Source organism: Plantibacter cousiniae (nom. nud.) (assembly GCF_977070315.1).
Genome location: NZ_CDRVEU010000005.1, coordinates 1 through 115343 on the forward strand (window position 1 = coordinate 1; position 115343 = coordinate 115343).

A 115343-nucleotide genomic window follows, 5' to 3' on the forward strand; every position below is an offset into this window, starting at 1 on the left:
AGCGGTAGTTCAGTCGGTTAGAATACCGGCCTGTCACGCCGGGGGTCGCGGGTTCGAGTCCCGTCCGCTGCGCCATACACCGCTTCAAGGCCCTTGAACTCCTTGAAGCAAACAAGAAAGCGGCCCTAGGGTCGCTTTTTTGTTGTCTGCATTTTGTGTGTCTGAGGGCCTGGCTTCGTGCGCCTGAGCGGTTTGTATCCAAATCCTTTTGAACTGTACGTTGATCCAGCGTCGGCCTTGTTGCAGACTTACCGCCATTTCCCAGTTCGCAGTCTTGCTGGCAGTCTTTTCCTTCCTCAGGATTTTCGATGTTTAAGCTACTGAACGTTCGTACCGCCCTCTGGATTTCTGCCGTGTTGATGGCAGCCGGCTGTTCATCGCCCAAGCAGGCGGTGTATGACCATGAACACTTCGACGACGCCGGGACCTTCTCCCGAAGCTACCCTGCGACCGACATGGCTTACTGCGAGGCGGGGCGGCGTGCCTTGCTGAGTCAGGGCTACATCATCACCAGCAGTGATCCGAAGATGATTGCCGGCCGCAAGAGCTTCCAGCAGACCGGCGATACGCATATCGAAATCAGCTTCAATCTGGTGTGCGCCGCCGATGCGAAGGATGGCAGTTCCACCATGTTCGCCAACGCCCTGCAAGACCGCTACGCGTTGAAGAAGACCAACAACTCGGCCAGCCTCGGTGTCGGCGTGCTGGGTTCCGTGTCGATGCCGATAGGCTCGACTGACGACTCGATGGTCAAGGTCGCCAGTGAGACCGTCTCGTCGGCAAAGTTCTACGAGCGCTTTTTCGGTCTGGTGGAAAACTTCCTGCCGCCTGAAGTGAAAAAGGCTGCGCATATTGTCGAGAAGCCTAAGGCCGACCTCGGTGTGCCTGACACGGCTCCCGCAGCCCCGGCGGCTCCCGCCAAGGCTGCCGAGCCTGCGAAGCTGGCGCCTGCGTCGTCAGAAAACGCGCCGAAGGCCGAGCCTGCTGCCGAACCGGTTACGCCTGCTGCAAGCGAACCAGTGCCTGCGCCTTCCGAACCTGCTTCATTCAAGGCTGAAACGGTCGAAACACCGGCCGCAGAACCTGCAGAAAGCACCGCCCCCACGCCAGTCGAGCCCGCCCCGGCGCAGTAAGGTGTGGCGCGGAGCGTCGTGAACTGCATTCCCACGCTGGCGCGTGAGGAACGATAGTTGTCAGTCAGGCCCCCATCGTGCCCATGCTTCGCGTGGGTATGCCGGTCTGGACGCTCTGCGTCCTCTTGTGACGCGGAGCGTGAGGAGCGCGAGATATCCCGGCCTTAGCCCAGAAACAGCCTGTACGCCGGGTTCTCGCTCTCGTCCCAATACGGGTAACCAATCTCATCCAGCGCAGCACCGACCAGATGCCGCTCTTCCTCCGGCACCACCAGCCCGGCAACCACCCGGCCGTCAGCAGCGCCGTGGTTGCGGTAGTGGAACATGGAGATGGTCCAGCGGCCGCCCAGACGGTTGAGGAAGTTGAACAGCGCGCCCGGTCGCTCCGGGAACTCGAAGCGCAGCACCACTTCATCATTGACCCGCTCGGCATGCCCGCCAACCATGTGGCGAATATGCAGTTTGGCCAGTTCGTTGTCGGTCAGGTCCAGCACCGGGAAGCCCTGGCCGGTCAGGCTGGCGATCAGGGCGCTGCGTGGGTCGTTCTCGGGATGGGTCTGCACGCCGACGAAGATGTGCGCCTCGCGATCGGTGTGGTAGCGGTAGTTGAATTCGGTGATCTGCCGCTTGCCGATGGCCTCGCAGAACGCTTTGAAGCTGCCCGGTTGTTCAGGAATCGTCACCGCAATGATCGCCTCGCGGCCTTCGCCCAGTTCGGCGCGCTCGGCCACGTGACGCAAGCGGTCGAAGTTGACGTTGGCCCCTGAATCAATCGCCACCAGCGTCTGGCCGCTGACGCCGCGCTGCTCGACATATTTCTTGATCCCGGCCACGCCCAGCGCGCCGGAGGGCTCGGTGATCGAGCGCGTATCGTCGTAGATGTCCTTGATCGCCGCGCAGATCTCGTCGGTGCTGACGGTGATCACTTCATCGACATAATGGCGGCACACTTCGAAGGTGTGATGGCCGATCTGCGCGACCGCCACGCCATCGGCAAACAGCCCGACCTGGCTCAGCACCACGCGCTCCCCGGCGGCCATCGCCGCTTGCAGGCAGTTGGAGTCGTCCGGCTCGACGCCGATCACCCTGATCTCCGGGCGCAGGTATTTCACATACGCCGCGATACCGGCAATCAGACCGCCGCCCCCGACAGGAACAAAGATCGCATCCAGTTGGCCCGGTTGCTGACGAAGGATCTCCATCGCCACGGTGCCTTGCCCGGCGATGGTGTCGGGGTCGTCATATGGATGGATGTAGACGAAGCCTTGTTCGTCGACCAGCTTCAGCGAGTAGGCCAGCGCTTCCGGGAAGGAATCGCCGTGCAGCACCACGGTGGCGCCCCGCGAGCGCACACCTTCGACCTTGATCTCCGGCGTGGTGCGCGGCATGACGATGGTCGCCTTGATCCCCAACTCGCGTGCCGCCAGCGCCAGGCCCTGGGCATGATTGCCCGCCGATGCCGTCACCACGCCCCGTGCAGTCTGCTCTGCGGGCAATTGCGCGAGCTTGTTGTACGCGCCGCGAATCTTGAACGAGAACACCGGCTGCAGGTCTTCGCGCTTGAGCAGCACCTGATTGCCCAGCCGTTCGGACAGCTGGCGAGCGCCTTGCAGCGGCGTTTCGATGGCAACGTCGTAGACGCGGGAGGTGAGGATTTTGCGCGCGTAATAGTTGAGCAGATCGTGCGGGCCCTGGCTCATCGCATCGCCTCTTCATACGTGGTGCCTGGATACTCGGCGGACGCGCGCGGCAGATCGATAATCAGGTCCAGAGTGGCGAGAAGGGCGATAGAGCGAGGGATGGCGATCATGTCTGACTCCTGATTCGGCAATTGTTGCCCGGGAGACAGAAGAAACCCGCCTCCAGGGCGGGTTTTTTGCAAACGTCGGCTAACCCGCCATGACTGGAATGACGGTAATAATAATCTGGCCGAGGTTGTGCGTGATGAGGTTCATGAGCAGGAGGTTAGGTCGACACTGGCATGCAAGTCAATAGCGCCCGTCCGCTAGAGAGTTGAGGGGAGTGCTGAATCGGCCGCGGTCTTTTTCGTCTGTTTGACAGGAATCAACATTTTTATTTCACATTGGCACTTTAATGTTGATCTTGCGGTCAGTTATTTCAGCTTTGATTATCACCCCCACTCACTCAGCCAAGAGGGCGAAGAAATGGACGAATACCAGGAAGAACTACTTGAATACCGTGCATCGGAACTGGACCCGGTAGAGCCTGCCGACGACGCTACCGAACTGTGAACGGCTTCATGCGCTTTGACGCTGGCTGCGGCGGAACTCTCCCGGAGTCTGCCCGTTCCAGCGTTTGAAGGCGCGTTGAAAGGCTTCGGCAGAAGCGAATCCCAGCAGGTAGGCGATCTCCCCGAACGCCAGTTCAGTGTCGCGAATATAAGTCATCGCCAGATCGCGCCGCGTGTCATTGAGCACTGCGCGAAAGCATGTACCTTCCTCGGTCAGCTTGCGGCGCAGCGTCCAGGTGGGCAGTTTGAGCCTTGCCGCCACTTCCTCCAGATCCGGTTCACTTCCGCCGTTCAATAGCGGCCCCAGCAATTGAATGATGCGTTCACGCAGGCTGCGGGTGCGGGTCTGTTGTTCCAGTTCGCTTTCGCACAGCTGCAACAGGTGCCGCCAGGTACTTGGGCAATGGTCCGGGTTGCGTAATGCCAGGCTGGTCTGATCCAGACGCAGTTGATTGGTCGCCGCGCCAAACACCATCGGGTTATCACTCAAAGCGGCGTACTGCGCGGCATAGTCAGGCGCTTCGAATTCGATCTCGATGCGTTGTGCGCGCAGTTCTGTACCTGCCAGCGTCGAAAGCTGAGCCAGCCAGCCACCTAGAATCGAGTCCACCACAAACCTGTTGTAAGCGTTATAGGGGCTGATCGAATAGAAGCGCATCCAGGCGCCGCCGGCATCCTCGTGGAAACTCGACTGGCCGCGATAATTGGAACCGTACAAGGGCTCAAAGCGAATCAGCGTGCGCGCCGCCTCGCGCACGTTGGGTGCCTGGGCTGCAGTGATACCGGCCAGACCTGCCTGCGCAAAACGACTGAGCTGGCCCATGCGCAACCCCAGCCCGGGCTGGCCGGTCAGTTGGATGGCGGCATGCCCCAGGCGCATGTAGCGCGGGATCGATAGCCGCGCTCGCGCCTGGCTCAGGCGAATCGGGTCAAGACCGTACTGCTCCAGCAGCGCGTCAGGGTTCCTGTCGAAACTGTTGACCGCATCAGTCAGGCTTTGGATGAAACCCACCGACAGATCACCGAGGCGCAGCGTCAGGGTCGGCATCGTCAAAGCCAGAGGTTGATCAGGCGCGCGCCGCCAGTGGCAGCATTTTCCTGCTGCGGCTCGGCGATCGTTTGCCCTGCGTGGCTGGCAAAACTTTGCCCGGCCACGCCCTGATTCCAGAACTGTCCGCGCATGAATACACTGATCCCGGCCTGCGCAGTGCTTTGCGGAGCACGGCCGGTCAATGTCAGGTGATGCCAGGCTTCGCCCTCACTAGGCGTTTCGTTCGGCACGTCGATGTCTGAGTGCCGAGGCTTGCGCCACGGTTGGGACCAGGCGGCCTTGCCGATCACAAAGGCCGGCACCGCAATCAGTTGTGCACCGCTCTGGTTCAGGCGCGCGTAATTCTCCGGGTACCAGCTGTCGCTACCGATCAGCACCCCCAGACGCCCGGCCGGGGTGTCGACCACATACAATGGTGCGTCGCTTGCCGTGTGCACATAACGCCTCTGATAGCGCTCGGCGTACAACTGACGCTGCGGCTGACCGAGCGGCAGGCCATCGCTGCCAAATGTCAGGCTGCTGTTATACAGGGCGCCGCTGCCGACTTTCAGCTGACCGCCTTCAACACTGGGATCGGGCAGCACAATTGAACCGGCCACCAGTGTGACGCCGAACTCTCTGGCCAGCCCGCCAAACAGTGTCTGATAGTCCCGCGCCATCGATCGGGCCTTGATCCGCAGGTGGGCGTCATCCAGACGGTCCCGGCCTTCGGCCCGCAGCACCGCTTTGATGAATTGCAGCGGGTTGCTCCACGACAGCCAGTCCATGGCTTCATCCAGCGTGGCAGCTTGATAGAGCTGATCCTTCTCGCCACTGGCGAACAGCCAGGTGCCAATATGTTCCGGCAGTACCACCACCGTTCGTGGGTTGATCAGGCCATTTTCACGGGCCTGTTGCAGATAAGCGGCGAGCTTGCGGTGCAGTCGCTCAATGTTCTGGTAATCAGTCGGAAACAGCTCGGGCTCGATCCCCAGCAGATTGCCGCGTTCTCCGGGCTGGCCTTCATTGATGGCCAGACGAATGCGCAGATCGGACAGGTAGTGACCCGCCGGGCGTTGTCCGGTCCAGATTGCGTAGCTGACAAGGCTGGCAATACTCAGCAGAACCAGGCAGATGGCGAAGAATTTGCGCATAAAAAGATCGAATGACGGCCATCGGGAAATTGTCGACTAGGGTAGGGCGGCGTCGGGCGCTTGCCAAGTGCCACTGCGCGTTTGGATCAATAACTTGTCACTTTCGGTCATTGAGTGTGTGGCGGGATGCGTCTTTACTGTTGCCCATGAACCAGAGGACCCGCAGAGGTCCTTGCTATTCCGTGATTGACTCGATGGAGCTTCGCCATGACTGCTGCTCATTATCCGCACCTGCTGGCCCCCCTGGACCTGGGCTTCACGACCTTGCGCAACCGCACCCTGATGGGCTCGATGCACACCGGTCTTGAGGAGCGGCCGGGCGGCTTCGAGCGCATGGCGACCTACTTTGCCGAGCGTGCCCGCGGCGGGGGCGGGCTGATGGTCACCGGTGGCATCGCGCCCAATGAAGAGGGTGGTGTCTATGACGGCGCGGCGAAGCTAACCAACGCTGAAGAAGCGGAGCACCATCGCATCGTGACGCGTGCGGTGCACGAGGCTGGCGGCAAGATCTGCCTGCAGATTCTCCATGCCGGTCGTTACGCCTACAGCCGCAAGCAGGTCGCGCCGAGCGCCATTCAGGCGCCGATCAACCCGTTCACGCCGCGAGAGCTGGACGAAGAGGGCATCGAAAAGCAGATCGCCGATTTCGTGACCTGTTCGACGCTGGCGCGCAGTGCCGGTTATGACGGTGTCGAAATCATGGGTTCGGAAGGCTACTTCATCAATCAGTTCCTGGCCGCGCATACCAATCACCGCACCGACCGTTGGGGCGGCAGTTATGAAAACCGTATGCGTCTGGCGGTCGAGATTGTCAGGCGCGTACGTGAGGCGGTCGGGGCACACTTCATCATCATCTTTCGCCTGTCGATGCTCGATCTTGTGGAAGGCGGCAGCAGCTGGGAAGAAATCGTCGAGCTGGCCAAGGCGGTCGAGCAGGCCGGAGCGACCCTGATCAACACCGGTATCGGCTGGCATGAAGCGCGCATTCCGACCATCGCCACCAAGGTGCCGCGCGCCGCGTTCAGCAAGGTCACTGCCAAGCTGCGAGGCTCGGTGAACATCCCGCTGATTACCACCAACCGGATCAATACCCCGGAAGTTGCCGAGCGCATTCTCAGCGAAGGTGATGCGGACATGGTCTCAATGGCTCGTCCGTTTCTGGCCGATCCCGAGTTCGTCAACAAGGCCGCTGCGGGCCATGCCGAACGCATCAACACCTGCATCGGCTGCAATCAAGCGTGCCTCGACCACACCTTCGGCGGCAAGCTGACCAGCTGTCTGGTCAATCCGCGTGCCTGCCACGAGACCGAGCTCAATTACCTGCCCACCCTGCAGGTCAGGAAGATTGCCGTAGTGGGCGCCGGGCCTGCCGGTCTGGCCGCCGCAACGGTTGCCGCACAGCGCGGGCATGAGGTGACGCTGTTCGATTCGGCCAGCGAAATCGGCGGCCAGTTCAATATCGCCAAGCGCGTGCCGGGCAAGGAGGAATTCGCCGAAACCCTGCGTTACTTCCGCAACAAAGTGCAGGAGACGGGTGTTCAGTTGCGCCTCGGCAATCGGGTAAAGGCTGCAGACTTGCTGGGCGCAGGTTTTGACGAGGTGATTCTGGCGACCGGCATCGCGCCGCGCACACCGGCCATCCCCGGTATCGATAACCCCATGGTGTTGAGCTATCTGGACGTCATATTGCAGCGCAAGCCGGTCGGGCGCCGCGTGGCAGTGATAGGTGCGGGTGGCATCGGTTTCGATGTGTCGGAATTTCTCGTGCATCAAGGCGTGGCCACCAGTCTGGATCGCGAGGCTTTCTGGAAAGAGTGGGGCATCGACACGACCTTGCAGGCCCGCGGCGGTGTCGCCGGAGTCAAGCCCGAAGTCCACGCGCCGGCACGTCAGGTGTTTCTCTTGCAGCGCAAGAGTTCCAAGGTCGGCGACGGCCTGGGCAAGACCACCGGCTGGATTCACCGCACGGGGCTCAAGAACAAACAGGTGCAGATGCTCAATGCCGTGCAGTACCTGAAAATCGACGATGCAGGGCTGCATATTCGCATTGGCGAAGATGGCGAGGAAAAGCTGCTGGCGGTGGATAACGTGGTGATCTGTGCCGGGCAGGACCCGTTGCGTGAACTGTATGACGAACTGCTCAACGGCGGGCAAAGCGTGCACCTGATTGGCGGCGCGGACGTTGCCGCAGAGCTGGACGCCAAACGGGCCATCGACCAGGGCTCACGTCTGGCCGCCACCCTGTGACAGACAATGCCTGATTCAGGGCTTCGCGCCGCAGCCTGCTGATCGACGAAGACCCTGAAACGGCTTGTCTGTAGACTGCGGCGCATGATGCTTGACGCCCTCGGCTGGCAACCCACTGCCCCCTTGGAACGCTTGAACCTGCCCTGGCTGCAAGACGCCGGGGTCGAGGTTGCGATTCTGCGCCTGGACCTTATCGACGCGCTGATCAGCGGCAACAAATGGTTCAAGCTCAGCGAGCACCTGAGCCTGGCTGTGGACTCGGGTGCCGAGGGGCTGATCAGCCTCGGCGGAGCGCACTCCAATCATTTGCATGCCCTGGCCGCTGCAGGCAAGCGCTTCGGTTTCCCGACGGTCGGCCTGCTACGTGGTCATGCCCAGCAGACGCCGACGGTGCTCGATCTGCAGGCTTTCAATATGCAACTGCACTGGCTGGGTTACGCCGGCTATCGTGAGCGGCATGCTGCTGGCTTCTGGTCGACCTGGCAGTCCCGCTATCCCGGTCTTTATCCGATTGCCGAAGGCGGTGGCGGGCTTGCTGGTGCTCTGGGTTGCGGTCGATTGCGGGCAATGGTCGAAGAGCAACTCGGGCATCTGGGTTGGGGCGATTACCACGGATGGTGGCTGGCGGCAGGCACCGGTACCACGCTGGCCGGCTTGCTGTTGGCAGAGGCGGGCGTTCGTCCGGTGTATGGGGCGATGGCTGTGCCCGAGGATCACGGGGTCGCGCAAAACATTATCGCGGTGCTGAGTGAGGCGGCTGGTACGCAGGCCGACGTCAGTACGTGCCTGCCTCCCAACTGTGTTCTGCTCAATGCCAGCCGCGGCGGTTTTGCCAGAACCGACGCGCCGCTGCTCGATTTCATTGCCGCCAGCGAGGCTCAGAGCGGCATACCCCTGGAACCACTGTACACCGGCAAGGCATTGCTGGCCCTGCATGATGAGGTGCTGGCCGGTCGTTTCGCGCCCGGCACCCGCCTGGTCTTCGTCCACACCGGCGGCCTTCAGGGGCGGCGCGCGATGGGCCTGTAAACCACGTGGCAGAGCCTTTGGCACGAATTCTGCGCAGTTCGATGGCGAGACGTCGGCCCTGACTACGTGGATGACACTTCTGGAGAGGGGCATCCGGGTCGCTGTCTCGATAATCGATCCATTCCAGATCAAGACGTCGAGGCCAGTCATGACAACTCCTACCGTAGAGCAAGTCGATCCTGCCACGCTGAAAAAAGTTATCGTCGCTGCGGCCATCGGCAACTTTGTCGAGTGGTTCGATTTTGCTGTGTATGGCTTTCTGGCAACGACGATTGCGCTGCAGTTCTTCCCCAGCGGCGACAGCAGTGCGGCGTTGCTGAAAACCTTTGCCGTGTTCGCCGTGGCCTTCGCCTTCCGACCGCTGGGCGGGATTTTCTTCGGCATGCTGGGTGACCGGATCGGGCGCAAGAAAACCCTGGCGATGACCATCCTGCTGATGGCCGGTGCTACCACACTGATCGGCCTGTTACCGACCTATGCTGCGATCGGTGTGATGGCGCCGGTGCTGCTGACCATTATTCGCTGCGCGCAGGGTTTTTCGGCCGGCGGGGAGTATGCCGGCGCCTGTGCTTACCTCATGGAGCACGCCCCGCGCACGCAACGTGCTTGGTACGGCAGTTTCGTTCCGGTCTCGACGTTCTCCGCATTCGCTGCTGCGGCAGTGGTGGCCTACGCGCTGGAGTCATTTCTGTCGACCGAGACGATGGGTAACTGGGGCTGGCGTCTGCCGTTTCTGATTGCTGCACCGCTGGGGCTGGTCGGGCTGTACCTGCGCTGGAAGCTCGATGAAACCCCGGCGTTTCAGGCGGTCGCTCAAGAGCACGCCGTTGCCCATTCGCCACTCAAGGACACCTTGCGCCATCACGCGGCGGCGATGTGCTGTCTGGGCGCATTCGTGTCGTTGACGGCGTTGTCGTTCTACATGTTCACCACCTATTTCGCGACCTACCTGCAAGTGGCCGGTGGGTTGAGCAGGGCAACGGCGCTGCTGGTCTCGTTGATCGCTCTGGCCTTCGCCGCCGCCCTCTGCCCACTGGCCGGTGCCTATTCGGATCGGGTAGGGCGCCGGGTCACGATGGCAACGGCCTGCATTCTGTTGATGATCGTGGTGTTTCCATCATTCCTGATGGCCAGCTCCGGCTCGTTCATCGCCTCGATCATCGGCGTCATGCTGCTCGCCGTGGGCGCAGTGCTGTGCGGCGTGGTAACGGCCGCACTGCTGTCGGAAACCTTTCCCACCCGTACCCGCTACACCGCCTCGGCGATCACCTACAACATGGCCTACACCCTGTTCGGCGGCACCGCGCCGCTGATGGCCACCTGGCTGATCAGCATGACCGGCAGCAACCTGTCGCCCGCGTTCTACCTCATCGCAGTTGCAGCGCTGGCAATGGCCGGCGGCATGGCCCTGCCGGAAACCTCGAAAATCTCGCTGCATGATGTGCCTGTTGCAGGTGAGGAGCCGGTGGTGGGGTCAATTGCCTGAGTGCGGGAGTGGTGCGTTAAAACCCGCAGCCTCTGCCGCAAGCGCTTTTCAACAGCGAAGGAACCCGACGAAGTCGGGCCGGAAACGGAGCTGGGACTTTGCGTGCTTTGGTCCCTCAAAGTAAGGCGCCGTAAGGGCGCAAAGGGGACCTGAGCCAAACACCAATCCGCCTGATGTCACAGAACCGCCGTGTGACGCAGAGCGTCACGAACTGCATTACCACGCGGAGCGTGGGAACGAGAATCCGAGTCGAACTTCAATCCGCCTGATGTCACAGAGCCGCTGTGTGACGCGGAGCGTCACGAAAGGTATTTCCGTCAGCGAAAACGCAACAAAACGTGGCACAGTCGCCCCGAAAAATGGCACATTGGCGCGCCCCGATACGCGTGACACATCTTGTAATCATCCGTACCGGGCGACCCGCGAACCCTTTTACGGATAAATACCATGGCGACCAGTGCTCCGCCCGCGACGGCGAAGGCCTCGACCACCTCCCAAGCCAGCCCGCTGGTGATGCGCATCATCGGTGCCGTCGCCCTCGCGCACCTGGTCAATGACCTGATTCAAGCCATCCTTCCGTCGATCTACCCCATGCTCAAGGCCAGCTACGACCTGAGCTTCACCCAGATCGGCCTGATTACCCTGACCTTTCAGATCACCGCCTCGCTGCTGCAGCCCTGGGTCGGTTATTACACTGACCGCCATCCCAACCCGCTGGTACTGCCCGTCGGATCGATCTGCACGCTGATCGGCATCGTGATGATGTCGGTGGTCGGCAGCTTCCCCTTGATCCTGCTGGCCGCTGCATTGATCGGCATCGGCTCTTCGACGTTCCATCCGGAAGCCTCGCGTATCGCGCGACTGGCCTCCGGTGGTCGCTACGGGCTCGCGCAATCGACCTTTCAGGTCGGTGGCAACACGGGCACGGCGTTCGGACCATTGTTGGCCGCGGCGATCATCATCCCGTTCGGCCAGGGCAATGTCGCCTGGATCGGGCTGTTTGCGTTGTTCTCGCTGGGGCTGCTGTACGCAATCAGCCGCTGGTATCGCGCGCACCTCAATCTGTTCAAGCTCAAGGCCGGTCAGGCCGCGACTCATGGTCTGTCCAGAAAGCGTGTGATTGCCTCCTTGGCAGTGCTGGCGTTTCTGGTGTTTTCCAAGTTCTTCTACATGACCAGCCTGACCAGCTATTTCACCTTCTACCTGATCGAGAAATTTGACCTGTCGGTCGCCAGCTCGCAGTTGCACCTGTTCCTGTTTCTGGGCGCCGTGGCGGCAGGGACCTTTTTCGGTGGGCCGATCGGTGACCGCATTGGCCGCAAGGCGGTGATCTGGTTCTCGATTCTTGGCGCTGCGCCGTTCACCCTGGCGCTGCCCTACGCCGATCTGTTCTGGACCAGCGTACTCAGTGTGATCATTGGCTTTGTACTGGCCTCGGCGTTTTCCGCCATCGTGGTCTACGCCCAGGAGCTGGTGCCTGGCAACGTGGGCATGATTGCCGGGCTGTTCTTCGGCCTGATGTTCGGCTTCGGCGGCATCGGTGCTGCCTTGCTTGGCTATCTGGCCGACAGCCACGGCATCCTGTTCGTCTACACGCTGTGCTCCTACCTGCCGCTGCTCGGCATCCTCGCGATTCTTCTGCCTCGGACCAAATAATGCTGATAGCAACGCTGATTTTCCTGTTCACCATCACGCTGGTCATCTGGCAACCCAAGGGCCTGGGCGTTGGCTGGAGTGCCGTACTGGGGGCAATCCTGGCGTTGCTGACAGGCGTCGTGCATTTCAGTGACATCGCTGTGGTGTGGGGCATCATCTGGAATGCCACGGCGACCTTCATTTCGCTGATCATCATCACGCTGCTGCTCGATGAAGCCGGTTTCTTTGCCTGGGCAGCGCTGCATGTGGCGCGCTGGGGCAAGGGCAACGGACGCCGTCTGTTTGCCTTGTTCGTGCTGTTTGGCGCGCTGGTGTCGGCTTTGTTCGCCAACGATGGTGCCGTGCTGATCCTCACCCCGATCGTCATTGCCATGATGCTGGCGTTGCGCTTTTCGCCTGCCTCGACGCTGGCGTTCGTCATGGCGGCCGGTTTCATCGCCGATACGGCCAGCCTGCCGCTGGTGGTCTCGAACCTGGTGAACATTGTGTCGGCGGATTACTTCAAGATCGGTTTCAACCGTTACGCAGCGGTCATGGTGCCGGTGAATCTGGCCAGTGTCGCCGCCACCCTGGCCGTGCTGATGTGGTACTTCCGTCGGGACATTCCCGCCGAGTTCGAGCCCGAGCATCTGGACAAGCCGGAAACGGCTATCCACGACCGCGCTACGTTTCTGGCCGGTTGGGCGGTATTGCTGATTCTGCTGGTGGGCTGTTTCGCCCTTGAGCCGCTGGGCATACCGATCAGTGCGATCTCGTCAGTGTGCGCAGTGTTGCTGCTGGGCATCGCCGCCAAAGGGCATACGATCAAGACGCGCAAGGTGATGAAAGAAGCACCGTGGCACATCGTGGTCTTTTCACTGGGTATGTACCTGGTGGTCTATGGCCTGCGTAACGCCGGGCTGACCGATTACCTGGCCAATCTGCTGGACTGGTTCGCGGGCTATGGCATCTGGGGCGCGGCGATGGGCACCGGCGTGATGACCGCGTTCCTGTCTTCGATCATGAACAACATGCCCACGGTACTCATCGGGCTGCTGTCCATCGACGCAAGTCATGCCAGCGGCGCCATCCAGGAAGCGATGATCTACGCCAACGTGATCGGCAGCGACCTCGGCCCGAAAATCACCCCTATCGGCAGCCTGGCCACGCTGCTCTGGCTGCATGTTCTGGAGCGCAAGGGCATCACTATCAGCTGGGGCTATTACTTCAAGGTCGGCATCGTGCTGACCGTGCCTGTGCTGCTGGTCACACTGGCTGCGCTGGCATTGCGGTTGAGTTGAGCGGATGACTGGTGTCGGCCCAGGCTGTGTAAAAACTACTGCGCTTGGCAATACTGCGTTAAAAACAGGCGAAAAATGCTCATTTAGAACACCTAGAGTCGGTCGCGACCCCGTCCGTTTTCGCCTGTTTTTGCCTTGTCTTGCCTTCGCTCGTGACGTTTTTACACAACCTGGGCCAGATTCGGCCACAGGTCCGACACCAGAAACAGCCGCTCGGCTTCCTCCCAATTGCCCTCGGCATTCTCCCTGAGGCGCACCAATAGCTGCGCCGGGGCCAGCGGGTCGAGCTCACTCAGCCAGTCGTGCAACTGCTGATCGCTCCACGCCTGGTTGTAGAGTGCCGGCGCCAGCCAGGCATGGCGCGGCAAGGGCTGCCAGCGTCCCGGCTGGCTTTGCGTCAGGAACGACTGCCAGTCACGCTGGTGCAGCCAGCGACCCTTGAGGTGCTGCGGGTGAACGCCGGCAGGGGATTGGCATGAGCCTGGCCACGGGTACAACAGGTAGCCGCCCAGCCACAACCGTGCATTGAACGCTTCGACCCCCAGCGCTGCCAGCGTCGCCCGGCTTTCCGGACGTGCGGACATTGGCAACTGATGCTGGCTCAGATGGGTCAGCTTGCGGTCCAGCCGGTCCTGACAGCCAGGCCCCAGCCAGTGCGCCGGATCGCGGCCATCGCCGTCCTGCGGCCCGAGGTAGAGCTTGATCGCCAGTTCGACGTGGTGCACGCCTTCACCATCCCGCAACAGCATGTCCAACTCGCCCAGCGTCTGATTGCCAAGCCTGATGGGCAGGTTGGCGGCGATTATTTCCACCCCCGGTGCATGCTGCACGGCGAATTGCCAGAGCCGTTCGTAATAGCGGCCCAGTCTTCGTGTGCTGGCTTGCGCCAGCCAGTCTTCCAGCGGACGGCTGTTGTGGTCCAGTTGCCAGAGAAAATCCGCCAGTTGCTGTGGGGCTTTCACCCAGTCGCTGCCCGCCAGTGGATGGCGTTGCGGCCAAGGCGCGGTTTCAAGCATGGGCGGGGCGAGGATCACCCAGGCAAGGTCGCGCACTTCGGAATGCCGCAATCGGCGGGGGAGATCGATCAGGCCGGGGAATAGAGTCATGCGCCGAGAATAGCGTGAGTCGCCGCCGACAGACAGCGTGTTCGGCAAGCGGCCGGTGCGCACGGGTATTTTTTGCTTCGCAGACAACACATGACGTACGACGTGCGACAGGATGATCATCGAATAAAGAAAGGTTATCGAAAACTATCAGTGGCCTTCTCTTTGTGCAAACTGTCATTCATATCCAGTATATTGTTTGCGTCAAACAATTCAGGCACTGCTCAATGATGTTCATTGGCCGGTCTGTCTCAATTGTGGTCACCTGGTGGTGAACGTCATTCAATCAGTCGGTCGACTCGTGGGCTGCCTAATATAGGCAGTCTTCATGCGGCGGATATTCGACTCGGCAAATCGGATGCCTGGAGTTTTCTATGAACGGTGATATGCAGGCCCGGATAAAACAACTGCTCTCACCCGCCATTGCCCGTGTGCAATGTATTGCCATCGTTTGTTGGCTGGTTGTTCTGTCGGTCACGCCGTATCTGCAATTCGGTCTGCCGGAAATGCTGCTGACCCTTGGCCTGCTGGGGGCGTGCGCCTGGCAATACCGCGCGGTCGACTTCAGAGTCTGGCGATGTATGAGCATGACATTCGTGATCATTGTGGCACTGTGCTTTTCAAGGGCGGGCCATTTGCGCACCGGGATGGACATCAACTGGTCACTCTCGGTCGCCGTGATGATTATCCTGTGTTCGACATTGTTAGTGGTGTATACACGGGATTATCTTCTGGTCGCGGTACTCGCCTGGTGTATTCTCTCTCCCGCTCAAGGACTGGACACGGACAGTGTCGCGACTCTGTTCATGACACTGTTCTTTATCACGTCGGTCAGTCTGGGCAGTGTGATGAATCACACTTACACGCGCACACTTCGTACGGTATTGAGTCTGGAGCATCAGTTTCGCGAACTGTCGCTGACCGATGACCTGACCGCCATATTGAATCGCCGGGCACTGATGCAGGCACTGGATAAACATGTGCTGAATAACTCCGCGGGTTATTTTCTGATGCTCGATATTGATGACTTCAAAACCATCAATGATCAATTTGGCCACGACGCCGGTGATCAGGCACTTCGCGTGATGGCTGGCTGCCTGCAAAAGACTGTGGGCAGTCTCGCCTTCGGACGCATGGGCGGAGAGGAGTTCGGCGTGATCCTGCCAATGTGCAGTGAAGATGACGCTCGGGAATATGTGCTGAACCTGCTGGACTGCATCAGAAAATCACTCGCTGTCAGCCCGCTGACCTGCAGTGCCGGGCTGGCCGACATCCCAGCGGCAGTGGACAGCTCGGAAGTGCTCAAGACTGCCGACATCAATTTGTATCAGGCCAAGCGGGGCGGCAAGGACCGGGCATTCTGGCGAGGTGCGCAGATAGGCGGCCATCGAGCGGGCGGCGTCAGTGTGGAATGCGATAAAACCCGCGCTCTGACACGGTAGGCAGGCATCGGACTTTAGCGTGCTGCCCATACCCTGTTGCAAGGTCCGCGAAACCCTTTTTAAACCCCGGTTTGCTGCTGTCAGGCCCTTTCGCCCATAATCACGTTTTTAAAGTCGTATCGAACCCGCAGCAGGAGCCTCATGGAGCAATTTCGCAATATCGGCATCATCGGTCGCCTGGGCAGTGTTCAGGTGCTCGAGACCGTTCGCCGACTCAAGAGATTCCTGCTGGACCGCCACCTGCACGTCATTCTCGAAGAGACAATCGCCGAGGTCCTGCCCGGTCATGGCCTGCAGACCTCATCGCGCAAGATGCTCGGCGAGGTCTGCGACATGGTCATTGTGGTCGGCGGAGACGGCAGCCTGCTGGGCGCAGCGCGGGCGCTGGCCCGGCATAACGTTCCGGTGCTGGGCATCAACCGTGGCAGCCTGGGCTTTCTGACCGACATCCGTCCCGACGAGCTGGAGGTCAAATGTGCCGAAGTGCTCGACGGGCATTACCTGGTTGAAAACCGCTTCCTGCTCCAGGCCGAAGTGCGTCGCCACTGCGAGGCCATCGGTCAGGGCGATGCGCTCAACGACGTGGTGCTGCACCCCGGCAAGTCCACGCGCATGATCGAATTCGAGATATACATCGACGGTCAGTTCGTGTGCAGTCAGAAGGCCGACGGCCTGATCGTCGCCACGCCGACCGGATCGACGGCCTACGCGCTGTCTGCGGGCGGGCCGATCATGCACCCCAAGCTCGACGCCATCGTCATCGTGCCGATGTACCCGCATACCCTGTCCGGGCGGCCCATCGTGGTCGACGGCAACAGCGAGCTGAAAATCGTGGTGTCCAAGGACATGACCATTTACCCGCAAGTGTCGTGCGACGGTCAGAATCACTTCACCTGTGCACCGGGTGACACCATTACGGTCAGCAAGAAACCGCAGAAACTGCGTCTGATCCATCCGTTGGATCACAATTACTACGAGGTCTGCCGCACCAAGCTCGGCTGGGGCAGCAAGCTCGGCGGCGGGGGCGATTAATGCTCGATCCGGCGCGTGGCTATGATCTGATCGGTGACGTGCACGGGTGTGCCCATACCCTCGAGCACTTGCTGGAGCTTCTCGGTTACCGTCTGCAGGCTGGCGTTTGGCGCCATCCCGAGCGCATCGTCATCTTCCTCGGCGACATCATCGACCGCGGCCCGCGCATTCGCGAATCGCTGCACATTGTTCGCGACATGGTTCAGGCCGGTCAGGCGTTGTGCATCATGGGCAACCACGAGTTCAACGCGCTGGGCTGGGTGACGCCGGCCCTGTCCGAAAGCGGTCACCAGTTCGTGCGCGAGCACACCCCGCGTCATGCGCGGCTGATCGGCGAGACCCTGGCGCAGTTCGAGCAGTATCCGGATGAGTGGAGCGAGTTCGTCAATTGGTTCTACGAGTTACCGCTGTACCTCGATGCCGGTCGCTTCAGGGTCGTGCATGCCTGCTGGGATGCGACCCTGATCGATCCGCTGCGTGGCCTGCATGGTACGGGGTGTATCGACAAGCATTTCGTCCAGGCATCGGCAGTACCCGGCAGCTTCGCCAGTAATGTCTTCAACCGTCTGCTGCGTGGCACCGACATGCGTCTGCCGCACGGCCTGACCCTGACTGGCGGTGATGGACTGACCCGCGAATTCTTCCGCACCAAATTCTGGGAGGATGATCCGCAAACCTATGGCGACGTGGTCTTTCAGCCGGACGCCTTGCCCGAAGGGGTTGCCAAGACGCCGCTGTCCACATCGGAAAAAAACGCGTTGCTGCGGTATGGCATCAATGAGCCGCTGCTGTTTGTCGGTCATTACTGGCGCAGCGGCATCCCTGCGCCCATCCGGCCTAACCTGGCCTGTCTGGATTACAGCGCCGTGCTCTACGGCAAACTGGTCGCCTATCGGCTGGACCAGGAAACACAAATCGATCCGGACAAATTCGTCTGGGTAGATGTGCAGCGTCCCGAGGTTTGAGAATGAGTCCTGTAGCTGTCCTGCGCTTGCCGCTGAGCACCGATCTGAGCGGTTTTATCAGGTTGTTGCTGCGCTTGCAGATTCCTCACCGAGTCAGTGAAGAGGCTGGCGAGCAAGTCCTGTGGGTGCCGGACGCGCCGCGACTGGTCGAAGAAGTGCGCGAGTTGTACACGCGCTTCCCCGAAGGCGACGAGCACGTTCAACTGGCGCAAGACACCGTGAACTCCACCTACAAGCCGCCCGGCCTGATCGAGCAGTTACGCAGCAGTCCGGTGACGGCCCTGGTGTTGCTGGTCACCTTGCTGGTGGCCGGCTTGACGCTGCTGGGCGATAACCTTGAGGCCGTCCGCTGGCTGACCTTTCAGGATTTCCGCATCAATGGCGAGTACGCAACGTTTCTGCCATTGTCCGAAAGCCTCGCGTCCGGGCAGTGGTGGCGCATCATCTCGCCCATGCTGATCCACTTCGGCATCCTGCACCTGGCCATGAACGGCATGTGGTTCTGGGAGCTGGGGCGGCGGATTGAAATTCGTCAGGGCAGCCTGTCGTTGCTGTTGCTGACCTTGCTGTTCTCGTCGGTCTCAAATTACGTGCAGTACCTGTTCAGCGGCCCAAGCCTGTTTGGCGGACTGTCCGGCGTGCTGTATGGCCTGCTCGGGCATTGCTGGATTTTCCAGATGCTGGCGCCCAACCCGGTCTATCGCCTGCCACGCGGGGTGTTGATCATGATGCTGGTCTGGCTGGCGCTGTGCCTGTCCGGGCTGGTGAGCATGCTCGGCTTCGGCGAGATCGCCAACGGTGCGCATGTCGGCGGGCTGATCATCGGTTGTGTCACCGGGCTGCTGGGTGGTGCGATTGCACGCCGCAAGGCCTAGAATTACCCGCTATTTTCTGGAGTGCGCCATGTCGTCTTTTATAGAAATGATCGAAAACATCACCCCGGATATCTACGAGAGCCTGAAGCTGGCTGTGGAAATCGGCAAATGGTCCGACGGTCGCAAGCTCACTCAAGAGCAGCGTGAACTGTCCCTGCAGGCGCTGATCGCCTGGGAAGCGCAGAATCTGCCGGAAGACCAGCGTACGGGCTACATGGGGCCGCAGGAATGCGCCTCGAAATCGGCCCCGGTGCCCAATATCCTGTTTAAATCGGATGCTATTCATTGATCGAAATTGGTCGCGGAGCAGTCAACAAAATGTCGGCGCGTCAGGATGACACGTCGTGTGTGCAATACGCTTTTCGCCTGGGCGACACCGAGATAGCAGTCAACCCGCTGATCGGCAAGACGCTGCGTCTGGAGTTTCTCGGCGCCATTCATTGCAGTCATTGCGGGCGCAAGACCAAGTCCAGCTACAGCCAGGGTTACTGCTACCCGTGCATGCTCAAGCTGGCGCAGTGCGACCTGTGCATCATGAGCCCGGAAAAATGCCATCACGACCAGGGCACCTGCCGTGATCCGGCGTGGGGCGAGCAGTTCTGCATGACCGATCACATCGTTTACCTGGCCAATTCGTCAGGCGTGAAGGTCGGTATTACCCGCTCAACGCAGTTGCCGACCCGCTGGCTGGACCAGGGTGCAAGCCAGGCTCTGCCGATCCTGCGCGTAGCAACCCGCCAACAGTCCGGCTTCGTCGAAGACCTGCTGCGCAGCCAGGTGGCCGATCGTACCAACTGGCGTGCCTTGCTCAAGGGTGACGCTCAACCCGTCGACCTCAAGGCCATTCGCCAGGAGCTGTTCGACAGTTGCGGCGCAGGGCTGCTGGGATTGCAAGAACGATTCGGGCTGCAGGCCATCCAATTGTTACATGACGCCGAGCCTGTCGAGTTTCGTTACCCGGTCGAGGCGTATCCGACCAAGATTGTCAGCTTCAATCTGGACAAGAACCCGATTGCCGAAGGCACGCTGCTGGGGATCAAGGGCCAATACCTGATTTTCGACACCGGCGTGATCAATATTCGCAAGTACACGGCCTATCAGCTGGCCGTGCATCAGTAGAAGGATTCCAGCATGCGCACCGAACAACCGAAAATGATCTACCTGAAGGATTACCAGGCTCCCGAGTACCTCATCGATGAGACGAACCTGACCTTCGAACTGTTCGACGACCACTCGCTGGTTCACGCGCAACTGGTTATGCGCCGCAACCCCGAGCGTGGCGCAGGCCTGCCGCCGCTGGTGCTGGATGGTCAGCATCTGGAACTGGTCTCGGTCAAACTGAGCGATGTCGAGCTGAGCGCTGCGGATTATCAGTTGACCGACGATCACCTGACCCTGCACCCACAGGCTGAAAGCTTTACGGTCGACAGCACCGTGTGCATCCATCCGGAATCCAACACCGCGCTGGAAGGGCTGTACAAGTCCAGCGGCATGTTCTGCACCCAGTGCGAGGCCGAAGGCTTCCGCAAGATCACCTATTACCTCGACCGTCCTGACGTGATGAGCAAGTTCACCACCACCGTCAGCGCCGACAAGCAGGGCTTCCCGATCCTGCTGTCCAACGGTAACCCGGTGGCCAGCGGCGAAGAAGAGGGTGGTCGGCACTGGGCGACCTGGGAAGACCCGTTCATGAAACCGGCCTACCTGTTCGCGCTGGTGGCCGGTGATCTGTGGTGTATCGAAGACACGTTCACCACCATGAATGAGCGGAATGTGACCCTGCGTATCTACGTCGAGCCGGAAAACATCGACAAGTGCCAGCACGCCATGACCAGCCTGAAGAAGTCCATGCGTTGGGACGAAGAGACCTACGGTCGCGAGTACGACCTGGACATCTTCATGATTGTCGCGGTCAACGACTTCAACATGGGCGCGATGGAGAACAAGGGCCTCAACATCTTCAACTCCAGTGCCGTGCTGGCGCGTGCCGAGACGGCGACCGATGCCGCACACCAGCGTGTCGAAGCGATTGTCGCCCACGAATACTTCCACAACTGGTCGGGCAATCGCGTGACCTGCCGTGACTGGTTCCAGCTGTCGCTCAAGGAAGGCTTCACGGTGTACCGCGACGCCGGTTTCTCGGCCGACATGAACTCGGCCACGGTCAAGCGTATCCAGGACGTTGCCTACCTGCGTACCCACCAGTTCGCCGAGGACGCAGGCCCGATGGCGCACGCCGTGCGTCCGGACAGCTTCATCGAAATCTCCAACTTCTACACCCTGACCGTGTACGAGAAGGGTTCGGAAGTGGTCGGCATGCTTCACACCCTGCTGGGTGCTGAAGGCTTCCGCAAGGGCAGCGATCTGTATTTCGAACGCCACGATGGCCAGGCCGTGACCTGTGACGACTTCATCAAGGCCATGGAAGACGCCAATGGCGTCGACCTGACCCAGTTCAAGCGCTGGTACAGCCAGGCGGGCACGCCGCGTCTGGCGGTCAGCGAGTCGTACGATGCTGCGGCCAAAACCTACAGCCTGACCTTCCGTCAGAGCTGCCCGACCACACCAGGCCAGCCTGGCGATCAGAAGCAACCTTTCGTGATCCCGGTTGAACTGGGGCTGCTGGACAGCAAGGGTGGCGAAATTGCCCTGCGTCTGGCGAACGAAACGGCGGCGACCGGCACCTCACGAGTGTTGTCGGTTACTGAAGCCGAGCAGACCTTCACCTTCGTCGATGTCGCGGAAAAGCCGCTGCCTTCGCTGCTGCGTGGCTTCTCTGCACCGGTCAAGCTGAGCTTTCCGTATGGCCGCGACCAACTGATGTTCCTGATGCAGCACGACAGCGATGGTTTCAATCGCTGGGATGCCGGTCAGCAGTTGTTGGTTCAGGTATTGCAGGAGCTGATCGGCCAGCATCAGCAAGGCCAAAAACTGGTCATGGATCAGCGTCTGATCACTGCACTGGGTACCGTGCTGGCGGATGATGACCTGGATCAGGCGATGGTCGCGGAAATGCTCTCGTTGCCGGGCGAAGCTTATCTGACCGAAATCAGTGAAGTGGCCGACGTTGATGCCATTCACGCTGCTCGCGAGTTTGCCCGTCAGCAACTGGCAGAGGGGCTGTTCGACGGGCTGCTGGCGCGCTATCAGGCCAACCGTGAAGTGTCGAAGGTCACGCCTTATGTGGCCGAAGCCGCGCACTTTGCCCGTCGTGCCCTGCAGAATATCGCGCTGTCGTACCTGATGCTCAGCGGCAAGCCGGAGGTGCTGGCAGCCACCATTGATCAGTTCGATACCAGCGACAACATGACCGAGCGCCTGACTGCGCTGGCCGTGCTGGTCAATTCACCGTTCACTGCCGAGCGCGACAAGGCGCTCGCCGTGTTTGCCGAGAACTTCAAGAGCAATGCTCTGGTCATGGATCAGTGGTTCAGCGTCCAGGCGGCGAGCACGCTGCCAGGCGGCCTGCAGCGTGTGCAGGAATTGATGAAACACCCGGCCTTCAGCATCAAGAACCCGAACAAGGTGCGTGCCCTGATCGGTGCCTTCGCCGGGCAGAACCTGGTCAACTTCCACGCGGCTGATGGCTCCGGCTACCGCTTCCTGGCGGACCTGGTGATCGAGCTGAACGCGCTGAACCCGCAGATCGCTTCTCGTCAATTGGCACCACTGACCCGCTGGCGCAAATACGACAGCGCCCGTCAGGCGCTGATGAAGGCCGAGCTGGAGCGCATCCTCGCCTCCGGCAAACTGTCGGCGGACGTGTATGAAGTGGTGAGCAAAAGCCTGGCTGAATAAGGGTTTGTGCTGTGCCTATTGCCTGAACTGCGTGGGTGATAAAGGCGCTGTCTGCTGATGCGGACAGCGCCTTTTTTGATTTGTGTGCTAATGCTCAAAGCGCTCATCGCAATGCGCCCATCTCGTGGGAGCGAGCTTGCTCGCGAAGGCGATGGTTGCAACGCCTCTGTCCGTGGATTGTACCGGCACCTTCGCGAGCAAGCCCGCTCCTGCAGAGACTGGCGTTTATCCAGTTACCAGGGTTTCAGCCATCCGGTTTTCAGAATTCATCTCGTGTTGTGTAACGACGATAAGAATTCACTCCTGAAAATCTCACATGTGATGCGTATCTATCTTCAGAAACATCTGATACGTTGCTTACCTGATTCACGGCCAGCAGCAAGGGGAAGCGCCAATGCCTCGTAAAACCCAGGGCGATAACGCAACGGTCCCGGCCAAGGTGTCCAAGAGCTCCACCGATTACATGCGTGAAATGCGCCTGCGGCTCAAGGAGGCGGGGCTGGTGAAGCGCGAATTCTGGATCCGGCCGGAAAATGTCGATGCCTTGCGGGGGATCGAAAAAGCTTTAAGACAGCCCTTTCTGGGCAACAGAATAAAACTGGAGGACTTCATGACCGAGAATACCCACTGGACCATCAGCTCTCTGCAGAAGGCACTCAGCGAACTGGAACTGGTGACGAACGGCAAGATCGAGCTTGATGTGACCGAGGGCGATGCCTCGGGAATCAGGCTGACCATGGCCGACTACGGCGACCTGCCGATCTACATCGCCGTGGAAGGCGAGCAGATTCTCGCCGATGCGACCTTGATCGAAGTGAACAAGATCAAGAACGTGCAAGCGTTCAACGACGTTGTCCTGCGCAGCCGCGACCTGTTTCCGCTGTCGTCGGTCGGCATCGAAAAGCTGGGCGGCGGTCAGGAAGTCTACTGCCTGTTCGGCGCACTGAGCGCGGCCTCTTCGCTCACTGTAATCGTGCAGGAAATCCTCACACTCGCGGACAACGTGATCCGTGCGGCCGATGCTTTTGAAGATCATTTCATCTACTGAACAGCGCTGTCAGGCGGAGAACATTCATGACTACAAGTATCTGGAAAAAACTGGTGACCGCTGTTCGTGGCGGCGCTTCCGAAGTGGGCGAGTCGATTGCCGACGCCAATGCCATCCGCATTCTGGACCAGGAAATCCGTGACGCCGAGAACGCGCTGGTCAAGGCCCGCGACGGGCTGATCACCATCAAGGCCAAGCACAAACTCTCGGCGCAGCGTCTTAAAGAACACGCCACCAGCATCGCCAACTGGGAAGGTCGCGCCCTGCAGGCCCTCGATAAGGGTGAAGAAGCGCTGGCTGTCGAATGTGCAAACAAGATTGCCGAAATCGAAGCCCTGCGTGATCAGGAGCAGGAGCTGGCCGATCAGTTCAGCAAGCAGGTCAACCTGCTGCAGGATCAGGTGATCAAGGCCGAGTCGCGAATCAAGAGCCTCAAGCAGCAGGTCGAGATGGCCAAGGCCCGTGAAACCGTGCAAAAGGCTCGCGTTGCAACGGCCACCGCAACCGGCGGTGCCAGCGGCGCCGTGGAAACCGCAGTGGGTTCGCTGGCACGTCTCAAGCAGCGTCAGGACGAACAGGATGCCAAGCTCGAAGCGGCTGAAGAACTGGCCAGCCAGTCCAGCGGCAGCGATCTGGAACGTCGTCTGCAGGATGCCGGGATCGGCGCCAAAAGCGGCGGTGCGCAGGATGTACTGGCGCGCCTGAAAGCCAAAAGTCAGACGCCGGCTCAGTAAGCGCTGCAACAAGGTGGACGAGGGTAGTGCATGGCGTTTTCCCGACGACTCAAGGTCATCCTCGTCCTCTCGGCCGTGTTGATTGCGGTACAGGCAATCAACTCGGTCACCGACAACAGTCTGGTCCATTTCGGTATCATGCCGCGCAGCCTCATCGGGTTGCGCGGCATTGTGTTTGCGCCCTTTCTGCACGGGTCGATTCAGCACTTGCTCAGCAATCTGTTGCCGTTCATTGTGCTGAGCTGGCTGGTGGCGACCGAGGGTGTCAGGCGTTATCTATGGGTCGCCGGGCTGATCTGCCTGCTGGGCGGGCTGCTGGTCTGGAGCTTCGGTCGCAGCAATATCCATGTCGGCGCAAGCGGTCTGATTTTTGGTTTGTGGGCTTATCTGCTGGCGCGTGCGTGGTATCAGCGCAGTATCGCCAGCGTGCTGATCGCGCTGCTGGTGCTGGCCACTTACAGCGGGTTGGTATTCGGCTTCGTTCCGGTGGCCGGCGTGTCGTTCGAATCACATATCGCCGGTGCAGTTGCGGGCGTTTGTGTGGCCTGGCTGATGCATTCCAGGGCATTGCTGGCGCAGAAGTGAGCCAGTCTAATGCGCGGCGGCAGTGCGCCTGTTGCACTTGAAGAGCGTTATATATCGTCACCCGTCACTGCAAGGAAATGGATTATGAGTTGGTTCAAACGGGCCATGGGCCTGGAAGCCCCCAAGGCATCAGGCCGGGACGGCGTACAACCGGTCAGCACGGTCAGTCCGCTGGGGCTGGCGTCCGGACGCATGCTGTGCCTGGACAGTTCACTGAAGCTGTTGCTCGACGGTCACTCGGAAGTGGTCGTTCCGGGCGATGAAAAGGTCTGGTCCGTAGGGCATATCGATCTCGGCCAGTCCATGGCACTGCATCGTTTTTACCTCGATAACGAGGACTATTTTCTGCAAGTGGTCAGCGACGGCCCCAATCCGGAGGACGTGCAGGACATCATCCTGTTCGGCTACTACAGCGCCGAGCCGATCACCAGCAAGGATGAATTGCTGCGCCTGACCGGGCCATCATCGAAGATCGGCCTGCCGACCTACGAGCACGATGGCGAGGTCTTCGAGCGGCAATGGGGGACTTCCCCTGGCCAGACCGAGCTGACGCCGCTCGATGAAGACATTGTCAGTCCCGACGCGACTTATCGTGTCAAGCACCTGAGCATGCTGTACGCCCGCGAAACGGGACTGATCAACCGCCGTGAGTTTCTGCTGTTTTCCGTAGAGGAAGACGAGGAGGGCAGCATCACGCTCACCACGGCGGTCGGCATAACGCTGCAATCCACTGATATCAACGTTCTTTGACAAGGAAATCCTCATGATCGACGCGCTGCGTATGTCGCTCAATGCCCCGGCCGTGTTTGGCTTCGTCCTGTACATTCTGGTGGCGGTCATCCTGTTCGCGCTGTTCCAGTTCATCTACAGCCGGATCACCCCACACAAGGAGTTTGCGCTGATTCGCGAGAACAACAGTGCCGCCGCGCTGGCGTTGGGTGGTTCGCTGATCGGTTTCGCGCTGCCGGCCAGTAACATCATCAGCTACAGCATCAGCATTCTGGACGTGATCGTCTGGGTGGTGATTGCCGCCATTGTGCAACTGCTGGCGTTCGGCGTTACCAGCCTGGTGCTCAAGGGCCTGTCGACACGCATCGCCAAGGGCGAAATGGCAGCAGCCATCTATTCGGCCAGCGTCGCGATCAGCGTCGGTCTTCTCAATGCCGCCTGCATGACCCCGTCGGTCTGACGGCAGCCTTGAACAAGGAGACTCACGATGAGACGTAGTTCAGTAAAACTGGTACTCGCCGGTGCACTGCCGCTGGCCCTTGCCGGGTGTGGCCCGTCCGAGAAAAAGGACACCGTCAACGCCAAGGCCAACTTCAGTTCGGTGCAGGAATGCGTCGATGCCAAGGTGCCGGTGAATATCTGTTCGGATGCCTACATGCAGGCGCTGTCCGATCATCGCCGCATTGCGCCGACCTATGATGACAAGGCGTCCTGCGACGCGGACTTCGTACCGGATTATTGCCAGGTCACCTCTGACGGCAAGTACATGCCCAAGCTCGGCGGCTTCGAACTGGGCTTTTCCGGGCAAGTGCCGAAAGAGGCACTGGACCGTGCCAATCAGGAAGTCAACCAGTCTGCTCCGGCAGGCATGAGTGGCACCACCGGGCTGATGGCCGGGCTGCTGATCGGCAATCTGCTCAGCAACGGCTTCGGCAATAACCGCTATTACTCGCAGCCCATCTACCAGACGCGCGATGATCGAGGCGGTTATTACAGCTCGTCGCTGCCCAGTCAGATCGATCGCGGCAAGACCTTCGGCCGTTCCACCCAGGCGCAATCCAGCCCGGATCGCAGCTACGGCAGGAGCACCCTGGGGCGCAATCTGGGCAGCTCTGGGTCCGGCTCGTCTTCGGTGTCATCGACCATCTCGCGCGGCGGCTTCGGCAGCCAGGCTTCGGCACGCAGTGGCTGGGGCGGCAAGAGCAGCAGTGGCAGCAGCAGTTTCGGAGGCTGACGGTTCGCGGCATGAAAAAGATCAGCATCGAGGAACGTCCGGACTGGCGCACGACCGCCGAACGTGAAGGCTTCAACTTTCACACTATCGACGGCGAGCGTTACTGGGACGAGCGCGGGTATTACCTGTTCAGCGAACAGCAGATTACCCGCGATCTTGAAGCGCCCACCCAGGAACTTCACCAGCTGTGCATGGACGCCGTGGCGCGCGTGGTGGACAGCGAAGCGCTGCTCCATCAACTGGCGATTCCGGAAGCGTTCTTCGACCTGATCCAGACCTCGTGGAAGGAGGGACACCCGCATCTGTACGGGCGCTTCGATTTTGCCTACGACGGTACGGGCCCGGCAAAGATGTACGAAATCAATGCCGATACGCCGACCAGTCTGATGGAAGCCGGGGCGGTGCAACTGCTCTGGCTGGAAGAGCAGATGGCGCGCGGCGTGTTGCCTGCGCATGCCACCCAGTTCAACTCGATTGCTGAGGATCTGGTTCGGGCCTTTGCCGAGTTTTCCGGCACGAGTCCGTTCTACTTTTCGGCGATGTCCGGTTCCATCGAAGACCGGGGCACTACCGATTTCCTGCGGCGTATGGCAGCACACGTCGGCATCGATGCGAGGCATATCGATATCGAAGACATCGGGCTCGGCGCTGATGGGCGTTTTGTCGATCTGGACGGGCGCTGGATCGAGCGCCTGTTCAAACTGCACGCGTGGGAGCATATCTTTCATGAGGAATTCGGCCAGCACGTGTCAGCCAGCGGCACTCAGTTTGTCGAACCCGCGTGGAAGGCGATTCTCAGCAACAAGGGGATTTTGCCGTTGTTGTGGCAGTTCAACGAAGGTCATCCGAACCTGCTGCCTGCGCATGTCGACCACGAGCCGAGCAAAGCGGTCCCCAAAGGCTGGGTGCGCAAACCCTACTTTTCCCGTGAGGGTGCCAACATTGAAATGCGTACGCCCGGCGATCAGGTCATCTCGGTCGATGGGCCTTATACCGATGCGCCCTACATTCTGCAGGCGTACTCGCCGCTTCCGCGATTTGGCGACAGCTACACGCTGATCGGCTCCTGGGTCATCGGCGATCTTGCGTCAGGGATCGGTATTCGTGAAGACGACAGCCTGATCACCAAGGACACCAGCCGCTTCCTGCCACACGTGGTTATCGACTGAGCGCTGCCTGTCGTCACACGGTGTTACTGGCTTGAAGCACGTAACACTCTTTTTGTTACCACACGTTCATATACCCGCCAATAAGCCGCCATAACGAGCGGCCTTGTTAGCATGCTGTCTGACAATCAAACAGGCGGTGTCGTTGTTTTTAATTCTGGTCATAACGCGGGAGCACGACGTTTCAGATCTGTACCTTATATAAGTTGTGATCTGTTCTTTATTGCCTGTTGGCATTCACGTTGCATTACTGTGGGCCATTCCGGGTGCCTGCTTCATGAATGTTTAACAGCGTGTTGTTCATTCTTTTTTATTTTGTGAAGTTTCCTACGGACGTATACCCGATAGACAAACTGTTCGCGGGAAGAATACGTGGGTCACTCGGTCTGCCTGTCAAACAACTGTTTATTGGCCGCGCGTCAATAACCGGTGTCGCCCCGACAAAACGCTGTTTATAGCAGAACTATTACAGGCCAGGACGCCATACATGCGTCCCGACGTGGCCATGCAAGGAGAGCCCAGATGCTCATGAAACAACTGCTGGGCGGCGCGCTGACGCTGCTGTTCGCGATCAACACCTGCCAGGCAGTCGATACCACGTTGCTCGGGAGTCGTTTGACCCCGCTGGGAGGCGAGATGGCAGGTAATGCCACGGGGACCATTCCGCCCTGGACGGGCGGAATCACCCGGCCCCCGCCCGGATACAAGGGCTCGGGCACTCGGCATGTCGACCCGTATACCGCTGACAAGCCCCTGTTCACCATCACTCACGCCAATATGCAGCACTATCGCACGCGCCTGACGCCTGGGCAGGTGGCGATGTTCGAAACCTACCCCGACAGCTACCGGATGCCGGTATACCCCACGCGACGTTCCGGATCGGCGCCGCAATGGGTGTACGACAACACCCGCCGCAATGCGCAGAAAGCCCGATTGATCGGCGGTGGCAATGGTTTTGTCGATGCCTACGGCGGCATTCCATTTCCGCTTCCGGAAAAGGGCATTCAGGCCGTGTGGAACCACATTGCCCGGTATCGCGGCCATTATGCGGTGCGACGTACTTCGGAAGTTGCGATACAGCGCGACGGCAGTTTCAAGCTGAACACGTCGCGTCAGGAAGTGCTGTTTCGCTTCTATGATCCTGCGGGCAGCTTTGCCAGTCTGGATAACGTGCTGTTTTATTACCTGTCGTTTACCCAGTGCCCGACGCGCATGGCCGGTTCTGCCGTGCTGGTCCATGAAACACTGGACCAGATTCAGGAGCCGCGGCAGGCGTGGACCTACAGTGCGCGGCAACGTCGGGTGCGCCGCGCGCCCAGTCTGGCTTACGACATGCCGATCCCAGCCTCTGAAGGCTTGCGCACGGCTGACGACACCGACATGTTCAATGGCTCGCCGGATCGTTACGACTGGAGGTTACTGGGCAAACGCGAGATTTATATTCCCTACAACAACTACCGCATTTCCAGCCCCGACATTACCTATCGGCAATTATTGCAGGTGGGTCATCTCAACCCGGCCTATACGCGCCATGAACAACATCGTGTATGGGTGGTGGAGGGCACGCTCAAACCGACCGCGCGTCATGTCTACTCAAGACGCACGCTGTACCTGGACGAGGACAGTTGGCAGGCCGCAATCGTCGATCAGTACGATGCCCGGGGGCAGTTGTGGCGCGTCTCCATGGCGTACCTGAAGAACTACTACGAACTGCCGACGACCTGGTCCGCTCTGGACGTCTTCCATGACCTGCAGGCCCGGCGTTATCACGTACAGAACCTCGACAATCAAGAGCCTGGCACCAGTGATTTCTCTCAACCGGCGCCCAGCGTGAACGCCTTCAAACCAGCGGCCTTGCGGCGCAGAAGCATTCGCTGACCGGCGTCTGGTCAATCTGCCCGATCAACCGTCGTTATGTTTCATCAATCACATTCAACACGCTTAACAAAAGATAACGACATGTCGATTGTCAGGCATTTGCAAAGCTGCCTAGGATGGCTGAGCTTCCAGACAGGTAACGCCATAGCGCTGCGGGCGTCGACATCGATACGAGTTGTCCGGCACCCGCACCCGATAACAGCCACCTGATAATAATAAGAGCGGAAAAGTCCATGCGTGAGTCCTTCCATCGTCGCACCCGGTTATGTGCGGGCATGTCCCTGGCTGTCGTTGCGTCATCCCTGTTTGCGCTGCCAGCCATGGCCGGTTCCGAGGCGCTAGCCACTGCCGTTGCTGCAGACGCTCCTATTTATGCCATCGAGTCGACCAAAGCCTCTCGCACGTTGTTGCTGGACGTCGCCCATGCGGGTGCGCGGCTGGTCGCGGTGGGTGACCATGGGCATATTCTGCTTTCCGATGATCAGGGCAAGACCTGGAGTCAGGCCCGCGTGCCTACCCGGCAGTTGTTGACGGCCGTGTTTTTTGTGGATGAACAGCACGGTTGGGCGGTCGGTCACGACGCGCAGGTACTGGCGAGCAGCGATGGCGGCAAGAGCTGGAGCAAGCAGTTCGAGGACTTGAAGCGCGAGGCTCCGCTGCTGGATGTCTGGTTCAAGGATCTCGACAACGGTTTGGCCATCGGTGCCTACGGCCTGCTGCTGAGCACGGCCGATGGCGGGCAGCACTGGGAAGATGTCAGCGACCGGCTGGACAACGAAGACCAGTACCACTTGAACGGCATCACTCAGGTCAAGGACGCCGGCCTGTTCATCGTCGGCGAAGCGGGCAGCATGTTTCGCTCCCGCGACGAGGGGCAGACCTGGGAGAAAATCGACGGCCCTTATCAAGGCTCGTTATTCGGTGTGGTCGGCACGGCTCAGCCGTCCACGCTGCTGGCCTATGGTCTGCGCGGCAATCTGTTTCGCTCCAGCGATTTTGGTGACAGCTGGCAGCCCGTCGAACTGAAGGGTGCGCGCGGGCCGATCGAGTTCGGGCTGGCAAGTGCCACGCTGCTGGCCGATGGCTCGCTGGTGCTGGTCGGCAACGGCGGCAGTGTCATGCGCAGCACCGACGACGGTGAAACATTCGCGGTCTTCAATCGACCTGATCGCATCTCGCTGGCCGGGGTCACTGGCAATTCTCAAGGCAATCTGATTTTGGTCGGGCAGGGCGGCGTTCGCCTCACCTCGCCGACGGGCGCCGATACCACCCAACAATAAGACCTTTCAGGGCGGGGATATTCAGGCATGAACACGCACCAGCACGCGCAAGATCCGGATGAAAAGGCAACCTTCCTCGAACGCCTGATTTTCAACCATCGCCCGGCAGTCATCATCCTCTGCCTGCTGGCCAGCCTCTTTCTGTTCTGGCAGGCCACGCAGGTGCGGCCTTCCACCAGTTTCGAGAAGATGATTCCGCTGTCCCATCCGTTCATCCAGAACATGATGGAACACCGCAACGATCTGGCGAATCTGGGTAACACCGTTCGTATCTCGGTAGAGGCCAAGGAGGGTGACATCTTTTCCAAACCGTACATGGAGACGCTGCGTCAGATCAGCGACGAGGTGTTCTACATTCCTGGCGTTGACCGTTCTGGCCTGAAATCGCTGTGGAGCCCGAGCGTACGCTGGACCGAAGTGACGGAGGAGGGCTTTGCCGGAGGCGAAGTGATTCCGCAGAGTTACAACGGTTCGGATGAGAGTCTGGATCTGTTGCGCAACAACATACTCAAGTCCGGACAGGTCGGGCGGTTGGTGGCCAACGATTTCAAATCCAGCATCATTGATGTGCCGTTGCAGGAGTCCTACCCGGATCCGGCAGACCAGGGCAAGTTGCTGGCGCTGGACTATCAGCAGTTCTCGCACCAGCTTGAAGAGAAGATCCGCGACAAGTATCAGGCGCAAAACCCGAACATCAGGATTCACATCGTCGGCTTCGCCAAGAAAGTCGGCGACCTCATTGATGGCCTGTTCATGGTGGTAATGTTCTTTGGCATCGCCTTTCTGATCACGCTGGTGCTGTTGATCTGGTTCACCCGCTGTCTTCGCAGCACCATCGCCGTGCTGATCACCACGTTGATTGCGTTGATCTGGCAACTTGGGCTGATGCACGTCGTGGGGTTCGGTATTGACCCGTACTCGATGCTGGTGCCGTTCCTGATCTTTGCCATCGGCATTTCCCATGGCGTGCAGAAAATCAACGGTATCGCCTTGCAATCCAGCGAGGCCGACAACGCCCTGACCGCTGCAAGGCGGACGTTTCGTCAGCTGTTTCTGCCGGGCATGATCGCGATTCTGGCCGATGCGGTCGGCTTTATCACGCTGCTGATTATCGACATCGGGGTGATTCGCGAGCTGGCCATCGGCGCTTCCATTGGTGTGGCAGTGATCGTGTTCACCAACCTGATCCTGCTGCCGGTGGCGATTTCCTACGTGGGCATCAGCAAGCGGGCGATCAATCGCAGCAAGCAGGATGCGGTGTCCGAGCATCCGTTCTGGCGCTTGCTGTCCAACTTTGCCAGCCCAAAGGTTGCGCCGGTCTCCATTGTGCTGGCGCTGCTGGCCTTCGGTGGCGGGCTCTGGTACAGCCAGAACCTGAAGATCGGCGACCTGGACCAGGGCGCGCCGGAGCTGCGTCCCGATTCACGCTACAACAAGGACAACGCGTTCATTATCAGTCATTACTCCACCAGTTCGGACGTGCTGGTGGTGATGGTCAAGACGCCACCAGAAGGTTGCTCGGCCTATCCAACCATGTCAGCGATCAACGAACTGGCCTGGAAGATGGAAAACACCCAGGGCGTGCAGTCGGCCATTTCGCTGGTGACGGTGTCGAGACAGATGATCAAGGGCATGAACGAGGGCAACCTGAAATGGGAGAGCCTGTCGCGCAACAAGGACGTGCTGAACAACTCCATTGCCCGCGCCGACGGCCTGTACAACAACACCTGTTCGCTGGCGCCCCTGCTGGTGTTCCTCAACGACCACAAGGCCGAAACCCTCGACCGGGCGGTGCATGCAGTGCAGGACTTCGCCAGGCAGAAGGACACGCCGGACCTGCAATTTCTGCTGGCCGCCGGCAATGCCGGGATCGAGGCCGCGACCAACGAGGTCATCAAGCAGTCCGAGCTGGTCATTCTGGTGCTGGTCTACCTCTGCGTGGCAGCGATGTGCATGATCACCTTCCGCTCATGGGCCGCTACGCTGTGCATCGTCCTGCCACTGGTGCTGACCTCGGTACTGGGCAACGCCCTGATGGCGTTCATGGGCATCGGCGTCAAGGTCGCGACCCTGCCGGTTGTGGCGCTGGGAGTGGGGATTGGTGTCGATTACGGCATTTACATCTACAGCCGCCTGGAAAGCTTCCTGCGCGCCGGTCTGCCGCTGCAGCAAGCCTATTACGAAACCCTTAAGTCCACCGGCAAGGCCGTGCTGTTTACTGGTCTGTGCCTGGCCATTGGCGTGTGCACCTGGATCTTCTCGGCAATCAAGTTTCAGGCCGACATGGGCCTGATGCTGACCTTCATGCTGCTGTGGAACATGTTCGGCGCACTGTGGCTGCTGCCCGCGCTGGCACGGTTTCTAATCAAGCCGGAGAAGATAGCGGGGAAGGTGGGCAATTCGCTATTTTCACATTAAGACACACATGAGGTTATCCAGCCTCTTCTTGGTGAAGTGTCTTCGCTCTGTGCCGAACGTTTCGCAACGCGCGGCTGCTTTTATTGATCGGCTTGTGTCAGGTCAAGGTTGCCTTGCCCTGTAAAAGGGGGACAGCGGGATGAGAAAAGGCGCGAAGAATAGAGTTTTTAGGGTGATAGAGTTAAAGTTTTTATGAGGCGCCTATCAGAAATATCAAGGTATTGTTCTGTGGGGTGGAGCTGTTAGTGTGCGGCTTAATAAGATGTCGTAAGAAATATTATAATCGCGCAAAGTGAGTATCAGTGTGCAGGCAAAGTGCCGGTATTCAAAGTCTGAGAGTTACTTAAGTTGCGTGAAGGGTGGGGCGTAGTTATCATGATTTGCATGGGCTTCTCACTTGAGAAGTAGCCATTTCAAATGGTTCATGGAGTAGAATGATGGCACTTTCATTGCGCAGCGATATGTTTGGCCATGAAAAAAGCACCGGCATACAAAAGCTGGAATGGGAGTTCGAACAGAGTGCAAGTGAGCGGGGTGTTCATCACTATGCCTATTTTTTTTATCATCACACGCCAGCCTTACAGCAACATGGCTTTGTTCTGGTCAGCGGTCCGGAGGCAGGGGAAAAGAACAGTCATTGTGCGGAGCGGCAGGTCGTAGCGGATACGGTTCGGGGCGTTGCTTGCTCTCAGCCACTATTTACCGGGTTACTGAACAGGCCTGTATCATCAAATGACCGTGGCGAAATGATCGACGCCGGTACCACCTCTGACGGGATGACGGCGTTCTACCTCGGCGAAGAGAAGGCATTCAGTTTACTTCGGTTTGCAAATAAAGAAGCCGGAACAGGGAATGCGCAAGGCGAGTACAGTCTTGCGACGGAGGTGAAGTCGCTGGTTCGTGAGTTTCATCATAAGTTGACGGGCCTGGTCATGGGCTTGAATGAATCGGACGAAAACTTCACTATCACGGACCGTGAAAAGGAAGTGTACATCTGGACGGCAATAGGCAAGACCTGTAATGAAATTGCCGTCATTCTAAATATATCCAAAAGAACCGTGGATTTTCACATTTCCAATGTGATCTCGAAGTTGGGTGTCCGAACCAAACTTCAGGCTTGCATACAACTGACCAAGATGGGCATTTTGTAAGGGACGGTGCTAGCCTTGACGACCGCCCTGAGTGGCAGGTCGCAAAGGCCATTAAAGCGTTGAGTGAGCCTCGGCTCTTTGTGCGCGATTCCGATACAGCGCGGGTTCGATCGGAATACTTATGGACAACCTGCAGTGGAACGCGACGGCTACCGGTTATCGCCTGTTGTTGCCTGCGTACCTTCGCGCGTCGACTGCTCGTACCGCGCCTGATGCGCAGTGTTGTGCTGAGAATGACGTTTGTTTTGCAGGCGATAAATGTTCAGTATCTGGCGTATGACCGATTGCCTGTCGCGACGACCCGAGATGATGCCACCCTTGACCTGATTGACTGCAGCATAGCTCGGGTCCTGCAGAAGAATGCAGTGCGCATTGTACAGATTCCAGTAGGGGATGCCTGCAAACAAGTGATGAGTGAGATGCAGGTTGTCTCCATGCATGCCGATAAACAGCCTCTCCCACCAGGAGGGGAAACGGTTGCGGGTGATACGCAAGGCCTCCCGTTCCTTGCCGAACAATCCAAAATGTTCAGAAACCTCTGACAGCCAACCGATGACCTGAAAAGCCGTGAGGTAAGGAACGAGCCAGAACATCAGGTAACCGTACAGGCCTGTGGTGGCGTAGAACAACGAGAATAAAACAGCGTGTACTGCGATGAGGGTCAGCGCTTTGCGAGGGGACTTGAACAGTGCGCCCAACCGATGAATGACAAGGTAACGCAGGTAGCTGAATATATTCAGGAGCAGCACGGTTTTAAGCAGATGGTTAAACATGAAGTCAAACCGATCTACGGTCGCCTGCAGTCCAGAATCGATATAGTAACGGTAGTCCGGGTCTTTGTCGGCGTCACCGAGATGATGGTGATGCAGGTGCACGTGCGAATGTCGATAAGCTTCGTAATCCTGAAAGATGGGTAAGCCGGTTAGATAGTGGCCAATGGCATAACTTAGGGAACGGCTTTGAGTCAGGGTTAAATGGGCTGCTTCATGAACAAGAGAGGCGAGTGCGCGTTGCCTTGAACCGATAATTAGCACGCTGAGGGGATAAGCATACAACGACCATTGGGTGAGTGCGACAGCGGAAGCAATGACAATAATATCCCCCGACCAACCCAGTAGCCATCGCCAGTTATTCTTTTTGTAAAGACGCATGAGTTCAAATTTGAGTGCATCGTTACAGTGAAATCTTTGGACGGTTTGCATCGTTTACCTCGACAGGTTGTGCTCTGCAATGCGTTGTTATTAGGGCGTTATATAGACTAGGAAGGTTGGGGGGGCTGCGTAAGCTGTTATTTTTCACAGGTAGACGGTTACAGGGTGTATGTGTTTTTTTTGAAAGAAGTCAATCGTCGTTAACAAAATCTCTTGCATCGGTTTTTTTACGAGGTTGATGTCACCTGATTAATATGTTACCTGAGGCCGTCATGAACAGTTTTGAGAAAAATAATACCGCACCGTCACGCTCTCAAGATCTCGCTAAGCGGGCCGGCGTACAGCATATAACCGGTACGGAAGGGCCACTCTCCATGTCTCAGGAACAGGCCTGGTTTCTTGAGACGTTAGTACCAGAAAGTATCGCTTATAATTTTCAGGCCATGCTGAATATTCGCGGCGACCTTGATATCAACGCGCTTGAACTGGCGCTGAGTATGGTGGTTGAGCGTCATCAGTCACTCTCCACTGTTTTCGATGAGGTTGACGGGGAGCCACGGCAAACTATTCAGGACGCCTGGCCCGTGAACATCCCGATCGTTGACCTGTCTGCCAGCAGTGAAGCGGTACGGCAGACCTACATGAATTCTATTATAAAAGCTGAAATAGCCCAGAAAATCCAAGTGGCGAAACTTCCGCTGATTCGATGGGTGCTGTTCAAATTCAGTGACCAATTCCACTCATTGCTGCACATCGAACACCACCTCATTCATGACGGCTGGTCATTTCGGCTGTTTCTCAAAGAGCTCAATCATTTTTACAACGAACAAAAGGGCCGTGTTAATCAAGAGCCCCTTGAGCCGGTGATCCAGTTTATCGATTACTGCCAATGGGAGCGCGACTGGCTGGATTCGGCTCAAGGTCGTCAAGGCCGAGACTTCTGGTACGGTCGTCTTGAAACCTGGCCTGCCTACACGCATTCGCCGTTTCCTGCACCGAAGGGTGGGCAAGCGGCGTTGGATTTTGTCGGCAGTTCCGTGTCGGTACCGTTGCCCGGTGGGTTGATCAGCGCACTTCAGGCGTATGGCTCGAAGAATAAATCCACCCTGTTCGAGACTATGTTTTCACTGTTTGCCTGTGTAGTAGCGGCGCGTTCGGGTCAGACGCAACAACTGATCGGTACCGCCGTCGCCAACCGCGACCTGCCGGGTATCGAAAACACCATCGGTATGCTGGTCAACATGTTGCCGCTGCGCATCGACATTGACGCGAACACGCCCTGGGCACCTCTACTGGCAGCCGTGAAAGAAGAAATCCGCACGGCCTGTTTGCAGTCGCATGTGCCGTTTTCCACCATGGTTGCCGATCTGAGCCCGGAGCGTTTAACTCAGCAGTTACCTTACATTCAGGTTGCTTTCAGTTTTCATAACTCCATGTCCCGCACCCTGGACTTTGCGGACATTGATGTCGAGGTGGTGGAGGGCTTGGCAAACGGTTCTGCGAAATTCGACCTCAATGTCATTTGCGTTTTCGATGACGAGGTTAACCCGGCCGCTGGCGGTCGTTTCATGCTTGAGTACTCCACCGCTGTCGCCAAAGAGGCAGATGTCGTAGCGCTTATGGATGATTTCCTCCATCTGGCAAGCGCCTGGCTCGAGCAACCGGCAGAAAGCCTCGCCAATGTACGCAAGTCTGCTGTCCTTGCCGCAGGCGGTACTTCTGTCAGTCCTGGCGTAGAGTTCTGGAAACAATCTCTCGACCTCGAAGCCTCGGGTCTTCTGGCTGACCATGCGCTTAATCGCGTTGTCAGCGGGCCACTTGTGCGTCATGAAATCCCATTGTCGGATGAAAGCCTTGCACGCCTGTTTCAAGCGTGTGAACAGCGCCGCATTGAACCTGAAGTAGCGCTTTTTTCTATCTATGCCGTTGTCATGGCACGTTATGGCGGGCATCAAACCGTCGTGGCTGGTCTTGGTACCGCTGCCGATGGACAGCGTCTGGCCACACCGTTGCCACTCAAGCTGACGCTCACTGCGCACGATACATTTGCCGATGTCTTCCTGCGCACACAACAGCACTGCGAGCAGGCTCGTCAGTGGCACGCATCTTCCGCACAGAGCCTGGAAAAAGCGCTCGATGACAGTGTTGCGGCATCGGGAAGAGCGCCACAGTCATTAATACAGTCGGTATTCTGCAACGGCCTGTCCGCGCGTGCAGAGCAGGGAAGTGCTTCGGGCAGTCTGCATCCGCCCATCGAATTCGTCCTGGACTGTTCCGGCACAAAGGCTTCGTTGTCACTCGGCTATGCCGCTGACCTGTTCACTCAGGAAACAGCGACATCAATGGCCGGGCATTATGTCCAGCTGCTGGAAAAGGCCGGTGAGTCACTTGACGAGACGTTGGCACAAAGCCTGTCGGCCCAGCACCAGGCTGCCATTCAGGCACAGTGTGAGGGGCTTGCTTCGACCTACCCTGAAACGTCCCTGCACGCCATCGTCGAGGCATTTGCGGCCACACAGCCCGAAGCCATCGCTGTGCGGTGCGGGGAGGCAGTGCTGACGTACGCTCAGCTCAATGAGTCCGCCGACAAAATTGCCGACATATTGCTTCGCAAGGATGTGCAGCCCGGTGATGTCGTCGGTATCTGCATGATGCGCTCCGAGTGGCAGGTTGCAGCGCTCTTGGGCGTACTCAAAGCCGGTGCGTGCTACCTCTCGATCGACTGTGCGTCGCCTGCCGAGCGTCGTGACTGGCTGCTGGAAGAGGCGGACGTCAAGTGGGCACTGATCGATGAGAGTGCTCCGCCTCTACGTGATGCAACCTCAACGCTGTTGATCGGGCAATTGTTGACTGAGCAGGATGACCTGCGCGTGTCGCCACTGGTCAAGCCTGTCGTCAGCGCCGATGCTCACTGCTATTACATGTTCACATCGGGTTCCACAGGCACTCCGAAAGCCACTGCCAGTACCCACCGCGCGGTCGTGAGTCTGGTCAAGGGGACGGACTATATCGATATCAATGGTGACGACCGCTTCCTGTTTTTCGCGCCCCTCGCCTTCGATGCATCGACCTTTGAAATTTGGGGTGCCTTGCTGAACGGCGCGCAGTTGGTGGTTCAGCCTGGAGAAGCCGGCGGGCTGGATGACCTGGCACACACACTGGAAAGCCAGCAGGTCAGCGTACTCTGGCTGACGTCCGCATTGTTCCAGGAAATGGTCGATCAGTATCCTCATGCGATGGCTGGCGTCAGACATGTAGTGACCGGCGGTGACGTTGTTTCACCGCAAAGCATGCGCAGTTTTCTGGCACAGTCCACCGGGACGCTCACCATCGGGTACGGCCCTACTGAAGGTACGGTGTTTACCACTGCCTACAGCATGGACAAAGTCGAACAAGTGACTGACAAGCCTCTGATCGGATGGCCAATTGCACAGGCCGATGCCTACATCGTGGATGTTTTCGGGCAGCTTGCCGAGCCAGGTGTTCCAGGAGAGTTATTTATCGGCGGCACAGGTATCACCGGCGCCTACCTCAAGCGTCCGGAACTGAGCCAGGAGCGTTTTGTGACACTGAAGAGGTTCCCCGGCAAAACTCTCTTCCGCACCGGTGACCTGGCGCGCTGGACCCAGAGCCGCGGTATCGAGTTTCTGGGGCGCAGTGACAGCCAGATCAAGATCCGTGGCTTGCGCATAGAGCCTGGTGAGGTTGAGCAGGCGATACGTCAATTGCCTGGTGTCACGGCGTGCTCGCTGATTCTGCGCACACTGAATCTTGATAAGCAACTCGTTGCCTTTGTCAGTCTGGACGGGACCATTGCACTGGATGAACAACAGATTCGTGTAGCGCTAAGGGATCGCCTCCCCGACTACATGGTGCCTGCCGAAGTGCATGTGATCGAGCAACTGCCGGTCAATGCGAGCGGCAAAGTCGACAAGCGTGCATTGCTTGAACTGGCGACTCAAAACGGCCGTGCAAGAGTCACCAGCGAGCGACCGTCGACGGCTCTGGAAAAATCCATTGCCGAGGTCTGGGCGCAAATCCTCAATGTGCCGGAAGTGGGTAGAAACGAAGACTTCTTCTCCATCGGCGGGCATTCGCTGGCCGGCATGCGGATCATGTCGCGGCTGAGCAAGCAATTCGGCAGTCGTCTGTCGCTGAATCTGCTCTTTGAGTATCCCAGCGTCGAGACGCTTGCAGGTGCTATCGAGCGCTCGACCGAGCCGTTGACCGCCTGACCGCTTACCGGCGCGTGGTGGGTAGTAAAAATACCCCCGCGCGCTTTCTCGCCTCTCAGCCCCCCAATTTAACCCGTCCTCGCAGCGACATCGTTCGCTGTCGAGGTGGAGATGGTCATGTCCCAAAAAAAAACGGTCACTTCAACCACCGGATCCGCTGTCAGGAGTCCGACCCCGGCAGCCCGGGGGTTTCTGAATTTATCGCCTGCGCAAAAAAGCCTCTGGTTCATGCACCAGATGGAAGATGCGAGCGCCACATACAATGTGCCTTTCGCGCTGCGCATTGACGGGGCGCTGGATTGCGCAGCCCTTGAGCGGGCGGTGGACAGTGTCTATCAGCGCCAGACTGCACTGCGCTATCGTTTTCCCTGTATCGATGGGCAACCGGTCATTCGCCTTGTCAACGAGCAACTGTTGACTCGCAAAGTTGACCTGCGAGCCGAGCCGGACAGCGAAGCTGCGCTGAAAGCGTTCGAGCAAAGCGAAGCCCGTTATGTTTTCGATCTTGAGCATGAAGCGCTTCTGCGCGCGACGTTGCTGCACTGTGCGACCGACGAGCATGTTCTGTTGATCAATGTTCATCACATCATTTTCGACGGTTGGTCGATGCAGATCTTCCTCTCTGAAGTGGCCTCAGCCTATTCGGCGCTGGTGCAGGGCAGCGAGGTGAACGTCGAGCCGTTGAACTTCGACTTTGGCGACTATTTAAGTCTGAGCCCATCGAGCGCTGAGCGAGATCCCGATATTGCTCACTGGCAGCAGCGATTGGCCGGTGCGCCTCCGGTATTGCCACTACCGCTGGATGACAAGCGTCCTGCCGTTCAGCGTTACGCGGGGCAGCGTTGTCATTTTCAAGTGCCTGCAGCCGTCTCGGACGCGCTGAAAAAACTGGCCAAGGACTGTCGCGTCACGCCCTATATGGTAGGGCTTGCGGCTTTTTCCGTGCTGCTGTATCGCTATACGCAAGAGGCGGATCTGGTCATCGGATCGCCGATGTCGAATCGGCAATCCGCTGATCTGGAAGGCGTGATCGGTTTCTTCGTCAATACGCTGCCAAACCGGATCGATGCATCGGGTTCTCCTTCTTTCGTCGAGTTGCTCAAAAGAGTTCGCGCCTCGGTGCTCGATACATTCGAGCATGCCCATGTGCCTTTCGATCAGATTGTCGAGGCCATTCAGCCCCCGCGCTCTTTGAGCCATGCGCCGGTGTTTCAGGTGCTGTTCGATATGGCCAACGAGGATTTTTCGGTCGAGCTGGAAAACCTGCGCACTCGCGTTTATACGCTCGACTCCTGCACCGCCAAATATGACCTGAGTCTGACCCTGGCACTGACTGCGCGCGGCATGAGCGGCGCGGTCGAGTATGACACCGCATTGCTGGATGAGACCGCAGTGCAGGGGATGATCGATAGCCTGCTGATCATTATGGAGCAGGTGTCGCGCAACCCGGACGGGGCTATTGACGATTTTTCGCTGTTGTCTGACGAAGCCGTGGAGCAGGCGCTGCGCTTGGCTAATCATCAGCCGGCAGCGCCGCAAGCGCCTTTTGCACCTTTCCATCAGTGGTTCAAATGCAGTGCCGCGCAGTGGGGCGAGATGGATGCGCTGATTTATGCGGACCGTCGATACAGCTATGCGCAACTTGATGCAGAGGCCCGGGTACTGGCGGGTCATCTGCATGCTGCCGGTGTTCGTCATGGTGACCGGATCGCGGTAGTGCAACGCTATGGCCCAGAGGTCATCGTCGCGTTACTGGCGGTGCATCAGGTGGGCGGTATTTATGTGCCGCTCGCAATCGACGATGCGCGTCATGCGGATCTGCTCAAGGACATCGAGCCCAGACTGGTCCTGACGCTGCGCGCCTTTCAGAAGCAACTGCAGGACTATCCGTGCCTGCTGCAGGATGATTTGCCGCAGACCACCGGCACGCTGCTCGAGAGCGAATTCGAGGGGCGCAACACGCAACCGGAAGACATCGCCTACATCATTTTTACCTCCGGCTCTACCGGTCGTCCCAAGGGCGTCAGTGTCTCTCACGGCAGTTGGGTAAGCCTGCTCCAGGCCTTGGAGCAGACTTACGGTCAGACCGAGCCGGGTGTTACTGGCATTTTGCAAATGGCCAATTTCACGTTTGACGTATTCATGAGCGATGTCGTCCGCGCGCTGGCGGTTGGCGCGCGGTTAATCATGTGTCCTCGGCAGAGTCTGGCTGACCCTGAACGACTCTATGAGCTGATCACAGCTGAACGGGTGACGTTGCTCGAGTTCGTGCCTGCGGTCCTGCGGCAGATGATTCGTTACCTGGAAGAGACCGCACGGCGTCTGGATACCCTGCATACACTCACCTGCGGTGCGGACGTGTGGTTTGTCCACGAGTATCGGAAAATGCAGACGCTGTGTGGACCGCATACCAGGGTTGTCAGTGTTTACGGAGTCACCGAGGCAACCTGCGAAAGCGCCACGTTCGAGCCCGATGCAGGGTGGTATGACTCTGAGCGCAGCTTGCCTATCGGCGGTCCCTTGCCTAACACCTCCCTGTACCTGGTCGACGCAACGCTGAATCTGGTACCGCGTACTGTCCCCGGCGAATTGTTGATTGGCGGCGGCGCGGTGGCGTCCGGTTACATGAATCGCCCTGAATTGAACGAGAAGAGCTTCCTGACAGGTTCGTTCTCGGCTAGCGGACGGTTTTTACCTGGCATCGGCAAACAGCGGTTCTATCGCACCGGTGATTTGTGTCGGCACATGCGCGACGGCACCATCGAGTTTTTGGGCCGCAGTGACAACCAGGTCAAAATTCGTGGCTTCCGCATCGAGCTGGGTGAAGTCGAGAGCGTACTCGCCGACCATCCTGATGTGAGTGAATGCGCGGTGGTCACCCGTCAGTCACCAGGTGCCGAGGCCGAACTGATCGGTTATGTGCAAACCCGCGCTACAGCGCAGCAACTCAATGCCTACCTTGGCGAGCGTCTGCCAGGCCATATGGTGCCGCGCCTGTTGGTAGTCTTGCCAGCACTGCCTTTGACCGCAAATGGCAAGATCGATCGCAAGAGCCTGCCTGAGCCCGATTGGGCGCAGGACTCACGCGCTTATGCCGCACCGCGCAACAGTCTGGAAGAACAGCTTGTCGAAGACTGGCAGCAACTGCTCAATGTGCCGCGTATCGGCATTGACGACAATTTTTTCGAGAGTGGCGGGCATTCTCTGCTGGTCACTCAAGTCATTGCGCACATCAAAAAGCGCTTTGGTGTGGCCCTAAGTATTGCAAACCTGTTCGAAGGGCCCACCGTCGCTCAGGTCGCCGAAAAGATCATGCTGAATATGATCCAGATCGCCCAAGGTGCCAGTGTCGCTTCCAGGCCTGCCGCGATCGGACGCAGTAGCGGTATCGAGCGCCAACGTCTCTCGTTTGCGCAACGCCGTCTGTGGTTGACCCAGCACAGTGAGCCGGGCACCGCTTACAACATGCCGGAAATATGCCGTCTGACCGGGCAACTGGATATTCCTGCGCTGGAAGGTGCATTGAATCTGCTACTTGAGCGTCATGAAGTCTTGCGCACGCATTTCACCTGCGAGCTTGAAACGTTTGTGGACGCTCAGGGCCTTACGCAGAAAGAGCCGCTGGTTGTGACAAGTCACGCTGACAGCGCGCGCGTACCGTTCAGGCAGCAAAAAATCGCTCGCGAAGCGCTCTCGGTCACACTGGAGCGGGAGGTGCACACGCCGTTCTTGCTGGACAAGGAACTGCCGATACGCGCGGTGCTTCTGCAGACCGCTTCGGATGAATATGTGCTGTGCCTGACCTTGCATCACATTGCCTACGATGGTTGGTCGAGTGCCTTGCTGCGTCAGGAACTGGCAGCATTTTATCGGCATTTGACGCAAGGTGAGTGCCTCAGGCTTAGCGCACTGGAGGCTCAGTATCAGGACTATGCTGCCTGGCAACGAAATCAACTCGAAAGCGGGGCGTTCGAGGCTCAGCTAGACGCCTGGAAGGCTTCGCTTAAGGACTTGCCGCCGCCTCTGGTACTGCCTGTGCGTTCCAGCCCGCGAGCAGGAAATCCGCTGGCCGGCGACTACGTTGCGCTGACTCTTCCTGGCGATTGCTCGGCAAGGCTCGATCAGCTTTGCCTGCGTCTTCAATGCACGCCGGCCATGGTCATGCACGCCGCGTTCGCGCTGCTATTGCATCGCTACACCGGGCAGGACGACATTTTGATCGGCATGCCATTCTCGGGAAGGGACCATGATGAAAGTGCGAACCTGATCGGGTTCTTCGTTAACCTGCTTCCGTTACGGCTGCGTTTGCGAGGCCCTCTGCGTGTGGCGCAGGTTATCGAGCAGAGTCGCCAGGCCCTGCTTGCCGCCGAGGCAAATCATTCGGTGCCGATCGATTACCTGGCGCAAGTGCTCAACCCGCAGCGGCTGCCCGGCAAGCATCCTTTTTTCCAAGTGGGTCTTGTGGTGCAGAGCACGACGGCCGTACCGCTTACCTTGCCGTACGTGCAATCGGAAGAAATTTCTCTTGCCTCCACTGAGGTGAAGCTGGACCTGATGCTGGAGTTGCGTGCTGTTAAAGGCGAAGGGGTGAGTGGGGTATTCAAATATCGGACGTCACTGTTCGAGCGCTCCGTCATTTCGGGCATGGCAGAGCACTTCCAGTGCCTGCTGGAAAATATGCTGGCCAATGCCGAGCAGACCGTTGCTCAGGTGAAGATGCTTTCTGCAACCGAACATCAGAGGCTGATCAGCCAGTTCAACGACACGTCACGCGACTTCGGCGACGGCGATATCGTCAGCCGTTTTGAACAGCGTGTACGTCAGACTCCGCAGGCTATGGCCCTTCAGTTGCAACAACGCTGCTGGACATACGCGGAACTGGACCGGTTAGCCAACGGCATCGCGCACGCGCTGATAAAGAAGGGTGTGCAAGCGGGTGAGCACATCGGCCTGTTCACTGGACGGCATCCCTATCTGGTGGCAGGCATGCTTGGCATCCTGAAGGCGCGCTGTACCTTTGTCCCCTTGAATCCGCAGGATTCGATGGAAGGTGCGCTGGGCTACATGATCAAAGACGCAGCATTGCGCCGCGTGGTGGGTCATCAAGGCTTGGCACACGAGCTTGCGGCTTTGGGGCTGGAGACGTTGCTGGTCGACGACTTCGAAGGTGCCGAGGGCGAATGGTCTGCTCCGGCCTGCCAGCGTGAGCCTCAGGATCTGGCCTATATTCTTTACACCTCTGGCTCGACCGGGCAGCCCAAGGGGGTGATGGTTTCGCAGCGCAATATCGATAACACCGCGAATGCATTTGCGCGAGCGCTGGAACTGAATGCTCAGTCGCGACAACTGCAGTATTTTTCGCCTGTCTTCGACGGGGTCTGTGGCGAGGTGTTTCCGGTACTGATCAGCGGCGCTACGCTGGTATTTGCCGCCTCTGAACAGCTGCTTCCGGGGCCGGATCTGGTGACGCTTCTGCGCGAGCAACGTATTACTCATCTGCAGATCACGCCGACGGCCCTGCGCTTGCTCCCCCATGCCGAGCTTGCCGAGCTGAAAGTCATTATCAGCGCCGGTGAGGCCTGTCCGGCGAACGTCGCCCAGACCTGGGCAACCGGCAGACGTTTCCTCAATGGTTACGGTCCGACCGAAACGACGGTGTATGCATCTGCCCAGGATTACTGGGATGAACGAGGCGCCTTGGTATTGCGGCCTCTGGACAACGTCAGAATGTATGTTCTGGACCCGTACCTGAACCCTCTGCCCTGCGGTGTACCCGGCGAGCTTTACATTGGCGGGAACGGGGTGGCACAGGGTTATCTGAATCTGGATGAGCGCACTGCGCAAGCGTTTCTTCCAGACCCATATGGTGTTTCACCCGAGGCGCGGCTGTACCGCACTGGCGACTTTGTGGTTCGTCAATTCGATGGAAGCCTGAGCTATGTCGGGCGTATCGATAATCAGGTGAAGGTTCGCGGTTTCCGCATTGAACTGGGCGACGTCGAAGCGCGCTTGAACGCGATAGTCGGGCTTGAGCAGGCGGTCGTGGTCGTTAAACAGGATGACCACGAGCACAAGATCCTGGTGGGGTATTACGTCGGCAAGCCGAGCATTGCACAGGTGCGTGCAGAACTGGCGAAAGTGCTGCCGACACATATGGTGCCGGAGCGTCTGATCTGCTTGCCCGAACTACCGCTTAGCCGTACTGGCAAGGTCGATCGCAAGGCACTCGAAAACCTCGTTGATCAGCGCGCGCAGGAAGGCACTGCGGTCGGTAAGATGCCGACCTCTCCTGCGGTCGTCAGGCCCGCTGGAAAACGCCTGCACAACAAGGTCAGAAAGATCTGGCAGGAAGTACTCGATTGTCAGGAAATCGATTCGGACGACAATTTTTTCGATCTCGGTGGCCACTCGTTACGCATTGTCGAGACGCAAAAACGTTTGAGCGAGCTTTTGCAGGCGCCCGTAGCCATGACAGACCTTTTCGAATACCCGACGCTGCGTGGTCTGGTCGCTCACCTGGAACGCTTGCATGGGCCGCTGCCGGAGGTTCGCCAAGCCAGCGAGGCATCACCTGCCATTGATCCCGGAAATCGTACGCTGGCGGTCGTCGGCATGGCCGGGCGCTTTCCGGGCGCCGCTGACCTGAGCGAGTTCTGGCAGAACCTCACCGAGGGGGTGGAGTCGACCCTTTATTTCAGTGACGAGGTCATGCTCGCGCATGGCGTAAGCCCTGATCTGCTGGAGCGTGCCGATTTCGTCAAGTGTGGCAATCGTCTCGAGGATGTCGACAAGTTCGATGCCGAGTTCTTCGGCTTCTCACCTCGTGAAGCCCAGTTGATGGATCCTCAGCAGCGCATCTTTCTTCAATGCGCATGGACCGCTATGGAAGCCGCCGGTTATGGCGGTTCTCTGAACGATTTGCGCGTAGGCGTATTTGCAAGCGCGAGCACCAGCCATTACTTGCTTGATCACGTTTACCCGAGGCGCCAGGAGCTGCAACTCGAGAACATCCAGTGGCTATTGGGTAACGGCCGCGATTTCATGGCGTCGCGTGTGGCTTACAAACTCAATCTCGCCGGACCTGCGATTACCGTCGAGACGGCTTGCTCCTCCTCACTGGTAGCGGTCCAGATGGCTTGCGAAAGCTTGCTGCGGGGCGAGTCGGATATGGTGATCGTCGGCGGTGCTTCCGTCGAAGCTCAATACTACGGTTACCAGGCGGCACCGGGCAGCATCATTTCCGCCGATGGCCATTGCAGGCCTTTCGATGCGCAGGCCAGCGGCACCACAGGTGGCAGTGGTTGTGCAGTGCTGGTCCTCAAACTGGCTGACAGGGCAATCGAAGATCGCGACCATATTCATGCCTTGATCAAGGGCGGGGCGGTCAATAACGATGGCTCCAGCAAAGTCAGTTATACCGCGCCCAGTGTTCACGGGCAGGCCCAGGTGGTGAGCGCCGCGCTCGATGCAGCGAATATCAGTGCAGGCTCCATTGGTTATATCGAGGCGCATGGCACCGGCACTCGCCTGGGTGACCCGGTAGAAGTCCGTGCGTTGACGCAGGCCTATACCAGCGCTTTGCTAAATTTCACGCCGGGCTTTTGTGCCCTCGGTTCGTTGAAGAGCAACATCGGTCATCTTGATGCGGCTTCATGCGTCGCCGGGCTGGTCAAGGCCATACTTGCCGTGCAGCACGACGTCCTGCCTGCAAGCCTTAACTTCACGCGAGCCAATCCCGAAATTGATTTCAACGACAGCCCTTTTTATGTCAACACGACGTCCCGACCCTGGCCGGCTACGGCCTCGCCACGTCGGGCAGGCGTCAGCTCCTTCGGCATCGGCGGGACCAATGCTCATGTCATTGTCGAGGAGCCTCCGCAGCCGTCAGTGCGCCCGCATGACGATAGCGATTGCTGGTACATACTGCCGTTCTCCGCACGTACCGCTACAGCGCTGGACCATCAGCGTCGGCAACTGATCACCTGTCTGCAGAACCCGGTGGCCGATATACGCGATATCGCCTTCACGCTGGGAGAGGGCCGCACACGATTTGCCTTCAGGGACAGCGTTGTCAGCCAGAGCATTGCCGGAGCCTTGCACGCGCTGCAGACACCTTCGTCCACAGCGCTCATGGAGCGCAGACAGGACCGTCCGATCGTGTTCATGTTCTCCGGGCAGGGTAGCCAGTATGAGGGAATGTTCAAGGGCCTCTACGGCAGTGAGGCGGTATTTCGACAGACAGTTGACCGCTGCACGGTCATATTGAAGCGTTATGGCGTCGACATTCTGGCCAGTCTATACCCGCCAGCGGGTGGCGATACAGCCAACAGTCTGAGCCGTACGGAAATCGCGCAACCGGCACTTTTTGTGGTCGAGTACGCGTGCGCCCTGTTGTTGCAAAGCCGCGGTATCCACCCGCAGGCGCTGATAGGCCATAGCCTTGGTGAACTGGTGGCAGCCTGTTTTGCGGGTGTCTACAGTCTGGAAGACAGCTTGAAGCTGGTTGTCGAGCGGGGCCGCCTGATGCAACGTCAAGCTCCGGGTGCGATGCTTGCCGTTGGCCTCTCTGAAGCAGATTGCGCGCGCTTTCTGGGGCACGGCGTGGAGCTGGCGGCCGTCAATGGGCCGCTGCAATGTGTTCTTGCCGGTGATTTTGAGGCCATTGCGCGGGTCGAGCGACAACTGGCCGAGGAAGGGCTCGTGGGGCGTGTACTGGATACCTCGCACGCTTTTCATTCCCGCATGATGGCTCCTGCTGCGCACGCGTTGAAGGCAGTTGTCAGCGGGTTCTCTGTTCAGTCTCCGACTATCGCGCTCGTGTCCAACCATAACGGTGGCTGGTTCTCGATCGATTCGAGCAGCCAAAGTGATTATTGGGCGTCTCATCTGCTCGATACCGTGCGCTTTTCTGACGGTATCGCGCTGCTTGCCGACGAACTGGAAGACCCGATTTTTCTCGAAGTCGGCCCGGGCCGTGCTCTTCAGAGTGCATTGAAATCCTATGCTGAGCCCTTGTGCGTGCTTGGTTGCACTCGGCATGCACGGGACAGCCGGTCGGACGAGGCGGCGTTGGCGGAAGGCATCGCGTCATTGTGGAGGCAGGGAGCAAGTTTCGGTTGGGCGCAGGCCGCAGGGTGTACAGACGGCGCACGCGTGCCGCTGCCGACTTATCCGTTTGCGCGGTACAGCCACTGGATCGAGGCTGCCGGGACGGTTTCTTCCGCGCAGCACAAGCAACCGTTGTTCCTGCATTGGCAGCGCGTGCAGGGTAACCGTCGGCAGTTCCGATTGAGCCTGTCGCCACAACTCTGGCTGGTGGACGAACATCGCGTTTTCGAAGGAAAGCCAGTGCTTTCAGGCACCGGATGTGTCGAGCTGGTACGCAATGCCTACGCGCGTATGGAAGGCATCGAGTTGATCGAACTGAGTGACGTTTACTTCCCGACCCCTCTGGTTCTGGAAGATGAGCAGGCCTCGCAAAGCGTGCTGATTACATTCAAGGATCACACCGAGAGCACTGAGTTTTTCCTCGAGTCGGTATCGGACGATGGTAACGCTCCGCAGCAGCACAGAATGCTGCACGCGCTAGGTTTCATAAAACGCCACAACCGGGAGCGCCTCGTACTAAAAGGGCTGATGCAGCTTCAGTCCGACCATACTGACTGTCTTGCCGATGAAGTCGAACATGCGGCATTGAACACGCGTCTCGGCTTGTTCGGGCCTCGCTGGAAGTGCTTTCGTTCGATCTGGCTCGGCCAGGATGAGGGGCTGGCGCTTCTGGAACTGGATCAGGTGTTTGCCGCTGACCTTGAGCGCTTTGCGCTGCATCCGGCGTTGCTCGACATGGCGACTGGTTTTCTCTCGATCATGGAAAACAGCACCCGCAGATTACCGTTCCATTATCAGCGCCTGACTATTCATGCACCACTGCGCTCCCGGCTTTACAGCCATGCACGGCGAGTTCGCAGCAATGTCTATGATGTGCAACTGTTCGAAGTCGATAACGACGGCGGAATCGGTGCTCTGCTGGCCGAGGTGATCGGCTTTACTTTGCGCGATGAGCGAGTGGCACCGGACGCGCAGCGCACCGAGCCCTTGGACTGGTGTCAGGTACCAGCATGGCGGCCGGCATTGCCTCCCAGGGGCGACTCGCCGTTACAAGGGCCCTGGCTGGTTGTCACGCGTGGCGTTGCAGCCGATAACAGCATTCTCGCTGCGCTACCGCCGGACAGTGTCTGCATAGGCGATGCAGGTGATTCTGGCGCTACGATCGCGACAATTGCTCGCGGCGACGCACAGGCATATGGACAGCTGTTTAATACACTGGCGACGCAAGATGCCTTGCCGAGCCAGATCATTTACATGGCCGGTAAGACGCAGCTTGCGGAAGGCGAGCACGCCGCCATTACGCTGTTTTCCGATCTTATGGTGTTGGTACAGGCATACATTCCTCATGCGATAAACACCACTGTTCTGTCAGTGGTGACCGAAGGTGCCTGCCAGGTGGATGACGATGAGCCGGTCAACAGCTGTGTAGCAACCTTGTCTGGTGTGGTTCGTACACTTACTTGGGAGCTGCCGCAGATACGCTGCCGTCATTTTGATCTGCCGCTGGCCAACGCGGCCGAGAATGAGATGCTACTGCTTCAGGTACTCCAGCACATCGATCCCGATCAGGCTTCTCCGCTTGCGCCGACTCTGGCCTTGCGCAAACAGACGTTGCATGAACCTTGCCTGCGAGCGCTGCAAGTCTCGCAACCTTCACTGCACTTCAAGGAGGGCGGGACCTACGTGGTTACCGGTGGTCTGGGCGGCATGGGGCTGGCGCTGGCCAGTCATCTGGCTGCGAAGGTAAAAGCTGTCACCTTAGTCCTGATGTCCCGTTCGGCGACGGTCAAGGATGAGGTCGGGCAAGCGCTGCAGGCGATGGAACAGCAAGGCGCGCGGATTCAACACGTGGCGGTCGATTGTGCTGATCGTGAGGCTTTCACTGCTGCGCTTCAGCAGGTCAGGCTTCAGCATGGGTGTATCAGTGGGGCGATACATGCCGCAGGTGTGCAAGCCAGCGGTCTCATCCAACTGAGCCAGGCAAATGCATGGGCACAGGTGATGGGCAGCAAGGTGGTTGGCACCGATGTGCTGATAGAGGCTTTGCGCCAGGAGCCTGTCGATTTCATATTTCTGTGTTCGTCGCTGGCGTCGGTGCTCGGGGGGCTTGGTCAGGCGGATTACGCCGCTGCCAACGCCTATCTGGACGCTAGGGCGCAGGCCTGTCGTCAGGAGGGCATGCCTGTGGTTTCGCTCAACTGGGATGCATGGGCGCAGGCAGGTATGCGTGTTGCCTATGACAGTGCGCATCCCGAGCAGGCGCCGATTGACGATGTGCGGGGGCTGACCAACGCAGAAGGTTGCCAGTTATTCGAGCTGGCTCTGGCGCAAAACACTGCTCAGATCATCGTGCACAAGGCGCAGGATCTGCAGCAACTGATCGATCAACTGCAGCGCGGCGGTGCGACGTCGGCGGGCCGGGCAACGACGCTGTTCGACTCCGGTGCCGAGCGTGTTGCGCCACGCAATGCTGTGGAGCAGGAAGTCGCGCAGTTGTGGCAAGAGCTGCTGGGCGGTGATATGCCGGGTGTGCTGGATAACTTCTTCGATCTGGGCGGGCACTCACTGTTGGGGTCCCAGCTGATTTCGCGGATTCGTTCGCGCTTTCAGCAGTGCCTGACGTTGGCCGAGTTCCTTGATGAACCGACCATCGAGCGAATCGCCCGTTCATTGGACAGTGTCGCCGAAGATACGCCAATCGATGCCGATGAAGCCGCCGTACGTTACTGTCTGGTGCCGGTGCAGCGAAACGGCGAGGGGAGACCATTCTTTTGTCTGCCGGGCATGGGCGGCAACGTCAATCAGGTGCTTGGGTTGGCCAAGGCCATGGGCGCGCAACGGCCTTTCTACGGTCTGCAATGCCTGGGGCTCGATGGCAAGGCTGAGCCTCACCTCAGCGTCGAGGAGATGGCCGAACACTATATTCGCTGCATGAAGTCGGTTCAGGCGCATGGGCCTTATCTGCTGGGCGGCCATTCACTTGGCGGAAAAGTGGCGTACGAAATCGCCAGACTGCTTGAAGCACGTGGCGACCAGGTGGGTTTGCTGGCGCTGTTCGACTCGGCAGCCCCTCCGTATACGCAAATGCAGGTGCCTACCGATGCTCAGGTGTTGGGTTCGCTGCTGAGTATCTTCGGGCATTACTTCGACAAGCCAATCAAGCTCAGCCGCGAGGAGTTGCAGGCGCTCGAGCACCTGGGTGACGAGGAAAAGATCCGCTATCTGAAGGACACGCTGGAAAGTCACGGGTTGCTGGATGCGCGTGGCGATGAGGGAAGCATTCGGGGGCTGTTCAACGTGTACAAGGCTGCTGCCGCCTTCGGCATGCGCTATGACCCGCCCAAGGTTGCGCTTGATGCCTCACTGGTACTGTTCAGGGCGGTCGACTCGATGCCCTCCGGTATCAACCTGCCCGAGATCCGTGACACGGATGCCTGGGGCTGGGAGTTGTTCAGTGCGGCAAAGGTAAGAGCGGTCGATGTCTCTGGGGATCACTTTACTTGCCTGTCCGTCCACGCCCAGCAAATTGCCGATGTGTTGATCGGGCAACTTGCCGAGTGTGATCGATAACCCGTCGTTGCGGAACATGGCGAGCAGGCTCAACGCCTGCTCGCCTGCATTAATCAGTCTGAGGTCTACATATGTCTGGAGGTTACTCAAACGGTGAAACTCGCCCACCCATGCGCTTCATTCTTCTGATATTGGGGCTCGATGTGCTTGGTATCGGTCTGGCGATTCCTGTCATGCCGACGCTGATCGCGACTATCTGGCCATCGTCTACCGAGCATGTCTCGTTGGCGCTGGGCGTGGCGCTGACACTTTATTCGGCGATGCAGTTTCTGTGCGCGCCGCTGCTGGGGGCGCTGAGCGACTGTCATGGGCGCCGGCCGGTATTGCTTCTGGCGCTGGCCGGCATGTGCCTGGGCAATCTGATGGCTGGCTTCGCCGGCAGCCTGACGGTCTTGCTGATAGGCCGTGCCATCGCAGGAATCACTGCCGCCAATATCGCCACTGCGATGGCCTATATTGCGGACATCAGTGAGGGTGAGCAGCGCACGCATTTCTACGGTGCAGCGGGCAGTGTCATCGCCATAGCGCTTGTTTTCGGCCCGGTCATAGGCGGGGGGCTTGCGTCTTACGGGCCGCACTTGCCCTTTCTGGTCGCTGGCGGCCTGGCGGCAATCAACCTGCTGTATGGCTACATGAGGTTGCCGGAAAGCCTTGCGGCCGAGCATCGGCGAGCCTTCGAATGGCGGCGAACCAACCCGTTTGGCAGCCTGCGAGGACTATGGAGTACGCAAGGCCTGCGCCCGTATCTGCTGGCTGCGACGTGCTCCTGGTTCGCCTACGGGATATTTCAAAGCTGCTTTGTGCTGGCCAATCAGATGCGTTATGGCTGGAGCATGCTTGAAGTGTCGTACGCATTGGCGGCGCTCGCCCTGGGCATGGCGTTCGCGCAGCGCGTACTGGTACGCAAGCTGACGCCAATCATGTCCAACCAGCGGATAATCGTTACCGGTTATGCCTGTTGCTTACTGGGTTATGCTTTCTATACGGCCGCTGCAAGCGTTTGGCTGACGTTGGTGGGAATGTGTTTCCATGCTGTCGGGCTGATTGCCGAGCCGGCGTTGCGTGGTGAGCTGTCGCGTCATGCCAAGGCAGGGCATCAGGGCGAGCTGCAGGGGGGGCTGACATCCCTGCTGAGTCTGGTGGGCGGTGTAGCGCCAGTGATTGGCGCTCTGATATTTTCGGGTAACGTCGGCTCGGGCGAGCATTTTCTGTGGCTGGGCGCCCCGTTTTTGGTCAGCCTGTTGATGTACGTGCTGGCGATAGGATGCATCCAGAGGGGGAGAACATCAGCCGCCTGAAACGGTTGACCCTCAAGCTGGAAACCCGTCAACCGCCGCCCAGGACTACACTCAGCGCATTGCGCGCATCGTCCAGTTGCACCAGCGAAGCGTGGCGTGCGCCCAGCGCGTCGCGGTTCTGGATGGCGGTGAGAATGGCCTTGTGACGAGGCATGGCCAGTTCGTGCAGGTTGGGACGCTTGTTGGAGTATTTGAGCGCCTCGCGTAACGCCAGTGACAGCATGTTGCACAGGTGTGCCAGCAGGTCGTTGTGGGTGGCGTCGGCGATGCGGCTGTGGAAGTCGAGATCGGGTTGCAGCAGGTCTTCCGGCGTCGGTGCGGCTTCCATGCGCAGATAGGCTTCGTGGATCGACTCGATCTCTGCGTCGGTGGCATGCTGCGCGGCCAGTGCGGCAACCGCTGGTTCGATGACCGCGCGTACGCTGGTCAGCAGGTTGAAGAAATCATTCTGCGGCGAGCTTTGCATGACCCAGTGCAACACGTCCGGGTCCAGCAGATGCCATTCGCGGCGCGCCTTGACCACTGTGCCGACACGCGGACGCGAATAAACCAGACCCTTGGCCACCAGAACCCGTGTCGCTTCGCGCAGGACCGGGCGGCTGACGGCGTACTCTTCGCAGAGCAGCGCTTCGGCAGGCAGCTTTTCGTCAGGCTTGAAACGGCCGGACACGATTTGCATGCCCAGTTCCTGGACGATGCGCGCGTGCATGCTTTTTCGGTCGGAAGGCTTTCGATAATCCATGGGAACGCAGTGGGGTCCTGGCGGTGATTGCTGGGCATCATACCATCGCGCAACGATTACGGCGGCCATCTGCGTCAGGCGGCCGCCGTTTCGTTCAGTGCGAGTGACGAGGGACTTCGGCGCCCCTGCAACCGACCAGGAAGTCGAAATCACAGCCCTGGTCTGCCTGCATCACCCGGTCTACGTACAGTTGACGATAGCCACCGAGCAACAGCTGCTGCGGTGCCTGCCAATCGGCGAGGCGCGCCGCCAGTTCGGCTTCCGGGATGTCCAGATGCAAACGTCCGCCAGCGCAGTCCAGCTCGATCCAGTCGCCTTCCTTGACCACCGCCAGCGGACCGCCGGCTGCGGCTTCCGGCGCCACATGCAGAACCACTGTGCCGTAAGCCGTGCCGCTCATGCGCGCATCGGAAATGCGCACCATGTCAGTCACGCCCTGTGCCAGCAGCTTGGCTGGCAAGCCCATATTGCCGACCTCGGCCATGCCCGGATAACCTTTGGGGCCGCAGTTCTTGAGCACCATGACCGAGTTGGCATCGATGTCCAGATCCGGGTCGTTGATCCGTGACTTGTACATCTCGAAATTCTCGAACACTACTGCGCGGCCACGGTGCTGCATCAGTGCTGGTGTCGCGGCCGAGGGCTTGAGCACCGCACCCAGCGGCGCGAGGTTGCCGCGCAGCACGCAAATTCCGCCGTCGGCGCGAATCGGGTTATCCAGCGCGCGGATCACCTGATCTTCACCATAGATCGGTGAGTTGCAGGTGTTTTCGCCGATGCTCTTGCCATTGACGGTCAGGGCATCCGGGTTGGGCAGCAGGCTGGCCTCGTTCATGCGCCGCAGCACGGCGGGCAGGCCGCCAGCGTAATAGAACTCTTCCATCAGGAAGCGCCCCGACGGTTGCAGGTCGACAATCGTCGGCATGCCACGGCCCATACGCGACCAGTCATCCAGGTCCAGATCGACGCCGATGCGTCCGGCGATGGCTTTCAAGTGGATGACGGCGTTGGTCGAGCCACCGATGGCCGCGTTGACCCGGATGGCGTTTTCGAATGCAGCCTTGGTGAGAATCTTCGACAGACGCAGGTCTTCGCGGACCATGTCGACGGCACGCATGCCGGACATGTGCGCGAGCACGTAACGCCGCGAATCCACCGCCGGAATGGCCGCGTTGTGCGGCAGCGAAGTGCCCAGCGCTTCGGCCATGCAGGCCATGGTCGACGCCGTGCCCATGGTGTTGCAGGTGCCAGCCGAACGCGACATGCCGGCTTCGGCGGAGAGGAATTCATCAAGGCTGATGGTCCCGGCCTTATAGGACTCGTGCATCTGCCAGACGATGGTTCCGGCGCCGATGTCCTTGCCTTCATGCTTGCCGTTGAGCATCGGTCCGCCGGTCACGACGATGGCGGGGATGTCGCAACTGGCAGCGCCCATCAACAGGGCAGGGGTGGTCTTGTCACAACCGGTCAACAGCACGACCCCGTCGATGGGGTTGCCGCGAATCGCTTCCTCAACGTCCATGCTCGCCAGGTTGCGGGTGAACATTGCGGTAGGGCGCAGGTTGGATTCGCCGTTGGAAAACACCGGAAACTCCACCGGCCAGCCGCCTGCTTCGATCACGCCACGTTTGACATGCTCGGCGATCTGCCGGAAATGCGCGTTGCAGGGGGTCAACTCCGACCAGGTATTGCAGATGCCGATGATCGGCTTGCCCTGAAACTGGTGGTCGGCAATGCCCTGATTCTTCATCCAGCTGCGGTACATGAAGCCATTCTTGTCGGCGGTGCCAAACCACTGGGCAGAACGGAGGGTCGGTTTTTTATCGGAGTCAGACATGATCGGCTCTCTTATTGTAAGACTTAATGGCGATACTGCTGGCTAAGGTAAGCCTAAAAAACGCGTATTGGAAGAGTTGTCAGTTTAAATAGTATTACTATATAGTCGGTCGTAGACGAGGGATCATCCTGGCGCATGTGCTGCGTTATTCAGCCCCCAGGCACAGAGGCGATCCCCGCAGGTTCCATAACAAAAACAATGGGAGACCGCCTACATGAGCCAGGAACTGCGGCTTATACGCCGCATTACGTTCAAACTGATTCCTTTCCTTATCCTGCTGTACCTGATCGCTTATGTAGACCGCTCTGCCGTGGGCTTTGCCAAGCTGCACATGGGCGCGGACATCGGTATCGGCGACGCCGCCTACGGGCTGGGTGCCGGACTGTTCTTCATCGGTTACTTCCTGCTGGAGATCCCCAGCAACCTGATGCTTGAGCGCTTCGGCGCACGCCGCTGGTTCGCGCGGATCATGATCACCTGGGGCGCGATCACCATCGGCATGGCCTTCGTCCAGGGGCCGCACAGCTTCTACGTGATGCGGTTTCTGCTGGGCGCTGCCGAGGCGGGCTTCTTTCCCGGTGTGCTGTACTACATCACCCAGTGGTTTCCGGTGCGCCATCGCGGCAAGATCCTTGGCCTTTTCATCCTCTCGCAACCCATCGCCATGATGATCACCGGGCCCGTTTCCGGCGGTTTGCTGGGCATGGACGGCATACTCGGTCTGCATGGCTGGCAATGGCTGTTCATCGTCATCGGCACGCCAGCGATTCTGCTGACCTGGCCGGTGCTGCGCTGGTTGCCGGATGGTCCGCAGCAGGTCAAATGGATGGACCAGGCCGAGAAGGACTGGCTGACCGGTGAGCTGAAAAAGGACTTGGAAGAATACGGCCAGACCCGCCACGGCAATCCGTTGCACGCCTTGAAAGACAAGCGTGTGTTGCTTCTCGCGCTGTTCTATCTGCCGGTGACCTTGAGCATCTACGGTCTGGGCCTGTGGCTTCCGACGCTGATCAAACAGTTCGGTGGCAGTGACCTGACCACCGGCTTCGTGTCATCGGTGCCTTACATTTTCGGCATCATTGGCCTGCTGATCGTGCCGCGCAGTTCCGATCGCCTCAATGACCGTTACGGGCATCTGGCCGTGCTCTATGTGCTGGGTGCCATCGGCCTGTTCTGCAGCGCCTGGCTGACCATGCCGGTGGCGCAGCTGGCTGCATTGTGCGTCGTGGCGTTCGCGCTGTTTTCCTGCACGGCGGTGTTCTGGACCTTGCCGGGGCGGTTCTTCGCGGGTGCCAGTGCCGCAGCCGGTATCGCGCTGATCAATTCGGTCGGCAACCTGGGCGGCTACATCGGGCCGTTCGTGATCGGTGCGTTGAAGGAAATCACCTGCAGCCTGGCATCGGGCCTCTATTTTCTGTCGGGTGTCATGGTCTTCGGGCTGCTGCTGACCGGCATCGTCTATCACGTGCTGGAGCGCAAGCATGTGCTGCCAGTGTCCGACTTCGCGGCGAGTGCCAAGGCGAGATAGGTTTTCAGCGGCCCATTATCTGGAAGGAGAATTTCATGCGATTAGTACAGTTTGAATTGAGCGACGGTCAGCGCCGGGTCGGTCTGGTCGACGGTGATCAGGTGCGTGAGGTCCAAGGTGTCGAAAGTGTTCGCGAGCTGGCGCTGGCGGCAATCGAGGCGGGTTCGGCTCTGGCGCATCAGGTCGAGCAGCGTGGCGTTGGCGAGACGCATGACTATTCGCAGTTGCTTGAGGAGTTGCGGATCCTGCCGCCGCTCGACCATCCTGATCCGGCGCACCTGCTGGTCAGCGGCACCGGGCTGACCCATCTGGGCAGTGCGTCGGCACGCGACAAGATGCACCAGCAGTCCGGCGACGAAGCCTCGATGACCGACACCATGCGTATCTTCAAATGGGGCGTCGAAGGCGGCAAGCCGGCAGCGGGACAGGCCGGTGTTCAGCCAGAGTGGTTCTACAAGGGTGATGGCAGCATTGTCGTGCGCCCCGGACATTCGTTTTCGCTGCCGCCCTTTGCCGAAGATGGCGGGGAAGAGCCCGAGCTGAGCGGCCTGTATGTGATCGGTCATGACCGCAAGCCTTATCGCCTGGGCTTCGCCATCGGTAACGAATACTCCGATCACGTCATGGAGCGTCGCAACTACCTGTATCTGGCGCATTCGAAACTGCGCGCCTGTTCTTTCGGTCCGGAGTTGCGCGTGGGCGACTTGCCGCAAAGCCTGTCGGGCACCAGCCGGGTCTGGCGCGACGGCAAGGTGCTGTGGGAAAAAGAGTTCCTCAGTGGCGAAGCGAACATGTGCCACAGCCTGGAAAACCTTGAATACCATCACTTCAAGTACGCACAGTTCCTCAGGCCCGGTGACGTGCATGTGCATTTCTTCGGCACCGCGACGCTGTCGTTTGCCGATGGCGTGCGCACCCAGCCGGGCGATCGTTTCGAGATCAGTCAGGCCGAGTTCGGCAAGCCGCTGGTCAACGGTTTGGCACCGAGCGAGCCGGTGTTTCAGCCGGGCGGCATCGGCAAGCTGTAAGCGCAGTCCCTGTTTGATTGCTCACCGTGCCAGCGCTCGGCGCTGGTACGGCTCTACTTGCGCTCCGACTGTATCTACGCCTGCCTTTTGCCCTATCATTCGCGCTTTTGCTGGCCGGATGAATTTCATGACTACCACACCCACCACACTGCTCGCCGCACTCGAAGCCACCACCATGCTGGAAATCGACGGTCTGCACGCCTGGGACTTCTCTCTGGGCGAGGAACTGAACGTCGAATGCATGGACGGCCGTGAGCGCAAGGTATGGCGCTTCACCAAGGCGCAAGTCGATGCTGCGACCTTCGATGAATCCCTGCAAAGCTGGGTGATCAACGACGGCAACGCCGATCACCGGATCATCTGCCTGGATGCCTTCACCCCTTCCGATGAAGATGATTCTGCGCAGGATTGAGTAAATACGGGCTGGCGCTGTCATAGACCCCGACAGTGCCGTAACAGGCATCAATAACTTCGATAACAAGGGATGCCCCCATGCCCCATAAATTTCTGCCGTGGCTGGCGATTGCCAGTGCCATGAGCGCATTTACCTTGCAGGCCCAAGCCATGCCCGATACTGAATTGCTGATAGGTTCCTACACGCAAGGCAAGAGTGAAGGGATCTATCGTTTTGCCTTCGACAGCAAAACCGGGATGATCGGCGCCAAGCCGCTGCAAGTGGTCAAAGCCGAAAACCCGTCGTGGCTGACCGTCTCCAGAGACCAGCGCTACCTGTTCGCGGTCAATGAAAATGGTCCCGGACAAAAAGACGTGGTCGGTAAGGTCAGCAGCTTTGCGATCGACCCGAAAACCCGTCAGATCACGCCGATCAATCAGGTTCAAAGCCGTGGTGAAGAACCGACGCACTCCAGCCTGAGCTACGATGGCCGTTACCTGTTCGTGGCCAACTACGCCGTAAACCCCGACCCGGGCGGTGCGCTGACCGTGGTGCCGGTGGGCAAGGACGGCACGTTGAGCGAAGCCGTTCAGGTGCTGCCGCTGGGTCCTGGAAGCAAGGTCAACAGTGAGCGTCAGATGTCGTCGCATGTGCACCTGGCCGTGCCGACCCCGGATGACAAGTACGTGGTGACCGCCGACCTGGGCGCTGACAAGCTGTTTGTCTATCAGTACGACGCCAGCCAGGCCAAGCCATTGCAGCCAGCCAAGGTGCCGTTCGTGCAGTTGCCGGGCGGCTCCGGACCCCGTCATACCCTTTTCAGTGGGGATGGCAAGCATGCCTGGCTGGTGCTGGAAATGACCGCCCAGGTCGCAGTGTTCGACTACCATGACGGCGGCTTCAAGCAGACCCAACTGGTCGACATGAAGAACAAGGGCGTGGAAGAGAAAAACGGTGGTGGCGCCTTGCACACTTCACCGGATGGCAAGTTTCTGTACGTGACCAATCGGGGTGACGCGAATCAGGTCGTGGTGTTCCGCATCGATCAGGCCAGCGGCAAGCTTGAAGAAATTCAGCGTCGCTCCCTGGAAGGCAAGGAGCCACGCGAGTTCGCTTTCGATCCGACCGGCACGTTCATGCTGTTCGCCAATCAGAAAAGCAACCAGATCGTGACCGTACGCCGTGATCCGCAGAGCGGGAAGATCGGTGAAACGGTGCAGAAATTCGATGCCGATGCACCTTCGTACCTGCGTTTTCTGAACGACAAGTAAGCTGCCCCGGCTCCAGCCCCCAAGATACAAGGGCTGGAGCCGTTATCATTCTTGATGATATGGGTTAGTGCTACAAAAGATTTCTGCTGAACCACCCTCGGGCGTAAGTTTGAGTCACGGCCATAACGGTCAGGACTTCAAACCAGCGTACAGACAGACAAGAGGGGTGACCGACATGAATTTCAATCTTTTCTCCATCATCGCTGCATCTGCTATCTCGGCAAGCGTCGCTCTTCCGGCCAGCGCCAGTGTCGAAGTGAACGACAAGAAAGCCCATGCGACTCAGACGTACACAACCAAATACCTGCAACAGAGCGCTAATTTCTACGCAGCGCTGGACCACAAATCTGCCCAGTGATTGATCAGCCGTCACGCTTTCGCGAGCATGTTCGCCCACACAGGTCCCTGCGACTTACTGCCCAATGCGTGGCAGACCATGCACGGAATGTCAGGCGAGCCTGTTCGCGAAAGCGCTGGTGGCACAACATTCAAGAGGCGGACGCAGAGCGTCCAGAGCGGCATTCCCATGCGCAGCGTGAGGAACGATAGTCAACTGCCGTGCCTCACGTTCCGTGTCGCAGGTCCCTCAGTTGCCCACCTCGATTGTGCTCAATCCATTGCCCTGACGACGTACCTTGATCTGCACCGGGATTCGTTCGTGCATTTCCTGGACGTGGGAAATAACGCCGACCTTGCGGCCCTGCGCCTGCAAGCCGTCGAGGGCGTCCATCGCCAGTTGCAGCGATTCCGGATCGAGGCTGCCGAAACCTTCATCGATGAACAGTGACTCGATGCGCAAGGTGCTGGATGCCATCGAGGCTAGGCCCAGCGCCAGTGCCAGCGAGACGAGGAAGGTTTCCCCGCCGGACAGCGAATGAACCGAGCGTAGTTCGTCGCCCATTTCCGTGTCCATGACCAGCAGACCGAGCATGCTGCCGCCGCGTTTCAGGCGGTAACGGCGCACCAGTTGCCTGAGCTGCGCATTGGCATGGTGGACCAGCAGATCAAGGTTGTAGGCCTGGGCGATTTTGCGAAACCTGTCGCCTTCTGCCGAGCCGATCAACGACGCCAGACGTGCCCAGCGCAGGTATTCGCTGTTGGCGTCGGCGATGCGCGTCTGCAGTTCGCTGCTGGCGTTGCGGCGGCGCTGATCTTCACTGAGTTCGGCACGTAGGTCGGCGCAGTGCTGCTCACTGAGCGCCGACTGTTCATGGGCCTGTTTCAGCGCTGCTTCCAGTTGCGCACTGTCGGTCAGATCACTGTGTTGCGCCTGATGCTGTTGCAGGCGCTGATCGCGTTCCTGCAGCAATACTTTTGCCTGCTCCAGCGCCTTGTCGGTGCTACTCAATTGCACACGCAGTTGCTCGATATGTGCGTCGTCGTAGGTCAGCAGGGTGTCCAGCGCGCTATCGTCCAGTTGCGGATGCTGAGCGCGCCATTCGCTGATCTGCACATCAAGTTCAGCCAGTTCCTGTTGCAGGGCCTGCTGCTGTTGCTGTTCGGACTTGAGCTCGGCAGCCAGTTGAATCAGTTGATTGTGGATATCCTGCAGCGCCTGCGCCGCTAGACTTTCTGCCTGTCTGGCCTGCTCGATGGTCTGCTCCAGCGCCTGTTGCCATTGCTCTGCGCTGGCGTGGTCGCCCAGCAGACCGGCAAGTGTCTGCTGACTGTTATGCCGTTGCTCGCCGAGCCGGGTGACTTCCTGCGCCAGTTCGGTCTGGCGGTGCACGCGAGTCTGCTGCTCGACCTGCTGCTTCTCGATCTTCTGCTGACGCTCGGTTTGCTCCTGCTGCTCTTCGTGCTGCTGCTCCAACTGATCGAGACGCTGGGTCACCTGCTGTTCGAGCTGCAGCACGGTTGCCGATGCATCGCTGCGCAGACCTGCAAGCACCTGGGGCGATACCAGCGGCGTGAATGCCGTCAGTTCTTCTTCCAGCCGCTGCCCGTCGACCTCCAGTTGCTTGAGCTGCTCGGCAACATGGCCCGCAGCGGTCTGGCTGGCTTCGCTCGCCGCCTGCAGCTGCTGCTGCAGGCGTGCAGCGTCTTTTTGCAGGGTCAGCAAGGCTTGCTGACGTTGCTCGTCACGGCTGATGACTTCGCTCAGTTGACTCAATTGCTGGCTCAACCAGCCGTCGCGCTTGTCGGCGTCCCGGTCGAGCAATTGGGCGGCGAGAGGATGTGACTCCAGGTCCGGTGCCAGGGCCTGATGGCGCGCGTTGAGCTGTTCGTGCTGACGCAGCAGCTCTTTCTGCCGGGCGATCACGCCACCGACCTGCTCACGCAATTGATTGCGTTGCTCGGTCAGCAGGTCCACGGCTTTCTGCGCGCTGGCCTGCTCGTTGTCGTCGTGTTGCGTGAGGCTTTCGAGCAGCGCCTCCGGCTGATGCCAGGGGTGTTCGATGCTGCCGCAGACCGGGCAGGGCTGGTCGTCCTGCAACTGCACGCGCAACTCCTCGACACTGGCGCTGCGGGCGAGGCGCTGGCGCTCCAGCAGTTGCCGGGTAACGGTCAGGGTCTGCTCGGCGACGGTCAGTTCATCACGAACGCGAAGGCCTTCGCTGTTGAGCTGTTCGCGTTGCTGCTGGGCGCTCTGCTGTTGCTGGGTCAGCTCGGCAAGCTGCCGGTCGACGTCCTGCTGACTGGCCCACAGACGGGCCAGCTCCTCGAAGGCACGCTGCTGTTTGCGATTGTCCTGCAACAGGCTGCCGAGGATCTGCACCTGTTCGGTCACTGCCTCCACTTCGCAATCGGCTTCGCGGTACAGCAACTCCAGCGCGCTGCGTTGCTCGGTCAGCTGCTGATCGGCAGTGTTGGCACGTTGCTGCAGGGCAGGCAGCTCGCTGTGCCCGTGCTTGAGGCGATTGGCGATCAGCGTGAGGGATTTCAGGCGGTCACGCCACGCGTTCCAGGCCTGAGCCAGTGGCGCCAGTTCGCTGCTGTGCTGCAGTTGCCCGGCAATGCGCTCCAGACGTTGAGCCACCTGCTGTTGCTGATCGAGCAGGGTTTGCAGGCTGGTCTGGCCCTGGATGCAGAGCTGCTCGCTCTGCTGGTGCAGGTCGGACGCCTTGGCCATTTCCTGGTTCAGGTGATTCAGGGTGTTCTGTGCTTCGAAAGCCTGCAGCAACAGCGGTTTGGCGCTGCTATGGGCTTGCTGGGCTTCCAGCAAACTGGCCAGCGCCTGAGTACGGTGGCTTTCCAGCTGTTGCTGCTGGTCGTGCAGCGAGGTCTGCTGTTGCTGATGCTGGCGAATCTGTTCAGCCAGCGGATCAAGCTGAGCATTCAGCGTGACCCGACGCGCGAAGCGATGACGCTGCGGGCCCAGGCGTTCCAGCTGGCCGAGGGTCTGGCGTGCTCCGCTGTGGTCGTCCCAGACCTGTTGCGCACTGTTCAGGTCTTCCTGGGCAGCGAGCTGTTCATCACGCAGACGGTGCAGTTCGGTGAGCCATTGCTGTTTGATTTCCAGTTGCCGTTGCTGTGTCTGATGGGCCTTGAGCTGCTGCTGCGCGTCGCTCAGGCGTTGTTCCAGTTCAGCCAGCAGTTCCGGGGCCAGCGGGATGATGTTGCTGGCCTGCGCAGTCAGGGTTTTCAGGGCGTCTTCGGCTTCCTTGCTTTTGCTGTACGCGCGCCGACCTAGCTGGCTGTAGATCGCGGTGTTGGTGAGCTTTTCCAGCAGCTCGCTGCGTTCCTTGTCATCCGCCTTGAGGAACGCGCTGAACTCGCTCTGGGCAAGCATCACGGCGCGGGTGAACTGCTCGAAGTTCAGGCCCAGGCGATTTTCGATCAATTGCTCGAATTCGCGTTTGCTCTGGTTGCTGAGGATTTGCTCGCTGTCCAGATCGGTGAGGGTCTGGCGGCTGGCCTGCAGTTTTTTGGTCGCATTGTCGCGCGCGCGATTGGTTTCCCAGCGCGCGCGATAACGCCGCTGATCGATGCCGATGAAGTCCACCTCGGCGTAACCGCTGCCCGTGCCGCGGCGCAGCAGGGTACGTGGGTCGCTGGTGGTGATGTCGCCGTCGATGTCCGGGACCTTGGACTGGCCGATATTGCTCAGCCGCGGAATCGCCCCGAACAGCGCCAAACACAAGGCATCGAGCAGGGTGCTTTTGCCCGCGCCGGTAGGACCGGTGATGGCAAACAGTCCGGCGCTGGCCAGCGGCTCGGCAGTGAAATCGATTTCAAAGGGGCCGGCCAGCGAGGCCAGGTTTTTCAGGCGAATGGCGAGGATTTTCATGGCAGCTCGCTCTCCTGCTGAACTTCGCGCAGCAGCGTGGCGAAATCGGTCAGCGTCTGTTCGTCGACCTCGCTGCCGAAGTTGTCCTGCCAGGCACGGCTGAACAGTTCCTGAGGCGTGAGCTGGTCCAGTTCGATCAGCGTGGCGTCACCCTCGTTGCCGTCCGCGCTGCCTTTGCCGGCATATTCGGCACCGATGCGTACCAGCCGCACGGCCTTGCCCTGTAGGGCGTTTTCGATCTGGTTGCGCAGGTCCGGCTGGGGTTCATCCAGGCGCACGCGTACTTCCAGCCACGGCTGGCGGTCCGGATCGGCGAGCAGGTCGATGTCCGGCAGCGCCTTGAGCTGTACCAGCAGGTCGGCCAGTGGCGCAGGCCCGAGGCGTTGCAGGTTGACGGCGCGAGGGATGAACAACGGCTCGACACTGGTCAGCGTCTCGCCGTCGCAATTGATCTCCAGAATCTGGTGCTGATAGCTGATTTCCGAAAAGGACAGCGGGATCGGCGAGCCGCTGTAGCGAATGCGCTCCTCGCCGTTGACCCGCTGCGGTTTGTGCAGATGGCCCAACGCAACATAGGTGATGCTCGGCCCGAACAGGCTGGCCGGCAGGGCTTCGGCGTTGCCGATGATCAGGCTGCGTTCGGAGTCTTCCGAGACCGAGCCGCCTGCCATGTGGGCGTGGCTGATGGCTATCAATGCCTGACCGGGCTGGCGCTTGAGGTCAGCCGCCGCGATCAGCAGCTCATGCACCCGGCCGATGCCACGCAGGTAGTCATCGCCCAGGGTCGGACCGGTGACTTCGGCGGGACGCAGGAACGGCAGCGCCAGGCACCAGGCCTTGATGTCGCCGTTGGCGTCCGGCAACGGCAGCAGCAGGCGTCCGGCATCCAGCACGCCATCGTCCAGCCACATTACCCTGCCCAGCGCGTGGGTACGCAAGCGGCGCATCAGCGGGGCGGGAAGTTCGATACGCGAGCCGGAGTCGTGGTTGCCGGCGATCATCACGATGGTCAGCAGCGGCTGCTGCTCGTGGGCGTTGACGATGAAGTCGTACAGGCGCTCCTGCGCTTTGACCGGCGGGTTGACGGTGTCGAAGATGTCGCCCGCGATCAACAGTACATCCGGTTTACGGTCGGCCAGACGGGCCAGTAGCCAGTTCAGGAAGCAAGCGTGTTCGAAATCCCGCTCCTGGCCGTGCAGGTTCTGACCCAGGTGCCAGTCAGAGGTGTGAAACAGACGCATTGGTTTACCTTGTCGTATAGGGGTGTTGCCTGAGCTGCATCCTTATTTGGGATACAGCGGCGGCAACCCGGCATCACCTGCCGGGTCCTGAATATGTTCGGCGGCGGGCAGCTTGCGCACCGCGCGCCAGAGGTCCCCGCCCAGCCACAGCTTGCCGGTTTCGCTGTACAGCGCACCGTTGAGACCGTCCAGGGCATCGGACAGCGGTACGAAACGCGCGGCCATTTCGGCCAGGGTTTCCGGCTGCTGGCGTGCCCAGGCGTCGAGCGCCTGACGGGTGCCCTGCGGATCATTGGCCAGGCAGGCGCGTTTGAGGTCATCGAGTACGGTACGCGGGCTGGGCCCGGTCTGCACGGCCCGGGCGATTGCCGGCTGTCCACGGGCGCGCCACCACAGGCCGAAACCGAGCAGTGTGGTGCAAAGCAGCAGCAATGTGCTCATCTGCCACGGCCAGACTGGCGGACCGATCACGGTCACGCCGCTCATGTCGCTGTTCACCGGCGTGTCCACCGCCAGACCGGGGTTGCTGCTGATCTGCAGGGTGCGCGCGGGCAGGCTGGTGTGCTCCAGATGATCTTCGCGGGTATTCCACCAGGTCACTTCAACCGCAGGCAGGTCGATTGCCCCGGCGCGGTCTGGCACCAGGGCCTCGCGTTCTTCGCGCGTGCCGATCAGGCCGCGTTCGCTGGGCAGGTTGCGCAGTTGTGGCTGATCCGGGTAACGCCGCAGGCCAGGTACTTCTGTGGGCGGCAGAGGTGGCAGCTGCGCGCCGGCCAGCCCTTCGGCCTTGAGCGTCAGGGTGCGGGTCAGCGAATCGCCGACCTGCGTAGTGCCGGGCTCCGGGCTCCAGCTTTCTTCCAGGTTGATACTGCGTGCCGGCAACCAGGCGACATCGGCCGGGTAGTCGGCAGGCTTGGGCTTGACGGTCAACGGCACTTCGGCGGACTTGACCCGCACCGATCGGCCCGGCTGCGGACCGAACGGATTGCTGTCCTGGGCTTGCGAACCCTCGGCAGGCGTCTGCACCAGCGTGGCGCTGAACACTTGCGCCGGTATCTTCAGCACGCCGCTCTGCTGCGGGTAGATCGCGTAGCGTGTCTCGATGACCCCGTGGCGCACACCGTTGATCAGCTTTTCGTAAGTGCGCGAGTCACCGAGTTTTTCGACCCGTGCGTCCGGCACTTGCAAGGGGCTCAGGCTGCTGTCGTCGAACAGCGACACCGAGTGGTAGACGCGCAGGGTCAGCACGGCCTGGGCCTGAACATACACGCTGTCCTGATCCAGGCTCGCTTCAATAAAGATCGATGCCAGGTGGTTGCCTTGCTCCTGGAGCTCGCTCTGCAGGACCTGCAAGGTCAGCGGCTGGCTTTTCAGCTCGCCCAGTTGCAGCGACGGAATCAACACGCTTCCTGTCTCGCGAGGCAGCAGGGTGACGATCCAGCGCGTCGTTGCCTGGCTGCTGCCATCCAGGGTTTTCAGGCTGTTGAGCTGGCGCGTGTCGCGCACCTCGAAACTGCTTTCCAAGGCGCTCATGTCCGGCTTGCCGAACTGCGTCACATCGTCGGTTTCCAGCGTCAACTCGACGGTTTCCCCGGCGTTGAGGCGCGTGCGGTCAACGCTGGCGGTCAGTTGCGCAGCCTGCAGCGACAAGGTGATCAGGCTCAGCAGCAGGCCGATCAATAAGGTGTAAACGCGACTCATCGGGTCTTTTCCTGATGTTGCTGTTCGTAGCGAAATTTGCGCCGCAACAGTTCGCCCGGATCATCCGGAATCTGCCTCAGCCACTGCTCCAGTTCCTGACGCCGCTCGCCGGTCATGGGGCTGTCGGCGGACTGAAGCGGCGGGCGAGTGGTCTGTTCGTCGTCTGCCGACTCGCCCGAGGTGGCCTGGCCGCTGCTGTCCGGCGGCAGGCTTTCGCTGGTGCCGGGTTGATCCGATCGGGACGGGTTCTGCTCGGCGGGTGATGCGCTGCTATTGGGATCTTGCGACGCCTGCTGACCTTCTTCGCCCTGATCGGCCTTGTTCTGTTCGTCCTGGGCAGGCTTCTGCTCTTCGGTCTGATCCAGCAGACTTTGCACCAGTGCCCGATTGGTTTGTGCCGCAGGGAAGTCGGGCTGCCGGTCCAGGGCCTGCTCGTAGGCATCCAGTGCCGCTGCCAGCTCGCCGTTACGGGCCAGCGCATTGCCACGATTGTAGTGGTCGGCGGCGCTGTTGCCTTCGGCAAACTGCCGGGCGGCGCTGGCGTAGTCTTGCGCCTGGTACAACGCCACGCCTTTCCAGCGCGAGTCTTCGAAGCGTTGCGCAGCTTCGGCTGGCCGGTGCTGTTCCAGCAACCGCTGGCCCTGTTGATCGGGACGCAGCCACAGGTCCTGAAACTCGAACGCCTGGCTGTTCTGCGGAAACATGAATATCAGCGGCAGGCAGAACAGCCAGCCGCGCCGACCGGCCAGTGCCGCGATGAGCAGCAGGGGCAGCAGCAACCAGTGGCCCTGGTCAGCCCAGGTGTCGAGTTGCACGACCTGGCCGTCGCGGCTCATGTGTCGAGGGCTGGCCAACAGACCAAGGCTGCGCAAGTCCTCTTCATCGCCGCGTGCCTGGCGATAGCTGCCACCGACCTGATCGGCGAATTCGTTGAGGCTGGTGCTATCCAGGCGCGGGACCAGAATCGCACCCTGATCGTCCTTGAGCAGGCTGCCGTTTTCCTGTGTGACCGGCGCGCCTTCGGGCGTGCCGACCCCGAGGATGAGCAGTGGCGGCGATTGCCCGCGCAACGCGGCACGGATGCCCTGACGTTCCTGTTCGCTCAGCGACGAGGTGATCAACAGAATCCGCCCCTGACCCAATGCGCCCTGTTTGAGCAGGTGCAGCGCTTTCTGCACGGCCAGATCGGCGCGCTGGCCGGTCACCGGCATGATCGACGGTCTGATGGCTTCCAGCAGGTTGTGGCTGGTGACCAGGTCATCGGACAGCGGCACCAGGGTATGTGCGCTGCCTGCGTAGACAACGACGGCGGTCTGCGCATCGCTGCGCTTTTGCAACAGGTCCAGCAGCTTGCGTCTTGCCTGTTCCAGACGGGTAGGGGGCGTGTCGGTGGCGAGCATCTGTGGGGTGAGTTCGAGAATCACCACCATTGGATCGACCGGCTTCTGGCTGATCTGTTCGACGCGCTGCCAACTGGGGCCCAGCAAGGCGAAAAGGGCCAGCAACCAGGCGAGCCCCAGCGCGACCCATGGCAGTTTGCTGTTGCTGCCGCGCCCACCGTTGAGCAACACCTCGTGAAAGTGGGTGGGCAGCAGCATTTGCCAGCGTCCGGCGCGTTTCTGCCGGTGCCAGAGTCGCCAGATCAGCAGCGCCAGCAGTGGCGTGATCAGCAGCCATTCCGGGCGAAACCAGTCCGGCCAGAGCCCGATGATCATCGCGACCTCCACAGGCTTTTGCAGCGCTCACGCCAGTTGATGGAACGCACCGCCGTCAGCAGGCGTTGCAGGGCGTTGTTCGGCCACAACTCACGCAGCACCAGCAGCACACTCAGCAGCAGGGCTGTCGCCAGTGGCCATTGATAAAGCGCTTGCGCCGGACGCGCCTGGGTGGGCTGCTGTGCCACCGGCTCCAGGGCATCGAGGGTGGCGCGGATTTTTTCCAGTTGGTCGCCATCGCGCGCGCGGAAATACTGGCCACCGCTTAGGCTGGCGATTTCCTTGAGTGTCGGTTCGTCCAGATCAAGACTGGGGTTGAGGCCAAGTACGCTCTGCAGCGCGTCCTTGTCAGGGTCCGAGCCGATGCCGATCGGGTAGATTTTCACCCCTTCTTCGGCAGCCAGGCGTGCGGCGGTGATCGGATCGATCTGACCGGCGTTGTTGGCGCCGTCGGTGACCAGCACCAGCGCACGACTGGTGGCCGGACGCATACGCAGACGTTTCAGGGCCAGGCCGATGGCATCGCCCAGTGCGGTGTTCTTGCCTGCAATGCCTATTTTCGCCTCGTCGAGCCAGACCCGCACAGTGCGGCGGTCATAGGTCAGTGGCGCCTGAACAAACGCCTGGGTGCCGAACAGGATCAGGCCGACCCTGTCGCCCTTGCGGCCTTCGAGAAAGTCACCGAGCAGTTGTTGCACCAGCACCAGCCGGCTGACTTCATCGCTTTTCCATTGCATGTCCGGGTAGTCCATCGAGCCAGACACGTCGACCGCCACCAGCAGATCGCGGCCGCTGCCAGCTACCGGCAGCGGCTCGCCCAGCCACTGCGGTCGCGCCGTGGCGATCAGCAGCAACAGCCAGATCAGCAAGAACGGCGCACGCTGTCTCCACACCGGCAGATTGGCTTTGGCGCGGCGACCGCTCAGGCCTTCGAGTTCACTGAGAAAGCTGACCTTGAGCGCGGGCTCGCCGCTGTCGGCCATGGGCAGCAGGGCGCGCATCAGCCACGGCAATGGTAGCAGGGCGAAGACCCACGGCCAGGCGAACTCAAACATGTTTGCGGATCCAGGTATCGACCGCCTGAGTCAGGCCGGTGATGGCCTTGTCGTCCAGTTTGCACTCGGGCTTGTAAGCGCCTTCAACCAGAATCATCCAGCGCGTCAGGCCGGCCGCCGGGCAGCGATTGTCGAGGAACGCCAGCCATTTGCGGCCGTTAAGGGTATGGCTCTGGCTGTGTGGGTAGTGGTTACGGCACAGGCGCTTGAGCAGGCCGTTGATCTGCTGCAGCCAGGCACCGGCCGGCGCGCCGTCGTAGGGTTTCGGCAGGCTGGCCAGTTCCGCCAGCGCGGCGAGGCGAACCGGGTCCAGCGGCTGTTCGCTGCGCACGTTGCGGGCCTTGGCCGGCAGCAGTTTGCGCAAGCGCCACAGACCCCAGCCCGCCACGGGGATCAGCAACAGCAGCAGCCACCAGCCCGGCGCAAGCGGCCAGAAGCCGACGGCTTCGGGCGCAATCAGCGGCTCCAGTTGATCAAGGGGATTCATTTGCGCTTCACCGGACGTCGCGCGTTGAGGTATTCGCGCAGTTGTTCGACGAGCTCCGCCTGGGTACTCAATGGCATGAGCAATACCCGCAGCTTCTGCGCCAGCAACTCCCAGCGCGCCGTGCGCTCCTCGCCCTGTTGTCGGTAGGCGCGGCGCAGTTCGGGGTTGAGGGTGTCGATTTCGAGTTGCGCGCCGCGTTCGGCAAAGCGCAGCAAACCGGCAGCGGGCAGGGCGCGGTCCAGTGGGTCGGAAAGCGGCAGCAACAGCAGGTCGCTGTGCCGTGACAGCAGGCTCAGTTGTTGTTCGGCAGCATCGGACAGGGCGCGCTCGTCGCACAGGACGATGACCAGACTGCCGGGGCGCAGCACTTCCCGTGCGCGACGCAGCGCAGTGCCGAACGCATCGCGGTCTGGCGGAATCTCGGTATGCAGCGACTGATTGACCCGCACCAGCCGGTTGAGCAACTGCAGCAGGCTTTGTTTGCTGCGTCGCGGCTTGATCTCGTAGTGTTCGTTATCGCCGAACACCAACCCGCCGACCCGGTCGTTGTGTTCCAGCGCCGCCCAGCCGATCAGCGCGGCCGCCTGAGCCGCGAGTACCGACTTGAACATCAGGCCGGAGCCGAAGAACAGCCGTCGGCTCTGTTCCAGCAGAATGAAAATGGGCCGCTCGCGTTCCTCATGGAACAGCTTGGTGTGCGGCTCCTGCGTGCGTGCGGTGACGCGCCAGTCGATGCTGCGCACATCGTCACCGGCCTGATAGACCCGCACCTGATCGAAATCCACACCACGCCCGCGCAACTTGGAATGGTGCAGGCCGATCAGCGGGCTGCGTTGGCTCGGGGTGGAAAACAGCTGCACTTCCCGCACCCGATGACGCATCTCGATCAGCTCGCTGAGGCTGACGCGGATGCCCGGCTGGGGGATCAGGTAGGGTTGCATGGGGTCAGGCGACGGCCACGACGTCGAGGATGCGCTGAATCACGCGATCCTGATCGATACCGGCGGCTTCGGCCTCGAACGACAGGATGACCCGGTGGCGCAAGACATCGAACAGCACCGCCTGAATGTCTTCGGGGCTGACGAAGTCGCGTCCGGCCAGCCAGGCATGTGCACGGGCACAGCGGTCCAGCGAGATGGAACCCCGCGGGCTGGCACCGTAGGCAATCCATTCGGCCAGTTCCGGGTCGAACTTGGCCGGGGTACGGGTGGCCATGACCAGTTGTACCAGGTATTCCTCGACCGCATCGGCCATGTACAGGCCAAGGATTTCCTTGCGTGCGGCAAAGATCGCCTGCTGGCTGACGCGACGCTCCGGCTTGGTTTCGCCGTTCAGGGCTTCGCCACGCGCCTGTTGAAGGATCTTGCGTTCGACGGCGGCATCCGGGAAACCGATCTTGACGTGCATCAGAAAGCGGTCGAGCTGGGCTTCGGGCAGCGGGTAGGTGCCTTCCTGCTCGATGGGGTTCTGGGTCGCCATGACCAGAAACAGCGGCGACAGGTCGTAGGTGCTGCGCCCGACACTGACCTGCCGTTCGGCCATGGCTTCGAGCAACGCCGACTGGACCTTGGCCGGCGCACGGTTGATTTCGTCGGCCAGCACCAGGTTGTGGAAGATCGGCCCTTGCTGGAACACGAAGCTGCCGGTTTCCGGGCGATAGATCTCCGTACCGGTGATGTCGGCAGGCAGCAGGTCGGGGGTGAATTGAATGCGGTGAAACTGGGCTTCGATGCCTTCTGCCAGCTCCTTGATGGCCTTGGTCTTGGCCAGGCCGGGAGCGCCTTCGACCAGCATGTGGCCGTCGGCAAGCAGAGCGATGAGCAGGCGTTCGATCAGCTTTTCCTGGCCAAGGATCTGCGTTGAAAGAAAAGTTCGCAGCGCAATCAGCGCTTCACGATGTTCCATCGGTGACGGTTCCTGGCAGGGCGAACAGCGGTGTCTGGTGACTGCTGAGCTGGGGGCGATACTTTAATCCATCCAGGCAGGTATCGACTAACGACTACCGCGTTTTTTATTGCATTTAGAGAAGTGCCTGTCATTTATGCAGGTATTGTCCTACATGATCCATAGGTATCCATGTAGGAAGGCTGGCTATGGCTCTCGGAACCACGGCGTCAGAGTCGATAGAAGCTCGCCGCGTTTTCCCACAGCGCCTGACGGGCGCCGCTTTCGCCCAGTGCGTCGATCAACAGTTCGATATCGTCAGGCCTGAAGGGGCGGGGTGCGCGGGTCGACGGCAGGTCGGTGCCGAACATCAGGGCATTCGGGTTGGCGGCGTGGATATCCCTGAGCGCCTCGCGCACCGGAAAGTCAACACGCCCGAAACCACAGGCCTTGACCCGAACACCGTGCTCGGCAAGGCGCAGGAGCACGGGCAGCCCTTCGGCACTCAACCCCAGGTGATCGATGCTGATGGCAGGTAGTTTGCGCAGGCGTGTTTCGATGGGCGCCAGTTCTCGCGAGTCGATGTACAGCTCGGAGTGCCAGCCTGCGTGTTCATGGACACGCAAGGCCAGTGCCTCCAGCTGGTCGAGCTGCTCCGAGCCGCCGCGCTTGAGGTTGAAGCGCAAGGCGCGCACGCCTGCCGCGTTCAGGTTGTCCAGCTCTGCATCGGTGACGCTGGCGGGCAATTGCGTGACACCGACGAAACCCGGTCCCAGCAGGCGCAGGGCCTGAAGAAGATATCCCTGATCAAAGCCCTGAAAGGAACCGGACACCACCGCGCCGCCCTGTACGCCCAGCGGCTGGACCGTCGCAAGGTAGTCAGCGACACCGAACGGCTCCGGCAGATAGCCGTTATTGGCGATCAGCGGGAAATGCGGGTCGATGATGTGGCAGTGGGCGTCGAAAATGCGGTTCATGACACACTCCTGTTCGGCGAAGTACTCACTCTAGCGCTTTTTTGATCATCAGCTGATTGTGCTGGTGTACTCACCGACGTTTTCGAGAATGACCTGTAACGTTTGGTGAACGTCCTGCAACTCGCCTGCATCGGTGGCGTGGAGAATTTCGTACTGATGGTGGCCATCGAGCTGCTTGGCGTCCTGTGTGTCGATTTCCACCAGCAGGCGCTCGGCACTGAAGGTGACTTTCAGGCTGGACACACTCAGTGACTTGTCGTCGCTGACGGTGATTTCCACTTCGTTCTCGTCCGGGAAGCGGGTCAGGGAAAACAGCATGCCGTTTTCTGCGTGGCAGCAGAGCAGCGCCATATCGTCATATTCGTCGTCGCACGGGTTGGCGATGAGGCTGGCGGTCTTGATTTGCATGGGTGGCTCCGGGTCTGTCCAGGTAAGGCATGAGTGAATTTTGCCAGTCCCGGGCAAATAATGTCGGGCGATATTGGCACCATCGTGCGCAGTGTATCGCGACCTGATGACCGAATATGTCGCAGCCTCGTAAGCAGTGTGCGCTCAGCTCTCGTTAAGCTGCGTGACGGACAAGTGGTGTACGGTGTCGGGTGCGCGTAGCGTTTTTTCACTCCAATGTACAAATGTGACTACCCTGACACGGCGCGCGTTACTACTTTAGCTTTACACTCGATCAGGTGATGCCCACGCGATTGGATGCAAGGGCACCCCGGTTTCAACACCTTCTTCAAGCCTCCCCAATAAAAGCCAAAGCGGAGTACCACAGATGGCGTTCTTCACCGCAGCCAGCAAGGCCGACTTCCAGCATCAACTGCAAGCGGCACTGGCTCAGCACATCAGCGAACAGGCACTGCCACAAGTGGCGCTGTTCGCCGAGCAATTCTTCGGCATTATTTCCCTCGACGAACTCACCCAGCGGCGGCTTTCCGACCTGGCAGGCTGCACCTTGTCCGCATGGCGCCTGCTGGAGCATTTCGAACATGCTCACCCGCAGGTCCGGGTCTACAACCCCGATTACGAGCGCCACGGCTGGCAATCGACTCACACTGCCGTTGAAGTGCTGCATCATGACCTGCCGTTTCTGGTCGACTCCGTCCGCACCGAGCTGAACCGCCGCGGCTACAGCATCCACACCCTGCAGACCACCGTGCTGAGCGTGCGTCGCGGCGCTGCTGGCGAATTGCTCGAGCTGCTGCCCAAAGGCACCGCAGGCGACGACGTGCTGCAGGAATCGCTGATGTACCTGGAGATCGACCGCTGCGCCAACGTCAGCGAGTTGAACGTGCTGGCGCGCGAGCTGGAGCAGGTGCTGGGCGAAGTACGCGCTGCCGTCGAAGATTTCGGGCCGATGAAAGCGCGTCTGCACGAGCTGCTGGCCAGTATCGATGCCAACGAGTCCAACACCGACGTCGAGGAAAAAGCCGAGATCAAGGTCTTCCTGCAATGGCTGGTGGACAACCACTTCACCTTCCTGGGCTACGAAGAGTTCGAAGTGCGTAACGACGCCGAAGGCGGCCAGTTGGTCTACGACGAGTCGTCCTTTCTGGGGCTGACCCGACTGCTGCGCCCTGGTCTGACCCGCGAAGAGCTGCACATCGAAGACTACGCGGTGAAATACCTGCAGGAACCGGTGCTGCTGTCGTTTGCCAAGGCGGCGCATCCAAGCCGCGTGCACCGTCCGGCGTACCCGGATTACGTTTCGATCCGGCAGATCGACGCGTCCGGCAAGGTCATCAAGGAATGTCGTTTCATGGGCCTGTACACCTCGTCGGTGTATGGCGAGAGCGTGCGACAGATTCCGTACATCCGTCGCAAGGTCGCCGAGGTCGAGCGTCGCTCCGGTTTCGACGCCAAGGCGCACCTGGGCAAGGAACTGGCGCAGGTGGTCGAAGTGCTGCCACGTGACGACCTGTTCCAGACGCCGGTGGACGAATTGTTCACCACGGTCATGTCGATCGTGCAGATTCAGGAGCGCAACAAGATTCGCGTGTTCCTGCGCAAGGACCCTTACGGGCGTTTCTGCTACTGCCTGGCCTATGTGCCACGCGACGTGTACTCCACCGAAGTGCGCCAGAAGATCCAGCAGGTCTTGATGGATCGCCTCAAGGCCAGCGATTGCGAGTTCTGGACGTTCTTCTCTGAATCGGTGCTGGCGCGGGTGCAGTTGATTCTGCGCGTAGACCCGAAGATCAATCTGGAGATCGACGTCGCCCAGCTGGAAAACGAAGTCATTCAGGCGTGCCGTTCGTGGAAGGACGACTACGCCAGTCTGGTGGTTGAAAGCTTCGGTGAAGCGCACGGCACCAATGTGCTGGCCGACTTCCCGAAAGGCTTCCCGGCTGGCTACCGCGAGCGTTTTGCGGCGCATTCGGCAGTCGTCGACATGCAGCACGTACTGAGCCTCAGCGAAGCCAATCCGCTGGTGATGAGCTTCTACCAGCCACTGGCCGGTGGCCGCCAGCAATTGCATTGCAAGCTGTATCACGCCGATACACCGCTGGCCCTGTCCGACGTGTTGCCGATTCTGGAAAACCTCGGCCTGCGGGTGCTGGGCGAGTTCCCGTACCGCCTGCATCATGCCAACGGTCGCGAGTTCTGGATTCATGATTTCGCCTTTACTTACGGCGAAGGTCTGAACCTCGATATCCAGCAGCTCAACGACACCCTGCAGGATGCGTTCGTGCACATCGTGCGCGGCGATGCCGAAAACGATGCGTTCAACCGTCTGGTACTCACCGCCGGCCTGCCGTGGCGCGACGTGGCACTGCTGCGTGCCTATGCGCGCTATCTGAAGCAGATTCGTCTGGGCTTTGACCTGGGTTACATCGCCACCACGCTGAACAACCACACCGACATCGCCCGCGAGCTGACGCGTCTGTTCAAGACCCGGTTCTATCTGGCGCGCAAGCTGGGTTCCGACGATCTTGACGACAAGCAGCTGCGTCTGGAACAGGCGATTCTGACTGCGCTGGACGACGTGCAGGTGCTCAACGAAGACCGCATCCTGCGTCGTTATCTGGACCTGATCAAGGCAACCCTGCGGACCAACTTCTATCAGGCCGATGCCAACGGGCAGAGCAAGGGCTACTTCAGCTTCAAGTTCAACCCGCGCCTGATCCCCGAGTTGCCCAAGCCGGTGCCCAAGTTTGAAATCTTCGTTTATTCGCCGCGTGTCGAAGGCGTGCATCTGCGCTTCGGCAACGTGGCGCGTGGCGGCCTGCGCTGGTCGGACCGCGAGGAAGACTTCCGTACCGAAGTGCTGGGCCTGGTAAAAGCCCAGCAGGTGAAGAACTCGGTCATTGTGCCGGTAGGTGCCAAGGGCGGCTTCGTGCCGCGTCGCCTGCCGACCACCGGCAACCGCGACGAAGTGCAGGCCGAGGCAATCGCCTGCTACCGCATCTTCATCTCCGGGCTGCTGGACATCACCGACAACCTCAAGGAAGGCGCGCTGGTGCCGCCGGTCAACGTCGTGCGGCATGACGACGATGACCCGTATCTGGTGGTGGCCGCCGACAAGGGCACGGCGACGTTCTCCGACATCGCCAACGGCATTGCCATCGATTACGGCTTCTGGCTGGGTGACGCCTTCGCTTCCGGTGGTTCTGCCGGTTATGACCACAAGAAGATGGGCATCACCGCCAAGGGTGCCTGGGTGGGCGTACAGCGTCACTTCCGTGAACGTGACATCAATGTGCAGCAGGACAGCATCAGCGTGATCGGTATCGGCGACATGGCCGGTGACGTGTTCGGCAACGGCCTGCTGATGTCTGACAAGCTGCAACTGGTCGCAGCGTTCAACCACCTGCACATCTTCATCGATCCGAATCCGGACCCGGCCAGCAGCTTTGCAGAGCGTCAGCGCCTGTTCAATCTGCCGCGCTCGTCCTGGACCGACTACGACACCAGCATCATGTCCGCTGGCGGCGGGATCTTCCCGCGCAGCCTGAAGAGTATCGCCATCACCGAACAGATGAAGGCGCGCTTCGATATCAAGGCCGACAAGCTGACCCCGACCGAACTGCTGCATGCGCTGCTCAAGGCGCCGGTCGATCTGTTGTGGAACGGCGGTATCGGCACGTACGTGAAGTCCAGCGAAGAATCGCATGCCGATGTGGGCGACAAGGCCAACGATGCGCTGCGCGTCGACGGCAACGAGCTGCGCTGCAAGGTGGTGGGCGAGGGCGGCAACCTGGGCATGACCCAGCTGGGCCGTGTCGAGTTCGGCCTCAATGGCGGCGCGACCAACACCGACTTCATCGACAATGCGGGCGGTGTGGACTGTTCCGACCACGAAGTGAACATCAAGATCCTGCTCAACGAAGTGGTGCAGGCCGGTGACATGACCGAGAAGCAGCGCAATCAGTTGCTCGAAAGCATGACCGATGAAGTAGGCCACCTGGTGCTGGGCAACAACTACAAGCAGACCCAGGCGTTGTCGCTGGCAGCCCGTCGCGCTTACGAGCGGATTGCCGAATACAAGCGTCTGATGAGTGACCTGGAGGCGCGTGGCAAGCTTGATCGTGCCATCGAATTCCTGCCTGCCGAAGAGCAGATTGCCGAGCGGATTGCAGCCAAGCAGGGCTTGAGTCGTGCCGAGCTGTCGGTGTTGATCTCGTACAGCAAGATCGACCTCAAGGAAGCGTTGCTGGAATCCCGTGTGCCGGATGACGACTATCTGGCGCGTGATATGGAAACCGCGTTCCCGCCTTCGCTGGGCGCCAGGTTTTCCACAGCCATGCGCGGCCATCGTCTGAAGCGCGAGATCGTCAGCACGCAGATCGCCAACGATCTGGTCAACCACATGGGCATCACCTTCGTGCAGCGGCTCAAAGAGTCGACCGGCATGAGCGCGGCTGCGGTGGCCGGTGCCTACGTGATCGTGCGTGACATCTTCCACCTGCCGCACTGGTTCCGTCAGATCGAGGCGCTGGACTACAAGGTTTCGGCGGAAATCCAGCTGGCGCTGATGGATGAGCTGATGCGTCTGGGGCGTCGAGCCACGCGCTGGTTCCTGCGCAGTCGTCGCAATGAGCTGGACGCTGGCCGTGACGTGGCGCACTTCGGTCCGCACCTCGCTGCACTGGGCCTCAAGCTTGACGAGCTGCTGGAAGGGCCTACCCGCGAGATGTGGCAGACCCGTTATCAGGCGTATGTCGAAGCCGGTGTGCCGGAACTGCTGGCGCGCATGGTCGCCGGTACGACACATCTGTACACGCTGTTGCCGATCATCGAAGCCTCCGACGTGACCGGGCAGAACGCTGCCGATGTCGCCAAGGCATACTTTGCCGTTGGCAGCGCGCTGGACATCACCTGGTACTTGCAACAGATCAGCAGTCTGCCGGTGGAAAACAACTGGCAGGCGCTGGCGCGTGAAGCGTTCCGTGACGATGTCGACTGGCAACAGCGGGCAATCACCGTGTCTGTTCTGCAGATGGTCGACGGTCCCTCGGAAATCGACGCGCGTCTGGCCCTGTGGCTGGAACAGCATGCTCTGATGGTCGAGCGCTGGCGTGCCATGCTGGTCGAACTGCGTGCGGCAAGCGGCACGGATTACGCGATGTACGCGGTTGCCAACCGCGAGCTACTGGACCTGGCCATGAGCGGGCAGGGCATCACCGTGTAATCGGGCTGTAAAAGCTGTACCCATAAAAAACCCGCATCGAAAGATGCGGGTTTTTTTGTCTGCTCGACGCGTTCTGTAAGTCGATTACAGCGCCGACAGATGCTCGTAAAGAATCGTTGCACCGACCACGATCAGTACGATACCGCCAACGATTTCAGCGCGTTTGCCGACCATGGTGCCCAGTACCCGGCCCAGCATCACGCCGATGGTGACCATGACGGTAGTCGCCAGGCCGATGGCCAGGGCGGCAACCACGATATTGACGTCGACAAATGCCAGGCCTACGCCGACCGCCAGTGCATCGATACTGGTGGCGAATGCGGTGACGGCAAGAATCCAGAAAGAATGCTGCCCCGGCTTTTCCTGCTCTTCGTCATCGTCTTGCTTGATACCGTTGTAAATCATGTGCAGGCCGAGCACCAGCAGCAGAGTGAAAGCGATCCAATGGTCCCAGCTCTCGGCGAAGCGCGCAGCCACCTGGCCGATACCCCAGCCTATGACTGGCGTGATGGTTTCGATGGCGCCGAATATGAGGCCCGTGCGCAATGCTTCGAGAAAGCGCGGTTTATGCAGGCTTGCTCCTTTACCAAGGGCCGCAGCAAAGGCGTCCGTGGACATGGCAAGCGCGAGAAAGAGGAGGGAAATCGGATTCACGGTTATATCCAGTCGGGCTATGAGTCAACGACGCAACCACACGCCCGACTTTAGGCATGGATGCATCGTTGGTCTCGCCAACCAGAAGGTGTTCGCACCACGGCATGCTGCCGAGAATGTTGATGCGAACGCTCTGTGACCGGAGTCAAGAGCAGGCTACTCCCCAACAAGGGCCGCCACTATAGCCATGTGAATGTGAAAAATATATGTACGTGTTCGATTGAGGGCAAAAAAAACCCCATCGCGAGAATGGGGTTCTTATGGTGCCTGCTTTCGTGCTTACACTTGAACGGCCGGGATGTTGGCGTTCGCAGCGGCTTCACGGAACTCGGCGATCTGATCGAAGCTCAGGTAGCGGTACACGTCCGCTGCCATGGTATCGATCTGGTTGGCGTAGCTCATGTACTCTTCGACCGTCGGCAGACGACCCAGAATAGACGCAACGGACGCCAGCTCGGCCGAGGCCAGGTAGACGTTCGCGCCGTCACCCAGACGGTTCGGGAAGTTACGGGTCGACGTCGACACTACGGTCGAGTTCGGTTCCACGCGTGCCTGGTTACCCATGCACAGCGAGCAGCCCGGCATTTCCATGCGCGCGCCAGCCTTGCCGTAGATGCCGTAGTAGCCTTCTTCGGTCAGCTGGTGAGCATCCATCTTGGTCGGCGGCGACAGCCACAGACGCGTCGGCAGCTGGCCCTTGACCTGATCCAGCAACTTGCCCGCAGCGCGGAAGTGGCCGATGTTGGTCATGCAGGAGCCGATGAACACTTCATCGATCTTCTCGCCCTGTACCGAAGACAGCAGGCGGGCATCGTCCGGGTCGTTCGGCGCGCAGAGCACAGGCTCCTTGACGTCGGCCAGATCGATTTCGATGATTTCGGCGTACTCGGCGTCCTTGTCGGCTTCCAGCAGCTCCGGGTTGGCAACCCAGGCTTCCATCGCTTGAGCACGACGCTCCAGAGTGCGCGGATCACCGTAGCCCTGTTCGATCATCCAGCGCAGCAGGGTGATGTTCGAATTCAGGTATTCGATGATCGGCTCTTTGGCCAGCTTGATGGTGCAACCGGCAGCCGAACGCTCGGCAGAGGCGTCGGACAGCTCGAAAGCCTGTTCGATGCTCAGGTTATCGAGGCCTTCGATCTCCAGGATGCGACCGGAGAATGCGTTCTTCTTGCCTTTCTTCTCTACGGTCAGCAGGCCAGCCTGAATCGCGTAGTAAGGAATGGCGTGAACCAGGTCGCGCAGGGTGATGCCAGGTTGCATCTTGCCCTTGAAGCGAACTAGGATCGATTCAGGCATGTCCAGCGGCATGACGCCCGTTGCAGCGGCGAACGCCACCAGGCCGGAGCCGGCCGGGAAGGAGATACCGATCGGGAAGCGGGTGTGCGAGTCACCACCGGTACCGACGGTGTCCGGCAGCAGCATGCGGTTCAGCCAGCTGTGGATGATGCCGTCGCCCGGACGCAGGGAAACGCCGCCGCGGGTCATGATGAAGTCAGGCAGCGTGTGGTGCGTCTTGACGTCGATAGGCTTCGGATAGGCTGCGGTGTGGCAGAACGACTGCATGACCAGGTCGGTCGAGAAGCCCAGGCACGCCAGGTCTTTCAGTTCGTCGCGAGTCATCGGGCCAGTGGTGTCCTGGGAGCCGACGGTGGTCATCTTCGGTTCGCAGTAGGTGCCCGGACGAACGCCCGCTACGCCGCATGCCTTGCCGACCATCTTCTGCGCCAGGGTGTAACCCTTGGTGCTTTCGACTGGCTGGTCAGGGGTCTTGAACAGGTCGAACTCCGGCAGGCCCAGTTCGGCGCGCGCCTTGCTGGTCAGGCCGCGGCCGATGATCAGCGGAATACGGCCGCCAGCGCGGACTTCGTCGAGCAGCACCGGGGTCTTCATTTCGAAGGTGGTGATGACTTCGTCGCTGTCGTGCTTGCAGACCTTGCCAGCGTAGGGGTAGACGTCGATCACGTCACCCATGTTGATGTTCGAGACATCGAATTCGATTGGCAGAGCGCCAGCATCTTCCATGGTGTTGTAGAAGATCGGAGCAATTTTGCTGCCGAAGCAGAAACCGCCGGCACGCTTGTTCGGGACGTAAGGGACGTCGTCGCCGAAGAACCAGAGTACCGAGTTGGTTGCCGATTTACGCGAGGAACCGGTACCGACCACGTCACCGACGTAGGCAATCGGGAAGCCCTGACCGCGCATTTCTTCGATCTGCTTCATCGGGCCGATGGCGCCCTGAACGTCAGGGACGATCCCGTCACGGGCCATTTTCAGCATGGCCAGTGCGTGCAGCGGGATGTCTGGACGCGACCAGGCATCAGGGGCAGGGGACAGGTCGTCGGTGTTGGTTTCGCCGGTGACCTTGAAGACGCGCAGGCTGATCTTGTCGGCCAGCGTCGGACGCTTCTTGAACCACTCGCCGTCGGCCCAGGACTGCAGGACAGCCTTGGCGTGGGCATTGCCGTTCTTGGCTTTTTCGGCCACGTCGTGGAAGGCGTCGAACATCAGCAGGGTGTGCTTGAGTTGTTCGGCAGCGACTGGCGCGAGGGTGGCGTCGTCGAGCAGTTCAACCAGGGTGACGATGTTGTAGCCACCTTGCATGGTGCCGAGCAGTTCGGTAGCGCGTTTTTTGTCGATCAGGGGAGAAGTGGCTTCGCCCTTGGCCAGGGCAGACAGGAAACCGGCCTTGACGTAGGCAGCTTCGTCAACGCCTGGCGGAACGCGATTGGTGATCAGGTCGACAAGGAAAGCTTCTTCGCCAGCCGGGGGATTCTTCAGCAGCTCGACCAGGCCTGCAGTTTGTTCGGCGTTAAGCGGCTGGGGCACGATGCCCTGGGCGGCACGCTCTTCGATATGTTTACGGTAGGCTTCAAGCACAGTATTAACCCTCATCAGTGGTCCCAAATGGGTGTCCGGGACGCTCATCCAGAAATCGCCCGTACCCACGCAAGGCTTATTGAGCCTTGTTGGCAGGGTAGCGGTGATTCCTAACAGAAGCTGTTTTCAAAGTTTTACGCCTGCAGGGCGGGGGGAGTGGCGGTCGACACGGCCATTCGTGATGAGGGAATGGCCTGTCGACGCCGCACTGCGGGATTAACTTGACTGTGCTCGTGACGCTTTGAAAACAGCTTCCAACGGACATTGGCGCCTTAAAAGGCTCGCTGATTCTACGCCAAAACTTTGCCGAAGGTAAGTTAGCCCCTACATCTTCGGGGGTGAACTTGCTTAGACAAAGGGCTAACATGAGCCCCTGTTTCGCCTTCCCCAGTCCTGCCTGACATGCCCGATTACATTATCAAAACCCCCTGCGTCGGCCTTTGCTCCACTGTTTACGGGGATCTGGTGTGCCGTGGCTGCAAGCGCTTCCACCACGAGGTCATCCACTGGAACGGCTATAACGAGGATGAAAAAAGAGCGGTCTGGCTGCGTCTGGAGCAACTGCTGGTCCAGGTGATGACTGCCAAGCTCGAAGTCTTCGATGCCGACAAGCTGCGTGCGCAGCTGACCCAGCGCAAGATCCGCTTTGTGCCACACCAGTCCGAATACTGCTGGGCTTACCAGTTGATCGCCCGTGGCGCACGGGTCATCAGCCAGGTCGAGGCCTACGGTTTCGTGTTGTTGCCGGAGTTTCGCGACTGGACGCTGCCGGAACTGCGCGATGCCATCGACCGCGAGTTTTTCCTGCTCTCCGAGGCGCACTATCAGCGCTATATCGCGCCGGGCTTTCTGCGCGACGCATTCGGCGCGTGACAAAACCGGCATGCTTTTGTGTCGCGAGGTACCGTGGCTCCTCGTATAATGCGCGGCCGTGCCTCTCCGTCATTCTGTGAGCCTATGTACCCGATCCCTGAAATCGAAGCCTTTCTGCTTTGCCGCACCCCCGACAGCTGGGTCCAGGCCGCGCTGCGCAATCTGGACATCCTGCTGATCGACCATGCGAACAACGAGAAGAAGGCCGCCGGGGCTGCGTTCCAGTTCATGTTTCAGTACAACGACAAGTTCGACCTGTTGAGCAAGATGTCGCGTCTGGCCCGGGAAGAGCTGCGCCACTTCGAGCAAGTCATCAGCATTATCAGAAAGCGCCAGATCCCCATGGCCAACATCAGCTCGGCCCGTTATGCCGGAGCGCTGCGCAAGCTGGTACGCAATCACAACCCCTACCGGCTGACCGATGCGCTGATCGTCGGTGCCATCGTCGAGGCTCGTTCCTGTGAGCGATTCGCCGCGCTGGTGCCGCATCTTGACGAAGAGCTGGCCAAATTCTATGGCGGTCTGCTGAAGTCCGAAGCGCGGCACTTTCAGGATTACCTCAAGCTGGCTTACAGCTATGGCGACAAGGCTGATATCGATGCCAAGATCGAGGAGATCCGTCTGGCCGAGCGTGAGCTGATCGAAAGCCCTGACGAAGAGTTCCGCTTTCACAGTGGCGTCCCTGTCGCCGCCTGATTCCTCTCGCACGTCCGCCCCCCAAAACGACCGCCTTGCCAGCGGTCGTTTTTTTATGGGGATTTAGTAAGCACACTAATAAATGCTTTGACAACGGCTGCCTAGGCAGTAATATTTTGCAATCACTGCCTAGGCAGCTATCTGGGTCAATCCGTGAAACATTTCAGCCCCGACAATTTCGAATCCAGCCTCATCGGGCTGCTGGTCGGTCGTACCAATGCGCTCAAAGACCGCATGCTCGACAAGTACCTGCTGCCCTATGACGTGACGTTCGCGCAGTTCAAGGTGCTGATCATCATTGCCCAGTTTTCTACCGATACCCCCGTGGAATTGTGTCGGCACCTGTCACTGGACAGCGGTTCGATGACCCGCATGCTCGATCGTCTGGAACAGAAAGGGCTGGTGGTGCGCAAGCGCTCCGCGACCGATCGTCGTCAGGTGCGTCTGGCGCTGACCGAGCAGGGACAGGCGCTTTCCGATCTGTTGCCGCAGATTGGCGCCGACGCGATGAATGACACGTTCGCCGCGCTCGACAGTGAAGAGGTCGAGAGCCTGAAAAGAATTCTCACCAAGGTGCTGGTGGCTGCCGATGACCACATCACCCTGACTCGTTTGAGCTTCAACCCCAAAGCTAAAAGCTGAGCAGCCGACGTGTTGGCAGGCGTGAGCCTGATCGCCGTCGTTCCGTCGCTTCGCTGATTAAAGGTAACTGCCATGGCCACTGCTGCCGCTGAAAACACATCTGCCCAGGCTCCTCAACAGGAGCCGAAGTCTGGCAAGCGCAAGTTCCTGCTGATCGGGCTTGCCATTGTCGTGGTGATCCTCGCACTGGGCATCTGGGCCTGGTACGAGATCTACGGCCAATGGAGCGAAGAGACCGACGACGCCTATGTCAATGGCAACGTGGTCGAAATCACCCCGCTGGTCACCGGAACCGTCATCAGTATTGGTGCCGACGATGGTGATCTGGTGCACGAAGGGCAGGTCCTGCTCAAGTTTGACCCGAGCGATGCCGAAGTCTCGTTGCAGAGCGCCGAGGCCAATCTGGGCAAGGTTGTGCGCCAGGTGCGCGGCCTTTACAGCAACGTCGATGGCATGAAAGCGCAACTGGCCGCGCAGCGTGCTGCGGTGCAGACCGCTCAGGACAACTATAACCGTCGTCGCAGCCTCGCAGCCGGCGGGGCGATTTCCCAGGAAGAGCTGTCGCACGCAAGAGACAGCCTGACCAGCGCGCAGAGCGCCCTGAACAATATTCAGCAGCAACTCAGCACCAGCGTGGCGTTGGTCGATGACACCGTGGTGTCATCACACCCGGACGTCAAGGCTGCGGCCGCACAGTTGCGTCAGGCCTACCTGGCCAATGCACGTTCGACGCTGGTGGCACCGGTCACCGGCTACGTCGCCAAGCGCACCGTGCAACTGGGGCAACGCATTCAGCCGGGCACTGCAACCATGGCGGTCATTCCGCTGGATCAGTTGTGGATCGATGCCAACTTCAAGGAAACCCAACTGGGCAAGATGCGCATCGGTCAGCCAGTGGAGATCAGCTCCGACCTGTATGGCAGCGATGTGAAGTACAGCGGCACCATCGACAGCCTGGGGGCCGGTACCGGCAGTGCCTTTGCGTTGTTGCCTGCGCAGAATGCCACTGGCAACTGGATCAAGATTGTCCAGCGTGTGCCGGTGCGGGTGCACATCAACCCTGAAGAACTGGCGAAGTCCCCGTTGCGTATCGGCCTGTCGACCACGGTTGAAGTCAATCTGCATGACCAGAGCGGTCCGGTCCTGGCGCAACAGCCGCGCAAACAGGCGGCCTTCAGCACTCAGGTGTACACCGAGCAACTGGCTGACGCCGACGCGCTGATCGCCCGCCTGATTCACGAGAACAGTGCGCCCGGTGGCAAGACTGCCGTTCAGCGCTGAACCGCCAATCCGTGAGCCCCGGCCTGCTGGCCGGGGTGTCGCATTCGTCTTCAGGGATTCGCGATGAGCAACAACGCCCCCGCTTCTTTTACCCCGCCAAGCCTGTTGCTGTGCACCATCGGTCTGTCGCTGGCGACCTTCATGCAGGTGCTCGATACCACGATTGCCAACGTGGCGCTGCCGACCATCGCCGGCAATCTGGGTGTCAGCTCGGAGCAGAGCACCTGGGTGATCACCTCGTTTGCGGTCAGCAACGCGATTGCCTTGCCGCTGACCGGCTGGCTCAGTCGCCGCTTCGGTGAGGTCAAGCTGTTCCTGTGGGCCACCATTCTGTTCGTGATGGCTTCGTTTCTGTGCGGTATTTCCCAGTCCATGCCGGAACTGGTGGGCTTTCGCGCGCTGCAGGGCATGGTCGCCGGTCCGCTGTATCCGATGAGTCAGACCCTGCTGATTGCGGTGTACCCACCCGCCAAAAGAGGCATGGCCCTGGCATTGCTGGCGATGGTGACGGTGGTGGCGCCCATTGCCGGTCCGATCCTCGGTGGCTGGATCACCGACAGCTATAGCTGGCCCTGGATCTTCTTCATCAACATTCCCATCGGCCTGTTCGCCGTGCTGGTGGTGCGTACCCAGATGGCCAAAAGGCCGGTCACGACTGCTCGTCAGCCGTTGGACTATATTGGCCTGATAGCGCTGATCGTCGGTGTGGGCGCGCTGCAGATAGTGCTCGACAAGGGTAATGATCTGGATTGGTTCGAGTCGAACTTCATCATCTTTGGCTCGCTGATTTCGCTGGTCGCGTTGACCTTCTTCGTGATCTGGGAAATGACCGACAAGCATCCGATCGTCAACCTGCGCCTGTTTGCCTACCGCAATTTTCGCATCGGCACACTGGTCATGATCGGCGGCTATTCCGGCTTCTTCGGCATCAACCTGATATTGCCGCAGTGGTTGCAGACCCAGATGGGCTACACCGCCACCTGGGCTGGGCTGGCCGTCGCGCCGATTGGCATCCTGCCGGTACTGATGTCGCCCTTTGTCGGCAAGTACGCGCACAAATTCGATCTGCGTCTATTGGCCGGGCTGGCATTCCTGGCGATGGGGTTGAGTTGCTTCATGCGTGCAGGCTTCAACACCGACGTGGATTTCGAGCATGTGGCGATGGTGCAGTTGTTCATGGGCATTGGCGTGGCACTGTTCTTCATGCCGACTCTGAGTATTCTGCTGTCTGACCTGCCGCCCAATCAGATCGCCGATGGTTCAGGGCTGGCAACCTTTCTGCGCACCCTGGGCGGCAGCTTCGCAGCCTCGCTCACCACTTGGATCTGGATTCGCCGCGCCAACCAGCATCATGCCTACCTGAGTGAAAACATCAGCACCTTCGACCCAGCCACCCGCCACGCCCTTGACAGCCTGGGCGGCGCCAGCCCGCAGGCCTACGCGCAACTGGAGCAGACCCTCAACGCCCAGGCCTACATGATGTCCACCGTGGATTACTTCTACCTGCTGGGCTGGATATTCGCAGGACTGATCCTGCTCGTCTGGCTGGCCAAACCTCCATTCGCCGCCAAGGCCGGGCCTGCGGCAGGGGGCGGGCACTAGTTTCTTATGCGCCTATCTGAACCGTGCCTTTGGCCAAACTGCTCTAAAGTGCTTTTTCAATCGCGATGGCACAGACGACGCAGAGTGCGACGTTAGTGACAGTGCAAAGGAACCCGACGAAGTCGGGCCGGAAACAGGAGCGGGGACTTTGCTCACTTTGGTCCCTCAAATTGAGTCGCCGAAGGGCTAAAAGGTGACCTGAGCCGAACGGCAATCCGCCTGAAGGCGCAGAGCCGCTGTGCTCTCAGCCGTTACCGCGCAATCAATTCAACAGCGCAGTCGTTTCAGGCACAAAGTCGAACGGGTTCAGGCTGAAACCCTGATCATCCACCTGCAACACCCAGCCCTGACGATCCCAGTCACCCAGCACAATGCGCCTGGCCGCCTGATCGCCAATCTGCAACTTATGAATCGCCGGACGATGAGTGTGACCGTGGACCAACGTACGCACGCCGAACTGCTGCATGATCCGCGGCACCTCGTCCGGCGTCACATCGACAATATCGTTGGCCTTCATACGGGTTTGCGCACGGCTCTCATTACGCAACTTGCGCGCCAGCTTATGGCGGGTGCCCAGCGGCAAATGGCGCAGAATGAAAAGCGTCAGCGGATGGCGCAGATAGCGACGCATCCGGATATAACCTTCATCGCGGGTGCACAGACTGTCGCCGTGCATCAGCAGCACCGGCTCACCGTTCAACTGCACGACGCTCGGGTCACTCAGCAGTGTGCAGCCTGCTGCCTTGCAGAAACCCTTGCCGAGCATGAAATCACGGTTGCCGTGCATCAGAAAAATTCGTGTGCCGCTGTCGCTCAACTCGCGCAGGGCCTTGCAGATCGAAAGCTGGAACGGCGACATCGCGTCGTCACCGATCCAGACTTCAAAAAAATCCCCGAGGATATACAGCGACTCGGCGTCGCGAGCGCGTCCTGCGAGCAGATCCAGAAACGCCCGGGTAATGTCCGGGCGCTCCTGTTCAAGGTGCAGATCGGAGATCAGCAGTATCACTCAACGATCTCGGCTTTCTCGATGATCACGTCTTCTACCGGGACGTCCTGATGGCCGGCCTTGCTGGAAGTTGCCACGCCTTTGATCTTGTCGACGACATCAGTGCCTTCGATCACTTCACCGAATACAGCGTAACCCCAGCCTTGAACGGTCTTGGCGCTGTGGTTCAGGAAGGCGTTGTCAGCGACGTTGATGAAGAACTGCGCAGAGGCCGAATGCGGCTCCATGGTGCGGGCCATGGCGACGCTGTACTTCTTGTTCGGCAGACCGTTGTCGGCTTCGTTCTGGATGCTCGGGCGCTTGTCTTTCTTTTCTTTCATGCCAGGCTCGAAACCGCCGCCCTGAACCATGAAGTTGCCGATCACACGGTGGAAAACCGTGTTTTCGTAATGACCGGCTTTAACGTATTCGATGAAGTTGGCAACGGTCAGCGGCGCCTTTTCTTCGTTCAGTTGCAGCACGATGTCGCCGTGGTTGGTAGTCAGCTTTACATTAGGCATTTGGGAAGTCGCTCTCTAGTCATGCATGAATGGGCAGATTATGACCCTGACGCGCAGTTTACAGACGAGGTTACATTTTTCAGCGCTTTTGCAGCTTTTATGCCTTCAAATACGCAGTCTGTTGTCAGGGACTTGACAGCTTCGGCTATGATAAGCGCTTTGATTTAGTCGGCCTACCCTGGCCGCGCACGTATGTCCAAGGATCCTATGAGCAAGCCCACTCCAGAACCCGCTGCCCATTCAAAGGCAGGTCCAGCCGTACCGACCAATTTCCTGCGTCCTATCGTGCAGGCAGACCTGGACTCGGGCAAGCACAGCAAAATCGTGACCCGCTTTCCGCCGGAGCCCAACGGCTACCTGCACATCGGTCACGCCAAGTCGATCTGCGTGAACTTCGGTCTGGCCAAGGAGTTCGGTGGCGATACGCACCTGCGTTTCGATGACACCAACCCGGCCAAGGAAGACCAGGAATACATCGACGCCATCATGAGTGACGTCAAGTGGCTGGGCTTCGAATGGGCGGGCGAAGTGCGCTACGCCTCGCAGTATTTCGACCAGTTGCACGACTGGGCAGTCGAGCTGATCAAGGCGGGCAAGGCTTACGTTGACGATCTGACCCCCGAACAGGCGCGCGAATATCGCGGCACCCTGACCGAGCCGGGCAAGAACAGTCCGTTCCGCGAGCGCGGCGTCGAGGAAAACCTCGACCTGTTCGCGCGCATGAAAGCCGGCGAGTTCGAGGATGGCGCTCGTGTACTGCGCGCCAAAATCGACATGGCCTCGCCGAACATGAACCTGCGTGACCCGATCATCTACCGCATTCGTCATGCGCATCACCATCAGACCGGCGACAAGTGGTGCATCTACCCGATCTATGACTTCACCCACGGTCAGTCGGATGCCCTCGAAGGCATCACCCACTCGATCTGCACCCTGGAGTTCGAAAGCCATCGTCCGCTGTACGACTGGTTCCTCGACAACCTGCCGGTGCCGTGCAAGCCGCGCCAGTATGAGTTCTCGCGCCTGAACCTGAACTACACCATCACCAGCAAGCGCAAGCTCAAGCAACTGGTTGACGAGAAACACGTCAGTGGCTGGGATGACCCGCGCATGTCGACGCTGTCGGGCTTCCGTCGTCGTGGCTACACGCCGAAATCGATTCGCAATTTCTGCGAAATGATCGGCACCAACCGCTCTGACGGCGTGGTCGATTTCGGCATGCTCGAATTCAGCATCCGCGACGACCTGGACCACAGCGCGCCGCGCGCCATGTGCGTGCTGCGCCCGCTGAAAGTGGTTATCACCAACTACCCGGAAGGTCAGGTCGAGAAGCTGGAACTGCCGCGCCACCCGAAAGAGGACCTGGGCATGCGCGAGCTGCCGTTCTCGCGGGAGCTGTACATCGACCGCGACGATTACATGGAAGAGCCGCCGAAGGGCTACAAGCGTCTTGAGCCCAATGGCGAAGTGCGTTTGCGTGGCAGCTATGTGATCCGCGCCGATGAAGCGATCAAGGATGCCGACGGCAACATCGTCGAGCTGCGTTGCTCCTACGATCCGGACACTCTGGGCAAGAACCCTGAGGGCCGCAAGGTCAAGGGCGTCGTGCACTGGGTGCCGGCAGCCGAGAGCGTAGAGTGCGAAGTGCGTCTGTACGATCGTCTGTTCCGTTCGCCAAACCCTGAAAAAGCCGAAGAGGGCGCAAGCTTTCTGGACAATATCAACCCGGACTCCCTGCAAGTACTGACCGGTTGTCGCGCCGAGCCCTCGTTGGGCCAAGCGCAACCGGAAGACCGTTTCCAGTTCGAACGCGAAGGTTATTTCTGCGCGGACATCAAGGACTCCAAACCTGGTCGACCTGTCTTCAACCGCACCGTGACATTGCGGGATTCCTGGACCTGATGCTGTACGTTTGAGGGGGAGCACGTGCTTTCTATCTACAACACGCTCACCAAGAGCAAAGAAGTTTTCAAGCCGCTGGATGGCAACAAGGTGCGCATGTACGTCTGCGGGATGACCGTGTACGACTACTGCCACCTGGGCCATGGCCGCAGCATGGTTGCGTTCGATCTGGTGACGCGCTGGCTGCGCTTCATCGGTTATGAACTGACCTATGTGCGCAACATCACCGATATCGACGACAAGATCATCAACCGGGCGCGGGAAAACGGTGAGTCGTTCGATGCACTGACCGCGCGCATGATCGGTGCCATGCACGAGGACGAGGCGCGCCTCAACATCCTCAAGCCAGACATGGAACCGCGTGCCACCGATCATATCCCCGGCATGCACGCCATGATCCAGACCCTGATCGACAAGGGCTATGCCTATGCGCCGGGTAACGGCGACGTGTATTACCGGGTCGGCAAGTTTCAGGGTTACGGCAAGCTGTCGCGCAAGAAGATCGAAGACCTGCGCATCGGCGCGCGCATCGAAGTGGACGAGTCCAAGGAGGATCCGCTGGACTTCGTGCTCTGGAAAGGTGTCAAGCCGGGCGAGCCGAGCTGGGAATCGCCCTGGGGTGCAGGACGTCCCGGCTGGCATATCGAGTGCTCGGTGATGTCGACCTGCTGCCTGGGCGAGACCTTCGATATTCATGGCGGCGGCAGCGACCTCGAGTTTCCGCACCATGAAAACGAAATCGCCCAGAGCGAAGCGGCCACCGGCAAGACCTACGCCAATGCCTGGTTACACTGCGGCATGATTCGCATCAATGGCGAGAAGATGTCCAAGTCCTTGAACAACTTCTTCACCATCCGAGACGTGCTGGAGAAATACCACCCGGAAGTGGTGCGTTACCTGCTGGTGTCGAGCCACTACCGCAGCGCGATCAACTATTCCGAAGACAGCCTGCGTGAGTCGAAGGCGGCACTTGAACGTTTCTATCACGCGCTCAAGGGCCTGCCGCTCGCCGAGCCTGCGGGTGGCGAGGCGTTCGTCGAGCGTTTCAGCGCGGCGATGAACGATGACTTCGGTACGCCTGAAGCGTGCGCGGTGCTGTTCGAGATGGTTCGCGAGATCAATCGTCTGCGTGAGTCCGATGTCGCAGCGGCGGCGGGTCTGGCGGCGCGCTTGAAGCAACTGGCCAGCGTGCTGGGTGTCCTGCAACTCGAAGCCGACGACTTTTTGCGCGCTGGCGCGGAAGGGCGGGTTAATGCGGCTGAAGTGGAGGCGCTGATTCAGGCGCGTCTGGCTGCGCGTGCCGCGAAAGACTGGGCCGAGTCCGACCGTATCCGCGACCAGATCACCGCCATGGGTGTGCTTCTGGAGGACGGCAAGGGCGGCACAACCTGGCGTCTGGCGGACTGATCAAGTAAGGCGGCTGGGTGGCGCGAAGCGTCATGAAGTGCATTCCCACGCGGAGCATGGGAACGATAATGACCCGGAAGACTATCGTGCCCACGCTCCGCGTGGGCATGCTGTTCTGGACGCTCCGCGTCCTGTCCTCGATGCTCGGCCTGCCGAGCGTCGAACACTAAACGATCCGCTGTTCCCGCAACCGCTTGTACAGTGTGTTGCGGCTGACGCCCAGGCGTTTGGCCAGCTGTGAAATATTCCCGCCTGCCGCTTGAAACAATTGGCCGAGGTCTTCGGTCGCGTGAAGGCGCGTGGCCGATTCCTGAGTTCTGGCCGGGATAGGGCATTCCTCATTCACCTGTGCATCGAGCAGAAAGTCCTCGGGCAGATGGTCAGTGCCGATCGGCTGTTCGTCGGCCAGTGCCAGCGCCACCTGAATCACACTGTTGAGCTGGCGCAGATTACCCGGCCAAGGGTGATGCTCGAATAACTCAAGTACCTCTCTGGAGAAGCCTGCACGCTGATGGGCATCACGGTGCCGCTCCCAGATTCGCTGGATAAGCGCATGCTTGTCAGTCCGCTCGCGCAGGGGAGGAAGTTCGATGCTCAGGCCGCTGATCCGGTAATAAAGATCCTGGCGGAAAAGCCCCGTCTGGACCTGATCGCGCAGGCTTCGGTTGGTGGCTGAAATCAGGCGTATGTCGACCGGATACAACTCGCTGCTGCCCAGTGGCTGAACGCAGCGCTCTTGAAGCACGCGCAGCAGCCGCGCCTGTACCGGCATCGGCATGTCGCCCACTTCGTCGAGAAACAGCGTGCCTTTGTCGGCCTTGCGGATCAGGCCGATGCTGCCCTTCTGATTGGCCCCGGTGAAGGCGCCTCTTTCATAGCCAAACAGCTCGGCCTCGACCAGTTCGGCCGGGATCGCTGCGCAGTTGACGGCGATCAGAGGCTGGCCGGCGCGCGCACTGGCCTGATGCAGGGCTTTGACAAACACTTCCTTGCCGACCCCGGTTTCCCCGTGGATCAGCAGCGGAATGTCTTTTTCCAGCAGCCGCTGCGCCTGACGCACGGCTTTTTCGATTTTTGCATCACCCAGGCTGATCGCCTCCAGGTCAAGACTCTGCGGCGCCACGGGTGCCTGAACTGGCTGTACGCTGTGCAGCTTGAGCGGCTTGCGGGTTGGCCGCTTGAGCAGGCACTGAAAGCGATTGTTGCCAAATGCATGCAATGCAAACGGACGCGCTTCGGTCTCGCTGAGCAATTGCAGGATCGGACATTTGAACAGCGTCTCGATGCTGGCGCCGGCCGGAGTCTTCCCCAGCAGGGCGTCGGCACGCCGATTGGCGCACAGGATCTGGCCGCTTTCGTCAAAAATCAGCAGGCCAGCCCATTGGCTGTCGAGGTTGTTCAGACCGGTATTGAAGATCAACTGGAAGTGGGAATCGCGGAACTGGTCGAGGATCAGGCGGTTTTCCACCGACTGGCTCATCATTTTGACCATGCCCAGCGTGTGCGAGGGTGGCAGGAAGCTGTCACTGGACACATCCAGCACGGCAATGATGCGCCTGTCGGCGTCGAAGATCGGTGAGGCCGAACCGGTCATGAAGCGATTGGCCTTGAGGAAATGCTCGTCCGGTTCGATATGGATGGCCTGTTCGCAGGCCAGCGCCGTGCCGATGGCGTTGGTGCCCGTGCCGCGTTCGCTCCAGCTGGCACCGGGCATGAAGCCCTGAGCCTGGGACGATTCGACGAAGCGTTGCGCACCCCAGGACTTGAGCAACTGACCTTGAGGGTCGGCCAGAAGAATCAGGCAGCTGGAGTTGCTGAGAATGTTTTCGTAGACCGGCAGGACCTCCTGATGGGTGGTCTGTACCAGTCCGCGATGGCGCTCCAGCAGCCTGGAAACCTCCGCCCCCGGCAGTTGGCCGAATGAGGGGCGCGTCTGATGACTGAGGCCGAAGTCCCGGCAGCGGGTCCATGAATCCTGAATGATGATGTCGTGAGCAAGCGAAGCGCTGGTTTGAGACATGAGGATGCCTGCGAATATGACGTATTGTTTTTGTTTTTAGGTCCCGTCGGCGTGACCATCCTTGCCCGCAACGTCCGTCCAGTGTCGTTCAGTTTTGTTCAAAGTCAATGTTCATTTTGTTCAAGTGTTCAGTATTTTCTGTTCATTATTGTTCAGCTGTGAAAGGGGTTTCGTCCCCTGAATACGGGCGAGCGCTCTGTTTCGGGCTTCACCGGCGATCCGCCTGAGCTGGCACGAATGTCGCTATCTGCAAACAGTCACGCATTCACCCTTAAGAAAAAAACAACAAAGGGCACGCCATGTCACTCACGCTGGAGCATGTCAGTCGCGCCGTCGATGGCCAGGTCTGGATCGACGACGCCTCCCTGAGCTTTGAGCCGGGATCATTCAACGTTCTGCTGGGGCGCACCCTGTCCGGCAAAACCAGCCTGATGCGCTTGATGGCCGGGCTGGACAAGCCGGACAGCGGGCGAGTGCTGATGAACGGGGTCGATGTCACCCATCGTCCGGTTCGTCTGCGCAACGTCTCTATGGTTTATCAGCAGTTCATCAATTACCCGAGCATGACGGTGTTCGAAAACATCGCCTCGCCGCTGCGTCAGGCCGGTCTGTCCAAAGATGTGATCCACAGCCGGGTGCAGGAAACCGCGAAGATGTTGCGCATCGAAAAATTCCTGCAACGCCATCCCCTTGAACTGTCCGGTGGGCAGCAGCAGCGCACCGCGATGGCCAGAGCGCTGGTCAAGGACGCCGAGCTGATCCTCTTCGATGAACCGCTGGTCAACCTCGATTACAAGCTGCGCGAAGAGCTGCGCCAGGAAATGCGCGAGCTGTTTGCCGCTCGCCATACCATCGCCATCTACGCCACTACCGAGCCCAATGAAGCGCTGGCGCTGGGCGGCACCACCACCATCCTGCATGAAGGGCGGGTGGTGCAGAGCGGCAAGACCCCTGAGGTCTATCATCGACCCGCGACTGTGCTGGCCGCCGAGCTGTTCTCCGAACCGCCGATCAACCTCATGCCGGGCCGTATAGACGGCAATGAAGTCAGCTTCGCCAACTTCGTGCATTTCCCGCTCAACGTCGACCTGCGGGATGTCGGCGACGGTGAGTATCGTTTCGGCGTGCGCCCCAGCCATTTGAGCCTGGTGCCGTCCAACGATGACGATCTGGAACTGGCGGTTACCGTCGAGCTGGCGGAAATCAGTGGTTCGGAAACCTTCCTGCATGTGCGCAACGAGTTGTTCTCGCTGGTCCTGCATCTGCCAGGCGTGCATGCCTATGACGTCGATGCGGCGATTCGGGTGTACATCCCGACCCACAAATTGTTTGTATTCGATCAGCAGGGCGGCCTGATTCAGGCGCCGGGCCTGCGTATGGCGAGGGTTGCCTGATGGCCGAGATCCGCTTGCAGAACCTTGCGCACAGCTACAGTGCCAAGCCTGGTCCTGACGACTATGCAATTCGCGAGATGAGCCACGTCTGGGAGCAGGGTGGTGCTTACGCGCTGCTCGGGCCTTCCGGGTGTGGCAAGTCAACCCTGCTCAACATCATTTCCGGTCTGCTCAGTCCGTCGCAGGGTCAGGTGCTGTTCGACTCGAAAGTAGTCAATGAGCTGCCCCCGGAGCGTCGCAACATCGCTCAGGTTTTCCAGTTTCCAGTGATCTACGACACCATGACGGTGTTTGATAATCTGGCCTTTCCGTTGCGCAATCAGGGCCTGGACGAGGCGCGGATTCTCATCAAGGTCAACGAAATTGCCGATGTCCTGGACCTGCAGCCGCTGCTGAAAAAGAAGGCGCGCAACCTCAGCGCGGACGAAAAGCAGAAAGTCTCCATGGGTCGCGGGCTGGTGCGCGATGACGTGTCGGCGATCCTCTTCGACGAACCGTTGACTGTGATTGACCCACACCTGAAGTGGAAACTGCGGCGCAAGCTCAAGCAGATCCACGAGCAGTTCAATATCACCATGGTCTACGTCACTCACGATCAACTGGAGGCGTCGACTTTCGCCGACAAGATCGCCGTGATGTATGGCGGTCAGATCGTCCAGTTCGGCACGCCGCGGGAGCTGTTCGAGAAGCCGTCGCACACCTTTGTCGGCTATTTCATCGGCAGCCCGGGGATGAATCTGATTGACGTTACGCCGCAGCCGGGCGGTGTCGGTTTTGCCGATATTCACCTGCCGTTGCCTGAGTCGTTGCAGCAGAAGCTCGCCAATACGCCGTGGAAAACTCTGAAAGCAGGCATTCGTCCCGAGTTCGTGCATGTCTGGGACGGACCTTACGACGATGCGATGTGTGCCGACGTGACCTATGTGGAAGACCTCGGCACCTACAAGATCATCACTCTGAAACTGGCCGGGCAACTGTTGAAGGTGCGTCTGCAGGAAGACAAACCGGTGCCGCAAGGCCAGGCCTGGATCAGCTTTCCGGGGCAATGGCTGATGCTCTATGCAGATGATTACCTGATCGAAGCCGGCCCTGCCAGTGAGGTGTCCCATGCGTAAGGTTCAGAACAACAAGGCCTGGTGGCTGGTGATGCCGGTGTTTCTGCTGGTGGCATTCAGCGCGATTATCCCGATGATGACCGTGGTCAACTATTCGGTGCAGGACATCTTCGACCAGTCCAGCCGCTATTTCGTCGGCACTGACTGGTTCCGACAGGTCCTGCAGGACCCGCGTCTGCATGACTCGCTGCTGCGTCAGTTCATTTATTCGGGCTGTGTACTGCTGATCGAGATCCCGCTGGGCATCGCGATTGCCCTGACCATGCCGACTAAAGGGCGCTGGTCGTCGTTGTGCCTGATCGTGATGACCATTCCACTGCTGATCCCGTGGAACGTGGTCGGCACGATCTGGCAGATCTTCGGCCGTGGTGATATCGGTTTGCTGGGGTACACGCTGAACAACGTGCTGGGCATCAACTACAACTACGCCGCCAATGCCTCGGATGCCTGGGTGACGGTGCTGGTCATCGATGTCTGGCACTGGACCTCGCTGGTGGCCTTGCTTTGCTATTCAGGGTTGCGGGCAATTCCGGATGTGTATTACCAGGCGGCACGCATCGATCGTGCGTCCGGCTGGGCGATCTTCCGGCACATCCAGTTGCCGAAGATGAAAAGCGTGCTGCTGATCGCGGTGATGTTGCGCTTCATGGACAGCTTCATGATCTACACCGAGCCGTTCGTGCTGACCGGTGGCGGGCCGGGCAACTCCACCACTTTCCTCAGTCAGACCCTGACCACCATGGCGCTCGGGCAGTTCGACCTGGGGCCTGCGGCCGCGTTCTCGCTGGTGTATTTCCTGATCATTCTGTTGGTGTCATGGGTGTTCTACACCGCCATGACTCACAGCGAAAAGAATTGAGGGGCTGGTCATGAGTCTGCGCAAAACCATACCGCTGTGGATTTACCTGTTGTTTCTGCTGGTGCCGATCTACTGGCTGATCAACATGTCGTTCAAGACCAATACCGAGATCCTGGGTGGCCTGACCCTGTGGCCGCAGGATTTCACCCTGGCCAACTACAAGGTGATCTTCACTGACGAGAGCTGGTACAGCGGCTACCTCAACTCGCTGTACTACGTGTGCCTCAATACCGTGATATCGCTGAGCGTCGCACTGCCGGCAGCCTATGCGTTTTCACGCTATCGTTTTCTCGGCGACAAGCACTTGTTCTTCTGGCTGCTGACCAACCGCATGGCACCACCGGCAGTCTTCCTGCTGCCATTTTTCCAACTGTATTCGTCCATCGGCCTGTTTGACACGCACATCGCCGTTGCACTGGCGCACTGTCTGTTCAACGTTCCGCTGGCCGTATGGATTCTGGAGGGTTTCATGTCCGGTGTTCCCAAGGAAATCGATGAAACGGCCTACATAGACGGTTACAGCTTTCCCAAGTTTTTCGTGAAGATTTTCATTCCACTGATTGGCTCGGGTATCGGGGTCACCGCGTTTTTCTGCTTCATGTTCTCCTGGGTCGAGCTGTTGCTGGCGCGCACCCTGACGTCGGTGAACGCCAAGCCGATCGCTGCGGTGATGACCCGCACCGTCTCGGCATCGGGTATCGATTGGGGGGTGCTGGCGGCGGCAGGGGTGTTGACCATTCTGCCGGGCATGCTGGTGATCTGGTTCGTTCGCAACCATGTGGTCAAGGGCTTTGCTCTTGGTCGTGTCTGAGGAGTCGAAAAAATGGAGTGGATGTCCTGGACACTGCCCACTGCGGCCTTCTTTATCAGCATTGCGCTGCTGCTGGCAGGAATGACCGTATGGGAATTGCGCTCGGCAAGTATCGAGCGCCGCGGTTTTCTGCCGATTGCCACCACGCGTGGCGACCGTCTTTTCATTGGGCTTTTAGGTAGCGCTTATCTGCATTTGCTGGTGATCGGCGCGACGGACTGGAGCATCTGGATCGCTTCTGGGGCTTCCCTGGTGTGGCTGTTGGTGGTGATGCGTTGGGGTTAGAGGGCGGCCGGGCGTGGTTGCCGGGGTGATCCGGTCGGCAGTATTGAAAAAGCGGGACTACATGAAAGCAACCTGGAGATGACTATGTTCAATAAGAAAAACAAGCTGCAACATAGCGTGACGCTGGCAACCATGATCATGCTCAGTGGGTTGAGTGTGTCGGCATGGGCGGATCAGTACGAAGATGCGGCGAAGAAGTGGGCGGCGAGCGAGTTCAAGCCGAGCACGCTTTCCGATGCCGAGCAGTTGAAAGAGCTGGAGTGGTTCATCGAAGCTGCCAAGCCGTTTCGTGGCATGGACATCAAGGTGGTGTCGGAAACCCTGACCACCCATGAATACGAGTCCAAGACCCTGGCCAAGGCGTTCACCGAAATCACCGGTATCAAAGTCACCCATGACTTGCTGCAGGAAGGTGATGTCATCGAAAAGCTGCAGACCGCCATGCAGTCGGACAAGAGTATCTACGACGGCTGGGTCAACGACTCGGACTTGATCGGTACGCACTTTCGCTACGGCAAGGCCCTGTCTCTGACGGATCTGATGGCCAGTCCGGAAGGCAGCAAAGTCACGTCGCCGATGCTGGACCTGAAAGACTTCATCGGCACCTCGTTTACCACTGCTCCGGATGGCAAGCTTTATCAACTGCCTGACCAGCAGTTCGCCAACCTGTACTGGTTCCGTGCCGACTGGTTCGAACGTCCCGACCTGAAAAAGAAGTTCAAGGACAAGTACGGCTATGAGCTGGGCGTTCCGGTCAACTGGTCGGCTTACGAGGACATCGCCAAGTTCTTCAGCGAAGACGTCAAGGAGATCGACGGCAAGAAAGTCTTCGGGCACATGGACTATGGCAAGAAAGACCCGTCACTGGGCTGGCGTTTCACCGATGCCTGGTTCTCCATGGCCGGCAGCGGCGACAAGGGTTTGCCTAACGGTCTGCCGGTGGATGAGTGGGGTATTCGCGTCGAAGACTGCCATCCGGTCGGCTCCAGCATTACCCGCGGTGGCGACACCAACGGCCCGGCGGCAGTGTTCGCTACGCAGAAATACATCGACTGGCTGAAAGCCTATGCGCCGCCGGAAGCGGCGGGCATGACCTTCTCCGAATCCGGGCCGGTGCCGTCGCAGGGTAACGTCGCGCAACAGATCTTCTGGTACACCGCCTTTACCGCCGACATGACCAAGCCGGGCCTGCCGGTTATGAACGCTGACGGCACGCCGAAGTGGCGCATGGCGCCTTCGCCGAAAGGCCCTTACTGGAAGGAAGGCATGAAGCTTGGCTACCAGGATGTGGGTTCATGGACGTTCCTGAAGTCGTCCGACGAGAAAAAGCGTCTGGCCGCCTGGCTGTATGCGCAGTTCGTGACCTCGAAAAGCGTTTCGCTGAAGAAAACCATCGTCGGCCTGACGCCGATTCGCGAGTCGGACATCAACTCCAAGGAGATGACCGCGCTGGCGCCCAAGCTGGGAGGTCTGGTGGAGTTCTATCGCAGCCCGGCCCGCGTTCAATGGTCGCCTACCGGCACCAACGTGCCTGACTATCCGAAGCTGGCACAGCTGTGGTGGAGCCATGTGGCCGAGGCGGTCACTGGCGAGAAGACTGCGCAGGAGGCCCTCGACGGTCTGGCCAAGGACCAGGATGCAATCATGACGCGCATTGAGCGTTCCAAGGTTCAGGAAGCCAGCAAGTGTGCGCCGAAGATGAATCCGGAAACCACTGCGGAAGCCTGGTACAAGAAGGCCGAAGAGAGCAACGGCAAGTTCCTCGCGCCACAGCGCAAACTGGCCAACGAGAAACCCAAGGGCGAAACCATCGCCTACGCTGACCTGCTGAAAAGCTGGGAGGCTGGCAAGAAGTAAGGTTTTGTCGAGGTAAAAAAACGGCACCTTGAAGGTGCCGTTTTTTATTGCTGCAGGCTGATCAGTCGTGCAGGGTTTCTGCGGCGTACAGCGTGTTTTCCAGCAGGCAGGCGCGGGTCATGGGGCCAACGCCGCCCGGAACCGGAGTGATCCAGCCGGCGCGGGGCAGGGCGGTCTCGTAAACCACGTCGCCTACCAGCTTGCCGTCTTCCTGGCGATTGATGCCGACATCGATGACGATGGCACCTGGCTTGATCCATTCGCCTTTGACAAGGCCCGGCTTGCCGGCGGCAACCACCACCAGATCGGCACGACCTACATGGCCTGCCAGATCCTTGGTGAAACGGTGGGTCACCGTGACGGTGCAGCCCGCCAGCAGCAGTTCCATTGCCATTGGGCGACCGACGATGTTGGACGCACCGACGACGACGGCATCCAGCCCGTACAGGTCGACACCGGTGCTTTCCAGCAGGGTGATGATGCCTTTGGGGGTGCACGGGCGCAGCAGCGGGATGCGCTGGGCGAGACGGCCCACGTTATAAGGATGGAAACCGTCCACGTCCTTGTCCGGGCGAATGCGCTCCAGCAGCAGCGAAGCATCGAGGTGCGCAGGCAAGGGCAGTTGCAGCAGGATGCCGTCGACAGCGGCATCCTCGTTGAGGCGGTCGATCAGATCGGTCAGTGCGGTCTGAGTGGTCTCAGCGGGCAAGTCGTAGGCCTGGGAGATAAAGCCGACTTCCTCGCAGTCCTTGCGCTTGTGAGAGACATAGACCTGGGACGCGGGGTCGCTGCCGACCAGAATCACCGCGAGGCCCGGCGTACGCAGACCTTGCTGGCTACGTTCGGCGACACGTTTGGCGATCTGCTGGCGCAGGCTGGCGGCGATCGCCTTGCCGTCGATTAGTTTTGCAGTCATGACGCGTGATTAACCATCGAGAGGAAATAAAATGAGCGCGCATTCTCGCATGACATGGCGCGAGGGCAAAGGCGATTGCTTTGTATATTCCGCTAACTCCTTTATCTAGCTGAATTTTTTTCAAAAAAAGGTTGACGACCCAAGGGGCCGTCTATAAGATTCGTCGCACTTGCCGGGCAGAGCACAGCACTGGTTAAGCTAGCACTGGTTGATTAGGTCAGGCAGAGTTGCAAATCAGCTCGGTGTGATTGAAAGCCTTTTAGTTTGTTATCGCAAGAATACAAATTATATAAGTGCCCGTAGCTCAGCTGGATAGAGCATCCGCCTTCTAAGCGGATGGTCGCAGGTTCGAGTCCTGCCGGGTGCGCCATTTAAGGCAGCTTTGGCACAGCAAGTAAGTTTTATCGTCACGCGCAATATGGTGGGCGTAGCTCAGTTGGTAGAGCACAGGATTGTGACTCCTGCGGTCGTGGGTTCGAACCCCATCGTCCACCCCATATTAAGAAGGGCGCCAGATTCATAGTCTGGCGCCTTTGCTTTAAAAGTCTGAAATGCGGATGTGGTGGAATTGGTAGACACACTGGATTTAGGTTCCAGCGCCGCAAGGTGTGAGAGTTCGAGTCTCTCCGTCCGCACCAGGATAAATGTAGCCGACTATCAGTGTTTCGGTTGCAAAAAGGTACAAAAAGAAAGCCGCCTAGTGCGGCTTTTTTTGTTTTGGCGTATTCGTTCCATCGCCTCGCTGGTCCGTCGGCCCTGTCGCCGTCGGTCGATCGAGGCGTGCTATGCAGATGGATTCGGTCATCGTCCGGTGCAGATGCTTCCTTATATAGGGGCCGTGCCAGACACGTCGCGAGTGATGCGAGGTGTTTTCCTTTCTCCTCCGGCTGCAGGCCGATTCCTTCTTGTTAACCCGCCCTTTTTCAGTAGGGTGACTTCTTGAGTTTGACCCACTAGAATGCATGCCCTTGATTCTGGGGTCGGAAACGGCCGGCTAACGTCTGTGCAACGAGGAATATCCATGCAAGTTTCTGTTGAAAATACTTCCGCTCTTGAGCGCCGCATGACCATTGGCGTGCCTGCCGAGCGCATCGAGACCGAAGTCAACAAGCGTCTGCAACAGACCGCGCGCAAAGCCAAGATCCCGGGCTTCCGCCCTGGCAAGGTGCCTATGAGCGTGATTCGTCAGCGTTACGAGGACGGCGCACGTCAGGAAGCACTGGGCGATCTGATTCAGGCTACTTTTTATGAAGCTGTGGTTGAGCAGAAGCTGAACCCGGCTGGTGCTCCTGCTGTAGAGCCCAAGTCGTTCGAAAAAGGCAAAGATCTGGAATACGTGGCTACTTTCGAAGTATTCCCGGAATTCACCGTTGCCGGCTTCGATAGCATCTCCGTAGAGCGCCTGTCTGCCGACGTGGCCGACAGCGATCTGGACAACATGCTTGAAGTGCTGCGCAAGCAGAACGTTCGTTTCGAAGTGGCTGATCGTGCTGCCCAGAACGAAGACCAGTTGAACATCGATTTCGTCGGCAAGGTCGACGGCGAAGTGTTCGCTGGCGGTTCCGCTACCGGTACCCAGCTGGTTCTGGGTTCGGGCCGCATGATCCCTGGTTTCGAAGACGGTCTGGTTGGCGCCAAGGCCGGTGAAGAGCGCGTTCTGAACGTGACCTTCCCAGAGGACTATCAGAACCTCGAGCTGGCCGGCAAGGCTGCCGAGTTCACCGTGACCGTCAACACCGTTTCCGAGCCAAAGCTGCCTGAGCTGAACGAAGAGTTCTTCAAGCAGTTCGGTATCAAGGAAACCGGTATCGAAGGCTTCCGCACCGAAGTTCGCAAGAACATGGAGCGCGAGCTGCGTCAGGCGATCAAGTCCAAGGTCAAGAATCAGGTCATGGACGGTCTGCTGGCCGCCAACCCGATCGAAGTGCCCAAGGCGCTGCTGGAAAACGAAGTCAACCGTCTGCGTGTGCAGGCCGTTCAGCAGTTCGGTGGCAACATCAAGCCTGACCAGCTGCCGGCAGAGCTGTTCGAAGAGCAGGCCAAGCGCCGCGTCGAGCTGGGTCTGATCGTTGCCGAGGTCGTCAAGCAGTTCGACCTCAAGCCTGATGATGCTCGCGTTCGCGAAATGATTCAGGAAATGGCCTCTGCCTATCAGGAGCCTGAGCAGGTCGTTGCCTGGTACTACAAGAACGAGCAGCAAATGAACGAGGTACGTTCTGTTGTGCTTGAAGAGCAAGTTGTAGATACTGTTTTGCAGAAAGCTAGCGTGACCGACAAATCGGTCTCCTACGAAGAAGCTGTCAAGCCGGTGGAAGCTCCAAAAGCCGACTGATTTCTCTTTTCGTGCGAAAACACCCACAAGCCAGCCTTCGCGCTGGCTTGTGCGTATTCAAGACTCGACTATTTGGGAGTGAATGCAGGACATGTCCCGCAATTCTTATATTCAGCAGAACTCTGACATCCAGGCCGCTGGCGGCCTGGTCCCGATGGTTATCGAGCAGTCCGCCCGTGGCGAACGCGCCTATGACATCTATTCGCGCCTTCTCAAGGAGCGAGTCATCTTTATGGTTGGTCCGGTAGAGGACTACATGGCCAACCTTATCGCGGCGCAACTGCTTTTCCTTGAAGCGGAAAACCCGGACAAGGATATCCATCTCTACATCAACTCGCCGGGCGGTTCGGTGACTGCAGGCATGTCGATCTACGACACCATGCAGTTCATCAAGCCGGACGTTTCGACCATCTGTATCGGTCAGGCTTGCAGCATGGGTGCATTCCTGCTGGCCGGCGGTGCAGAAGGCAAGCGTCACTGCCTGCCCAACTCGCGAATGATGATTCACCAGCCGCTGGGCGGTTTCCAGGGTCAGGCGTCGGACATCGACATCCATGCCAAGGAAATCCTGCACATTCGTCATCGTCTCAACTCGCTGCTGGCTCATCACACCGGCCAGAGCCTCGAAACCATCGAGCGCGATACCGAGCGTGACAACTTCATGAGCGCAGAGCGTGCAGCCGAATACGGCCTGATCGACTCGGTGATCAACAAGCGTCAAATGCCTGCCTAAGCGGCTCAAAATGTGGGGGGTCGGGACAACCGACCGCCTGCGGACTTGAAAAAGCCCGCAATAGCCTTCATCTTGTGTTGCAAGCCTACCGGATTGGATCGATCGAATGACTGACACCCGCAACGGCGAGGACAACGGCAAATTGCTCTATTGCTCCTTCTGTGGCAAAAGCCAGCATGAAGTGCGCAAATTGATTGCCGGCCCCTCGGTCTTTATCTGCGACGAGTGCGTCGACCTGTGCAACGACATCATCCGTGAGGAGGTGCAGGAAGCCCAGGCCGAAAGCAGCGCGCATAAATTGCCTTCGCCAAAAGAAATCAGCGGCATCCTTGACCAGTATGTAATCGGTCAGGAACGTGCCAAAAAGGTTCTCGCAGTAGCGGTGTACAACCACTACAAGCGTCTGAATCAGCGTGACAAGAAGAACGACGACGTCGAACTGGGCAAGAGTAACATCCTGCTGATCGGACCTACCGGTTCCGGCAAGACGTTGCTGGCCGAAACTCTGGCTCGCCTGCTCAACGTACCGTTCACCATCGCTGACGCCACCACCCTGACCGAAGCCGGTTATGTGGGTGAGGACGTCGAAAACATTATCCAGAAGCTGTTGCAGAAATGTGATTACGATGTCGAGAAGGCCCAGATGGGCATTGTCTACATCGACGAAATCGACAAGATTTCGCGCAAATCCGACAACCCTTCGATCACTCGTGACGTGTCCGGTGAAGGCGTGCAGCAAGCCTTGCTGAAACTGATCGAGGGCACCGTGGCTTCCGTTCCGCCTCAAGGTGGTCGCAAGCACCCGCAGCAGGAATTCCTGCAGGTGGACACGCGTAATATTCTCTTTATCTGCGGTGGCGCCTTCTCGGGCCTGGAAAAGGTCATTCAGAACCGTTCCACCCGTGGCGGCATCGGCTTCAACGCCGAGGTTCGCAGCAAGGAGGAGGGCAAGAAGGTCGGCGAGTCGCTGCGTGAAGTCGAACCTGACGATCTGGTCAAGTTCGGTCTGATCCCCGAGTTCGTGGGCCGTCTGCCGGTGCTTGCAACGCTGGACGAGCTGGATGAGGCTGCTTTGATACAGATCCTCACCGAGCCGAAGAACGCACTGACCAAGCAGTATGCCAAGCTGTTCGAGATGGAAGGTGTGGACCTCGAGTTCCGTACCGATGCGCTGAAATCGGTTGCCCGTCGCGCGCTGGAGCGCAAGACCGGTGCCCGTGGCCTGCGTTCGATTCTCGAGGGCGTGCTGCTCGACACCATGTACGAAATCCCGTCGCAAAGCGATGTGAGCAAGGTGGTGATCGACGAAAGCGTTATCGATGGCACGTCCAAGCCGTTGTTGATCTACGAAAACAACGAGCCGCCTGCCAAGGTTGCTCCCGACGCATAAACGCATGTTCATATGCGTGTGAAGTAATACTGAAGGGGGCCTTTTTGGTCCCCTTTTGCATTTTTAGGCTGTTCATTCGTTTTGTATGAAGAAACTGATCTTGGCGGGTCGCGCCTCTAGAGCTTGTTTTTTTCTGACGCTACCCCCATCTTGGCTTCAAGCTAATTCCATCTGTCCCGGCCAATTGGCCGCCGTAGAGGCGAAATCATGAAGACCACTATTGAATTGCCTCTCTTGCCATTGCGTGATGTCGTGGTTTATCCGCACATGGTTATCCCGCTGTTCGTGGGGCGCGAGAAGTCTATCGAAGCCCTTGAAGCGGCAATGACAGGCGACAAGCAGATCCTGCTGCTCGCGCAAAGAAACCCGGCTGACGACGATCCTGATGAAAAGGCTCTGTACAGCGTCGGCACCATTGCCACCGTATTGCAATTGCTCAAGCTGCCCGATGGCACCGTCAAGGTGCTGGTCGAAGGTGAGCAGCGTGGTTCGGTAGAGCGTTTTATCGAAGTCGATGGCCACTACCGCGCAGACGTCTCGCTGATCGACGAAGTCGATGCACCGGACCGTGAATCCGAAGTGTTCGTGCGCAGCCTGCTGGCTCAATTCGAGCAGTATGTGCAACTGGGCAAGAAGGTCCCCGCAGAGGTCCTGTCGTCGCTTAACAGCATCGATGAGCCTGGTCGCCTGGTTGACACCATGGCCGCGCACATGGCGCTCAAAATCGAGCAGAAGCAGGAAATACTCGAGATTATCGACCTGTCAGCCCGTGTCGAGCATGTGCTGGCCTTGCTGGATGCCGAAATCGACCTGCTGCAGGTCGAAAAGCGCATTCGCGGTCGCGTTAAGAAGCAAATGGAGCGCAGCCAGCGCGAGTACTACCTGAATGAGCAGATGAAGGCCATTCAGAAGGAACTGGGCGATGGCGACGAAGGCCACAACGAAATCGAAGAGCTGAAAAAGCGCATCGATGCCGCAGGTCTGCCCAAGGACGCTCTGACCAAGGCGAATGCCGAGCTGAACAAGCTCAAGCAGATGTCGCCGATGTCCGCCGAAGCGACCGTGGTGCGTTCCTACATCGACTGGCTGGTTCAGGTGCCGTGGAAGGCGCAGAGCAAGGTACGTCTGGACCTTGCGCGTGCCGAAGCGATTCTCGATGCCGACCATTACGGTCTGGACGAGGTCAAGGAACGCATCCTCGAATACCTCGCCGTGCAAAAGCGCGTGAAGAAGATTCGTGGCCCTGTGCTGTGTCTGGTAGGTCCACCGGGTGTGGGTAAAACCTCCCTGGCCGAGTCCATCGCCAACGCAACCAACCGTAAATTCGTGCGGATGGCACTCGGCGGCGTGCGTGACGAGGCTGAAATTCGTGGTCATCGCCGGACTTACATTGGTTCGATGCCAGGAAGATTGATACAAAAGATGACAAAGGTGGGCGTTCGCAACCCGCTGTTCCTGCTTGACGAAATCGACAAGATGGGCAGCGACATGCGTGGCGATCCGGCGTCGGCATTGCTCGAGGTGCTTGATCCCGAGCAGAACCACAATTTCAACGATCACTACCTTGAGGTCGACTACGATCTTTCGGACGTGATGTTCCTTTGCACGTCGAACTCGATGAACATTCCGCCAGCCTTGCTGGACCGGATGGAAGTCATTCGCCTGCCGGGCTACACCGAAGATGAAAAGATCAACATCGCCGTCAAGTACCTCTCGCCCAAGCAGATTCAGGCCAACGGCTTGAAGAAAGGTGAGATCAGTTTTGATGAGGATGCGATCCGCGACATCATCCGTTACTACACCCGTGAAGCGGGCGTGCGCGGGCTTGAGCGTCAGATTGCCAAGGTCTGCCGCAAGGCGGTCAAAGAGCACGCGATGGAAAAACGTTTCGCGGTTCAGGTCACAGCCGACATGCTCGAGCACTTCCTGGGCGTGCGCAAGTTCCGCTACGGGCTGGCAGAGCAGCAGGATCAGATCGGTCAGGTCACCGGCCTGGCGTGGACGCAGGTGGGTGGTGAATTGCTGACCATCGAGGCTGCCGTGGTATCGGGCAAGGGCCAGTTGATCAAGACCGGTTCGCTGGGGGATGTGATGGTCGAATCCATTACCGCAGCCCAGACCGTGGTTCGCAGCCGGGCCCGTAGCCTGGGCATTCCAGCTGATTTCCACGAGAAACACGACACGCATATCCACATGCCGGAAGGCGCCACGCCGAAGGATGGACCGAGCGCTGGTGTGGGCATGTGCACCGCCCTTGTTTCGGCGCTTACGCAGATCCCTGTGCGTGCGGATGTGGCAATGACGGGCGAAATTACTTTGCGTGGTCAAGTGCTGGCGATTGGTGGTTTGAAGGAAAAACTGCTGGCTGCACACCGTGGCGGAATCAAGACGGTGATCATTCCAGAAGAAAACGTGCGTGATTTGAAGGAGATTCCTGACAATATCAAGCAGGATCTGCAGATCAAGCCCGTTAAATGGATTGACGAAGTCCTGCAAATTGCGCTGCAATACGCGCCGGAGCCTTTGCCGGACGTGGCTACAGATCTGGTCGCCAAGGAAGAGAAGCGCGAGTCTGACTCTAAGGACAGAATTAGCACGCATTAAGTCTGGGCAGGCTTCCTTGACAGCTTTTTAGAGCCCTTGTTATAAAGCGGCTCTTTAAAGCAATCACTGGCAAGCCTTCCAGCGCTCGTTTTGCTTAACACCTAAAACTTAGAAACATACTCAATATAGAGATAAGGGGACTTAGAGTGAACAAGTCGGAACTGATTGATGCTATCGCTGCATCTGCTGATATCCCGAAAGCTGCTGCTGGCCGCGCGCTGGACGCAGTGATCGAATCCGTCACTGGCGCTCTGAAGGCTGGCGACTCGGTTGTTTTGGTTGGCTTTGGTACGTTCTCCGTGACTGATCGTCCTGCTCGCATCGGTCGCAACCCTCAGACTGGCAAGACGCTGGAAATCGCTGCTGCCAAGAAACCAGGTTTCAAAGCCGGTAAAGCTCTTAAAGAAGCTGTCAACTAAGCCTCTCTATGGCTTTGCCCGCTGGATCGGGCCTGTCCTGATCCAGTAGCGGAGCGGTGGTGCACTCGGTTGCGACACCGAGGGGTTCGAGCCCTACCGCTTCGTCAGTTACGAGAAGGCGCATCCTCGGATGCGCCTTTCTTCTATCCGCTTTCTACCCACGCTCCGCGGTTGGTTAGTCAGTACAACCGTTTTGGGGGACGCAATGCTGCAGAACATCAGGGACAATTCACAAGGCTGGATTGCCAAGACAATTATCGGACTCATCATCGCCTTGATGGCCTTCACCGGCATCGAAGCGATGTTTACCGCTACCAGCAACAAGCAGAACGCGGCTGAAGTCAACGGCGAGGACATCTCTCAGAATGAGTTGAGTCAGGCTGTCGACATGCAGCGCCGCCAGTTGGCTCAACAGCTTTCGCAACAGCTGGGCAAGGATTTCGATCCTGCCATGCTGGATGAAAAGCTGCTGCGCGAATCAGCGCTCAAGGGCCTGATCGACCGCAAGCTGCTGCTGCAAGGCGCGGCGGATGCCAAGTTCTCGTTTTCCGACGCGGCACTGGATCAGCAGCTTTTGCAGACGCCTGAATTTCAGGTGGACGGTAAATTCAGCGCTGACCGTTTCGATCAGGTGATTCGCCAGTTGGGTTACAGCCGTCTGCAGTTCCGCCAGATGCTGGGTCAGGAAATGCTCATCGGTCAGGTGCGTGCAGGTGTTGCCGGCAGTGCCTTTGTAACCGACGCACAGGTTGACGCCTTTGCACGCCTCGAAAAGCAGACCCGTGATTTCGCGTCGCTGACCCTGCCTGCCGATACCTCGGCGGTCAAGGTGACCGATGACGAAGTCAAGGCGCATTACGACGAGCATGCCAAGGAGTTCATGAGCCCTGAGCAGGTCGTACTCGACTACATCGAATTGAAGAAGTCGTCCTTCTTCGACAAGGTGCAGGTCAAGGACGAGGACCTGCAGGCGGCTTATCAGAAGGAAATCGCCAATCTGTCCGAACAGCGTCGTGCGGCACACATCCTGATCGAAGTGAACGACAAGCTGAATGACGAGCAGGCCAAGGCGAAGATTGAAGAAATTCAGCAGCGTCTGGCCAAGGGTGAGGATTTCGCGGCATTGGCCAAGGAATACTCGCAGGACCCTGGTTCGTCCAACAAGGGCGGTGATCTGGGCTACGCAGGCAAGGGTGTCTATGACCCGGCTTTCGAAGAGGCACTGTATGCCTTGAACAAGGATCAGGTTTCGCAGCCGGTGCGTACCGATTTCGGCTGGCACCTGATCAAGCTGCTGGGCGTTGAAGCACCTTCGGTGCCGACCTTTGCCAGTCTGAAAGGCAAGCTGACCAACGATTTGAAATCGCAGCTGGTCGAGCAGAAGTTTGTCGAAGTGACCAAGCAACTGGAAGACTCGGCGTTCGAATCGTCCGACCTGTCCCAGCCGGCACAGGACCTGGGCCTGAAGGTTCAGACCACTGCACCGTTCGGTCGTGAGGGCGGCGAAGGCCTGACGGCCAACCGTGCGGTCATCCAGGCGGCATTCAGCCCTGAAGTGCTGGAAGAAGGCGCCAACAGCAACACGCTGGAGCTGGATCCGGAAACCGTTGTGGTGGTGCGCTCCAAAGAGCACCTGCAACCGCAGCAGTTGCCACTTGAGAGCGTTGCCAGCTCGATTCGCGCTCAACTGGTCAAGGAACATGCTTCGGCAGCTGCCAAGGCCAAGGGCGAGGCGCTGCTGGCCGGTCTGCGTGAGGGCAAGATTCCTTTGGCTGCCAAGCAGGACGGTCGTGACTGGAAGATGATGGAAGCGGTCACTCGCAGTCAGGAAGGGGTTGACCCTCAAGTGCTGCAGACGCTGTTCCGCATGCCCAAGCCGACAGGCAAGGACAAGCCGGAATTCGCCAGCATCACTGCTTCGGATGGCAGCTTCGTGATCGTCCGTCTCAATGGCGTCAATCAGGCTGCTGCGCCGACTGACGCCGAGAAGGCACAATACCGTCGCTTCCTCGCCTCCCGCGAGGGACAGCAGGATTTCGCGGCGTACCGTGCACAGCTGGAAAGCAAGGCGAAGATCGAGAAGTTCTAGGCTCGAAACGCGTAAACAAAGAAGGCCGCTCATCGAGCGGCCTTCTTTTTGAGTCCGGAAAAGTGCCGCTCGCAAGGAGCGGCGTTTACCGTATCACTCGTCCATGCTGCCCATCGCGGTGGTGTTGAAGCCGCCGTCGACGTACATGATTTCACCGCTGATGCCCGACGCCAGGTCGGAGCACAGGAACGCGCCGGCGTTGCCGACTTCGTCGATGGTGACGTTGCGGCGCAGAGGGGTCTGCGCTTCGTTGGCCGCCAGCATCTTGCGGAAGTTCTTGATGCCTGACGCGGCCAGGGTGCGGATCGGGCCGGCCGATACAGCATTGACGCGAGTACCTTCCGGGCCGAGGCTGCCGGCCAGGTAACGAACGCCAGCTTCCAGGCTGGCCTTGGCCATGCCCATGACGTTGTAGTTGGGCATGGTGCGCTCTGCGCCCAGATAGGACAGGGTCAGCAGGCTGCCGTTGCGGCCCTTCATCATTTCGCGACCGGCCTTGGCCAGGGCCACGAAGCTGTAGGCGCTGATGTCATGAGCGATGCGGAAACCTTCGCGCGTGGTGGCTTCGGTGAAGTCGCCATCGAGCTGGTCGCCAGGCGCGAAGCCGACCGAGTGAACGATCACGTCCAGGCCGTCCCACTTCTTGCTCAGCTCTTCGAAGACCTTGTTGATCTCTTCGTCGCTGGCCACATCGCAAGGGAAGCACAGCTCAGGGCCCGAACCCCAGCCTGCTGCGAACTCTTCGACACGACCCTTGAGTTTGTCGTTCTGGTAGGTGAAGGCAAGCTCTGCGCCTTCACGATGCATGGCGGCGGCAATACCGGATGCGATGGACAGTTTACTGGCGACACCGACGATCAGGACGCGCTTACCGGCGAGAAAACCCATGTGTTGTTCCTCTTCAGGTTCAGGTTAATCGACAGCTACCGGCGCCAGGAAGGCGGCCTCCAGCAGCTGCTGTGTATAAGGATGTTGCGGTGCGGCGAAGATATCCTGCGCTGCACCCTGTTCGACCACTTGGCCTTGCTTGACCACCATCAACTGGTGGCTCAGCGCTTTGACGACAGCCAGGTCATGGCTGATGAACAAATACGTCAGGTTGTACTTGGTTTGCAGCGAGCGAAGCAGCTCGACGACCTGACGCTGTACGGTCCGGTCGAGGGCCGAGGTCGGCTCGTCCAGCAAAATCAGCGCCGGCTTCAAGACCAGCGCACGTGCAATGGCGATCCGCTGGCGTTGGCCACCGGAGAACTCGTGAGGGTAGCGGTGCCGGGTATCCGGGTCCAGACCAACCTCCCTGAGCGCTTCGATAATCGCCGTCTGCTGTTCGGCGGCCGTACCCATGCTGTGGATTCGCAAGCCTTCGCCAACGATTTCAGCCACCGACATGCGCGGGCTCAAACTGCCAAACGGGTCCTGGAAAACCACTTGCATCTGCCCGCGCAGCGGACGGATTTGCTGTTGCGACAGGGATTCTAGCGCGTTGCCCTTGAACCGTATGGTGCCCTGACTGCCGATCAGTCGAAGAATCGCCAGGCCCAGCGTCGATTTGCCCGACCCGCTTTCACCCACAATACCCAGTGTTTGCCCTTGCGGCAGGCTGAAACGTATGCCGTCCACCGCCTTGACGTGGTCGACCGTACGCTTGAGCAGGCCTTTTTTGATCGGGAACCAGACTTTCAGGTCCTCGACTTCAAGCAGCGGGGCGCCGGCGGTGTTGGTCGATGGACCGCCGCTGGGCTCCGCGCTGAGCAACACTTGGGTGTAAGGATGTTGCGGCGAACGGAACAATTCTTCGCACGATGCCTGTTCGACGATGCAACCGCGCTGCATGACACATACTCGGTTGGCTATTTGCCTTACCACGTTCAAATCGTGGCTGATCAGCAGCAGTGCCATGCCCAGGCGAGCCTGCAACTGCTTGAGCAGCTCGAGGATTTTCAGCTGTACCGTCACATCCAGCGCAGTGGTCGGTTCGTCGGCAATCAGCAGCTCGGGTTCATTGGCCAGGGCCATGGCGATCATCACACGCTGACGCTGGCCACCTGAAAGCTCGTGTGGCAGCGCTTTGAGGCGTTTGTGTGGCTCAGGTATGCCGACCAGATCGAGCAGCTCCAGCGTGCGCTCGGTGGCGGCCTTGCCAGTCAGGCCCTTGTGCAGGCCCAGCACCTCGTTGATCTGTTTTTCCACCGAATGCAGCGGATTGAGCGAGGTCATCGGTTCCTGGAAGATCATGGCGATGCGGTTGCCACGGATCGAACGCAGTTTTTTCTCTTCGACCTTCAGCAGGTCTTCACCCGCGTAGCGGATCGTGCCGCTCGGGTGGCTGGCGATGGGGTAGGGCAGCAGGCGCAGGATCGAATGCGCGGTGACTGACTTGCCCGAACCGCTTTCGCCGACCAGCGCCAGCGTTTCACCGCGACGAATATCGAAGCTGATGTTCTCGACCACCCGTTGCCGCGAGTCGCCCGTCACGAACTCGACCGCCAGATCGCGGATTTCGATCAGATTGTCATTGTTCATCTTATTTCCTTGGGTCGAAAGCATCGCGGGCGGATTCGCCGATGAACACCAGCAGACTCAGCATGATGGCCAGCACAGCGAAGGCGCTGATGCCCAGCCAGGGCGCCTGCAGGTTGGATTTGCCCTGCGCTACCAGCTCGCCCAGTGATGGCGAGCCGGCGGGCAGGCCGAAGCCCAGAAAGTCCAGCGCCGTCAGGGTGCCGATGGCCCCGGTGAGAATGAACGGCAGAAAGGTCATGGTCGATACCATGGCGTTGGGCAGGATATGGCGGAACATGATTGCGCCGTTCTCCATGCCCAGCGCCCGCGCGGCCCTTACGTATTCCAGATTGCGGCCACGCAGGAACTCGGCGCGCACCACGTCCACCAGGCTCATCCAGGAAAACAACAGCATGATGCCCAACAACCACCAGAAGTTGGGTTGTACGAAGCTGGCAAGGATGATCAGCAGATACAGTACCGGCAGGCCCGACCAGACCTCGAGGAAGCGCTGGCCCAGCAGGTCGACCCAGCCGCCATAGAAACCCTGCAAGGCGCCAGCAATGACGCCGATGATCGAGCTGAGGATGGTCAGGGTCAGGGCGAACAGTACCGAAATCCTGAAACCGTAGATCACCCGTGCCAGGACGTCACGGCCCTGATCATCGGTGCCCAGCAGGTTCTCCCGCGAAGGCGGCGCCGGAGCAGGGACTTTCAGGTCGTAGTTGATGCTCTGGTAGCTGAACGGGATCGGCGCCCACAGGGTCCAGCCATCCTTCGCG

At 59.4% G+C, this 115343-nt stretch carries 78 protein-coding genes, 3 tRNA genes and 1 riboswitch (1 of these 82 running past the window's edge); of the genes, 55 read left to right on the top strand and 26 right to left on the bottom strand.

What is annotated here, in order from left to right:
- Positions 1–308: 308 nt before the first annotated feature.
- Complete coding sequence (locus ACW55A_RS11780) at positions 309–1133, top strand: DUF2242 domain-containing protein (protein ID WP_058397563.1); 825 nt, start codon at positions 309–311, stop codon at positions 1131–1133.
- A gap of 164 nt (positions 1134–1297) precedes the next feature.
- On the opposite strand, the gene ilvA is transcribed toward ACW55A_RS11780, so the two are convergent.
- The 3 genes from ilvA to ACW55A_RS11795 all read right to left on the bottom strand — a co-directional run bounded on the left by ilvA (position 1298) and on the right by ACW55A_RS11795 (position 5568).
- On the bottom strand, positions 1298–2833 hold the full coding sequence (gene ilvA, locus ACW55A_RS11785) for a threonine ammonia-lyase, biosynthetic (RefSeq protein WP_455808096.1): 1536 nt from the start codon (positions 2831–2833) through the stop codon (positions 1298–1300).
- Positions 2834–3391: 558 nt separating this feature from the next.
- Complete coding sequence (locus tag ACW55A_RS11790; protein WP_004414173.1) at positions 3392–4432, bottom strand: AraC family transcriptional regulator; 1041 nt, start codon at positions 4430–4432, stop codon at positions 3392–3394.
- 2 nt (positions 4433–4434) lie between these two features.
- The gene (locus tag ACW55A_RS11795) at positions 4435–5568 is read right to left on the bottom strand and encodes a carbon-nitrogen hydrolase family protein (RefSeq protein ID WP_074807877.1); all 1134 of its coding nucleotides are present in this window, start codon (positions 5566–5568) and stop codon (positions 4435–4437) included.
- 207 nt (positions 5569–5775) lie between these two features.
- On the opposite strand from ACW55A_RS11795, the gene ACW55A_RS11800 reads away from it, so the two are divergent.
- From ACW55A_RS11800 to ACW55A_RS11820, 5 genes are all read left to right on the top strand, one after another.
- Positions 5776–7815, top strand: a complete 2040-nt coding sequence (locus ACW55A_RS11800; protein WP_498810968.1) for an oxidoreductase — start codon at positions 5776–5778, stop codon at positions 7813–7815.
- An 84-nt stretch (positions 7816–7899) separates the two neighbouring features.
- Complete coding sequence (locus ACW55A_RS11805; RefSeq protein WP_455808095.1) at positions 7900–8844, top strand: 1-aminocyclopropane-1-carboxylate deaminase/D-cysteine desulfhydrase; 945 nt, start codon at positions 7900–7902, stop codon at positions 8842–8844.
- Between the two features lie 148 nt (positions 8845–8992).
- The gene (locus ACW55A_RS11810; protein WP_103735626.1) at positions 8993–10330 is read left to right on the top strand and encodes an MFS transporter; all 1338 of its coding nucleotides are present in this window, start codon (positions 8993–8995) and stop codon (positions 10328–10330) included.
- Between the two features lie 447 nt (positions 10331–10777).
- Positions 10778–11986: an MFS transporter gene (locus tag ACW55A_RS11815; protein WP_054081184.1), complete on the top strand. Its 1209-nt coding sequence runs from the start codon at positions 10778–10780 to the stop codon at positions 11984–11986.
- On the top strand, positions 11986–13266 hold the full coding sequence (locus ACW55A_RS11820; RefSeq protein WP_044308663.1) for an arsenic transporter: 1281 nt from the start codon (positions 11986–11988) through the stop codon (positions 13264–13266). The genes ACW55A_RS11815 and ACW55A_RS11820 overlap by 1 nt, the downstream gene beginning before the upstream one ends.
- Before the next feature lie 161 nt (positions 13267–13427).
- On the opposite strand, the gene ACW55A_RS11825 is transcribed toward ACW55A_RS11820, so the two are convergent.
- Positions 13428–14435 carry a DUF1853 family protein gene (locus ACW55A_RS11825; RefSeq protein WP_498810969.1) on the bottom strand — a complete coding sequence of 336 codons (1008 nt, stop codon included), beginning with the start codon at positions 14433–14435 and terminating at the stop codon, positions 13428–13430.
- Positions 14436–14743: 308 nt separating this feature from the next.
- Between ACW55A_RS11825 and ACW55A_RS11830 the strand changes: the two genes are divergently transcribed.
- The 18 genes from ACW55A_RS11830 (at position 14744) to ACW55A_RS11915 (ending at position 34704) form a co-directional block, all read left to right on the top strand.
- On the top strand, positions 14744–15811 hold the full coding sequence (locus tag ACW55A_RS11830; protein ID WP_455808093.1) for a GGDEF domain-containing protein: 1068 nt from the start codon (positions 14744–14746) through the stop codon (positions 15809–15811).
- Between the two features lie 141 nt (positions 15812–15952).
- The gene (locus ACW55A_RS11835; protein ID WP_455808092.1) at positions 15953–16843 is read left to right on the top strand and encodes an NAD(+) kinase; all 891 of its coding nucleotides are present in this window, start codon (positions 15953–15955) and stop codon (positions 16841–16843) included.
- On the top strand, positions 16843–17808 hold the full coding sequence (locus ACW55A_RS11840) for a metallophosphoesterase (protein ID WP_003409653.1): 966 nt from the start codon (positions 16843–16845) through the stop codon (positions 17806–17808). The genes ACW55A_RS11835 and ACW55A_RS11840 overlap by 1 nt, the downstream gene beginning before the upstream one ends.
- Before the next feature lie 2 nt (positions 17809–17810).
- On the top strand, positions 17811–18683 hold the full coding sequence (locus ACW55A_RS11845; RefSeq protein ID WP_044308661.1) for a rhomboid family intramembrane serine protease: 873 nt from the start codon (positions 17811–17813) through the stop codon (positions 18681–18683).
- A gap of 28 nt (positions 18684–18711) precedes the next feature.
- Positions 18712–18972 carry a YeaC family protein gene (locus tag ACW55A_RS11850; protein ID WP_003368468.1) on the top strand — a complete coding sequence of 87 codons (261 nt, stop codon included), beginning with the start codon at positions 18712–18714 and terminating at the stop codon, positions 18970–18972.
- A 29-nt stretch (positions 18973–19001) separates the two neighbouring features.
- Positions 19002–19802 (top strand): DUF2797 domain-containing protein, encoded by an 801-nt coding sequence (locus tag ACW55A_RS11855; protein ID WP_003368470.1) that lies wholly within the window; start codon positions 19002–19004, stop codon positions 19800–19802.
- Between the two features lie 12 nt (positions 19803–19814).
- Positions 19815–22481, top strand: coding sequence for an aminopeptidase N (gene pepN, locus ACW55A_RS11860; protein WP_498810970.1), 2667 nt, complete (start codon positions 19815–19817; stop codon positions 22479–22481).
- Positions 22482–22875: 394 nt separating this feature from the next.
- Positions 22876–23529: a YjfI family protein gene (locus tag ACW55A_RS11865; RefSeq protein WP_058415876.1), complete on the top strand. Its 654-nt coding sequence runs from the start codon at positions 22876–22878 to the stop codon at positions 23527–23529.
- A gap of 26 nt (positions 23530–23555) precedes the next feature.
- A complete protein-coding gene (locus tag ACW55A_RS11870) occupies positions 23556–24263 on the top strand; it encodes a PspA/IM30 family protein (RefSeq protein WP_498810971.1) in 708 nt (235 codons plus the stop codon).
- Between the two features lie 30 nt (positions 24264–24293).
- The gene (locus ACW55A_RS11875; protein ID WP_248695955.1) at positions 24294–24848 is read left to right on the top strand and encodes a rhomboid family intramembrane serine protease; all 555 of its coding nucleotides are present in this window, start codon (positions 24294–24296) and stop codon (positions 24846–24848) included.
- Between the two features lie 84 nt (positions 24849–24932).
- A complete protein-coding gene (locus ACW55A_RS11880; RefSeq protein ID WP_003368476.1) occupies positions 24933–25598 on the top strand; it encodes a DUF2491 family protein in 666 nt (221 codons plus the stop codon).
- Positions 25599–25611: 13 nt separating this feature from the next.
- Positions 25612–26037, top strand: coding sequence for a DUF350 domain-containing protein (locus ACW55A_RS11885; RefSeq protein ID WP_455808091.1), 426 nt, complete (start codon positions 25612–25614; stop codon positions 26035–26037).
- A gap of 27 nt (positions 26038–26064) precedes the next feature.
- Positions 26065–26811 (top strand): DUF1190 domain-containing protein, encoded by a 747-nt coding sequence (locus ACW55A_RS11890; protein ID WP_004414143.1) that lies wholly within the window; start codon positions 26065–26067, stop codon positions 26809–26811.
- Positions 26812–26822: 11 nt separating this feature from the next.
- Entirely contained in the window at positions 26823–27980 is a 1158-nt protein-coding gene (locus ACW55A_RS11895; protein ID WP_065350293.1) for a glutathionylspermidine synthase family protein, read from the top strand.
- 519 nt (positions 27981–28499) lie between these two features.
- Positions 28500–29855 (top strand): DUF1329 domain-containing protein, encoded by a 1356-nt coding sequence (locus tag ACW55A_RS11900; protein ID WP_455808090.1) that lies wholly within the window; start codon positions 28500–28502, stop codon positions 29853–29855.
- A gap of 233 nt (positions 29856–30088) precedes the next feature.
- Entirely contained in the window at positions 30089–31135 is a 1047-nt protein-coding gene (locus ACW55A_RS11905; protein WP_455808089.1) for a YCF48-related protein, read from the top strand.
- Positions 31136–31162: 27 nt separating this feature from the next.
- On the top strand, positions 31163–33553 hold the full coding sequence (locus ACW55A_RS11910; RefSeq protein ID WP_498810972.1) for an efflux RND transporter permease subunit: 2391 nt from the start codon (positions 31163–31165) through the stop codon (positions 33551–33553).
- A 437-nt stretch (positions 33554–33990) separates the two neighbouring features.
- Positions 33991–34704, top strand: a complete 714-nt coding sequence (locus tag ACW55A_RS11915) for a LuxR C-terminal-related transcriptional regulator (RefSeq protein WP_498810973.1) — start codon at positions 33991–33993, stop codon at positions 34702–34704.
- Between the two features lie 149 nt (positions 34705–34853).
- On the opposite strand, the gene ACW55A_RS11920 is transcribed toward ACW55A_RS11915, so the two are convergent.
- Positions 34854–35906, bottom strand: a complete 1053-nt coding sequence (locus ACW55A_RS11920; RefSeq protein WP_455808086.1) for a fatty acid desaturase — start codon at positions 35904–35906, stop codon at positions 34854–34856.
- Between the two features lie 323 nt (positions 35907–36229).
- Here ACW55A_RS11920 and ACW55A_RS11925 point away from each other — a divergent pair, with 323 nt between their 5' ends.
- From ACW55A_RS11925 to ACW55A_RS11935, 3 genes are all read left to right on the top strand, one after another.
- The gene (locus ACW55A_RS11925; protein WP_498810974.1) at positions 36230–40090 is read left to right on the top strand and encodes an amino acid adenylation domain-containing protein; all 3861 of its coding nucleotides are present in this window, start codon (positions 36230–36232) and stop codon (positions 40088–40090) included.
- Positions 40091–40207: 117 nt separating this feature from the next.
- Positions 40208–52768 (top strand): amino acid adenylation domain-containing protein, encoded by a 12561-nt coding sequence (locus tag ACW55A_RS11930; protein WP_498810975.1) that lies wholly within the window; start codon positions 40208–40210, stop codon positions 52766–52768.
- Positions 52769–52878: 110 nt separating this feature from the next.
- A complete protein-coding gene (locus ACW55A_RS11935) occupies positions 52879–54066 on the top strand; it encodes a tetracycline resistance MFS efflux pump (protein ID WP_003368498.1) in 1188 nt (395 codons plus the stop codon).
- 28 nt (positions 54067–54094) lie between these two features.
- On the opposite strand, the gene ACW55A_RS11940 is transcribed toward ACW55A_RS11935, so the two are convergent.
- Entirely contained in the window at positions 54095–54808 is a 714-nt protein-coding gene (locus ACW55A_RS11940; protein ID WP_003368499.1) for a FadR/GntR family transcriptional regulator, read from the bottom strand.
- Between the two features lie 94 nt (positions 54809–54902).
- Positions 54903–56645 (bottom strand): IlvD/Edd family dehydratase, encoded by a 1743-nt coding sequence (locus ACW55A_RS11945; protein WP_151342791.1) that lies wholly within the window; start codon positions 56643–56645, stop codon positions 54903–54905.
- A gap of 214 nt (positions 56646–56859) precedes the next feature.
- Between ACW55A_RS11945 and ACW55A_RS11950 the strand changes: the two genes are divergently transcribed.
- The 5 genes from ACW55A_RS11950 (at position 56860) to ACW55A_RS11970 (ending at position 61224) form a co-directional block, all read left to right on the top strand.
- The gene (locus ACW55A_RS11950; RefSeq protein WP_498810976.1) at positions 56860–58173 is read left to right on the top strand and encodes an MFS transporter; all 1314 of its coding nucleotides are present in this window, start codon (positions 56860–56862) and stop codon (positions 58171–58173) included.
- 35 nt (positions 58174–58208) lie between these two features.
- Positions 58209–59201: an AraD1 family protein gene (gene araD1, locus ACW55A_RS11955; protein WP_004418549.1), complete on the top strand. Its 993-nt coding sequence runs from the start codon at positions 58209–58211 to the stop codon at positions 59199–59201.
- Positions 59202–59328: 127 nt separating this feature from the next.
- Positions 59329–59613: a DUF5629 family protein gene (locus ACW55A_RS11960; RefSeq protein ID WP_003368505.1), complete on the top strand. Its 285-nt coding sequence runs from the start codon at positions 59329–59331 to the stop codon at positions 59611–59613.
- Between the two features lie 80 nt (positions 59614–59693).
- Positions 59694–60866 (top strand): lactonase family protein, encoded by a 1173-nt coding sequence (locus tag ACW55A_RS11965; protein ID WP_455808082.1) that lies wholly within the window; start codon positions 59694–59696, stop codon positions 60864–60866.
- 175 nt (positions 60867–61041) lie between these two features.
- A complete protein-coding gene (locus ACW55A_RS11970) occupies positions 61042–61224 on the top strand; it encodes a hypothetical protein (protein ID WP_003305416.1) in 183 nt (60 codons plus the stop codon).
- A gap of 228 nt (positions 61225–61452) precedes the next feature.
- On the opposite strand, the gene ACW55A_RS11975 is transcribed toward ACW55A_RS11970, so the two are convergent.
- From ACW55A_RS11975 to ACW55A_RS12020, 10 genes are all read right to left on the bottom strand, one after another.
- Entirely contained in the window at positions 61453–65097 is a 3645-nt protein-coding gene (locus ACW55A_RS11975) for an AAA family ATPase (protein WP_455808081.1), read from the bottom strand.
- Complete coding sequence (locus ACW55A_RS11980) at positions 65094–66338, bottom strand: exonuclease SbcCD subunit D C-terminal domain-containing protein (RefSeq protein ID WP_455808080.1); 1245 nt, start codon at positions 66336–66338, stop codon at positions 65094–65096. Before ACW55A_RS11980 ends, ACW55A_RS11975 begins: the two co-directional genes overlap by 4 nt.
- 42 nt (positions 66339–66380) lie before the next feature.
- Entirely contained in the window at positions 66381–68039 is a 1659-nt protein-coding gene (locus tag ACW55A_RS11985) for a BatD family protein (RefSeq protein ID WP_455808079.1), read from the bottom strand.
- Positions 68036–69754 (bottom strand): vWA domain-containing protein, encoded by a 1719-nt coding sequence (locus ACW55A_RS11990; RefSeq protein ID WP_455808078.1) that lies wholly within the window; start codon positions 69752–69754, stop codon positions 68036–68038. The genes ACW55A_RS11985 and ACW55A_RS11990 overlap by 4 nt, the downstream gene beginning before the upstream one ends.
- The gene (locus tag ACW55A_RS11995; RefSeq protein WP_498810977.1) at positions 69751–70809 is read right to left on the bottom strand and encodes a vWA domain-containing protein; all 1059 of its coding nucleotides are present in this window, start codon (positions 70807–70809) and stop codon (positions 69751–69753) included. Before ACW55A_RS11995 ends, ACW55A_RS11990 begins: the two co-directional genes overlap by 4 nt.
- Positions 70802–71296 (bottom strand): DUF4381 domain-containing protein, encoded by a 495-nt coding sequence (locus ACW55A_RS12000; RefSeq protein WP_004414100.1) that lies wholly within the window; start codon positions 71294–71296, stop codon positions 70802–70804. The genes ACW55A_RS11995 and ACW55A_RS12000 overlap by 8 nt, the downstream gene beginning before the upstream one ends.
- Positions 71293–72237 carry a DUF58 domain-containing protein gene (locus ACW55A_RS12005; RefSeq protein WP_498810978.1) on the bottom strand — a complete coding sequence of 315 codons (945 nt, stop codon included), beginning with the start codon at positions 72235–72237 and terminating at the stop codon, positions 71293–71295. The genes ACW55A_RS12000 and ACW55A_RS12005 overlap by 4 nt, the downstream gene beginning before the upstream one ends.
- Before the next feature lie 4 nt (positions 72238–72241).
- A complete protein-coding gene (locus tag ACW55A_RS12010; RefSeq protein ID WP_003342804.1) occupies positions 72242–73201 on the bottom strand; it encodes an AAA family ATPase in 960 nt (319 codons plus the stop codon).
- Positions 73202–73410: 209 nt separating this feature from the next.
- Entirely contained in the window at positions 73411–74157 is a 747-nt protein-coding gene (locus tag ACW55A_RS12015) for an amidohydrolase family protein (RefSeq protein WP_046719731.1), read from the bottom strand.
- Between the two features lie 48 nt (positions 74158–74205).
- Positions 74206–74565 carry a hypothetical protein gene (locus ACW55A_RS12020; RefSeq protein WP_004414094.1) on the bottom strand — a complete coding sequence of 120 codons (360 nt, stop codon included), beginning with the start codon at positions 74563–74565 and terminating at the stop codon, positions 74206–74208.
- A 367-nt stretch (positions 74566–74932) separates the two neighbouring features.
- Between ACW55A_RS12020 and ACW55A_RS12025 the strand changes: the two genes are divergently transcribed.
- The gene (locus tag ACW55A_RS12025) at positions 74933–79789 is read left to right on the top strand and encodes an NAD-glutamate dehydrogenase (RefSeq protein ID WP_455808075.1); all 4857 of its coding nucleotides are present in this window, start codon (positions 74933–74935) and stop codon (positions 79787–79789) included.
- A gap of 84 nt (positions 79790–79873) precedes the next feature.
- On the opposite strand, the gene mntP is transcribed toward ACW55A_RS12025, so the two are convergent.
- Both mntP and acnB read right to left on the bottom strand, forming a co-directional pair.
- Entirely contained in the window at positions 79874–80443 is a 570-nt protein-coding gene (mntP, locus tag ACW55A_RS12030) for a manganese efflux pump MntP (RefSeq protein ID WP_004414091.1), read from the bottom strand.
- A gap of 6 nt (positions 80444–80449) precedes the next feature.
- Positions 80450–80615, bottom strand: a riboswitch (yybP-ykoY riboswitch).
- A 107-nt stretch (positions 80616–80722) separates the two neighbouring features.
- Positions 80723–83338: a bifunctional aconitate hydratase 2/2-methylisocitrate dehydratase gene (gene acnB, locus ACW55A_RS12035; RefSeq protein WP_499140292.1), complete on the bottom strand. Its 2616-nt coding sequence runs from the start codon at positions 83336–83338 to the stop codon at positions 80723–80725.
- A gap of 387 nt (positions 83339–83725) precedes the next feature.
- Between acnB and ACW55A_RS12040 the strand changes: the two genes are divergently transcribed.
- The 5 genes from ACW55A_RS12040 (at position 83726) to ACW55A_RS12060 (ending at position 88417) form a co-directional block, all read left to right on the top strand.
- Positions 83726–84196: a DUF1289 domain-containing protein gene (locus ACW55A_RS12040; protein ID WP_002554470.1), complete on the top strand. Its 471-nt coding sequence runs from the start codon at positions 83726–83728 to the stop codon at positions 84194–84196.
- Positions 84197–84229: 33 nt separating this feature from the next.
- The gene (locus ACW55A_RS12045; protein WP_498810979.1) at positions 84230–84892 is read left to right on the top strand and encodes a MiaE family protein; all 663 of its coding nucleotides are present in this window, start codon (positions 84230–84232) and stop codon (positions 84890–84892) included.
- Between the two features lie 153 nt (positions 84893–85045).
- On the top strand, positions 85046–85534 hold the full coding sequence (locus ACW55A_RS12050; RefSeq protein WP_003368537.1) for a MarR family winged helix-turn-helix transcriptional regulator: 489 nt from the start codon (positions 85046–85048) through the stop codon (positions 85532–85534).
- A gap of 72 nt (positions 85535–85606) precedes the next feature.
- A complete protein-coding gene (locus ACW55A_RS12055) occupies positions 85607–86815 on the top strand; it encodes an HlyD family secretion protein (protein WP_004414082.1) in 1209 nt (402 codons plus the stop codon).
- 42 nt (positions 86816–86857) lie between these two features.
- Complete coding sequence (locus tag ACW55A_RS12060) at positions 86858–88417, top strand: DHA2 family efflux MFS transporter permease subunit (protein WP_223272521.1); 1560 nt, start codon at positions 86858–86860, stop codon at positions 88415–88417.
- A 262-nt stretch (positions 88418–88679) separates the two neighbouring features.
- Here the strand turns inward: ACW55A_RS12060 and lpxH are convergent, their stop codons facing one another.
- Both lpxH and ACW55A_RS12070 read right to left on the bottom strand, forming a co-directional pair.
- Positions 88680–89426: a UDP-2,3-diacylglucosamine diphosphatase gene (gene lpxH / locus ACW55A_RS12065; protein WP_058396639.1), complete on the bottom strand. Its 747-nt coding sequence runs from the start codon at positions 89424–89426 to the stop codon at positions 88680–88682.
- Positions 89423–89926 (bottom strand): peptidylprolyl isomerase, encoded by a 504-nt coding sequence (locus tag ACW55A_RS12070; RefSeq protein ID WP_003404493.1) that lies wholly within the window; start codon positions 89924–89926, stop codon positions 89423–89425. The genes lpxH and ACW55A_RS12070 overlap by 4 nt, the downstream gene beginning before the upstream one ends.
- 207 nt (positions 89927–90133) lie before the next feature.
- Here ACW55A_RS12070 and ACW55A_RS12075 point away from each other — a divergent pair, with 207 nt between their 5' ends.
- The gene (locus tag ACW55A_RS12075; RefSeq protein WP_004414076.1) at positions 90134–91828 is read left to right on the top strand and encodes a glutamine--tRNA ligase/YqeY domain fusion protein; all 1695 of its coding nucleotides are present in this window, start codon (positions 90134–90136) and stop codon (positions 91826–91828) included.
- Positions 91829–91852: 24 nt separating this feature from the next.
- On the top strand, positions 91853–93235 hold the full coding sequence (gene cysS, locus ACW55A_RS12080; RefSeq protein ID WP_096106933.1) for a cysteine--tRNA ligase: 1383 nt from the start codon (positions 91853–91855) through the stop codon (positions 93233–93235).
- Positions 93236–93401: 166 nt separating this feature from the next.
- Here the strand turns inward: cysS and ACW55A_RS12085 are convergent, their stop codons facing one another.
- A complete protein-coding gene (locus tag ACW55A_RS12085; RefSeq protein ID WP_455808073.1) occupies positions 93402–95255 on the bottom strand; it encodes a sigma-54-dependent Fis family transcriptional regulator in 1854 nt (617 codons plus the stop codon).
- A gap of 299 nt (positions 95256–95554) precedes the next feature.
- Here ACW55A_RS12085 and ACW55A_RS12090 point away from each other — a divergent pair, with 299 nt between their 5' ends.
- The 6 genes from ACW55A_RS12090 to ACW55A_RS12115 all read left to right on the top strand — a co-directional run bounded on the left by ACW55A_RS12090 (position 95555) and on the right by ACW55A_RS12115 (position 101576).
- Positions 95555–96649: an ABC transporter ATP-binding protein gene (locus ACW55A_RS12090; RefSeq protein WP_455808072.1), complete on the top strand. Its 1095-nt coding sequence runs from the start codon at positions 95555–95557 to the stop codon at positions 96647–96649.
- Entirely contained in the window at positions 96649–97764 is a 1116-nt protein-coding gene (locus tag ACW55A_RS12095; RefSeq protein WP_455808071.1) for an ABC transporter ATP-binding protein, read from the top strand. The genes ACW55A_RS12090 and ACW55A_RS12095 overlap by 1 nt, the downstream gene beginning before the upstream one ends.
- Entirely contained in the window at positions 97757–98623 is an 867-nt protein-coding gene (locus tag ACW55A_RS12100; protein ID WP_002552729.1) for a carbohydrate ABC transporter permease, read from the top strand. The genes ACW55A_RS12095 and ACW55A_RS12100 overlap by 8 nt, the downstream gene beginning before the upstream one ends.
- Before the next feature lie 10 nt (positions 98624–98633).
- Positions 98634–99434, top strand: a complete 801-nt coding sequence (locus ACW55A_RS12105) for a carbohydrate ABC transporter permease (RefSeq protein WP_004414065.1) — start codon at positions 98634–98636, stop codon at positions 99432–99434.
- Positions 99435–99446: 12 nt separating this feature from the next.
- Positions 99447–99719, top strand: coding sequence for a DUF2160 domain-containing protein (locus ACW55A_RS12110; protein ID WP_003415748.1), 273 nt, complete (start codon positions 99447–99449; stop codon positions 99717–99719).
- A gap of 84 nt (positions 99720–99803) precedes the next feature.
- Positions 99804–101576 (top strand): ABC transporter substrate-binding protein, encoded by a 1773-nt coding sequence (locus tag ACW55A_RS12115; protein WP_498810980.1) that lies wholly within the window; start codon positions 99804–99806, stop codon positions 101574–101576.
- Positions 101577–101637: 61 nt separating this feature from the next.
- On the opposite strand, the gene folD is transcribed toward ACW55A_RS12115, so the two are convergent.
- Positions 101638–102492: a bifunctional methylenetetrahydrofolate dehydrogenase/methenyltetrahydrofolate cyclohydrolase FolD gene (gene folD, locus ACW55A_RS12120; protein ID WP_003368557.1), complete on the bottom strand. Its 855-nt coding sequence runs from the start codon at positions 102490–102492 to the stop codon at positions 101638–101640.
- 293 nt (positions 102493–102785) lie between these two features.
- Here folD and ACW55A_RS12125 point away from each other — a divergent pair.
- From ACW55A_RS12125 to ACW55A_RS12165, 9 genes are all read left to right on the top strand, one after another.
- Positions 102786–102862, top strand: a tRNA-Arg gene (locus ACW55A_RS12125).
- Between the two features lie 51 nt (positions 102863–102913).
- Positions 102914–102989: transfer RNA gene (locus ACW55A_RS12130), tRNA-His, on the top strand.
- A 56-nt stretch (positions 102990–103045) separates the two neighbouring features.
- Positions 103046–103130: transfer RNA gene (locus tag ACW55A_RS12135), tRNA-Leu, on the top strand.
- Positions 103131–103513: 383 nt separating this feature from the next.
- Positions 103514–104824: a trigger factor gene (tig, locus tag ACW55A_RS12140; protein WP_003315274.1), complete on the top strand. Its 1311-nt coding sequence runs from the start codon at positions 103514–103516 to the stop codon at positions 104822–104824.
- Positions 104825–104915: 91 nt separating this feature from the next.
- Positions 104916–105557 carry an ATP-dependent Clp endopeptidase proteolytic subunit ClpP gene (gene clpP / locus ACW55A_RS12145; RefSeq protein WP_002552734.1) on the top strand — a complete coding sequence of 214 codons (642 nt, stop codon included), beginning with the start codon at positions 104916–104918 and terminating at the stop codon, positions 105555–105557.
- A gap of 106 nt (positions 105558–105663) precedes the next feature.
- Positions 105664–106947 carry an ATP-dependent Clp protease ATP-binding subunit ClpX gene (gene clpX / locus ACW55A_RS12150; RefSeq protein ID WP_003368559.1) on the top strand — a complete coding sequence of 428 codons (1284 nt, stop codon included), beginning with the start codon at positions 105664–105666 and terminating at the stop codon, positions 106945–106947.
- 207 nt (positions 106948–107154) lie between these two features.
- On the top strand, positions 107155–109551 hold the full coding sequence (gene lon / locus ACW55A_RS12155) for an endopeptidase La (protein ID WP_003368560.1): 2397 nt from the start codon (positions 107155–107157) through the stop codon (positions 109549–109551).
- A gap of 146 nt (positions 109552–109697) precedes the next feature.
- On the top strand, positions 109698–109970 hold the full coding sequence (locus ACW55A_RS12160) for an HU family DNA-binding protein (protein ID WP_002552737.1): 273 nt from the start codon (positions 109698–109700) through the stop codon (positions 109968–109970).
- A 205-nt stretch (positions 109971–110175) separates the two neighbouring features.
- Positions 110176–112059: a SurA N-terminal domain-containing protein gene (locus tag ACW55A_RS12165; protein WP_455808069.1), complete on the top strand. Its 1884-nt coding sequence runs from the start codon at positions 110176–110178 to the stop codon at positions 112057–112059.
- Between the two features lie 93 nt (positions 112060–112152).
- Here the strand turns inward: ACW55A_RS12165 and fabI are convergent, their stop codons facing one another.
- The 3 genes in view from fabI to ACW55A_RS12180 are tightly spaced (at most 24 nt apart) and all read right to left on the bottom strand, a layout consistent with a single transcriptional unit that may run on beyond the window.
- Positions 112153–112947, bottom strand: a complete 795-nt coding sequence (gene fabI / locus ACW55A_RS12170) for an enoyl-ACP reductase FabI (protein ID WP_003368564.1) — start codon at positions 112945–112947, stop codon at positions 112153–112155.
- Between the two features lie 24 nt (positions 112948–112971).
- Positions 112972–114582: an ABC transporter ATP-binding protein gene (locus ACW55A_RS12175; RefSeq protein ID WP_498810981.1), complete on the bottom strand. Its 1611-nt coding sequence runs from the start codon at positions 114580–114582 to the stop codon at positions 112972–112974.
- A 1-nt stretch (position 114583) separates the two neighbouring features.
- On the bottom strand, positions 114584–115343 hold the 3' portion of the coding sequence (locus ACW55A_RS12180; protein WP_003368568.1) for an ABC transporter permease. It continues 260 nt past the right edge of the window; 760 of the gene's 1020 nt are visible here — the last part of the coding sequence; the start codon falls outside the window, past its right edge; the stop codon is at positions 114584–114586.

What these genes read in the sequence shown, in the direction of transcription:
- ACW55A_RS11780 (WP_058397563.1), top strand. Translation starts at nt 309, where the DNA reads ATGTTTAAGCTACTGAACGTTCGTACCGCCCTCTGGATTTCTGCCGTG.
- ilvA (WP_455808096.1), bottom strand. Translation starts at nt 2,833, where the DNA reads ATGAGCCAGGGCCCGCACGATCTGCTCAACTATTACGCGCGCAAAATC.
- ACW55A_RS11790 (WP_004414173.1), bottom strand. Translation starts at nt 4,432, where the DNA reads ATGCCGACCCTGACGCTGCGCCTCGGTGATCTGTCGGTGGGTTTCATC.
- ACW55A_RS11795 (WP_074807877.1), bottom strand. Translation starts at nt 5,568, where the DNA reads ATGCGCAAATTCTTCGCCATCTGCCTGGTTCTGCTGAGTATTGCCAGC.
- ACW55A_RS11800 (WP_498810968.1), top strand. Translation starts at nt 5,776, where the DNA reads ATGACTGCTGCTCATTATCCGCACCTGCTGGCCCCCCTGGACCTGGGC.
- ACW55A_RS11805 (WP_455808095.1), top strand. Translation starts at nt 7,900, where the DNA reads ATGATGCTTGACGCCCTCGGCTGGCAACCCACTGCCCCCTTGGAACGC.
- ACW55A_RS11810 (WP_103735626.1), top strand. Translation starts at nt 8,993, where the DNA reads ATGACAACTCCTACCGTAGAGCAAGTCGATCCTGCCACGCTGAAAAAA.
- ACW55A_RS11815 (WP_054081184.1), top strand. Translation starts at nt 10,778, where the DNA reads ATGGCGACCAGTGCTCCGCCCGCGACGGCGAAGGCCTCGACCACCTCC.
- ACW55A_RS11820 (WP_044308663.1), top strand. Translation starts at nt 11,986, where the DNA reads ATGCTGATAGCAACGCTGATTTTCCTGTTCACCATCACGCTGGTCATC.
- ACW55A_RS11830 (WP_455808093.1), top strand. Translation starts at nt 14,744, where the DNA reads ATGAACGGTGATATGCAGGCCCGGATAAAACAACTGCTCTCACCCGCC.
- ACW55A_RS11835 (WP_455808092.1), top strand. Translation starts at nt 15,953, where the DNA reads ATGGAGCAATTTCGCAATATCGGCATCATCGGTCGCCTGGGCAGTGTT.
- ACW55A_RS11840 (WP_003409653.1), top strand. Translation starts at nt 16,843, where the DNA reads ATGCTCGATCCGGCGCGTGGCTATGATCTGATCGGTGACGTGCACGGG.
- ACW55A_RS11845 (WP_044308661.1), top strand. Translation starts at nt 17,811, where the DNA reads ATGAGTCCTGTAGCTGTCCTGCGCTTGCCGCTGAGCACCGATCTGAGC.
- ACW55A_RS11850 (WP_003368468.1), top strand. Translation starts at nt 18,712, where the DNA reads ATGTCGTCTTTTATAGAAATGATCGAAAACATCACCCCGGATATCTAC.
- ACW55A_RS11855 (WP_003368470.1), top strand. Translation starts at nt 19,002, where the DNA reads ATGTCGGCGCGTCAGGATGACACGTCGTGTGTGCAATACGCTTTTCGC.
- pepN (WP_498810970.1), top strand. Translation starts at nt 19,815, where the DNA reads ATGCGCACCGAACAACCGAAAATGATCTACCTGAAGGATTACCAGGCT.
- ACW55A_RS11865 (WP_058415876.1), top strand. Translation starts at nt 22,876, where the DNA reads ATGCCTCGTAAAACCCAGGGCGATAACGCAACGGTCCCGGCCAAGGTG.
- ACW55A_RS11870 (WP_498810971.1), top strand. Translation starts at nt 23,556, where the DNA reads ATGACTACAAGTATCTGGAAAAAACTGGTGACCGCTGTTCGTGGCGGC.
- ACW55A_RS11875 (WP_248695955.1), top strand. Translation starts at nt 24,294, where the DNA reads ATGGCGTTTTCCCGACGACTCAAGGTCATCCTCGTCCTCTCGGCCGTG.
- ACW55A_RS11880 (WP_003368476.1), top strand. Translation starts at nt 24,933, where the DNA reads ATGAGTTGGTTCAAACGGGCCATGGGCCTGGAAGCCCCCAAGGCATCA.
- ACW55A_RS11885 (WP_455808091.1), top strand. Translation starts at nt 25,612, where the DNA reads ATGATCGACGCGCTGCGTATGTCGCTCAATGCCCCGGCCGTGTTTGGC.
- ACW55A_RS11890 (WP_004414143.1), top strand. Translation starts at nt 26,065, where the DNA reads ATGAGACGTAGTTCAGTAAAACTGGTACTCGCCGGTGCACTGCCGCTG.
- ACW55A_RS11895 (WP_065350293.1), top strand. Translation starts at nt 26,823, where the DNA reads ATGAAAAAGATCAGCATCGAGGAACGTCCGGACTGGCGCACGACCGCC.
- ACW55A_RS11900 (WP_455808090.1), top strand. Translation starts at nt 28,500, where the DNA reads ATGCTCATGAAACAACTGCTGGGCGGCGCGCTGACGCTGCTGTTCGCG.
- ACW55A_RS11905 (WP_455808089.1), top strand. Translation starts at nt 30,089, where the DNA reads ATGCGTGAGTCCTTCCATCGTCGCACCCGGTTATGTGCGGGCATGTCC.
- ACW55A_RS11910 (WP_498810972.1), top strand. Translation starts at nt 31,163, where the DNA reads ATGAACACGCACCAGCACGCGCAAGATCCGGATGAAAAGGCAACCTTC.
- ACW55A_RS11915 (WP_498810973.1), top strand. Translation starts at nt 33,991, where the DNA reads ATGGCACTTTCATTGCGCAGCGATATGTTTGGCCATGAAAAAAGCACC.
- ACW55A_RS11920 (WP_455808086.1), bottom strand. Translation starts at nt 35,906, where the DNA reads ATGCAAACCGTCCAAAGATTTCACTGTAACGATGCACTCAAATTTGAA.
- ACW55A_RS11925 (WP_498810974.1), top strand. Translation starts at nt 36,230, where the DNA reads ATGTCTCAGGAACAGGCCTGGTTTCTTGAGACGTTAGTACCAGAAAGT.
- ACW55A_RS11930 (WP_498810975.1), top strand. Translation starts at nt 40,208, where the DNA reads ATGTCCCAAAAAAAAACGGTCACTTCAACCACCGGATCCGCTGTCAGG.
- ACW55A_RS11935 (WP_003368498.1), top strand. Translation starts at nt 52,879, where the DNA reads ATGCGCTTCATTCTTCTGATATTGGGGCTCGATGTGCTTGGTATCGGT.
- ACW55A_RS11940 (WP_003368499.1), bottom strand. Translation starts at nt 54,808, where the DNA reads ATGGATTATCGAAAGCCTTCCGACCGAAAAAGCATGCACGCGCGCATC.
- ACW55A_RS11945 (WP_151342791.1), bottom strand. Translation starts at nt 56,645, where the DNA reads ATGTCTGACTCCGATAAAAAACCGACCCTCCGTTCTGCCCAGTGGTTT.
- ACW55A_RS11950 (WP_498810976.1), top strand. Translation starts at nt 56,860, where the DNA reads ATGAGCCAGGAACTGCGGCTTATACGCCGCATTACGTTCAAACTGATT.
- araD1 (WP_004418549.1), top strand. Translation starts at nt 58,209, where the DNA reads ATGCGATTAGTACAGTTTGAATTGAGCGACGGTCAGCGCCGGGTCGGT.
- ACW55A_RS11960 (WP_003368505.1), top strand. Translation starts at nt 59,329, where the DNA reads ATGACTACCACACCCACCACACTGCTCGCCGCACTCGAAGCCACCACC.
- ACW55A_RS11965 (WP_455808082.1), top strand. Translation starts at nt 59,694, where the DNA reads ATGCCCCATAAATTTCTGCCGTGGCTGGCGATTGCCAGTGCCATGAGC.
- ACW55A_RS11970 (WP_003305416.1), top strand. Translation starts at nt 61,042, where the DNA reads ATGAATTTCAATCTTTTCTCCATCATCGCTGCATCTGCTATCTCGGCA.
- ACW55A_RS11975 (WP_455808081.1), bottom strand. Translation starts at nt 65,097, where the DNA reads ATGAAAATCCTCGCCATTCGCCTGAAAAACCTGGCCTCGCTGGCCGGC.
- ACW55A_RS11980 (WP_455808080.1), bottom strand. Translation starts at nt 66,338, where the DNA reads ATGCGTCTGTTTCACACCTCTGACTGGCACCTGGGTCAGAACCTGCAC.
- ACW55A_RS11985 (WP_455808079.1), bottom strand. Translation starts at nt 68,039, where the DNA reads ATGAGTCGCGTTTACACCTTATTGATCGGCCTGCTGCTGAGCCTGATC.
- ACW55A_RS11990 (WP_455808078.1), bottom strand. Translation starts at nt 69,754, where the DNA reads ATGATCATCGGGCTCTGGCCGGACTGGTTTCGCCCGGAATGGCTGCTG.
- ACW55A_RS11995 (WP_498810977.1), bottom strand. Translation starts at nt 70,809, where the DNA reads ATGTTTGAGTTCGCCTGGCCGTGGGTCTTCGCCCTGCTACCATTGCCG.
- ACW55A_RS12000 (WP_004414100.1), bottom strand. Translation starts at nt 71,296, where the DNA reads ATGAATCCCCTTGATCAACTGGAGCCGCTGATTGCGCCCGAAGCCGTC.
- ACW55A_RS12005 (WP_498810978.1), bottom strand. Translation starts at nt 72,237, where the DNA reads ATGCAACCCTACCTGATCCCCCAGCCGGGCATCCGCGTCAGCCTCAGC.
- ACW55A_RS12010 (WP_003342804.1), bottom strand. Translation starts at nt 73,201, where the DNA reads ATGGAACATCGTGAAGCGCTGATTGCGCTGCGAACTTTTCTTTCAACG.
- ACW55A_RS12015 (WP_046719731.1), bottom strand. Translation starts at nt 74,157, where the DNA reads ATGAACCGCATTTTCGACGCCCACTGCCACATCATCGACCCGCATTTC.
- ACW55A_RS12020 (WP_004414094.1), bottom strand. Translation starts at nt 74,565, where the DNA reads ATGCAAATCAAGACCGCCAGCCTCATCGCCAACCCGTGCGACGACGAA.
- ACW55A_RS12025 (WP_455808075.1), top strand. Translation starts at nt 74,933, where the DNA reads ATGGCGTTCTTCACCGCAGCCAGCAAGGCCGACTTCCAGCATCAACTG.
- acnB (WP_499140292.1), bottom strand. Translation starts at nt 83,338, where the DNA reads ATGAGGGTTAATACTGTGCTTGAAGCCTACCGTAAACATATCGAAGAG.
- ACW55A_RS12040 (WP_002554470.1), top strand. Translation starts at nt 83,726, where the DNA reads ATGCCCGATTACATTATCAAAACCCCCTGCGTCGGCCTTTGCTCCACT.
- ACW55A_RS12055 (WP_004414082.1), top strand. Translation starts at nt 85,607, where the DNA reads ATGGCCACTGCTGCCGCTGAAAACACATCTGCCCAGGCTCCTCAACAG.
- ACW55A_RS12070 (WP_003404493.1), bottom strand. Translation starts at nt 89,926, where the DNA reads ATGCCTAATGTAAAGCTGACTACCAACCACGGCGACATCGTGCTGCAA.
- ACW55A_RS12075 (WP_004414076.1), top strand. Translation starts at nt 90,134, where the DNA reads ATGAGCAAGCCCACTCCAGAACCCGCTGCCCATTCAAAGGCAGGTCCA.
- ACW55A_RS12085 (WP_455808073.1), bottom strand. Translation starts at nt 95,255, where the DNA reads ATGTCTCAAACCAGCGCTTCGCTTGCTCACGACATCATCATTCAGGAT.
- ACW55A_RS12090 (WP_455808072.1), top strand. Translation starts at nt 95,555, where the DNA reads ATGTCACTCACGCTGGAGCATGTCAGTCGCGCCGTCGATGGCCAGGTC.
- ACW55A_RS12095 (WP_455808071.1), top strand. Translation starts at nt 96,649, where the DNA reads ATGGCCGAGATCCGCTTGCAGAACCTTGCGCACAGCTACAGTGCCAAG.
- ACW55A_RS12100 (WP_002552729.1), top strand. Translation starts at nt 97,757, where the DNA reads ATGCGTAAGGTTCAGAACAACAAGGCCTGGTGGCTGGTGATGCCGGTG.
- ACW55A_RS12105 (WP_004414065.1), top strand. Translation starts at nt 98,634, where the DNA reads ATGAGTCTGCGCAAAACCATACCGCTGTGGATTTACCTGTTGTTTCTG.
- ACW55A_RS12110 (WP_003415748.1), top strand. Translation starts at nt 99,447, where the DNA reads ATGGAGTGGATGTCCTGGACACTGCCCACTGCGGCCTTCTTTATCAGC.
- ACW55A_RS12115 (WP_498810980.1), top strand. Translation starts at nt 99,804, where the DNA reads ATGTTCAATAAGAAAAACAAGCTGCAACATAGCGTGACGCTGGCAACC.
- folD (WP_003368557.1), bottom strand. Translation starts at nt 102,492, where the DNA reads ATGACTGCAAAACTAATCGACGGCAAGGCGATCGCCGCCAGCCTGCGC.
- tig (WP_003315274.1), top strand. Translation starts at nt 103,514, where the DNA reads ATGCAAGTTTCTGTTGAAAATACTTCCGCTCTTGAGCGCCGCATGACC.
- clpP (WP_002552734.1), top strand. Translation starts at nt 104,916, where the DNA reads ATGTCCCGCAATTCTTATATTCAGCAGAACTCTGACATCCAGGCCGCT.
- clpX (WP_003368559.1), top strand. Translation starts at nt 105,664, where the DNA reads ATGACTGACACCCGCAACGGCGAGGACAACGGCAAATTGCTCTATTGC.
- lon (WP_003368560.1), top strand. Translation starts at nt 107,155, where the DNA reads ATGAAGACCACTATTGAATTGCCTCTCTTGCCATTGCGTGATGTCGTG.
- ACW55A_RS12165 (WP_455808069.1), top strand. Translation starts at nt 110,176, where the DNA reads ATGCTGCAGAACATCAGGGACAATTCACAAGGCTGGATTGCCAAGACA.
- fabI (WP_003368564.1), bottom strand. Translation starts at nt 112,947, where the DNA reads ATGGGTTTTCTCGCCGGTAAGCGCGTCCTGATCGTCGGTGTCGCCAGT.
- ACW55A_RS12175 (WP_498810981.1), bottom strand. Translation starts at nt 114,582, where the DNA reads ATGAACAATGACAATCTGATCGAAATCCGCGATCTGGCGGTCGAGTTC.